Genomic DNA, 115,343 nt, shown 5'->3' on the forward strand with positions numbered 1-115,343 from the left:
AACCATACGAATCGCCCGCTGACGGACTTCGGGGGAAAAACGAGTATTTTTAGTCATCCTGTTTACCTCTTTCTCAGGGAGTTTAGTCTCCAGGATTTCCGGGGCGGTTCACTGGAGAAAAATTTCCCTGAAGACGGTGCAGTCGGTGTTCTTGAGGTATTCAATGGCGGTAATTTTTCCGGAATGCAGCGTTATACCACCAGAACTGGCAATGTTTATATGCGTAATCTTTCTGGCACCTGGAATGGCTCAGACGGTCCGTGGATCTACTGGCGTCAGATTCAGTCTGCAACACGCCCCCTGAGCACAACTATTGACCTGAACACGCTAGGAGGCGCAGAGCATCTTGGTTTATGGCGAAACAGTAGTGGCTCTATCGCTTCATTTGACCGCAACTATCCGGAAGAAGGAAGTTATGGTCAGGGATTCCTTGAAGTTCTTGAGGGTGGTGGGTACTCACGCACGCAACGCTATACGACCCGCCGTGGGAACGTATATGTTCGCTGCCTTTCTGCTATATGGAATGCACAGAACCCACAGTGGGAGCCGTGGTCAAGAGTAGGCCATCAGTCAGAATGTCGTTATTACGAAGGTGATTTGAATGATCTGACTTCGCCAGGCATTTACAGCGTTACAGGGAAGGCGTCAAACGGTCCAATGCAGGATACCGCTGGAGCGACACTGCTTGGAATACTGGAAGTAATCAGGCGTTTTGATGGTGTATCTGTCTGGCAGCGTTACACAACCACAGGGAAATCAGAAACCACACAGGGGCGCACTTTTGAGCGCGTCTATGCCGGGAGCAAATGGACCGAATGGCGAGAAGTATATAACTCCTTTTCGTTGCCTCTGAATCTGGGCATCGGTGGCGCAGTGGCAAAACTATCCAGTCTGGACTGGCAGACCTACGATTTTGTGCCGGGCAGTCTGATAACCGTTCGGCTTGATAATATGACCAACATTCCCGACGGTATGGACTGGGACGTCATTGATGGCAACCTGATAAACATCTCAGTCGGTCCGAGTGATGATTCTGGTTCGGGGCGCTCAATGCATGTATGGCGCAGCACTGTAAGTAAAGCCAACTACCGCTTTTTTATGGTGCGCATTTCAGGAAATCCGGGAAGCCGCACGATCACAACAAGACGAGTACCAATCATTGACGAAGCCCAGACATGGGGCGCGAAACAGACATTCAGTGCTGGCCTTTCTGGTGAACTGTCCGGCAATGCGGCGACAGCAACAAAGCTGAAAACAGCCCGTAAAATTAATAACGTTTCGTTTGATGGAACATCAGATATTAACCTGACGCCGAAAAATATTGGTGCATTTGCTTCAGGAAAAACAGGAGACACCGTTGCGAATGATAAAGCCGTTGGATGGAACTGGAGTAGCGGAGCCTATAACGCAACTATTGGTGGGGCATCAACGTTAATTCTTCATTTTAATATCGGGGAAGGAAGTTGTCCCGCCGCCCAGTTTCGCGTTAATTATAAGAACGGTGGTATTTTTTATCGTTCTGCTCGTGACGGTTACGGATTCGAGGCTGACTGGTCTGAGTTTTATACCACAACGCGAAAACCTACAGCGGGAGATGTCGGTGCACTGCCGTTATCTGGTGGTCAATTGAATGGTGCTCTGGGTATAGGAACATCCAGTGCTCTTGGCGGTAATTCGATTGTTTTGGGTGATAATGACACGGGCTTTAAACAAAATGGTGATGGTAATCTGGATGTTTATGCTAATAGCGTCCATGTTATGCGCTTTGTCTCCGGAAGCGTTCAAAGTAATAAAACCATAAATATTACGGGGCGTGTTAATCCCTCGGATTACGGTAACTTTGATTCCCGCTATGTGAGAGATATCAGACTTGGCACACGTGTTGTCCAGACCATGCAGAAAGGGGTGATGTATGAGAAAGCAGGGCACGTAATTACCGGGCTTGGTATTGTCGGTGAAGTCGATGGTGATGACCCCGCAGTATTCAGACCAATACAAAAATACATCAATGGCACATGGTATAACGTCGCACAGGTGTAATTTATGCAGCATTTAAAAAATATTACTGCGGGTAATCCAAAAACTGTTGCCCAATATCAGCTAACAAAGAATTTTGATGTTATCTGGTTATGGTCCGAAGACGGAAAAAACTGGTATGAGGAAGTAAGTAATTTTCAGCCAGACACAATAAAGATTGTTTACGATGAAAATAATATTATTGTCGCCATCACCAGAGATGCTTCAACGCTCAACCCTGAAGGTTTTAGCGTTGTCGAGGTTCCTGATATTACCGCCAACCGACGTGCTGATGACTCAGGTAAATGGATGTTTAAGGATGGTGCCGTGATTAAGCGGATTTATACGGCAGACGAACAGCTGCAACTGGCGGAATTACAGAAGTCAGCTTTGCTTTCCGAAGCTGAAACTATCATTCAGCCACTGGAACGCTCTGTCAGACTGAATATGGCAACAGATGAGGAGCGTAGACGACTGGAAGCATGGGAACGCTACAGTGTTCTGGTCAGCCGTGTGGATCCTGCAAATCCTGAATGGCCGGAAATGCCGCAATAAGTTGTATGATCTCTGGAGTGAGCTAACGTATCTATAGCACAGAGTAAAGCCTAATCTGACAGTCTGCTCTGTGCTAGGAGCGGACTGACCTGCTCCCCGATGATTAATACACAGCTATGCTAGTAATGTCCGTAGATCGCTGTGTGTTGCATCCATCGGTTGAACTCACAGTCCAAACCAGACTGTCAGCTTTGATTAGATTCTACCTACTCAACCTGTCAGATAAGGTCTGAGCTAATACATCTAATATATGGCTTTGTGCAGGGGACGGCTATCGCGAACGTTAGGCCAGGTATCTGAATACGCACAGTTCACTTGGTTGTACTTCTTGCACTGATCTGCTATCCCGCACAGCTATTTATAGGTAATCTTCAGTGTATAATCTGCCAACTTATGGAAGCTTGTACAACAGGAGAAATATATGAAAAAAGAATTGTTTGGACGTTGCCCGTTTGATCTTGACGAAGATGTAAAAAAAATAGCCGCGATAAATAAATATATCCATGCAAAATTTGAGGAGCATAAAAATAAAATAGACAACCTAAAGGGTGTGGAACAAAAATTGATGGTCTTACAGTACTTTAATGTACTGAATGAACTTAGTAATCAGGCTATCTCTTCTTTGAATATAGGAGTCTTTTCAGCATCGGAAGTATTAGCTAGGGTTATAATAGAACAGGCTGCCAATCAATTTTATATAGCAATAGATGATGGCGAAAATGCACAAGCATTACTCAAGGCTAGTAAGAAATTAGTTCATAGTAATGGAAAACGGTGGCTGGAGTGTTTAAAATCCAAAGGAATGACTAATCCAGCAGCAAATGAAAGGATTCGCATGGGAAAAGAACTAACTGATCTATTTAATAGATTGTGGCCAAATACACCTGAATATCCAGGAACCAGAAAACTTTTTGAATTAATTGGCTGGGAAACACACTATCATGCCCATTACGTTCCCCTTTGTGATTCAATACATACATTCTCTGATGATATGGTAAATATAGTATCTCTATATAATGCAATCCAAAGTGATGAAAATACTGCTATCGAATTCATTCTTGCAGTTAAACAAGAAAATAAACGGCTGGCAATTTATAATTTTGTAATTGCTACGGCCCTTCGGTGTGAGGCCTTAGTAAATGTATTTAACTCTTTAGGTTATCAGGATATTATAACAGAAATGACACCAACAATAGATACAGTCAACCAGACTATAATTCGATATGATGATTTTGATCATTCCAGAATTGATGATTGTCAATAATTAATTGACAGAATACGTACATGCGCAACAACTAGTGATAGTTGACTTATTTTCGCTCTTGAGAGACAACCATACTCAAATCTCCCACATTGCAGGAGATTTGAATATGAAAACGTCACCGTGGAATAAAGACCGTACCATCGGTCAAAAAAGGCCACTTCAGATATCTCATATCTGGGGGATCCGGATTAGACTTGAGTTGGAAGGTAAAACACGCGATCTAGCTCTGTTCAACATGGCTTTGGACACTAAGCTACGGGGCTGTGATTTGGTCAAACTCAAAGTATCAGATGCTGCATATGGCAGTTCTGTCTCAAGCAGAGCAACGGTGTTGCAACAGAAAACCGGCAGCCCTGTCCAATTTGAGATAACCAAAGGGACAAGGGAAGCGGTTACTGCATTGATAAAGCTCGGCAACTTGCATAGTAAAGGCTTCCTGTTCCGCTCTCGGGTCGGAACTAACCACCATATATCAACCCGGCAATACAACCGAATTTTTCATGGGTGGGTAGAAAAGCTTGGTCTCGAAGATTCGCTGTACAGCACACATTCCATGAGAAGAACAAAACCTTACTTAATCTACAAGAAAACCAAGAGTCTCCGGGTGATCCAACTTCTGTTGGGCCATAAGAAACTGGAAAGCACAGTCCGTTATTTGGGCATTGAAGTCGATATAGAAGGTCTCTTTTAAGTTATGGGGGCTGATTTTATATTCAATAGCGTATGCTCATCGAAGAAATAAACTCATAAAATGTAAAGACAGCCAGTAAAAACATACAGATAAAGATAAGGGAAATAGCACACTTAACTAAGGGCTGAACCCCCCGAGGTGTTCCCCATGGTTTAGACATTTGGGTTATAACCCAAATAAATAAGGCCACAAAACAGCAAACACCAGCCAATCCGAGCAGAGATATTATGACAACTCCAAACAGATTTCCAACATCTAGTTTATCTGTTTTTGCAACTAGGGTTAACAAACCAGCAATAATAGTTGCAATCGATATTCCCGCAATGGTTGTGAGATCGGCGATAACAGCCAGTTTTTCTTTAGTATTTCCTTGAGTAAAAACCTCTAAAATTGATTTCATGGAAATAACCACCTACTATCGATTATATTCAGGAGCTTTTTATCATAACGATATCAGATAGATAAGGACATTGTAATATTTTGGATGATTTAAACTTGCTTTTGTAACTCTAATGTCCACTTTTCGCTCAAAGCAGACTGTCAGATTTGATAGCATTTGGGTTATGTAAATTGTCAGTCGGAAAATGAGTGTGTACAAATCAGGACAGGCGGGCGAATTGCCCGCATTTTCTTTATCTGTTGTTTCATCCACTGACCAGCCAGGTCAAATAGCGTCTCATGCTCTGCACAACAGAAAATAATTGCACCCATTAACCACGGAGTTAAACGGATGAGCGACTATCATCATGGCGTGCAGGTGCTGGAGATTAACGACGGCACCCGCGTCATTTCCACTGTATCCACCGCCATTGTCGGCATGGTCTGCACGGCCAGCGATGCGGATGCGGAAACCTTCCCCCTCAATAAACCGGTGCTGATTACCAATGTGCAGAGCGCAATTGCAAAGGCTGGTAAAAAAGGCACGCTGGCGGCGTCGTTGCAGGCCATCGCTGACCAGTCAAAACCGGTCACCGTTGTTGTGCGCGTGGAAGATGGCACCGGCGACGACGAAGAAACGAAACTCGCGCAGACCGTTTCCAATATCATCGGCACCACCGACGAAAACGGTCAGTACACCGGACTGAAAGCCCTGCTGGCGGCGGAGTCGGTAACCGGTGTTAAACCGCGTATTCTCGGTGTGCCGGGACTGGATACCAAAGAGGTGGCTGTTGCACTGGCATCCGTCTGTCAGAAGCTGCGCGCTTTCGGATATATCAGCGCATGGGGCTGTAAGACCATTTCCGAGGTGAAAGCCTACCGCCAGAATTTCAGCCAGCGTGAGCTGATGGTCATCTGGCCGGATTTCCTCGCATGGGATACGGTCACCAGTACCACCGCCACCGCGTATGCCACCGCCCGTGCGCTGGGTCTTCGCGCTAAAATCGACCAGGAGCAGGGCTGGCATAAAACGCTGTCCAACGTCGGGGTAAACGGTGTTACCGGCATCAGCGCATCTGTATTCTGGGATTTGCAGGAGTCCGGCACCGATGCTGACCTGCTTAACGAGTCAGGCGTCACTACGCTGATTCGCCGCGACGGTTTCCGATTCTGGGGTAACCGTACCTGCTCTGATGACCCGCTGTTCCTCTTTGAAAACTACACCCGCACCGCGCAGGTGCTGGCCGACACGATGGCTGAGGCGCACATGTGGGCGGTGGACAAGCCCATCACCGCAACGCTGATTCGCGACATCGTTGACGGCATCAATGCCAAATTCCGTGAGCTGAAAACAAACGGCTATATCGTGGATGCGATCTGCTGGTTCAGCGAAGAATCCAACGATGCGGAAACCCTCAAGGCCGGAAAACTGTATATCGACTACGACTATACACCGGTGCCTCCTCTTGAAAACCTGACCCTGCGCCAGCGTATTACCGATAAATACCTGGCAAATCTGGTCACCTCGGTTAACAGCAATTAAGGAGCCTGACCGATGGCAATGCCGCGCAAACTCAAGTTAATGAACGTCTTTCTGAACGGCTACAGCTATCAGGGCGTTGCAAAGTCCGTCACGCTGCCAAAACTGACCCGTAAACTCGAAAACTATCGCGGTGCGGGGATGAACGGAAGCGCACCGGTAGACCTCGGCCTTGATGACGATGCGCTGTCAATGGAGTGGTCGCTCGGGGGCTTCCCGGATTCGGTTATCTGGGAGCTTTACGCCGCAACCGGCGTGGATGCCGTACCGATTCGTTTTGCAGGCTCTTACCAGCGCGACGATACCGGCGAAACGGTGGCCGTTGAAGTGGTCATGCGTGGACGTCAGAAAGAAATCGACACCGGCGAGGGTAAACAGGGAGAAGACACCGAGTCGAAAATCTCCGTAGTCTGCACCTATTTCCGGCTGACGATGGACGGTAAGGAGCTGGTCGAAATCGACACCATCAACATGATTGAGAAGGTGAACGGCGTCGACCGGCTGGAGCAACACCGCCGCAATATCGGCCTGTGATTTTCATCCGGTCAGCCTGGCTGACCGGTTAACCCCGATTCAGAAGTGAGAAAACCATGAACAAAGAAAATGTGATTACCCTGGACAATCCGGTCAAGCGTGGTGAGCAGGTTATCGAACAGGTCACGCTGATGAAACCTAATGCCGGGACGCTGCGCGGTGTCAGTCTGGCTGCGGTCGCAAACTCCGAAGTCGATGCACTGATTAAGGTGCTGCCGCGCATGACGGCACCGATGCTGACCGAGCAGGAGGTCGCCGCGCTGGAACTGCCTGACCTTGTGGCGCTGGCCGGTAAGGTGGTCGGTTTTTTGTCGCCGAACTCGGTGCAGTGACGTTTCCGAAAAATCTGTCGGTCGATGACCTGATGGCAGATGTGGCAGTGATATTTCACTGGCCGCCATCAGAACTGTATCCCATGAGTCTGACCGAACTCATCACATGGCGCGAAAAGGCGCTCCGGCGAAGCGGAAACACGAATGAGTAACAATGTAAAATTACAGGTATTGCTCAGGGCTGTTGACCAGGCATCCCGCCCGTTTAAATCCATCCGCACAGCGAGCAAATCGCTGTCGGGGGATATCCGGGAAACACAAAAATCACTGCGCGAGCTGAACGGTCAGGCATCCCGTATTGAGGGATTTCGCAAGACCAGTGCACAGCTCGCCGTGACTGGTCATGCACTTGAAAAGGCGCGGCAGGAAGCCGAAGCCCTTGCCACACAGTTTAAAAATACCGAACGACCGACCCGTGCTCAGGCGAAAGTGCTGGAATCCGCAAAGCGTGCGGCGGAGGACTTACAGGCGAAATATAACCGCCTGACGGATTCCGTTAAACGCCAGCAGCGGGAACTGGCCGTTGTGGGAATTAATACCCGCAATCTTGCACATGATGAGCAGGGACTGAAAAACCGTATCAGTGAAACCACCGCACAGCTTAACCGTCAGCGTGACGCGCTGGCGCGTGTCAGTGCACAACAGGCAAAACTTAACGCAGTCAAACAGCGTTATCAGGCAGGAAAGGAACTGGCCGGAAATATGGCCTCAGTGGGCGCTGCCGGTGTGGGGATTGCTGCTGCGGGAACGATGGCCGGAGTTAAGCTGCTGATGCCCGGTTATGAGTTTGCGCAGAAAAACTCAGAATTACAGGCTGTGCTCGGAGTGGCAAAAGACTCCACCGAAATGGCCGCATTACGCAAACAGGCGCGCCAGCTCGGCGACAATACCGCAGCCTCGGCAGATGATGCAGCCGGTGCGCAGATTATCATTGCGAAAGCCGGTGGGGATGTTGATGCCATTCAGGCGGCAACGCCGGTTACACTGAATATGGCGCTGGCGAACCGCCGCACGATGGAAGAAAACGCCGCCCTGCTGATGGGGATGAAATCTGCCTTTCAGCTTTCAAACGATAAGGTCGCTCATATCGGGGATGTTCTCTCCATGACGATGAACAAAACCGCCGCCGATTTTGACGGCATGAGCGATGCGCTGACCTATGCCGCACCTGTGGCAAAAAATGCCGGTGTCAGCATTGAAGAAACCGCCGCAATGGTCGGGGCGCTGCATGATGCAAAAATCACAGGCTCAATGGCGGGGACGGGAAGCCGTGCCGTGTTAAGCCGCCTGCAGGCACCGACAGGAAAAGCATGGGATGCACTCAAAGAGCTTGGTGTGAAAACCTCAGACAGTAAGGGAAACACCCGACCAGTATTTACCATTCTGAAAGAAATGCAGGCCAGTTTTGAGAAAAACCGGCTCGGTACTGCCCAGCAGGCTGAATACATGAAAACCATTTTCGGGGAGGAGGCCAGTTTAGCCGCCGCCGTGCTGATGACTGCCGCCTCAACCGGAAAGCTGGACAAACTGACCGCTGCGTTTAAAGCCTCAGACGGGAAAACTGCAGAGCTGGTAAATATCATGCAGGACAATCTCGGCGGTGACTTTAAGGAGTTTCAGTCCGCTTATGAGGCAGTGGGGACTGACCTGTTTGACCAGCAGGAAGGCGCACTGCGTAAGCTCACTCAGACGGCCACAAAGTATGTGTTAAAACTCGACGGCTGGATCCAGAAAAACAAATCACTGGCGTCAACCATCGGCCTCATTGTCGGTGGCGCGCTGGCGCTTATTGGCATCATCGGTGCCATTGGTCTTGTAGCCTGGCCGGTTATCACCGGCATCAATGCCATTATCGCGGCAGCAGGCGCAATGGGGGCAATCTTCACGACGGTTAGCAGTGCTGTTATGACGGCCATCGGGGCGATTAGCTGGCCGGTTGTGGCCGTGGTGGCCGCCATTGTCGCCGGGGCGTTGCTTATCCGTAAATACTGGGAGCCTGTCAGCGCATTCTTTGGCGGTGTGGTTGAAGGGCTGAAAGCGGCATTTGCGCCGGTGGGGGAACTGTTCACGCCACTGAAGCCGGTGTTTGACTGGCTGGGTGAAAAGTTACAGGCCGCGTGGCAGTGGTTTAAAAACCTGATTGCCCCGGTCAAAGCCACCCAGGACACCCTGAACCGTTGCCGTGACACGGGCGTCATGTTCGGGCAGGCACTGGCTGACGCGCTGATGCTGCCGCTTAATGCGTTCAACAAACTGCGCAGTGGTATTGACTGGGTACTGGAAAAACTCGGTGTTATCAACAAAGAGTCAGACACACTTGACCAGACCGCCGCCAGAACTCAAGCCGCCACGTATGGCAGCGGTGGTTATATTCCGGCGACCAGCTCTTATGCAAGCTATCAGGCTTATCAGCCGGTCACGGCACCGGCTGGCCGCTCTTATGTAGACCAGAGTAAAAACGAATATCACATCAGCCTGACGGGTGGTACTGCGCCGGGGACACAGCTTGACCGCCAGTTACAGGATGCGCTCGAAAAATACGAGCGGGATAAACGTGCGCGCGCCCGTGCCAGCATGATGCATGACGGTTAAGGAGGTGACGAAAAATGATGCTCGCGTTAGGTATGTTTGTTTTTATGCGCCAGACGCTGCCACACCAGACCATGCAGCGTGAATCAGATTATCGCTGGCCGTCAAATTCCCGTATCGGCAAACGGGATGCCTTTCAGTTTCTCGGTGTGGGTGAGGAAAACATCACGCTGGCCGGTGTGCTTTATCCCGAACTGACCGGCGGCAAGCTGACGATGACCACGCTCAGGCTGATGGCAGAGGAAGGTCGGGCGTGGCCGTTGCTGGATGGCACCGGCATGATTTACGGCATGTATGTCATCAGTAAGGTGAGTGAAACAGGGAGTATTTTCTTTGCAGACGGCACACCCCGAAAAATTGATTTTACGCTGTCGCTCACCCGCGTTGATGAATCACTGGCCGCGCTTTATGGCGATATCGGTAAACAGGCGGAATCGCTCATCGGTAAAGCTGGCAGTATGGCGACCAGATTCACGGGTATGACGGGGGCGGGATAATGCTGGATGCACTGACATTTGATGCAGGCAGTACGCTGACGCCGGATTACATGCTGATGCTCGACAGCAGGGATATTACCGGCAATATCAGCGACCGTCTGATGAGCATGACCCTGACGGATAACCGGGGCTTTGAGGCTGACCAGCTTGATATTGAACTGAACGATGCCGACGGGCAGGTCGGGCTGCCGGTTCGTGGCGCTGTCCTGACGGTGTATATCGGCTGGAAAGGTTTTGCCCTGGTATGCAAAGGGAAATTTACCGTTGATGAGGTTGAACACCGGGGCGCACCGGATGTGGTCACCATCCGCGCCCGGAGTGCAGATTTTCGCGGGACGCTCAATTCCCGCCGGGAAGGCTCCTGGCATTACACCACGCTCGGTGCGATTGTTGAAGCGATAGCCTCCCGTAACAGGCTGGAAGCCAGTGTCGCGCCGTCACTGGCCGGAATTAAAATCCCGCACATCGACCAGTCGCAGGAGTCTGATGCGAAATTCCTGACCCGTCTTGCAGAACGCAACGGCGGTGAGGTGTCGGTAAAAATGGGAAAACTGCTGTTTCTCAAAGCGGGGCAGGGGGTGACGGCCAGCGGTAAAAAAATCCCGCAGATTACCATCACCCGCAGCGACGGCGACCGTCATCATTTTGCGATTGCTGACCGCGGAGCCTACACAGGCGTAACGGCAAAGTGGTTACACACCAAAGACCCGAAGCCGCAAAAGCAGAAGGTAAAACTGAAACGCAAAAAGAAAGAGAAACACCTGCGCGCACTGGAGCACCCGAAAGCGAAACCAGTCACGCAGAAGAAAGCGCCAAAAGTACCGGAAGCGCGCGAAGGTGAATACATGGCCGGTGAGGCTGACAACGTTTTTGCACTGACCACGGTATATGCCACGAAAGCACAGGCCATGCGCGCCGCTCAGGCGAAGTGGGATAAACTGCAACGGGGTGTAGCGGAGTTCTCCATCAGTCTGGCTACTGGTCGGGCAGATATTTACACGGAAACGCCGGTCAAAGTGTCAGGCTTTAAGCGCGTCATAGACGAGCAGGACTGGACAATCACTAAGGTGACACATTTTCTGAATAATAGCGGCTTCACGACGTCCTTGGAGCTTGAGGTCAGGCTTTCTGATGTGGAGTACGAAACCGAAGATGATGAGTGATGTTTTTGTTTTATCTGTTTGTTTTATAAGGATAAATTAACTAAAATGGCACCATCAACAAAACCGGAAGAGGTGCTCGCGATGTTTCATTGTCCTTTATGCCAGCATGCCGCACATGCGCGTACAAGCCGCTATATCACTGACACGACAAAAGAGCGTTATCACCAGTGTCAGAACGTGAATTGCAGCGCCACGTTCATCACTTATGAGTCGGTACAGCGATACATCGTGAAGCCGGGAGAAGTCCACGCCGTAAGACCGCACCCGTTGCCGTCAGGGCAGCAAATTATGTGGATGTAATTACATACAGGAAGCCCCTCAGTCGAGGGGCTTTTTTGTCGATGTGGTCAATGTGTGGACGTGACCAGAAATAAATCCTTTTATTTCATTGTATTACGCGTAAAAAATAAGCCCGTGTAAGGGAGATTACACAGGCTAAGGAGGTGGTTCCTGGTACAGCTAGCATTTTATGGGTTATGTTTTTCAGCGAAACGGATGATAACCTTAATAAATGCAGCTGTATGTGATCGGTTTCTAAGAATTTTCCATCCGGGAAAAATAATCGAAATTAATCACTTACCGTGGGGGTTACGCGTGGTTTCCCCGGAGAAATTACGCATCAGCAGCGCGTAATTTAGCTCAAGATCCTGCGGCACCGGGATCCACACAGTATAACCATCGCCCGGTGCGACCGGCATTGCTTCGCCTTTGGCGTTTTCCATCTGCTCAAGGGTAAAGTTAATGTTGCCATGCGGCGTCATCAGCTCAAGGCTGTCGCCAACGGAGAATTTATTTTTCACCGCTACCGCCGCGAGGTCGCCCTTGCGCTCACCGGTAAACTCACCAACAAACTGCTGGCGGTCAGAGACTGAATAACCGTATTCGTAGTTCTGATAATCATCGTGAGTATGACGACGCAGGAAACCTTCGGTATAGCCACGATGCGCCAGACCTTCCAGAGTTTCCAGCAGGCTGGTATCGAACGGTTTGCCCGCAGCGGCGTCATCGATAGCTTTACGATAAACCTGCGCGGTGCGTGCGCAATAGTAGAAAGATTTGGTACGGCCTTCGATTTTCAGCGAATGCACGCCCATTTTGGTCAGGCGTTCAACGTGGGCGATGGCACGCAGATCTTTCGAGTTCATGATGTAAGTGCCGTGCTCATCTTCAAACGCGGTCATATACTCGCCCGGACGCTGGGCTTCTTCGATCATAAAGACTTTGTCGGTTGGCGCGCCGATACCCAGCGTCGGCTCAACATTTTGCACCGGAATCGGCTCGTACTTGTGTACGATGTTGCCAACGTCATCTTCTTTCCCTTCCTGGACGTTGTACTCCCAGCGGCAGGCGTTGGTACAGGTGCCCTGGTTCGGGTCGCGCTTGTTGATATAGCCAGAGAGCAGGCAGCGACCGGAGTAGGCCATGCACAGCGCACCGTGAACGAAGATCTCGATCTCCATATCCGGCACCTGATTGCGGATCTCTTCAATCTCTTCCAGCGACAGCTCGCGAGAGAGGATCACGCGGGTCAGGCCCATTTGCTGCCAGAATTTCACCGTCGCCCAGTTCACGGCGTTAGCCTGTACCGAGAGATGGATCGGCATTTCAGGGAAGTGCTCGCGCACCAGCATAATCAGCCCCGGATCGGACATAATCAGCGCATCCGGCCCCATCTCCACCACCGGTTTCAGGTCACGGATAAAGGTTTTCAGCTTGGCGTTGTGCGGTGCAATGTTGACCACGACATAAAACTTTTTCCCCAGCGCGTTGGCTTCATTGATGCCGAGCTGAAGATTTTCGTGGTTAAATTCGTTGTTGCGCACACGCAGGGAGTAACGCGGCTGGCCCGCATAAACAGCATCTGCGCCATAAGCGAAAGCGTAACGCATATTTTTCAGCGTTCCCGCCGGGGAAAGGAGTTCCGGTTTAAACATAATTCTCTCGTTCTGATGACAGGTCAGATCCGCTTCACCTGATGAAGCGGTTAGGGGAGTGCCCCCACTTTAAGGGCGGGCATTGTAGCGCTGTAGGGGGGATCTGGTAAAGCGCCGGACGCCAACAACCCACGCCCGGCATCGTAATTACGTATTGTCTTTCACCGTCTGGCTTGTGCCATTGGCTTTAACGGAGGCAATTCCGGTTTCACGAGATTGCGCGGTGGCGTACATCTGGCTGGAGCCGATAATTTGATGATTGGCGGCTTTCAGATTGAAATAGAATTTGCCGTTACTTGCCGTTTTTTTCTCATAGCGTTCTTCTTGCGGGCTGTTGCTACGCACCGACGCGATGCCCTTTTCCGCAGAGGCTTTTGAAGTATACAGCTCGCTGGTGAGGATAGTCTCACCATTGCCCGCTTTTAGCACAAACCGGAACTGATTATCACTGCTCTTACTGAGTTCAAACCAACCAGCCATAATGACTCCTTGATTGAAATTGCGTATCGAAAACAGCATCTAAAGGTGCTGTTTACCGATTAAAGTATGAGCGATTTTCTGATGCCTGCCAGGGCGGAGAGATAATGTCAGTTTGCTGACCATGCGTGGGATAATGTTGCCGGATCTGGTCTGAACGCCATCTCCGGCTAACAAAGTAATGTCGCTAAAACTAAACGATGCGGCAGGCGTCGGCTTCCCAGCGGTAACCAACGCCGTAAACGGCGCGGATAAATGACTGTTCGGCGTCGAGAGATTCCAGCTTGCGGCGCAGGTTTTTAATGTGGCTGTCGATGGTGCGGTCGGTTACTACGCGGTAGTCGTCATAAAGATGATTGAGCAATTGCTCGCGGGAGAACACTTTTCCTGGTTCATGAGAGAGCGTTTTCAGCAGACGAAATTCCGCAGGCGTCAGGTCAAGCATTTTACCGCGCCATGAAGCCTGAAAACGACCTTCGTCGATAATCAACGGGCTTTCAGCATCCTGTTGCTGCAACTCGCGCTGCGGTTTGCAACGGCGCAAAATGGTTTTGACACGCGCTACCACTTCCCGTGGGCTGTACGGCTTGCAAATGTAGTCATCTGCGCCAATCTCCAGCCCTAGCAGGCGGTCGATCTCTTCGATTTTTGCTGTCACCATCACGATAGGAATGTCAGAAAAACGACGAATTTCCCGGCACAGCGTCAGGCCATCGGTGCCAGGGAGCATCAGATCCAACAGGATCAGATCCGGCGGCGTCTGGCGCACGTACGACAGTACCTGATCGCCGTGGCTGATAAGCGTCGGCGCATAGCTCGCAGCACGCAGATAATCAATGAGCAACTGTCCCAGCTTCGGTTCATCTTCCACGATCAAAATACGCGGTGTGTTTTCGTCGATTGGTAACTCGGTCATACTTCTCTCTGTAAATCCCGTTCCAGCGGTAACTCTACTGTAATGCTTACCCCGCCAAAAGGCGAATGGGCAGCAATAATGCGGCCATTATGTGCTTCAACAATGTTCAGGCAAATCGCCAGCCCCAGCCCGGAACCGCCGCTGGCACGGTTGCGGGAACCTTCGGTGCGATAAAAACGTTCAAACAATTTTTGTAGCTGATCGTCACTGACACCTGGCGCACTGTCGGCAAAGGTCAGGCGCACCGTTTTGTCGTGTTGCTCGGCAGAGATTTTCAGGCTGCCGCCGCTGTCAGTGTAGCGCAGGCTGTTTTCAAGTAAGTTATTGAATAACTGCATTAAACGGTCGCGATCGCCAAATACGGTAATACTGTCTGGCAGGGAAAATTGCAGTTTCAGGCCACGGCTGGCGAATCGTTCGCGAAATGCGCCTCCCGCCACTTCCAGCAGTGGGATCAAATCTACCGGTGCTTTTTGATAGGCGAGAGCGCCTTCATCAGACATCGACAACTGATGGAGATCGTCAACCAGTTTGGTCAGTGTACCGACCTCCGCCTGTAAAGACGCCACCGTCTCCGGCGTGAATTTACGCACGCCATCCTGAATGGCTTCCAGTTCACCGCGCAGCACCGCTAATGGCGTACGCAGTTCGTGAGAAATATCGGCCATAAAATCGCGCCGCATTTGCTGGTTTTTCTCCAGCGTGCTGGCAAGCTGGTTGAAGTCTTGCGCCAGTTTGCCCAGTTCATCTTCACTGGTGGGCGTTACGCGGGTAGTGAAATCGCCCGCCGCCAGTTTGTGCGTGCCGTCCACCAGCCGTTTTACCGGTGCCAGCAAACCACGCGCCAGCAGAAAAGTAGCGAGTGCCGCGAGTAACGTTGCCAGAGCGACAATCAACCAGCTGGTTTGCCGCTGTTGTTTATCGAAATTGATATCAGTATTGCGCGTTAACCGCTCAACAGGGGAGGCAATCACCGCACCCACTTCCGCACCGTTGACCAGAATGGGTCGCCGTGTACCGTCAGGTGGAATCGGCGCTCGCGGACCAACCAGCACTTTGTTGTTTTGATCGATCACCCAGAACTGAGTACGCCAGCCGTGCGGCGGCATACCCGGGCCGGGTTTATCTTCCGAATTATCGTGTTCAAATGAACGCAGGATCTGAAAGACAAAGCGATCATTGTTGCGCAGGAAGCGCCAGTTGCCATGCTGTGCATACTGCTCGCCAAGCGCATCACTTAACAGCTGTAATCGCTGTTCATTGCCATGTTTGATGTAATCAATAAAGCCACGCTCAAAACTGATACGCACCGCCCAGTGCATACTGATCAGCAAGACAATGCAGGTGGCGAAAATCGCCAGAAACAGTTTGCCGGTAATACCGGGTCGCCAGAACTTCATTGCGCGCTCCTTTTTCGCCGCGAAATAGCTACATTTTGATGCGTATCGTTCGGCACTCTGGCAAAGATGAACGCCGGAAGGGCGATGATAAACGCCATGCTAAGCCAGGTGTACATAAAGACGGTTTGTGTGGTGCCGCTGTCGACGCTGACATGCTGTGAACCAAAAAGTCCCAGCAACAGCCCGGCGATAGTGACGCCGATACTCATCGACAATTGCATAATCATCGACAGCAGGCTGTTTCCGCTGCTCGCCAGATTGTCCGGGAGATCTTTCAGCGTCAGGGTGTTCATGGAGGAGAAACGCGTTGAGTTGACCATTCCTTGTAAAAACAGGACGAACGGCAAAACGTAGTACCAGCCCAGCAGGGCGGTAGTCATAAACAACAGGGTGACCAGCGACAGACCCAGCGTGGTCGCTACCAGTACCCGACGATAACCAAAGCGATTCACCACCTGTACCACAATTCGCTTCATTCCCATGCTGCCGAGTACCATCGGGATCATCATCAGTCCGGCATGAAACGGCGAGAAACCGAGGCCAATTTGCAGGAAAACCGGTGTCATAAAGGGCAACATGCCACTGCCAATACGTCCGGCAAAGCTCCCCGCCAGGCCCAGCGAAAAGGTACGAGTACGGAACAGTTTCAGACTGAACAGGGCGCGGTTGTTATTTCTGGCGTGCAGCAAATAAAGCACCAGTGCTACCACGCCAACTGCGACCAGGCCAGCAATCGCCAGCGGCGATAAACCTGTACCTTTACTGCCATCCAGCGCCAGGGTTAATACCGCCATGCCAACCGCCAGCAATAAAAAGCCGGAGAGATCGAAGCGCCGCGTCTGCATGGTGTAGTTCGGCATCAACATTAGTGTTGCGATCGCACCGATAATCCCCACCGGAATGTTGATCAAAAAGATCCAGTGCCACGATGCGTACTCCACCAGCAGACCGCCGAGCGCCGGACCCAGCAGCGGACCGACCTGACCGGGCAGTGTGACAAAGGTCATCGCCGCCATATATTGCTCGCGCGGTACGATTTTCATCACCGTCAATCTGCCGACCGGCACCATCATCGCACCGCCAACGCCCTGTAACGCGCGTGCCAGCAACAGTTCGTTCAGCGTGCCGGAAAGCGCGCAAAACAGTGAACCGAGGGTAAACAGCACGATGGCGGTAAAGAAAATATTGCGCACGCCGACTTTGTCCGCCAGCCAGCCGCTGGCAGGCAACATCACCGCCACGGTCAGTACATAAGAGACAATGACCATGTGCATATGCAACGGACTTTCCCCGAGGCTTTGCGCCATTGAGGGTAGCGCGGTGTTGACGATGGTGGTGTCCAGCGACTGCATAAAGAAGCCGAAAGCCACAATCCACAATTGCCAGCGGGTGCTGTCGGGAAGATCTGTCATTTACTCGGTTACCGTTTGTTTAGGTTTACGCGAAAAACGCAGCCGTAGACGGTCGAAAAAGAGATACACCACCGGCGTGGTATACAGCGTCAGAAGCTGGCTCATTACCAGTCCGCCGACAATGGTGATCCCCAGGGGTTGCCGCAGTTCCGAGCCGTCGCCGCCCGACAATACCAGCGGCAGCGCGCCAAACAGCGCCGCCAGGGTAGTCATCATAATCGGGCGAAAACGCAGCAGACAGGCCTGGAAAATAGCTTCCTGCGGCGTCAGGTTACCGTGCCGTTGGGCTTCGAGCGCAAAATCGACCATCATAATGGCGTTTTTCTTCACGATGCCGATTAATAGCATGATCCCTATCAGGGCGATTAGGCTGAACGGGGCATTGAACAGCTCCAGCGCCAACAGCGCTCCAACGCCCGCCGAGGGCAGGGTGGAGAGAATCGTCAGCGGATGTACGTAACTCTCGTAAAGGATACCCAGCACGATATACACCGTGGCGATGGCGGCGATAATCAGGATCACCTGCGAGTTCATCGTCTCCTGGAACACCTGCGCCGTGCCGGCAAAACTACCGCGCACCGTCGAAGGCACGCCAAGCTGGGTCATTGCGCGATCGATCGCCGCACTGGCGTCCGAGAGCGATTTCCCGGTCGGCAGGTTAAACGAAATGGTCGAGGCCGCCGATAATCCCTGATGATTCACCGACAGCGGAGCATTCGCCGGTTGCCATTTAGCGAAATACGACAGCGGGATCGCTTTTCCTTCGTTATTGATAACGAACATTTTTTCCAGCGCGCTGATGTCCTGGGTATAGCGCGGATCCACTTCCATCACCACTTTATACTGGTTCATCGGCTGGTAAATGGTCGAGATCTGCCGCTGACCGAAGGCGTTATTTAACAGGCTGTTGGCGGCCTGTACATCGATTCCCAGCCGTGCCATGGTGTCGCGGTCGTAAACCAGATTCATCTCCGCGCCGTTATCCTGCTGATCGGAGTTCACGTCCGCCAGTTCCGGCAACGTCGCCAGTTTTTTGCGGATTTTCGGCTCCCATTCGCGCAGTGCCGCCAGGTCGTCGGATAACAACGTGTACTGGTAGCTGGCGTTCGACTGACGCCCACCAACGCGAATATCCTGTACCGCCATCAGGAACAGATTCGCCCCCGGTTCTTTCGCCAGTTTTACGCGCAGACGGTCGATAATTTGCTGCGCCGTTTCGCTGCGTTCGTCGCGTGGCTTGAGGGTGATAAACATCATCCCACTGTTCACCCGCGAACCGCCGGTAAAGCCGGTGACATTATCCACCGCCGGATCGTCACGGATAATTTTCATAAAATCCTGCAACTTACCGCGCATCGCCTGAAACGAAATACTCTGATCCGCCTGTATCCCGCCCATCAACACGCCGGTGTCCTGCTCCGGGAAGAAGGTTTTCGGGATCGAGATATATAGCCAGATATTCAGCGCAATGGTGCCAAGCAGCACCACGCCCACCAGACGGGTATGATTGAGCACCCATTTCAGCGACTTGCCATAGCCTTGTTGCAGGGCTACCAACATGCGACCAAAACCACGCAGTCGCTTTTGCTCGCGCGGCTTGCTGGCTTTCAGCATCCAGCCACACATCATCGGCGTTAGCGTCAGGGAAACCAGCAACGAAATACCAATGGCGACAGAAAGCGTCACGGCAAATTCGCGTAACAGTCGGCCCGGCAATCCGCCCATCAACAGCAGCGGCAGGAACACCGCTACTAGTGACAGACTCATCGACAGCACCGTAAATCCGACTTCACGGGTGCCTTGCAGCGCGGCCTGTAGCGGTTTCATCCCCGCTTCCAGATGACGGGCAATGTTTTCCAGCACCACGATGGCGTCATCCACTACGAAACCAGTAGCAATGGTGAGCGCCATTAACGAAAGGTTATTGAGACTGAAACCGCACAGGTACATCGCCGCAAACGTACCAATCAGCGAAACCGGCACCGCAACGGCGGGAATAATAGTGGCGCGACCCGAGCGCAGGAATAAAAACACCACCAGAATGACCAGCGCCACCGAGATAATCAGCGTTTGCTCGACTTCTTCCAGCGAGGCGCGAATGGTGGGGGAGCGATCCTGGGCAATTTGCAGATCAATTGCCGCCGGAATGGTTTCCTGCAACTCCGGTAATTTTGCCCGGATGCTGTCAACCGTCTGGATAATATTGGCTTCCGGCAGCTTGCGGATCATCAGCAAAATAGCCGGTTTGGCGTTGGTCATCCCGGCGTTGCGCACATCCTGCACCGAGTCGGTCACCGTCGCCACATCACCCAGACGAACCGCGCCGCCGTTGTTGTAATGAATAATCAACGGCTGATATTCAGCGGCGGTTTTTAGCTCATCGTTGGTCTGGATCTGCCAGCGATGGGTATCATCTTCCAGCGCCCCCTGCGGTTTACGCACGTTGGCATTGCTGATGGCGCTGCGCACATCGTCCAGCGACACGCCCTGATTAAACAGCGCCTGCGGATTCAGCCCGACGCGTACGGCGGGCAGCGAGCTGCCGCCAACATCGACATCACCGACACCGTCGATTTGCGAAATCGTCGGAGCCAACTGCGTCGAGGCGAAATCGTACAGCTCACCCTGCGAATAAGTATCGGACGTCAGCGTCAGGATCATTATTGGCGCATCCGACGGGTTCGCTTTGCGATAGGTCGGACGGCTTGGCATCCCGCTGGGCAGCAAACTTTGCGCGGCGTTGATCGCCGCTTGCACATCGCGCGCTGCGCCGTTGATATCGCGGTCAAAATCAAACTGCAAAATAATGCGCGTGCTGCCGAGCGAACTGCTGGAGGTCATTTCACTGACCCCGGCAATGCGCCCAAGCGAACGTTCCAGCGGCGTGGCAACGGAAGACGCCATTGTTTCTGGTGACGCACCGGGCAGCGAGGCGCTGACCATAATCACCGGAAAATCGACCTGTGGCAGCGGGGCGACCGGCAGCATACGGAAGCCCAGTATGCCGCACAGGGTAATGGCGACCGACAGTAAAATCGTCGCCACCGGGCGGTAAATGAAGAGGGCAAAAAACTTCACTTACGCCTCCTCTTCATGACGGGCAAAGCGGCTTTTGGTCCACAATGCCAGGCGGTCGAATAGCAGATAAATCACTGGCGTGGTAAACAGAGTCAGCACCTGGCTGACAATCAGACCGCCGACCATGCCGATACCTAACGGACGACGCAGTTCCGCGCCGACCCCGGTACTCAACATCAGCGGCAGCGCGCCAAGCAGAGCCGCCAGGGTGGTCATCAGGATCGGACGAAAACGCAACAGACAAGCCTGGTAGATTGCATCGCGTGGCGACATGCCTTGCTCGCGCTCAGCAGCCAGCGCGAAGTCGATCATCATGATGGCGTTCTTCTTCACGATACCAATCAGCAAAATAATGCCGATAATGGCGATTACATCCAGTTCGCTACCGGCAATCATTAACGCCAGCAGTGCGCCAACACCTGCCGTGGGTAGCGTCGAGAGAATGGTGATCGGGTGAATAAAGCTCTCGTACAGAATGCCGAGCACGATATACATCGCCACCACCGCCGCGACAATCAGCCAGACAGTGCTGCCCAGCGCCGACTGGAAAGCGAGGGTGCTGCCCTGGAACTGCGTGGTGATATCCACCGGCAGATTCAGCGTCTTTTCGGTGTCCATAATCGCCTGCACCGCATCGCCCAGCGAATAGTTATCCGGCACGTTAAAGGAGATAGTCGTTACCGGAAACTGATCCAGATGGTTGATGGAGAGCGGCGCAAAACGCTGCTCAATTTTGGCAATTGAGCTTAGCGGCACCACGCCGCCGTCGCTGCTGGTCAGGCGAATGGTATCCAGCGCCGCGAGGCCTGGGGTATTTTCGGTGTTGTGTTCCAGCACCACGCGATACTGGTTAGCCTGAGTATAAATAGTGGAAATCAGCCGCTGACCAAACGCGTTGTACAGGGCGTTATCGACATCCGCCATGCTGATCCCCAGACGGCTGGCGCTGTCGCGATCAACATTGACATACGCCACCAGCCCTTGGTCCTGCCAGTCGCTGGAGACATCAGAAAGCTGTGGCAGTTGCTGGAGTTTTTCCATCAACTGTGGCACCCAGGTACTGAGCGCATCCAGTGACGTGGCCTGCAAGGTAAACTGGTACTGGGTGCGGCTGACCTGAGTATCGATGGTCAGGTCCTGCGTTGGTTGCAGGAAGAGATCGACGCCCGGCACTTTATCCACCGCCGTTTGCAGACGGGCGATGACTTTTTGCACCCGATCATCACGTTCATCCAACGGTTTGAGGTTGATCTGCAAACGCGCACTGTTCAGCGACGGGTTAGTGCCATCAACGCCAACAAATGAGGTCAGACTTTGCACCGCCGGATCTTGCAAAATCACATCCGCGACCTGGCGTTGCCGCTGGGCCATATTGGTAAAGGAGCTGGATTGCGGTGCCTGCAAAGTGCCCTGAATAATGCCGTTGTCCTGTAACGGGAAGAAACCTTTCGGAATGAACACCCACAACAGCACGCTAAGCAGCAGCGTGCTGAGCGCCACGCTTAAGGTCAGCCACGGATGATTCAGCACTTTCGCAAGTCCCTGACCATAGGCGGCGATTATCCTGTCGAACATTTTTTCCGAGGCGCGGGAGAAGCGGTTCTGTTTACGCAGCGACTCCTGGCTGAGCATCCGCGCACACATCATCGGTGTCAGGGTCAGCGACACCACGGCTGAGATCAAAATCGCGACTGCCAGAGTAATAGCAAATTCGCGGAACAGTCGCCCGACGATATCGCCCATAAACAGCAGTGGGATCAACACCGCAATCAGTGAGAAGGTCAGCGAGATAATGGTAAAGCCGATTTCACCCGCGCCCTTGAGCGCCGCCGCCAGCGGTTTTTCGCCTTTTTCGATATAGCGGGAAATGTTTTCGATCACCACGATGGCGTCATCGACCACAAATCCGGTGGCGATAGTTAACGCCATCAGCGTCAGGTTATTGATTGAAAAATCGAGAAACACCATGACCGCGAAGGTGCCGATTAACGACAGCGGCACTGCGACGCCGGGAATGATGGTCGCCGGAATATTACGCAAAAACAGGTAGATAATCATGACTACCAGCGCGATAGCCATCATCAATTCAAACTGAGTATCATCGACGGATGCGCGAATATTGGTGGTACGGTCAGAAAGTACTGTCACCTTCACCGATTTCGGCAGACTCTCGGTGAGCTGTGGCAGCATCTGCCGGATGCTGTCGGCGGTGGAGATAATGTTAGCACCGGGCTGGCGCTGAACATTCATCACAATGGCCTGTTCTTTGTTCGCCCACGCGCCGAGCCAGCTGTTTTCTGCTCCTTGCTCTACGGTTGCGACATCGCCCAGACGAATCGGCGCGCCGTTCTGGTAGGCGATGATCAGCTGGCGATACTCTTCGGCGGATTGCATCTGGTCGTTCGCGGAAAGTGTGACCGCACGGGAAGGGCCGTCGAGGCTACCTTTTGCCGAGTTAACGTTAGCGCCGGTAATAGCGGTGCGCACGGTTTCGCTGGTCAGGCCGAGGGCGGCAATCGCCTGGGCGTTAAGTTTGACACGAACAGCCGGACGCTGGCCGCCGGAAAGCGTCACCAGGCCGACACCGGAAATCTGCGAGATTTTCTGCGCGACGCGGGTTTCCACCATATCTTCCACTTGCGTCATTGGCATGGCGGTTGAGGTGACGGCGAGCGTCATGATTGGTGGATCTGCCGGGTTCACTTTGCTGTAAACCGGCGGGTTAGGCAGATCGCTCGGCAACAAGTTGGTCGCAGCGTTAATCGCGGCCTGCACTTCCTGCTCGGCGACATCGAGCGGTAATGTTAGCTGGAACTGTAAGGTGATAACTGACGCACCGCCGGAACTTTGCGACGACATCTGTTTCAGGCCAGACATCTGCCCAAACTGGCGTTCAAGCGGCGCGGTAACGGCAGAGGTCATGACATCCGGGCTCGCACCTGGGTAGAGCGTGACTACCTGAATGGTCGGATAGTCCACTTCCGGCAGCGCCGAAACGGGCAGGGCTCGATAACCGATAATCCCGGCGAGTAAGATCGCCACCATCAGCAGCGTGGTGGCGACAGGACGCATAATAAACAGGCGCGACGGGCCGCCTGTGCTGCTCGGGGGTAACACCTGCATCAGGAGCGTGCTCCTTTTTTCGCGTATTCGCGGCTGGTGGCTTTCTCTTCCGAAGTGGTGGCGCTCTGGGCTTCCACCACTTCCACTTTCGCCCCTTCGGTCAGGCGATCAATGCCATCCGTCACTACGCGGTCGCCCGCAGAAATACCTGCGCGGATCACCACTTTCTGACTGTCCTGAATGCCCGGCGTCACCAGATGTTTGCTGACCTTGTTTTCGCTATTCAGCACCCAGACAAAATGGCCTTCGTTGCCCATTTGCAGAGCGGCGGTGGGGATCACCACGGCGTTTTGTTCGGTGTCGACTAACATACGCGCGTTAACAAACTGATTGGGAAACAGCGCATCATCCTGATTATTAAAGCGTGCTTTCACTTTAATCGTACCGGTAGTGGCATCGATTTGGTTATCGAGACTTAACAGCGTGCCTTCACTTAATTTCTTCGAGTTGGTGCGATCCCAGGCTTCAACAACCAGCGGTTTTCCGGCTTTTTGCGCCTGTACTACGGTAGCGATATCGCTTTCCGGCAGGGTAAAGAGCAAATCGATAGGATGCGTCTGGGTGATCACCACAATCCCGGTGGTATCACCACTGGAGATTTGGTTACCAACATCAACCTGCTTGAGACCAACGCGACCATCGACTGGTGCGGTGATGCGGCTCCAGTCGAGTTGCAGCTGCGCGCTGGCGACGCTTGCTTCATCAGCCTTAATGGTGCCTTCGGTTTCACTGACCAGCGCTTGTTGGGCATCCAGTTCCTGACGAGATACGAGATTGGTTTTTGCCAGTTGCTGATAACGCGCCAGGTCACGGCGGGCGTTGGCAAGCGTGGCTTTATCTTTTGCCAGTTGGCCCAGGGCTTGTGCTAATGCAACTTTGAACTGGCTGGGGTCAATTTCTGCCAGTAAATCGCCTGCTTTGACCTGCTGGCCTTCCTGGAAATGTAACGCCATCAGTTGACCGTCCACGCGGCTGCGCACCGTAACAGTATTAGCGGCGGTAATGGTGCCAAGCCCGGTGAGGTAACGCGGAACTGCCTGTTCTACGGCGGTCGCCGCCTGAACCGGGGCTAATGGGCCGGAACGCATACCACGGCGACCACCCGCTGGCGATTGCTGCGCTTGTTTCGTCGCCCCTGGGGCTGCACTCCGGGAGTCATTGCGGCCTTGCCAGAACCAGAATGCGGCGATGGCGGCGATAACCACCACGATTACGATTACCCAACGGGATTTATAACTGCCTTTCATCGTTAAGAGTTTCTCTTCCTGAAACGTTTCGCGGAATGATACTAGTGTAGCCAGCCAATAAGGGAGAAAAATGGAGGAATTATGAAACACTATCGGGAATCGTCTGAATGGCGGGCACATTTGCGAGCACGCATCCAGTAATAACACATGAAACTATTTTATCTACGCGTTAGCGATAGACTACGTGCATGGCGAAAGGAGGTAAGCCGATGATTTCAGCGGGACGCTGAAACGGGAAAGCCCCTCCCGAGGAAGGGGCCATAAATAAGGAAAGGGTCATGATGAAGCTACTCATCATCGTGGTGCTCTTAGTGATTAGCTACCCAGCATACTAAGACTACCAGGGCGGGGGAAACCCCGCTCTACCCTCACTCCTGAAATTATGCCTTCACGATAAGATTGTCAATCTGCAGGCTTTGCAGTCTGCGATCCTGCCAGCAAATATTCTTTGCGAGTCGTTACGCAATAATCACAGAGGAAACTATTTTGTTCACGCGTTAGCGATAGACTGCATTCAGGGCGAAAGGAGGTAAGCCGACGATTTCAGCGGGACGCTGAAACGGGAAACCCTCTCCCGGAGAAGAGGGCTTTTAATAAGGAAAGGGTTATGATGAAGCACGTCATCATACTGGTGATACTCTTAGTGATTAGCTTCCAGGCTTACTAAGAACACCAGGGGGAGGGGGAAACCTCTCCCTAACCCTCACTCCTGAAATTATGTCACTCCGCCCTTAGTGTCAATCGACGGCTCTCCGTTCTTGCGAGGCGAATAGCAAAATTTTCTGCGCCGCCGGGCCTAATTCTGAAAGTTTCTTCGTTTGCTCTTATTTCATTATTGCAATCGGTATGATACCGGACCTCAATAATTCTCTAAGAAAGGATTTCTTATGAGCGAACAAATCACGTTTGCCACCAGCGATTTTGCCAGTAACCCGGAACCACGTTGCCCCTGCATTTTGTTGCTGGATGTTTCTGGTTCGATGAGTGGTAGACCTATTAATGAACTTAACGCCGGATTGGTTACCTTTCGCGATGAACTGCTTGCCGATCCGCTGGCCTTAAAAAGAGTGGAACTCGGTATTGTGACGTTCGGCCCGGTGCATGTGGAACAACCCTTTACCAGTGCCGCTAATTTTTTCCCGCCCATCCTGTTTGCCCAGGGCGATACACCAATGGGGGCCGCCATTACCAAAGCCCTGGATATGGTTGAGGAGCGCAAACGTGAGTATCGTGCCAATGGTATTTCCTATTATCGTCCATGGATTTTCCTGATCACTGATGGCGCACCAACCGATGAGTGGCAGGCTGCCGCCAACAAAGTGTTTCAGGGGGAAGAAGATAAGAAGTTTGCCTTCTTTACCATTGGTGTACAGGGGGCGGATATGAAGACGCTGGCACAAATCAGCGTTCGTCAGCCTTTGCCACTGCAGGGATTACAATTCCGTGAACTGTTTAGCTGGTTATCCAGTTCGCTGCGTTCGGTTTCCCGCTCCACGCCGGGAACGGAAGTTGTGCTGGAAGCGCCAAAAGGCTGGACGTCAGTGTGAGCTGGCGTCTGGTCTATGCATCAGCTGTTGGAACGTCGCACATCAGCGCGGACTTGCCTTGCCAGGATGCCTGCCAGATGCAGGTTGCCTGGCTAAATGACCAGCAGCCATTATTGACGGTATTTGTCGCTGATGGCGCAGGCAGTGTCTCGCAGGGTGGCGAAGGCGCGATGCTCGCCGTCAATGAAGCGATGGCTTATATGATGCAAAAAGTGCAGGGCGGGGAATTGGGGCTTAATGATGTCCTCGCAACGGATATTGTGCTGACCGTTCGTCAGCGACTTTTTGCCGAGGCGGAAGCCAAAGAATTAGCTGTTCGCGATTTTGCCTGCACGTTTCTGGGACTGATTTCATCGCCTAACGGCACCCTGATTATGCAGATTGGCGATGGCGGCGTGGTGGTCGATTTGGGGCACGGTCTGCAACTGCCGCTCACGCCGATGGTAGGTGAATATGCCAATATGACACACTTCATTACTGATGAAGATGCTGTTTCCAGACTGGAAACTTTCACCAGCACTGAGCGTGCGCACAAAGTTGCAGCATTTACGGATGGTATCCAGCGGCTGGCGTTAAATATGCTGGATAATTCTCCCCATGTGCCTTTCTTTACCCCGTTTTTCAATGGGCTGGCGTCAGCAACGCAGGAACAACTCGATTTATTACCTGAATTGTTAAAGCAGTTTTTGTCCAGCCCGGCGGTAAACGAGCGTACGGATGATGATAAAACGTTGGCACTGGCGCTGTGGTTACCATGAAACCCACTTTATATACTGCTACTGGTGAGTGCGTTACGCCAGGCTGTGAACTGGGCAAAGGTGGCGAAGGCGCGGTTTATGATATCGAGGAGTTTGTCGATAGCGTCGCCAAGATTTATCACACGCCGCCACCCGCCTTAAAACAGGACAAACTTGCCTTTATGGCTGCGACAGCTGACGCGCAATTGTTGAATTATGTCGCCTGGCCGCAGGCAACGCTTCACGGTGGACGAGGCGGAAAGGTTATCGGTTTTATGATGCCAAAAGTTTCTGGTAAAGAACCGATTCATATGATCTATAGCCCGGCACATCGTCGCCAGAGTTACCCTCATTGTGCGTGGGATTTTCTACTCTATGTTGCGCGCAATATTGCTTCATCTTTTGCTACGGTTCACGAGCACGGGCACGTCGTGGGTGACGTAAACCAGAATAGCTTTATGGTAGGTCGCGACAGCAAAGTGGTGTTGATTGATAGCGACTCCTTTCAGATTAACGCTAATGGCACGTTGCATTTATGCGAAGTTGGCGTGTCGCATTTTACGCCGCCAGAGCTACAAACCTTGTCGTCATTTGTCGGCTTTGAACGCACAGAAAATCACGATAATTTTGGCCTAGCGTTGCTGATTTTTCACGTCTTGTTTGGTGGGCGGCATCCTTATTCTGGTGTGCCGCTTATCTCTGATGCGGGGAATGCACTGGAGACGGATATTGCCCATTTCCGTTATGCCTACGCGTCAGATAATCAGCGACGTGGTTTAAAACCGCCGCCACGATCTATTCCGCTGTCGATGTTACCGGACGATGTTGAAGCCATGTTTCAGCAGGCATTCACGGAAAGTGGCGTGGCAACCGGGCGTCCGACGGCAAAAGCGTGGGTAGCGGCACTTGATTCTCTACGCCAACAGTTAAAGAAATGTACCGTTTCGGCAATGCATGTTTACCCCGGTCATTTGACTGACTGCCCGTGGTGTGCGCTGGATAATCAAGGCGTTATCTATTTTATTGATCTCGGCGAAGAGGTCATTACCACCAGCGGTGATTTTGTGCTGGCGAAAGTCTGGGCGATGGTGATGGCGTCAGTAGCACCACCAGCATTGCAACTGCCATTACCCGATCATTTCCAACTGACTGGCAGGCCGCTTGCTTTAGGCCTGTTACGGCGTGAATACATCATTCTGATTGAGATCGCACTGTCAGCGTTATCGCTGTTGCTTTGCGGCCTTCAGGCAGAACCGCGTTATATCATTTTGGTTCCTGTGCTGGCGGCTATCTGGATTATTGGCAGCCTGACAAGCAAAGCGTACAAAGCAGAAATCCAGCAACGCCGTGAGGCGTTTAATCGCGCGAAAATGGACTATGACCATTTAGTCAGCCAGATCCAACAGTTGGGCGGGCTGGAAGGTTTTATCGCCAAACGGACGATGCTCGAAAAAATGAAGGACGAAATTCTCGGGTTACCGGAAGAGGAGAAATGCGCTCTGGCAGCACTTCATGACACTGCAAGGGAACGGCAGAAGCAGAAGTTTCTGGAGGGATTTTTTATTGATGTTGCCTCTATTCCCGGCGTTGGCCCTGCGCGTAAAGCGGCGTTACGGTCTTTTGGTATTGAAACAGCCGCAGATGTTACCCGTCGTGGCGTTAAGCAAGTGAAAGGGTTTGGCGACCATCTGACCCAGGCGGTTATCGACTGGAAAGCGAGTTGTGAACGCCGTTTTGTGTTCAGGCCGAACGAAGCGGTAACGCCTGCAGACAGACAAGCGGTACTGACTAAAATGGCCGCCAAACGACATCGGCTGGAATCGACGTTGACTGTCGGCGCGACAGAGTTGCAGCGATTCCGCCTTCAAGCTCCAGCACGGACCATGCTGTTGATGGAACCGTTACGTCAGGCGGCAGAAAAACTGGCTCAGGCGCAGGCTGATTTAAGCCGTTGCTGAGCCAGTTTTCAATTAACGGAACACCACTTCCGCCCAGCGTGCCAGCCCGGCGGTGACGGAGCCAAAGTCATCGCCGCCTGCAATCGGAATGCCCGGCAACTGTTCTGCCAGCGCCTTTTTAATCAGCGGCGAACGGGCGCTACCGCCGGTCAGGTAGATAACGTCCGGTTTTTCCTGGGCGTTATCCAGCGCCAGTTGCACCTGTTCCAGAATCCGCGCCAGTGGCTGGTTGAGGGCGCTTTCCAGCCCTTGCTGGCTAATCAGCGTAGCCAGTTCATCGCTGATAAACGGCAGTGAGGCGCGGGTTTCCGCTACGCTTGAAAGGGCGATTTTGCTCTCTTCTGCACTGCGCACCAGGCGATAGCTTAAACGCTGACGCCAGACTTTCTGTAACAGGGCCACTTTTTCCGGTTCGCGGGCATCGCGTACCAGATCGTTAAGCAGACGACCGTTGGCACTACTGTAGAAATCACTTTGCGCAGGTACGTCGTTGATGGCAACCGCATTCCACCACGGCAGAATCGGCAGGGCGATGCCTTTTTCGGTTTCGCCACCCATGCCAAGTAACGGCATCAGGTTTTTAAACGCCAGCGCGATATCCAGATCGTTACCACCAATACGGCAACCACTGTGACCCAGCAGGCTGGCTTCACGATCGAGACGCGAACGCCACTGCGGCCCCATCAGCAGCAATGAACAGTCAGTCGTACCACCGCCGATATCCACCACCAGCACCCGTTTTTCTTCCTGCAAGGTGGCTTCGTAATCCAGCCCAGCCGCGACCGGCTCGTACTGGAATACCACATCCTTAAACCCGGCACGCTTTGCCGCGCGTTCCAGAATCCCTTGCGCCTGGGTGTTTGCTTCATCGCCGCCCAGCCCCTGGAAGTTGATCGGGCGACCAATCACCGCCTGAGTAATCGCATCCGGCAGCTGCGCCTGCGCCTGCTGGCGAATGTGCAACATCATTGCGCAGACCAGATCCTCAAACAGCGCTACCTGCTGCGGTTTTAAGCCGCTGGCACCGAGGAACGATTTTGGTGATTTCACAAACCACACTTCTTCTGGATCATCAATGTACTGTGCCAGTGAGGAAAGACCGAACTGCACGCTTTTCGCCGTAACATCGATATCTTCTTCGCGGTTATAACGAATCGCCCGACGCAACAGCGCCTGCGTTTCATCGTCGTAGCCATTCGCTTACCGCTTCACGCGTTGGCGCGCAAAGCATTGAAGGCAGCAGCGTGCTGTCGTTTTCCATTTTCAGTAATTGCGGCTTACCGTCGCGCATGACCGCCACTGAACAGTTTGCTGTACCGTAATCAAAACCAATAAACACGAAATAATCCCCATGCCGGTGAAGAAGGGGCGAGACTTTAGCGAAATGTTGCCGTCGCGACAACCGGAATATGAAAGCAAAGCGTAGCGTCTGAATAACGTTTATGCTGAAAGCGGATTAAAAAGGAGATGCGATGTATACCCTGAACTGGCAGCCGCCATATGACTGGTCGTGGATGTTGGGATTTCTCGCCGCCCGTGCGGTGAACGGTGTGGAAACGGTCGCGGACAGTTATTATGCCCGTAGTCTGGCGGTGGGCGAATATCGCGGCGTGGTAACTGCTATTCCGGATATAGCCCGCCATACTCTGCACATAAATTTAAGTGCAGGTTTAGAACCTGTTGCCGCTGAGTGTCTGGCGAAAATGAGCCGCCTGTTTGATCTGCAATGTAACCCGCAGATTGTTAACGGTGCGTTGGGCAAGTTAGGCGCGGCGCGGCCCGGATTGCGTTTACCCGGCAGTATTGATGCTTTTGAGCAGGGCGTGCGGGCGATTTTAGGCCAACTGGTGAGCGTGGCGATGGCGGCAAAATTGACCGCCAGAGTGGCACAGCTTTATGGCGAACGGCTGGATGATTTTCCGGATTATGTCTGCTTCCCCACGCCTCAGCGGCTGGCTGCAGCCGACCCGCAGGCATTAAAAGCGTTAGGTATGCCGTTGAAACGGGCTGAGGCACTGATTCATCTGGCAAATGCGGCGCTGGAGGGCTCCTTACCAATGACAATTCCGGGCGACGTAGAGCAAGCGATGAAAACGCTGCAAACTTTTCCGGGTATCGGGCGCTGGACGGCGAATTATTTCGCCTTACGTGGCTGGCAGGCGAAAGATGTTTTCCTGCCGGATGATTATCTGATTAAACAGCGATTTCCGGGAATGACACCGGCACAAATCCGCCGTTATGCCGAACGCTGGAAGCCCTGGCGTTCTTATGCGCTGTTGCATATCTGGTATACGGAAGGCTGGCAACCAGACGGAACGGACGAATTGTAGGCCTGATACGCCGCATCAGGCGATGGGGAAGCACGCCTTAGTTAATCGCGAAATAACTGCTATTCACCAGCAAATCCAGCGGTTGGGCATCGGCAATCACATCGCCATAAATCAGATCGACGCCGATGCCAGAAAGCGTATCCATCACCAGGGGTAAAACTACTGGCCCGGCGATGGTCTTCATCCCGAGCCGCTGAGCGTGCCCCTGAATGATCGTAATCAGCATCTCATCCATCAAATTTCCCTGCACGTTGGCGCATAACTCACCATCAAGTAGCAGGTAATCTGCCATATTCGCTTTCAGCGAGTTGAAGATTTGCAGATCGCGGCCCACCTGACTGAATACGATCCGACATCCCGCCAGCCGCAGTTTTTGCACGTTTTCTGCGTGATCTAAAATCGCGTCTGCCGGAATAATCAGATGTAATAACCGTGGTGGTAGAGGGCTATTTTCCAGCTGCTCAATTAGTTCATTCACCAGCGTGGCGCTACTCAAACCGGCAACGGAAAGGGGGAGGGCGATGCTTAAGCCTTTACTGGCAACCGCTTTTGCGGCCTGCTGGAAAAAATCGTGGAATACCCGTCGGTCAAGAGCATGGCTAAGTGCCGGATCGCTGAAGCGACGACGAAATGTTTGTTCATCAATAATCTCGCCTTCGCAACTCCAGAGCTTAAGTGAAATCAGCCACAAATTACGCGCTTGCGGGATCCGCGGCGAAGCGACACCGTGGGCGATCATCATCAACTGATTCTCTTTAATCATCCGCCACTGTTCATCAAGCGACATCGCCGCCCGTTCGCTATGTGCGGTAGCTTGCTGCGGTTCGTAAATCGTCACCCGGCCCCGGCCACCATTTTTGGAGGCATAACAGGCGATATCAGCCTGCGACATCACTTCAGCTGCCTGATGATTGTTGTCATCAATCAAGGTAATCCCGGCACTGGCACCTACCCGATGTACTCGTCCTTCCCAGATAAAGTGATAGTCATTAACGGCGCTGATAATGCGTGTAGCGATAAAACGCGCACTTTCGACATTACAGTCTGGCAGCAGCAGACCAAATTCATCGCCACCGAGTCGCGCCAGCACGTCGTTGGAGCGCAGCATACTCAGCATCAATGACGCCAGTTCGCGCAACAAAGCGTCGCCAGCGGCGTGCCCGGCGCTGTCATTCACCGCTTTAAAGCGATCAAGATCGATAAACACCAGTGCATGTCGCTGATGTGTATTGTTTACCGTTTGCAGCAGGATACGCAGTTGCTTCTCAAAACTGGCGCGATTGGCGAGATGCGTCAGTGCATCATGGGAGGCGCTGTAGCTCAGCTGGCGCAGCATTTTGCGTGATTCGGTGACGTCCTGAATCACCAGAACCGAGCCTATATTGCTGCCGTCCAGAGTACTTAACGGCGTAATACTATAATGCACGTCGTAGCTGCCGCCGCTCCGACAGTGCAACACCACATCTTGTTCAATCGCGGAACGTGAGGTGTCGGCACTGTAAATGTTCTCCATTAATGGTCCGTTGTCGCCAAAAGTAATATGCAACACCGTCAGGAGCGGAACACCTAATGCTTCTTCCTGCGTCCAGCCGCTCATCTTCTCCGCCACCGGATTCATAAAGGTAATTTTCATCGCCATATCAATACAGACCACGGCTTCACCGATGGAGTCCAGCGTAATGTGCAGGCGCTCTTTTTCCTGAAACAATGCCTCGTTAAGCTGTTTCACTTCGGTCATATCCATATTAATGCCGAGCAGGCGTTCGACTTCGCCTTCTTTATTCAGTACCCGGTTAGCGAGGGCGCGGATATGGCGAATGCCGTCTTTCACGGTAATGCGAAATTCCAGTTTAAAGGGAGAGCGTGATTGCAATGAATCGCGAATCACTTTTTCGGCGTGCTGGCGATCTTCCGGCAGCACGCACTCGTACCACACCTGCCAGTTCGGTTTGATATGCGGAGGAATTTCATACAGCTCGAACATCCGCTTATCCCAGCTAAAAATATTCGGCTTTAGCTCCCACTCCCAGATGCCAATCCCGCCCGCTTCGTTAGCCAGCGTGATGCGCTCCATCAGTTGCTGATTCACCTGTTCGGTGCGTTTTAGCTCGTTAATGTCTTCAATCTGAGCGATAAAATAGAGCGGCGTGCCATCCGTGTGGCGTACCAGTGAGACGGCAAGCAACGCCCAGACAACATCGCCATTGCGGTTGTAGTAGCGTTTTTCCATTGAATAGGTGTTTATTTCACCGCTGATCAGCTTTTCAACCTGTTGCAGATCTTTATTGAGATCCTCCGGCCAGGTCAGTTGCTGAAAGGTGAGTCCGCGCAGTTCTTCCTGACTGTAACCGAGAAACTGGCAGAGTGCTTTGTTGGATTGCAGCCATTGCCCTTCGGTGCCCACTAATGCCATGCCGATGGCGGAATATTCCATCGCGTTACGAAAACGGGTTTCGCTTTCGGAAATGTGTTTGCGTTCCGCACGAAAGGCATACATCACCATGGTCATGATGTTGGCGGGCAGCAGGATCAGCAAAAACGGTAGCCACGGCATATGGCTCATCAGGTATGTACGCGGCGTAGCAAGCAGGGAGGGATCAGCGGCCATCATCAGTGACACCATCATCACCGTGGTAAGGAAGATCAAAAAGGCTTCCATTCGTGGCAGGCGCACGGCGCTCCACATCAACAGCACAATAATGAAAGTAAAAGGCCACGGCAGATACAGCATCGAAAGCCAGCTTAACGTCAGTGTGATGGCCAACGTGAGCAGCGACTCAAAAAGCAACCGTGGGTTGCGATGGCGCAGCAGATAGTGTGGTTTAAATAACAATCCCAGTGGCACCAGTGCCAGTGCGCCGATGGATTCTGACAGTACCCATATCAAAAATGCCCTGAGAGGATCGTCTCCGGGCGTCAGCAGGATAACCAGAACACCCCCTAACAGAGGTGGAACAATGGCGCTGCCGAGTGCCAGACGCAGCCAGTCAACCAGATTTTGCAAGGGGTTATACCACGGCAGCAATTTACGCAGTAGCACTGCTCCGACCACGGCTTCAACAATATTGATGGTCGTCCAGGTCATGTTCAGCGAGCTGGTGGAAAAAAGCAGGATGGATGCGGCGATATTTCCCAGCGAGCAGCTCAGCGCAATCCCCGGCCACATGCGCCCGGCATGGCGATAAAACGCCACCATCATGATGGACGTCGGGAACCACAGTGGGGCGAGTTGGGTGCCAAACTGCGAAAGCTCAAGCGAGAAAAGGGTAAAGATAAACGAGACTAAACCTAAACTGACCAGGTGAAGCAGCGGGTGGGGCAGGGCAATTAATACATGCTGTGATTGTTTGCTCATTACCGCTTTATCCGCAAGACCAGGTCGCCAGTATTCGTTTCTGTGTTTATGCTAGTACAAAAGTTTTACATTTTATATGCGAATTGCTCATAAAGTGACGTAAAGGCGGATAATTTGCGCAACGGCGTATAACATTTTTTACCTTGCATTAAAACTGAACAACGTAATTTGCCACCGGGAATTATTCGTCAACAATTACTCTGAGCGCGCGGCAACGCTATTCGACTGGTATCAGGCGGATGAAATCCCTATAATTGCCGCGTTTGGCGCTTCGTCGCCCCCTTCCTAACATCCAGGTTAATCAGGTCGCTAAATATATGACTGATCAGTCTCATCAGTGCGTCATTATCGGTATCGCTGGCGCATCGGCTTCCGGCAAGAGTCTTATTGCCAGTACCCTTTATCGTGAATTACGTGAGCAAGTCGGTGATGAACACATCGGCGTAATTCCCGAAGACTGCTATTACAAAGATCAAAGCCATCTGTCGATGGAAGAACGCGTTAAGACCAACTACGACCATCCCAGCGCGATGGATCACAGCCTGCTGCTTGAGCATTTACAAGCATTGAAACGCGGCTCGGCCATTGACCTGCCGGTTTACAGCTATGTTGAACATACGCGTATGAAAGAAACGGTGACGGTTGAGCCGAAGAAAGTCATCATTCTCGAAGGCATTTTGCTGCTAACGGATGCGCGTTTGCGTGACGAACTTAACTTCTCAATTTTCGTTGATACCCCGCTGGATATCTGCCTGATGCGCCGCATCAAGCGTGACGTTAACGAGCGTGGGCGTTCAATGGATTCAGTGATGGCGCAATATCAAAAAACCGTGCGTCCGATGTTCCTGCAATTCATTGAGCCTTCTAAACAATATGCGGACATTATCGTGCCGCGCGGCGGGAAAAACCGCATCGCCATCGATATATTGAAAGCGAAAATAAGTCAGTTCTTTGAATAAGCTTGATAAATTGTGTACCGTTCAGTGATAACCTGGTATGCCCTTGACGTAATTGGCGTTAAGGGAGTGATGCACGAAAGGAGAAAATGCCATGCGTCTGTGTGACCGAGATATTGAAGCCTGGCTTGATGAAGGCCGTTTGTCGATCAACCCACGTCCGCCAGTGGAGCGTATTAATGGCGCGACGGTGGATGTGCGCCTGGGCAATAAATTTCGTACCTTCCGTGGTCACACGGCAGCGTTTATCGATCTGAGCGGTCCCAAAGATGAAGTGAGCGCCGCGCTTGACCGCGTGATGAGCGATGAGATCGTACTCGATGAAAGCGAGGCGTTTTATCTTCACCCAGGAGAGCTGGCGCTGGCGGTGACGCTGGAGTCGGTGACGCTGCCAGCCGATCTGGTGGGATGGCTGGACGGTCGTTCCTCACTGGCGCGTCTGGGGCTTATGGTGCACGTCACCGCGCACCGTATCGATCCGGGCTGGTCTGGCTGTATTGTGCTGGAGTTCTACAACTCCGGTAAGCTGCCGCTGGCGCTGCGTCCGGGCATGTTAATTGGTGCGCTGAGCTTTGAGCCGCTTTCCGGCCCGGCGGCGCGACCTTACAACCGCCGTGAAGATGCGAAATATCGCAACCAGCAGGGCGCGGTAGCCAGCCGAATCGATAAAGACTAATTCAGGCCCATTGAGGATACCATGAGACGATTTCTGACGACGCTGATGATACTCCTGGTCGTGCTGGTGGCCGGGTTATCTGCGTTAGTGTTGCTGGTGAATCCGAATGATTTCCGCGACTATATGGTCAAGCAAGTTGCTGCACGTAGCGGTTATCAATTGCAGCTCGACGGGCCACTGCGTTGGCACGTCTGGCCGCAGCTTAGTATCCTCTCCGGGCGAATGTCTCTCACCGCCCAGGGCGCGAGCCAGCCACTGGTTCGCGCCGACAACATGCGTCTGGACGTGGCGCTTTTACCACTACTGAGTCATCAACTGAGCGTTAAGCAGGTGATGCTAAAAGGGGCAGTGATCCAACTGACGCCGCAGACGGAAGCGGTGCGCAGTGAAGACGCTCCGGTTGCACCGCGCGACAATACCTTGCCGGATCTGTCAGACGATCGCGGATGGTCGTTTGATATATCCAGTCTTAAGGTGGCGGACAGCGTGCTGGTGTTCCAGCATGAAGATGACGAGCAGGTGACAATCCGCAATATCCGTCTGCAAATGGAACAAGATCCCCAACATCGTGGCTCATTTGAGTTCTCCGGGCGGGTTAATCGCGATCAGCGCGATCTCACGATATCCCTTAACGGTACGGTAGATGCTTCTGATTATCCGCATGATTTAACGGCGGCTATTGAACAAATTAACTGGCAGTTGCAGGGTGCAGATTTACCAAAACAAGGTATTCAGGGGCAGGGGAGTTTCCAGGCCCAGTGGCAGGAGTCACATAAACGCCTTTCATTTAACCAAATCAGCTTGACCGCCAATGACAGTACGCTGAGCGGGCAAGCACAGGTCACACTGACAGAGAAACCGGAATGGCAGCTGAGACTGCAATTCCCGCAACTGAATCTTGACAACCTCATCCCGCTTAATGAAACAGCGAACGGTGAAAACGGTGCCGCGCAGCAGGGGCAGAGCCAATCAACGTTGCCGCGCCCGGTCATTTCTTCGCGTATTGATGAACCGGCCTATCAGGGACTGCAAGGCTTTACGGCTGATATTTTGTTGCAGGCCAGTAACGTGCGCTGGCGCGGAATGAATTTTACAGATGTTGCCACGCAAATGACCAACAAGTCGGGTTTGCTGGAAATTACTCAACTGCAGGGCAAGCTTAACGGTGGACAGGTTTCACTGCCGGGCACGCTGGACGCGACATCAATAAATCCGCGGATAAACTTCCAGCCACGGCTGGAAAACGTTGAGATAGGCACCATTCTGAAGGCGTTTAACTATCCGATTTCGTTGACCGGAAAGATGTCACTGGCTGGTGATTTCTCCGGTGCTGACATAGATGCCGACGCATTCCGCCACAACTGGCAAGGACAGGCACATGTCGAAATGACCGACACACGCATGGAAGGGATGAACTTCCAGCAGATGATTCAGCAAGCGGTAGAACGTAATGGTGGTGATGTGAAGGCCGCTGAAAACTTCGATAACGTGACGCGTCTTGACCGCTTTACCACCTATTTGACGTTGAAGGATGGCGTCGTGACGTTAAACGACATGCAAGGTCAATCGCCTGTGCTGGCGCTTTCCGGGGCTGGTACGTTGAATCTGGCGGAGCAAACCTGCGACACCCAGTTTGATATTCGGGTCGTGGGTGGATGGAACGGAGAAAGCAAACTGATTGATTTCCTCAAAGAAACGCCAGTACCGCTGCGGGTTTATGGCAACTGGCAGCAACTCAATTACAGCCTGCAAGTGGACCAGCTGCTGCGCAAACATCTACAGGACGAAGCGAAACGTCGCCTGAATGACTGGGCCGAGCGGAATAAAGATTCCCGCAATGGCAAAGATGTGAAGAAGTTGCTGGAGAAGATGTAGTTTACCAGGTGACCTGTCCTGTAGGCCTGATAAGACGCGTAAAGCGTCGCATCAGGCGTTCGTGGCGGCACCATTATATTCTGAATATGTAAGATCGAAGGCTGTTCCGTTCACTTGATTTCCTCGCTACTATGGAACGCTCAAGCCGGTGAACGTGCCAGGGTGGCTCAATCTCCACCACCCTGGCAACCCGGACCCACACCCCCGCTGTGATGTCCATGTACCACAGACAACGCTTCATTGCTGAAGTTATAAGGCGTTACGCAGCATTGGGTAAAATGGCCGATACCATCACACCTCGTACTCCATCTCGCCATCCTTATGCAGCGGAATAATCTGCACCTTCTGCACGCGATGGCTTTCCACCTGCAACGTTTTGAGCAAGTAATCCCCTACCTGAACTTCTTCGCCAGGTTTTGGAATACGCTGCAAATATTCCATCAGCAGCCCGGCAATGGTGTGATATTCGCGTTTCTCATCCAGCGGTAGCGGTACATATTGCACCAGATCTTCCAGTGGCATATGACCATTCGCCGTCCAGGAACCGTCGGCGTTTTTCTGAATATCATGGCGGGCGTCGATCTCTTCCACTTCGTTCGGCAAGTTACCGGCAATAGTTTCCGTGACGTCACTTAATGTCACAATCCCTTCCACCGAGCCAAACTCATCCACCACAAAAGCAAAGTGTGTGCGGGCATTACGGAACTGCTCCAGGGCAGGTAACAACGGCAAGGTTTCCGGGAACACCAGCGGCTGGCGAATCAACACCCGCAGGTTGAGCGGTTCGCCGCGCAGTGACTGTTGTAGCAGGTCGATAACGTGAACAACACCGAGCAAATCTTCTGCGTCATCACCGTCGGTAACCACCAGCCGCGTATGCTGATTTCGCTCCAGCAACTGGCGGATCTCGTCTTCCGGCGCGTTGAGATCGATATGCTCAATATCGTGGCGCGACGTCATAATGCTGCTGACAGTACGCTGGTTAAGATTAAGTACCCGCTCAATCATCCGCCGTTCCTGCGGATTAAAGATCTGCTGGTTACCATGATCCACCAGCATGGACGCGGTTTCGGCGTCCAGTTCCGCATCTTCTTTTTGCCCGCTAAGCAGGCGCATTACCGCTTCGGTAGTCCGCTGGCGCAGCGTCTGGTTAGCGGAAAGAAAACGTCGCCGGTTAAAGATAGCCAACTGATTGAGCGCCTCGATCATCACCGAGAAACCAATAGCAGCGTACAGGTAGCCTTTCGGAATGACGAAGCCGAAACCTTCTGCCACCAGGCTAAAGCCAATCATCAACAGGAAGCTTAAGCAGAGAATAACGATCGTCGGGTGACTGTTAACAAATTGCGTTAACGGCTTGCTGGCCATCAACATCAGGCTGATAGCGATAACAACGGCGGCCATCATGACCAGTAAATGGTCGACCATCCCGACGGCGGTAATCACCGAGTCGAGTGAGAAGATGGCGTCCAGTACCACAATTTGTGTCACCACCCCCCAGAACTTCGCACCTTTGCGTTGCGTGGGGTTATTGCTGTCTTTCCCCTCCAGCCGTTCGTTCAGCTCCATCGTGGCTTTGAACAGCAGGAAGAAACCACCAAACAGCATGATTAAGTCGCGGGCGCTAAAGGTAAACGAGCGGAAGCTGAACAGCGGTTGAGTCAGGGTGACCAGCCAGGAGATAGACGCCAGCAGTAACAGGCGCATTAACATCGCCAGCAGCAGCCCGGTAACCCGTGCGCGGTCGCGCTGCTTCGGCGGTAGTTTTTCGGCGAGGATGGCAATAAAGACCAGGTTATCAATGCCGAGGACCAGTTCGATCACAATCAGCGTGATTAACCCAGCCCAGATAGACGGATCGGCAATCCATTCCATAGTAAGTACAAAACCTATTCGTTGTATGACAAATGTCACAATTCGATCATGGATAAATCGGGGCAAAAATGCAATGTTGCAGCACTATTTATCTCATATTATTTGAGGGTAATAACCTCACATTATCCCTGAATTAAAAGTGGTAATAATAAAACATTATTTAAGAAATATCGCATGTGGAGACACTATATTAAATACTGTCAACCTAAAGAAACTCCTAAAAACCATATTGAATGACACTTAATATAATTCTTAAAAATAGCCAATTGCCGAATTGTTACCTTGCCTGCTATTCCGTTAGCTGTAACACTTCCTCCTGCATTATTGGAGAGCCAATATTCAATTACCATAATGTCACCTTATATTCGGAAGTTAATCTCCGTAATAACCCTTTCTCATCAACGACTGCATGCTGAGAGGGTGTGAAAAATTAAACTAAATCAGTGTATTGGTAGCTAAAAGCCAGGGGCGGTAGCGTGTCTGGATGCCTGAAAGACCAGTCTGAATTATTCTGTCAATAGCCTGCGGATGAAATCAATTTTTTTAGGACTGATGCCAGTTAAATTTTTATTCAATTAACTGCAAGGTAAATGTGCATGGCGACATTGCTATTAATAGTGCACAGGATAATTACTCTGCCAAAGTGATAAATAAACAATGATGAAATCCAAAATGAAATTGATGCCATTATTGGTGTCAGTAACCTTGATAAGCGGTTGCACAGTACTTCCGGGCAGCAATATGTCGACGATGGGTAAAGACGTCATCAAACAGCAGGACGCTGATTTCGATCTCGACAAAATGGTGAATGTTTATCCGTTGACCCCGCGCCTGATTGACCAATTACGTCCACGACCCAACGTAGCGCGCCCCAATATGACGCTGGAAAGTGAGATCGCGAATTACCAGTATCGCGTCGGGCCGGGCGACGTTCTTAATGTCACTGTCTGGGATCACCCGGAACTCACCACGCCAGCCGGTCAGTACCGCAGCTCCAGCGACACCGGCAACTGGGTACAGCCTGACGGCACCATGTTCTACCCGTATATCGGCAAAGTTCACGTGGTGGGGAAAACGCTCGCTGAAATCCGCAGTGATATTACCGGGCGCTTAGCGACGTACATCGCTGACCCGCAGGTGGACGTTAATATCGCCGCCTTCCGCTCGCAAAAAGCGTATATCTCAGGTCAGGTGAATAAATCCGGTCAACAGGCGATCACCAACGTACCACTGACCATTCTCGATGCCATCAACGCCGCAGGTGGCCTGACCGACACCGCTGACTGGCGCAACGTGGTGCTAACACACAATGGTCGTGAAGAACGCATTTCTTTGCAGGCGCTGATGCAAAACGGCGACCTCAATCAGAACCGACTGCTTTATCCTGGCGATATTCTCTACGTGCCGCGTAATGATGATCTGAAAGTATTTGTGATGGGTGAAGTTAAAAAACAGAGCACCCTGAAAATGGACTTTAGCGGCATGACCCTGACTGAAGCCCTGGGCAATGCTGAAGGCATCGACATGACCACCTCCAACGCCAGCGGCATCTTTGTCATTCGTCCGCTGAAAGGCGAGGGCGGGCGTAACGGCAAGATTGCCAATATCTACCAGCTGGATATGTCCGATGCCACGTCGCTGGTGATGGCGACAGAATTCCGCCTGCAACCTTATGACGTGGTGTATGTCACCACCGCCCCGGTTTCCCGCTGGAACCGTCTGATCAATCAGTTGCTGCCAACTATTAGCGGTGTCCGTTACATGACGGATACAGCCAGCGACATTCATAACTGGTAATCGTCATGTTTAACAACATCTTAGTTGTCTGTGTCGGCAATATTTGCCGTTCCCCGACGGCGGAACGCTTACTGCAACGTTATCACCCGGAGCTGAAAGTGGAGTCCGCTGGACTCGGCGCGCTGGTCGGTAAGGGCGCTGATCCTACCGCTATCAGCGTCGCCGCAGAACATCAACTGTCTCTGGAAGGTCACTGTGCACGGCAAATCAGCCGCAGCCTGTGTCGCAACTACGACCTGATTTTGACCATGGAAAAGCGCCATATCGAACGCTTATGCGAGATGGCACCTGAGATGCGCGGCAAAGTGATGCTGTTTGGTCACTGGGATAACGAATGTGAAATCCCCGATCCGTATCGCAAAAGCCGGGAAACGTTTGCAGCGGTGTACACATTACTTGAACGGTCTGCCCGCCAGTGGGCGCAGGCATTGAACGCAGAGCAGGTATAAGAATGACAGAAAAAGTAAAACAACATGCCGCTCCGGTAACGGGCAGTGATGAAATCGATATTGGTCGCCTGGTCGGCACCGTCATTGAAGCGCGCTGGTGGGTAATTGGCATTACCGCCGTATTCGCCCTCTGTGCCGTGGTTTACACCTTCTTCGCCACGCCGATATACAGCGCCGACGCACTGGTACAAATCGAGCAAAGCAGCGGCAATTCGTTAGTGCAGGACATTGGTTCGGCATTAGCCAACAAACCGCCAGCATCGGACGCTGAGATCCAGTTGATTCGTTCGCGTCTGGTGCTTGGTAAAACGGTGGACGATCTCGACCTCGATATTGCGGTGAGCAAAAACACGTTCCCGATTTTCGGTGCGGGCTGGGATCGTTTGATGGGACGCCAGAACGAGACGGTGAAAGTGACCACCTTTAACCGCCCGAAAGAGATGGCGGATCAAGTGTTTACGCTTAATGTGCTTGATGACAAAAACTACACCCTGAGCAGTGATGGCGGCTTTAGCGCCCGTGGGCAAGCGGGCCAGATGCTGAAAAAAGAAGGCGTCACGCTGATGGTTGAAGCTATTCACGCCAGCCCGGGGAGTGAGTTTACCGTCACCAAATACTCCACGCTGGGGATGATCAACCAACTGCAAAACAGCCTGACGGTAACGGAGAACGGCAAAGACGCAGGCGTACTGAGCTTGACTTATACCGGTGAAGATCGCGAACAGATCCGCGACATTCTTAACAGTATCGCCCGTAACTATCAGGAGCAAAATATTGAGCGCAAATCGGCGGAAGCGTCGAAAAGCCTCGCCTTCCTCGCGCAACAGTTACCGGAAGTACGTAGCCGCCTTGATGTTGCCGAAAACAAACTGAATGCCTTCCGTCAGGATAAAGATTCTGTTGATCTGCCGCTGGAAGCAAAAGCGGTGCTCGATTCGATGGTGAACATCGACGCGCAGTTGAACGAACTGACCTTTAAAGAGGCGGAAATCTCCAAGCTGTACACCAAAGTTCATCCGGCGTACCGCACGCTGCTGGAGAAACGGCAGGCGCTGGAAGACGAAAAAGCCAAACTTAATGGTCGCGTAACGGCGATGCCGAAAACCCAGCAGGAAATTGTCCGTCTGACCCGCGATGTCGAGTCTGGGCAGCAGGTCTATATGCAACTGCTGAATAAAGAGCAGGAGCTGAAAATCACCGAAGCCAGCACCGTCGGCGATGTGCGCATTGTTGACCCGGCAATCACCCAGCCTGGCGTGCTGAAACCCAAGAAAGGGCTGATTATCCTCGGCGCGATTATCCTCGGCCTGATGCTCTCTATCGTGGGTGTGCTGCTGCGCTCGTTGTTTAATCGCGGCATCGAAAGCCCGCAGGTGCTGGAAGAACACGGTATCAGCGTCTATGCCAGCATCCCGTTGTCGGAATGGCAGAAAGCGCGCGATAGCGTCAAAACCATCAAAGGGATTAAACGCTATAAACAGAGCCAGCTACTGGCGGTGGGGAATCCAACCGATCTGGCGATTGAAGCCATCCGCAGTCTGCGTACCAGTTTGCACTTCGCGATGATGCAGGCGCAGAACAATGTGTTGATGATGACCGGGGTTAGCCCGTCAATCGGTAAAACCTTTGTCTGCGCCAACCTGGCGGCGGTGATCAGTCAGACCAATAAACGCGTGTTGTTGATCGACTGCGATATGCGCAAAGGTTATACCCACGAGCTGTTGGGCACCAATAACGTCAATGGCCTGTCGGAAATTCTGATTGGTCAGGGCGATATTACTACCGCTGCTAAACCGACCTCTATTGCCAAATTTGACCTGATCCCGCGCGGTCAGGTACCGCCAAATCCTTCTGAACTGTTGATGAGCGAACGCTTTGCCGAACTGGTGAACTGGGCGAGTAAAAACTACGACCTGGTGTTGATTGATACGCCGCCGATTCTGGCAGTGACCGATGCGGCAATTGTTGGTCGTCATGTCGGAACCACGTTAATGGTGGCGCGTTATGCGGTCAACACATTGAAAGAAGTGGAAACCAGTCTGAGCCGCTTTGAGCAAAACGGTATTCCGGTGAAAGGGGTGATTCTGAACTCCATCTTCCGCCGCGCCAGCGCGTATCAGGATTATGGCTATTACGAATACGAATATAAGTCGGATGCGAAATAACGACGCCTGCATTCGCACCGCCCCGTAGGCCGGATAAGGCGTTCACGCCGCATCCGGCAAGCAAACCAGCTCATAAGTCGGGAGAACAACCTATGAAAGACAATCCGCTGATCTCAATCTATATGCCGACCTGGAATCGCCAACAACTGGCGATTCGGGCGATAAAATCGGTCCTGCGCCAGGACTACAACAACTGGGAGATGATCATCGTGGATGATTGCTCCACCTCCTGGGAACAGCTGCAACAGTACGTCACCGCCCTCAACGATCCGCGTATTACTTACATTCACAACGACATAAACAGCGGGGCGTGCGCGGTACGTAACCAGGCGATTATGCTGGCGCAAGGGGAATACATCACCGGGATCGATGATGATGATGAATGGACGCCCAACCGCCTGAGCGTCTTCCTCGCCCATAAACAGCAACTGGTCACACACGCCTTTTTGTACGCTAACGACTACGTTTGCCAGGGCGAAGTCTATTCCCAACCAGCAAGTTTGCCACTGTATCCCAAATCGCCGTATTCACGCCGCCTGTTCTATAAACGGAATATCATTGGCAATCAGGTCTTTACCTGGGCGTGGCGTTTCAAAGAGTGTTTGTTTGATACCGAACTGAAAGCGGCACAGGATTACGACATCTTCCTGCGGATGGTGGTGGAGTATGGCGAACCGTGGAAAGTGGAAGAGGCGACGCAGATCCTGCATATCAATCACGGCGAAATGCAGATCACCTCGTCACCGAAAAAATTCTCCGGATACTTCCACTTTTACCGCAAGCACAAAGACAAATTTGACCGCGCCAGCAAAAAATATCAGCTGTTTACCCTCTACCAGATCCGCAATAAACGCATGACCTGGCGCACCTTGTTGACGCTGCTATCGGTGCGTAACGGCAAACGTCTGGCTGAAGGAATACGGGGGCGTTAAGGATGCTGGAAGATCTGCGCGCCAACAGCTGGAGTTTACGCCCGTGCTGCATGGTGCTTGCCTATCGCGTCGCCCATTTTTGTTCAGTGTGGCGCAAAAAGAACGTTCTCAACAATCTGTGGGCGGCTCCGCTGCTGGTGCTGTATCGCATTATCACCGAAGGCTTTTTCGGTTATGAAATCCAGGCCTCCGCAACCATTGGTCGCCGTTTCACTATCCATCACGGTTACGCCGTAGTGATCAATAAAAACGTGGTAGCGGGGGATGATTTCACCATTCGCCACGGCGTCACTATCGGCAATCGTGGTGCCGATAACATGGCATGTCCACACATTGGCAACGGCGTCGAACTCGGTGCCAACGTCATTATTCTTGGTGATATCACGCTTGGTAACAACGTCACCGTGGGCGCGGGCAGCGTGGTGCTCGACTCTGTCCCGGACAACGCGCTGGTGGTGGGAGAAAAAGCGCGAGTGAAGGTAATTAAATGAATATTCTGCAATTTAATGTGCGACTGGCGGAAGGCGGGGCGGCAGGTGTGGCGTTAGATCTCCACCAGCGTGCGCTGCAACAGGGGCTGGCGTCACATTTTGTCTACGGCTACGGCAAAGGCGGCAAAGAGAGCGTCAGCCATCAGAACTATCCGCAGGTCATCAAACATACGCCGCGGATGACCGCGATGGCGAACATTGCCCTGTTTCGTCTGTTTAATCGCGATCTGTTCGGCAATTTCAATGAGTTATATCGCACCATTACTCGCACACCGGGTCCGGTGGTCCTGCATTTTCATGTGCTGCACAGCTACTGGTTGAATCTTAAGAGCGTGGTGCGCTTTTGCGAAAAAGTGAAAAACCACAAACCGGATATCACTTTGGTCTGGACGTTACACGATCACTGGAGCGTTACCGGACGCTGCGCCTTTACCGACGGTTGTGAAGGCTGGAAAAAGGGCTGCCAGAAATGCCCGACCTTAAATAATTATCCGCCGGTGAAGATTGATCGCGCACACCAGCTGGTGGCGGGCAAACGCCAGTTATTCCGTGAGATGCTGGCGCTGGGCTGTCAGTTTATTTCCCCCAGCCAGCATGTGGCTGATGCTTTCAATAGTCTGTACGGTCCAGGGCGTTGCCGGATTATCAATAATGGCATTGATATGGCAACCGAAGCGATTCTGGCGGACTTGCCTCCGGTGCGCGAAACCCAGGGCAAGCCGAAAATCGCGGTGGTGGCGCATGATCTGCGTTACGACGGCAAAACTAACCAGCAACTGGTACGCGAGATGATGGCGCTGGGCGACAAAATCGAACTGCATACCTTTGGTAAGTTCTCGCCGTTCACCGCTGGCAACGTGGTTAATCACGGCTTTGAAACTGACAAGCGCAAGTTGATGAGCGCGCTCAATCAGATGGATGCGCTGGTATTCAGTTCTCGCGTCGATAACTACCCGCTGATTTTGTGTGAGGCGCTATCGATTGGCGTGCCGGTGATTGCCACCCATAGCGACGCGGCGCGGGAAGTGTTGCAAAAATCCGGCGGTAAAACCGTCAGCGAAGAAGACGTGCTGCAACTGGTGCAGTTAAGCAAACCGGAAATCGCGCAGGCGATATTTAGTACCACGCTGGCTGAGTTCAGCCAACGCAGCCGCGCCGCCTACAGTGGACAACAGATGCTGGAGGAGTATGTCAACTTCTATCAGAATCTGTAGCTACCTGCTGCTGCCGCTGATTTACCTGTTGGTTAACGTCAAAATCGCCCAGCTTGGCGAAAGTTTCCCCATCACCATCGTCACTTTTTTACCTGTCTTGTTACTGCTGTTTTTAGAACGCATCAGCGTTAAAAAATTGATGATTGCCTTAGGGATTGGCGCGGGACTCACGGCGTTTAACTACCTGTTTGGTCAGTCGTTGGATGCCAGTAAATACGTCACTTCAACCATGCTGTTTGTCTATATTGTGATCATTATTGGCATGGTGTGGAGTATTCGCTTTAAAACGATTTCGCCCCACAACCACCGCAAGATATTACGCTTTTTTTATCTGGTGGTCGGGTTGGTGGTGGCGCTGGCGGCGGTGGAGATGGCGCAAATTATCCTCACCGGTGGCAGCAGTATTATGGAGTCGATTTCGAAATATCTGATTTACAGCAACAGCTATGTGCTGAATTTCATCAAATTCGGCGGCAAGCGCACGACAGCACTTTATTTCGAACCGGCATTTTTCGCTCTGGCATTAATCTCAATTTGGCTCAGCATCAAACAGTTTGGTATCAAAACCCCTAAAACCGATGCTATGATTCTCGCAGGGATAATATTATCCGGATCGTTTTCAGGGGTTATGACCTTTATCCTGTTTTATTTGCTGGAGTGGGCATTTCAATATCTGAATAAAGAGGCGATTAAGAAAAAGTTACCGTTAGCATTGATTTCTCTGGCTGTATTCCTGGTTGGTGTGGTAATTGCATTTCCTTATATTTCCACCCGTCTGGGCGATTTAGGTACGGAAGGATCGTCATCGTATTATCGTATTGTCGGTCCGCTGGTGATGGTCGGTTATTCTTTGACCCATATTGACGGTGTAGTCAGATTTGGCTCACTTTATGAATATGTCGCATCATTCGGAATATTTAACGGTGCGGATGTCGGAAAAACCATAGACAATGGTTTGTATCTGCTGATTATTTATTTTTCCTGGTTCGCGGTGTTTTTATCGCTGTGGTACATGGGGAAAGTGATAAAAATGATGATCAACGCTTTTGGTGATAATCGCAATTTTCGCGTGCAATTATATCTTTTCACTCCGGTATCGCTGTTTTTTACCGGTTCGATATTTAGCCCGGAATATGCATTTTTAATCGTCTGTCCGTTTATTTTGCGAAAAGCGTTAAATATTACGAGGTAAGAATAAGAACATGTTGCTTAGCATAATCACTGTCGCGTTTCGTAACCTCGAAGGGATAGTCAAAACACATGCCTCGCTGGCGCATCTGGCGCAGGCGGACGATATCAGCTTCGAATGGATTGTTGTCGATGGCGGTTCCAATGACGGCACCCGTGAGTACCTGGAAAATCTCAATGGTATCTATAACCTACGCTTTGTCAGCGAACCAGATAACGGTATCTACGACGCCATGAACAAGGGCATTGCGATGGCACAAGGCAAGTTCGCGCTGTTTCTCAACTCGGGCGATATTTTTCATCAGGATGCCGCAAATTTTATCCGTAAGTTAAAAGTGCAAAAAGATAACGTGATGATCACCGGCGATGCGCTGCTGGATTTTGGCGACGGGCATAAAATTAAACGTAGCGCCAAACCGGGCTGGTATATTTATCACAGCCTACCCGCCAGTCATCAGGCGATATTTTTCCCGGTATCCGGCTTGAAGAAATGGCGTTATGACCTGGAATATAAAGTTTCTTCCGATTACGCGCTGGCGGCCAAAATGTATAGAGCCGGTTATGCATTTAAAAAACTCAATGGCCTGGTGTCTGAATTTTCTATGGGTGGGGTATCAACCACCAATAATATGGAATTGTGTGCTGACGCCAAAAAAGTCCAACGGCAAATATTACATGTGCCTGGCTTCTGGGCAGAATTATCCTGGCATTTACGCCAGCGTACTACCTCAAAGACGAAAGCCTTATATAACAAAAGCTGAATATAAGGGAAAACGATGCAAGATTTAAGCGGTTTCTCGGTACCGAAAGGGTTCCGGGGCAGCAATGCTATTAAAGTGCAATTGTGGTGGGCGGTACAGGCAACAATATTTGCCTGGTCGCCACAAGTATTGTATCGCTGGCGGGCTTTTTTATTACGTTTATTCGGCGCAAAAATAGGAAAAAACGTAGTTATTCGTCCGTCAGTAAAAATTACCTATCCGTGGAAATTAACCTTAGGTGATTACGCGTGGGTCGGCGATGAGGTCAATTTATATACCCTCGGTGAAATAACCATTGGCGCACATTCGGTGATATCGCAGAAAAGTTATTTATGCACCGGGAGCCACGACCATGCAAGTCAACATTTCACCATTAACGCCACGCCTATTGTGATTGGCGAGAAATGCTGGCTGGCAACCGATGTTTTTGTTGCCCCAGGCGTCACGATCGGCAACGGCACCGTCGTGGGTGCGCGAAGCAGTGTTTTTAAATCGCTTCCGGCAAATGTGGTTTGCCGGGGGAATCCCGCAGTGGTGATACGCGAACGCGTTGAAACTGAATAAATTCAAAAAATACAGAGGAATAAGACATGTCAAAAGTCGCTCTCATCACCGGTGTAACCGGACAAGACGGTTCTTACCTGGCAGAGTTTCTGCTGGAAAAAGGTTACGAGGTGCATGGTATTAAGCGTCGCGCATCGTCATTCAACACCGAGCGCGTGGATCACATTTATCAGGATCCGCACACCTGCAACCCGAAATTCCATCTGCATTATGGCGACCTGAGTGATACCTCCAACCTGACGCGCATTTTGCGTGAAGTACAGCCGGATGAAGTGTACAACCTGGGGGCAATGAGCCACGTTGCGGTTTCTTTTGAGTCACCGGAATATACCGCAGACGTCGATGCGATGGGTACGCTGCGCCTGCTCGAGGCGATCCGCTTCCTCGGTCTGGAAAAGAAAACCCGTTTTTATCAGGCTTCCACCTCTGAACTGTATGGTCTGGTGCAGGAAATTCCGCAGAAAGAGACCACGCCGTTCTATCCACGCTCTCCGTATGCGGTCGCCAAACTGTATGCCTACTGGATCACCGTTAACTACCGCGAATCCTACGGCATGTATGCCTGTAACGGTATTCTCTTCAACCATGAATCCCCGCGCCGCGGCGAAACCTTCGTTACCCGCAAAATCACCCGCGCAATCGCCAACATCGCCCAGGGGCTGGAGTCGTGCCTGTACCTCGGCAATATGGATTCCCTGCGTGACTGGGGCCATGCCAAAGACTACGTAAAAATGCAGTGGATGATGCTGCAACAGGAACAGCCGGAAGATTTCGTAATTGCTACCGGCGTTCAGTACTCCGTGCGTCAGTTCGTAGAAATGGCGGCGGCACAGTTGGGTATCAAACTGCGCTTTGAAGGCACGGGCGTTGAAGAGAAGGGCATTGTGGTTTCCGTCACCGGGCATGATGCGCCGGGCGTTAAACCGGGCGATGTGATTATCGCCGTTGACCCGCGTTACTTCCGCCCGGCAGAAGTTGAAACGCTGCTCGGCGACCCGACCAAAGCGCACGAAAAACTGGGCTGGAAACCGGAAATCACCCTCAGAGAGATGGTGTCTGAAATGGTGGCTAATGACCTCGAAGCGGCGAAAAAACACTCTCTGCTGAAATCTCACGGCTACGACGTGGCGATCGCGCTGGAGTCATAAACATGCGTAAACAACGAATCTTTATCGCTGGCCATCGTGGGATGGTTGGTTCCGCCATCAGGCGTCAGCTCGAACAGCGCGGTGATGTGGAACTGGTATTACGCACCCGCGACGAGCTGAACCTGCTGGACAGCCGCGCCGTGCATGATTTCTTTGCCAGCGAACGTATTGACCAGGTCTATCTGGCGGCGGCGAAAGTGGGCGGCATTGTTGCCAACAACACCTATCCGGCGGATTTCATCTACCAGAACATGATGATTGAGAGCAATATCATTCACGCTGCGCATCAGAACGACGTGAACAAACTGCTGTTTCTCGGATCGTCCTGCATCTACCCGAAACTGGCAAAACAGCCGATGGCAGAAAGCGAGTTGTTGCAGGGCACGCTGGAGCCGACCAACGAACCTTATGCCATTGCCAAAATCGCCGGGATCAAACTGTGCGAATCTTACAACCGCCAGTACGGACGCGATTACCGCTCGGTCATGCCGACCAACCTGTACGGGCCGCACGACAACTTCCATCCGAGTAACTCGCATGTGATCCCAGCATTGCTGCGTCGCTTCCACGAGGCGACGGCACAGAATGCGCCGGACGTGGTGGTGTGGGGCAGCGGTACACCGATGCGTGAATTTCTGCACGTCGATGATATGGCGGCGGCGAGCATTCATGTGATGGAGCTGGCGCACGAAGTCTGGCTGGAAACCACCCAGCCGATGCTGTCACACATTAACGTCGGCACGGGCGTTGACTGCACTATCCGCGAGCTGGCGCAAACCATCGCCAAAGTGGTGGGTTACAAAGGTCGGGTGGTTTTTGATGCCAGTAAACCGGATGGTACGCCGCGCAAACTGCTGGATGTGACGCGCCTGCATCAGCTTGGCTGGTATCACGAAATCTCACTGGAAGCGGGGCTTGCCAGCACTTACCAGTGGTTCCTTGAGAATCAAGACCGCTTTCGGGGGTAATGATGTTTTTACGTCAGGAAGACTTTGCCACGGTAGTGCGCTCCACTCCGCTTGTCTCTCTCGACTTTATTGTCGAGAACAGTCGCGGCGAGTTTCTGCTTGGCAAAAGAACCAACCGCCCGGCGCAGGGTTACTGGTTTGTGCCGGGAGGGCGCGTGCAGAAAGACGAAACGCTGGAAGCCGCATTTGAGCGGCTGACGATGGCGGAACTGGGGCTGCGTCTGCCGATAACAGCAGGCCAGTTTTACGGTGTCTGGCAGCACTTTTATGACGATAACTTCTCCGGCACGGATTTCACCACTCACTATGTGGTGCTCGGTTTTCGCTTCAGAGTAGTGGAAGAAGAGCTGTTACTGCCGGATGAGCAGCATGACGATTACCGCTGGCTGACGCCGGACGCACTGCTCGCCAGTGACAATGTTCACGCTAACAGCCGCGCCTATTTTCTCGCTGAGAAGCGTGCCGGAGTACCCGGATTATGAAAATACTGGTCTACGGCATTAACTACTCGCCGGAGTTAACCGGCATCGGCAAATACACCGGCGAGATGGTGGAATGGCTGGCGGCACAAGGTCATGAGGTGCGGGTCATTACCGCACCGCCTTACTACCCGCAATGGCAGGTGGGTGAGAACTATTCCGCCTGGCGCTACAAACGAGAAGAGGGGGCCGCCACGGTGTGGCGCTGCCCGCTGTACGTGCCAAAACAGCCGAGCACCCTGAAACGCCTGTTGCATCTCGGCAGTTTTGCCGTCAGCAGTTTTTTCCCGTTGATGGCGCAACGTCGCTGGAAGCCGGATCGCATTATCGGCGTGGTGCCAACGCTGTTTTGCACGCCGGGAATGCGCCTGCTGGCGAAACTCTCTGGTGCGCGTACCGTGCTGCATATTCAGGATTACGAAGTAGACGCCATGCTGGGGCTGGGCCTTGCCGGAAAAGGCAAAGGCGGCAAAGTGGCACAGCTGGCAACGGCGTTCGAACGTAGCGGACTGCATAACGTCGATAACGTCTCCACGATTTCGCGTTCGATGATGAATAAAGCCATCGAAAAAGGCGTGGCGGCGGATAACGTCATCTTCTTCCCCAACTGGTCGGAAATTGCCCGTTTTCGGCATGTTGCAGACGCCGATGTTGATGCCCTTCGTAACCAGCTTGGCCTGCCGGATAACAAAAAAATCATTCTTTACTCCGGCAATATTGGTGAAAAGCAGGGGCTGGAAAACGTTATTGAAGCTGCCGATCGTCTGCGCGATGAACCGCTGATTTTTGCCATTGTCGGGCAGGGCGGCGGCAAAGCGCGGCTGGAAAAAATGGCGCAGCAGCGTGGACTGCGCAACATGCAATTCTTCCCGCTGCAATCGTATGACGCTTTACCCGCACTGCTGAAGATGGGCGATTGCCATCTGGTGGTGCAAAAACGCGGCGCGGCAGATGCCGTATTGCCGTCGAAACTGACCAATATTCTGGCGGTAGGCGGTAACGCGGTGATTACCGCAGAGGCCCACACAGAACTGGGGCAGCTTTGCGAAACCTTTCCGGGCATTGCGGTTTGCGTAGAACCGGAATCGGTCGAGGCGCTGGTGGCGGGGATCCGTCAGGCGCTCCTGCTGCCCAAACACAACACAGTGGCACGTGAATATGCCGAACGCACACTCGATAAAGAGAACGTGTTACGTCAATTTATAAATGATATTCGGGGATAATTATGGCGCAGTCGAAACTCTATCCAATTGTGATGGCAGGTGGCTCCGGTAGCCGCTTATGGCCGCTTTCCCGCGTACTTTACCCCAAGCAGTTTTTATGCCTGAAAGGCGATCTCACCATGCTGCAAACCACCATCTGCCGCCTGAACGGCGTGGAGTGCGAAAGCCCGGTGGTGATTTGCAATGAGCAGCACCGCTTTATTGTCGCGGAACAGCTGCGTCAACTGAACAAACTTACCGAGAACATTATTCTCGAACCGGCAGGGCGAAACACGGCACCTGCCATTGCGCTGGCGGCGCTGGCGGCAACACGTCATAGCCCGGAGAGCGACCCGTTAATGCTGGTATTGGCGGCGGATCATGTGATTGCCGATGAAGACGCGTTCCGTGCCGCCGTGCGTAATGCCATGCCATATGCCGAAGCGGGCAAGCTGGTGACCTTCGGCATTGTGCCGGATCTACCAGAAACCGGTTATGGCTATATTCGTCGCGGTGAAGTATCTGCGGGCGAGCAGGATACGGTGGCCTTTGAAGTGGCGCAGTTTGTCGAAAAACCGAATCTGGAAACCGCCCAGGCCTATGTGGCAAGCGGCGAATATTACTGGAACAGCGGCATGTTCCTGTTCCGCGCCGGACGCTATCTCGAAGAACTGAAAAAATATCGCCCGGATATTCTCGACGCCTGTGAAAAAGCGATGAGCGCCGTCGATCCGGATCTCGATTTTATTCGCGTGAATGAAGAAGCGTTTCTGGCCTGCCCGGAAGAGTCGGTGGATTACGCGGTCATGGAACGTACGGCAGATGCCGTTGTGGTGCCGATGGATGCGGGCTGGAGCGATGTCGGTTCCTGGTCCTCTTTATGGGAGATTAGCGCCCACACCGCCGAGGGCAACGTTTGCCACGGCGATGTGATTAATCACAAAACTGAAAACAGCTATGTGTACGCCGAATCTGGCCTGGTCACCACCGTCGGGGTGAAAGATCTGGTAGTGGTGCAGACCAAAGATGCGGTGCTGATTGCTGACCGTAACGCGGTGCAGGATGTGAAAAAAGTGGTCGAGCAGATCAAAGCCGATGGTCGCCATGAGCATCGGGTACATCGCGAAGTGTATCGTCCGTGGGGCAAATATGACTCTATCGACGCGGGCGACCGCTACCAGGTGAAACGCATCACCGTGAAACCGGGCGAGGGCTTGTCGGTACAGATGCACCATCACCGCGCGGAACACTGGGTAGTGGTCGCGGGAACGGCAAAAGTCACCATTGATGGTGATATCAAACTGCTTGGTGAAAACGAGTCCATTTATATTCCGCTGGGGGCGACGCATTGCCTGGAAAACCCGGGGAAAATTCCGCTCGATTTAATTGAAGTGCGCTCCGGCTCTTATCTCGAGGAGGATGATGTGGTGCGCTTCGCGGATCGCTACGGGCGGGTGTAAACGTCGCATCAGGCGCAGTTTGTCGGATGCGGCGTGAACGCCTTATCCGACCTACGGTTCGGGTTTGTAGGCCTGATAAGACGCGGCAGCGTCGCATCAGGCAATGAATGCGAAACCGCGATGTAAATAACGACAAAAACAAAATTGGCCGTTTCGGTCAGGGCCAACTATTGCCTGAAAAAGGGTAACGACATGAAAAAATTAACCTGCTTTAAAGCCTATGATATTCGCGGGAAATTAGGCGAAGAACTGAATGAAGATATTGCCTGGCGTATTGGGCGTGCCTATGGCGAATTTCTCAAACCGAAAACCATTGTGTTAGGCGGTGATGTCCGCCTCACCAGCGAAATCTTAAAACTGGCGCTGGCAAAAGGTTTACAGGATGCGGGTGTCGATGTGCTGGATATTGGCATGTCCGGCACCGAAGAGATCTATTACGCCACGTTCCATCTCGGCGTGGATGGCGGCATCGAAGTCACTGCCAGCCATAATCCGATGGATTACAACGGCATGAAGCTGGTACGCGAAGGGGCTCGCCCGATCAGCGGCGATACCGGACTGCGCGACGTCCAGCGTCTGGCAGAAGCCAATGACTTCCCTCCTGTCGATGAAACCAAACGCGGTCGCTATCAGCAAATCAATCTGCGTGATGCTTACGTTGATCACCTGTTCGGTTATATCAACGTCAAAAACCTCACGCCGCTCAAGCTGGTGATTAACTCCGGGAACGGCGCAGCGGGTCCGGTAGTTGACGCCATTGAAGCCCGCTTTAAAGCCCTCGGCGCACCTGTGGAATTGATCAAAGTGCACAACACGCCGGACGGCAATTTCCCCAACGGTATTCCTAACCCGCTGCTGCCGGAATGCCGCGACGACACCCGCAATGAGGTCATCAAACACGGCGCGGATATGGGCATTGCCTTTGATGGCGATTTTGACCGCTGCTTCCTGTTTGACGAAAAAGGGCAGTTTATCGAGGGCTACTACATTGTCGGCCTGCTGGCAGAAGCGTTCCTCGAAAAAAATCCTGGCGCGAAGATCATCCACGATCCACGTCTCTCCTGGAACACCGTTGATGTGGTGACTGCTGCTGGCGGCACGCCGGTAATGTCGAAAACCGGACACGCCTTTATTAAAGAACGTATGCGCAAGGAAGACGCCATCTATGGTGGCGAAATGAGCGCTCACCATTACTTCCGCGATTTCGCTTACTGCGACAGCGGCATGATCCCGTGGCTGCTGGTCGCCGAACTGGTGTGCCTGAAAGGAAAAACGCTGGGCGAACTGGTGCGCGACCGGATGGCAGCGTTTCCGGCAAGCGGTGAGATCAACAGCAAACTGGCGCACCCCGTTGAGGCGATTAACCGCGTCGAACAGCATTTTAGCCGCGAGGCGCTGGCGGTGGATCGCACCGATGGCATCAGCATGACCTTTGCCGACTGGCGCTTTAATCTGCGCTCCTCCAACACCGAACCGGTGGTGCGGTTGAATGTGGAATCGCGCGGTGATGTGCCGCTGATGGAAGCGCGAACGCGAACTCTGCTGGCGTTGCTGAACGAGTAATGTCGGATCTTCCCTTACCCCACTGCGGGTAAGGGGCTAATAACAGGAACAACGATGACAAATCTAAAAAAGCGCGAGCGAGCGAAAACCAATGCATCGTTAATCTCTATGGTGCAACGCTTTTCAGATATCACCATCATGTTTGCCGGACTATGGCTGGTTTGCGAAGTGAGCGGCCTGTCATTCCTCTACATGCACCTGTTGGTGGCGCTGATTACGCTGGTGGTGTTCCAGATGCTGGGTGGCATCACCGATTTTTATCGCTCATGGCGAGGTGTTCGGGCAGCGACAGAATTTGCCCTGCTGCTACAAAACTGGACCTTAAGCGTGATTTTCAGCGCCGGACTGGTGGCGTTCAACAATGATTTCGACACGCAACTGAAAATCTGGCTGGCGTGGTATGGGCTGACCAGCATCGGACTGGTGGTTTGCCGTTCATGTATTCGCATTGGGGCGGGCTGGCTGCGTAATCATGGCTATAACAAGCGTATGGTCGCCGTAGCGGGGGATTTAGCCGCCGGACAAATGCTGATGGAGAGCTTCCGTAATCAGCCGTGGTTAGGGTTTGAAGTGGTGGGCGTATACCACGACCCAAAACCGGGCGGCGTTTCTAACGACTGGGCGGGCAATCTGCAACAGCTGGTAGAGGATGCAAAAGCGGGCAAGATTCATAACGTCTATATCGCGATGCAGATGTGCGACGGCGCGCGCGTGAAAAAACTGGTCCATCAACTGGCGGACACCACCTGTTCGGTGCTGCTGATCCCCGATGTCTTTACCTTCAACATTCTCCATTCCCGTATCGAAGAGATGAACGGCGTACCGGTGGTGCCGCTTTACGACACACCGCTTTCCGGGGTTAACCGCCTGCTCAAACGTGCGGAAGACATTGTGCTGGCGACGCTTATCCTGCTGCTGATCTCCCCGGTGCTGTGTTGCATTGCGCTGGCGGTGAAACTCAGTTCACCTGGGCCGGTTATTTTCCGCCAGACTCGCTACGGCATGGACGGCAAACCGATCAAAGTGTGGAAGTTCCGTTCCATGAAAGTGATGGAGAACGACAAAGTGGTGACTCAGGCGACGCAGAACGATCCGCGCGTCACCAAAGTGGGGAATTTTCTACGCCGCACCTCGCTGGATGAATTGCCGCAGTTTATTAATGTGCTGACCGGGGGGATGTCGATTGTCGGTCCGCGTCCGCATGCGGTGGCGCATAACGAACAGTATCGCCAGCTCATTGAAGGCTACATGCTGCGCCATAAGGTGAAACCGGGCATTACCGGCTGGGCGCAGATTAACGGCTGGCGCGGCGAAACCGACACGCTGGAGAAAATGGAAAAACGCGTCGAGTTCGACCTTGAGTACATCCGCGAATGGAGCGTCTGGTTCGATATCAAAATCGTTTTCCTGACGGTGTTCAAGGGCTTCGTTAACAAAGCGGCATATTGATATGAGCTTACGTGAAAAAACCATCAGCGGCGCGAAGTGGTCGGCGATTGCCACGGTGATCATCATCGGCCTCGGGTTGGTGCAGATGACCGTGCTGGCGCGGATTATCGACAACCACCAGTTCGGCCTGCTGACTGTGTCGCTGGTGATCATCGCGCTGGCAGATACGCTTTCTGACTTCGGTATCGCTAACTCCATTATTCAGCGAAAAGAAATCAGCCACCTTGAACTCACCACGCTGTACTGGCTGAACGTTGGGCTGGGGCTTGTGGTGTGCGTGGCGGTGTTTTTGTTGAGTGATCTCATTGGTGACATGCTGAATAACCCGGACCTGGCACCCTTGATTAAAACATTGTCGCTGGCGTTTGTGGTGATCCCCCACGGGCAACAGTTCCGCGCGTTGATGCAGAAGGAGCTGGAGTTCAACAAAATCGGCATGATCGAAACCAGCGCGGTGCTGGCGGGCTTCACTTTTACGGTGGTTAGCGCCCATTTCTGGCCGCTGGCGATGACCGCGATCCTCGGTTATCTGGTCAATAGTGCGGTAAGAACGCTGCTGTTTGGCTACTTTGGCCGCAAAATTTATCGCCCCGGTCTGCATTTCTCGCTGGCGTCGGTGGCACCGAACTTACGCTTTGGTGCCTGGCTGACGGCGGACAGCATCATCAACTATCTCAACACCAACCTTTCAACGCTGGTGCTGGCGCGTATTCTCGGCGCGAGTGTGGCAGGGGGGTACAACCTGGCGTACAACGTGGCCGTTGTGCCGCCGATGAAACTGAACCCCATCATCACCCGCGTGTTGTTTCCGGCGTTTGCCAAAATTCAGGACGACACCGAAAAGCTGCGCGTCAACTTCTACAAGCTGCTGTCGGTGGTGGGGATTATCAACTTTCCGGCGCTGCTCGGGCTGATGGTGGTGTCAAATAACTTTGTACCGCTGGTCTTTGGTGAGAAGTGGAACAGCATTATTCCGGTGCTGCAATTGCTGTGTGTGGTGGGGCTGCTGCGCTCAGTGGGGAACCCGATTGGTTCGCTGCTGATGGCGAAAGCGCGGGTCGATATCAGCTTTAAATTCAACGTATTCAAAACCTTTCTGTTTATTCCGGCGATTGTTATTGGTGGGCAGATGGCGGGCGCAATCGGCGTCACGCTTGGCTTCCTGCTGGTGCAGATTATCAACACCATTCTGAGCTATTTCGTGATGATTAAACCGGTGCTCGGTTCCAGTTATCGCCAGTACATCCTGAGTTTATGGCTGCCGTTTTATCTCTCGCTGCCGACGCTGGTGGTCAGTTATGCGCTGGGCATTGTGCTGAAAGGGCAACTGGCGCTGGGGATGCTGCTGGCGGTGCAAATAGCCGCAGGCGTGCTGGCGTTTGTAGTGATGATTGTGCTGTCGCGCCATCCGCTGGTGGTGGAAGTGAAGCGTCAGTTTTGTCGCAGCGAAAAAATGAAAATGCTTTTACGGGCGGGGTGAGTTGTTGTTTTCGGTTCCGGCAATGGTTGCCGGATGCGGCGTAAAACGCCTTATCCGTCCTACGGTTCTGTGCTCGGGACCTGTAGGCCTGATAAGACGCGTCAGCGTCGCATCAGGCACTGAATGCCGGATGCGGCGTGAACGCCTTATCCGGCCTACGGTTCTGTGCTCGGGTCTTGTAGGCCTGATAAGACGCGCCAGCGTCGCATCAGGCAAAAAGCTGCAACGAACAAAACAAACGCAGCTTCACCTGGCATCAAATTTATGAGGAAAAAATGAAATTACTTATTCTGGGCAACCACACTTGCGGCAATCGTGGCGACAGCGCCATCCTGCGCGGCTTACTTGATGCCATCAACATCCTCAATCCACATGCCGAAGTGGACGTGATGAGCCGCTATCCGGTCAGTTCTTCCTGGCTGCTCAACCGCCCGGTAATGGGCGATCCACTGTTCCTGCAAATGAAACAACACAACAGCGTGGCGGGCGTTGTCGGGCGCGTTAAAAAAGTCCTCCGTCGCCGCTACCAGCATCAGGTATTGCTCTCACGCGTCACCGACACTGGCAAGTTGCGTAATATCGCCATCGCCCAGGGATTCACTGACTTCGTGCGCCTGCTGTCAGGTTACGACGCCATTATTCAGGTCGGCGGATCGTTTTTTGTCGATCTCTACGGCGTGCCACAGTTTGAACATGCGCTTTGCACATTTATGGCGAAAAAGCCGCTGTTTATGATTGGTCACAGCGTCGGCCCCTTCCAGGATGAGCAATTTAACCAACTGGCGAACTACGTTTTTGGTCACTGCGATGCGCTGATCCTGCGCGAATCGGTCAGCCTTGATTTGATGAAACGCAGCAATATCTCCACTGCAAAAGTTGAACATGGCGTCGATACCGCGTGGCTGGTCGATCACCACACAGAAGACTTCACCGCCAGCTATGCCGTTCAACACTGGCTGGACGTTGCCGCACAACAGAAAACGGTGGCAATTACCCTGCGCGAACTGGCACCGTTCGACAAACGTCTCGGCACCACCCAACAAGCGTATGAAAAAGCCTTTGCCGGGGTGGTCAATCGCATTCTCGACGAAGGCTATCAGGTCATTGCGCTCTCCACCTGTACGGGCATCGACAGCTATAACAAAGACGACCGCATGGTGGCGCTCAATCTGCGCCAGCACATCTGCGATCCTGCCCGTTACCACGTAGTGATGGATGAACTCAATGATCTGGAAATGGGCAAAATTCTCGGTGCCAGTGAACTCACCGTCGGTACGCGCCTGCACTCAGCCATTATCTCGATGAACTTTGCCACTCCGGCGATTGCCATCAACTATGAACATAAATCCGCCGGGATTATGCAGCAGCTGGGGCTGCCAGAGATGGCAATTGATATCCGTCATTTACTGGACGGCAGCCTGCAAGCGATGGTTGCGGATACCTTAGGCCAACTTCCGGCGCTGAACGCGCGACTTAACGAAGCCGTCAGTCGCGAACGTCAGACGGGAATGCAGATGGTGCAATCTGTGCTTGAACGCATCGGGGAGGTGAAATGAAGGTCGGCTTCTTTTTACTGAAATTTCCGCTGTCGTCGGAAACCTTCGTTCTCAACCAAATCACTGCGTTTATTGATATGGGATTTGAGGTGGAGATTGTCGCGCTGCAAAAAGGCGACACACAAAACACCCACGCGGCATGGACGAAATACAACCTTGCCGCCAGAACCCGCTGGTTACAGGACGAACCTACGGGCAAAGTGGCGAAGCTGCGCCACCGCGCCAGCCAGACCTTACGCGGCATTCATCGCAAAAATACCTGGCAGGCGCTCAACCTCAAACGCTATGGTGCCGAGTCGCGGAACCTGATTTTGTCTGCCATTTGCGGCCAGGTCGCAACACCATTTTATGCCGATGTGTTCATCGCTCATTTTGGCCCGGCGGGGGTAACCGCAGCAAAACTACGCGAATTGGGTGTCATTCGCGGCAAAATTGCCACTATCTTCCACGGTATTGATATATCCAGTCGGGAAGTGCTCAACCACTACACTCCCGAATATCAGCAACTGTTCCGCCGTGGCGACCTGATGCTACCGATAAGTGATTTGTGGGCCGGAAGGCTGCAAAAAATGGGCTGCCCGAGGGAAAAAATTGCCGTATCGCGTATGGGCGTGGACATGACGCGCTTTAGCCCGCGTCCGGTGAAAGCACCCGCAACGCCGCTGGAAATCATTTCCGTCGCACGCTTAACCGAGAAAAAAGGCCTGCATGTGGCGATTGAAGCCTGCCGTCAGTTGAAAGAGCAGGGCGTGGCATTTCGCTATCGCATTCTCGGCATTGGCCCGTGGGAACGACGCCTGCGCACCCTCATCGAACAATATCAACTGGAAGATGTGGTGGAGATGCCGGGCTTTAAACCGAGCCATGAAGTGAAAGCGATGCTCGACGACGCGGATGTCTTCCTCTTGCCATCGGTTACAGGTGCGGATGGTGATATGGAAGGTATTCCGGTGGCGCTAATGGAAGCAATGGCGGTCGGCATTCCGGTTGTTTCAACTCTGCATAGCGGAATACCAGAACTGGTTGAGGCCGATAAATCCGGCTGGCTGGTGCCTGAGAATGATGCTCGCGCACTGGCGCAACGCCTAGCGGCATTTAGCCAACTGGACACCGACGAACTGGCTCCGGTTGTCAAACGAGCGCGCGAAAAAGTCGAACACGATTTTAACCAGCAGGTGATTAATCGAGAACTCGCCAGCTTGCTGCAAGCTTTATAGAGGAGAACGTATGCCATTTAAAAAACTCTCCCGACGCACCTTCCTGACGGCAAGCTCCGCGCTTGCCTTCCTCCATACCCCTTTCGCTCGCGCACTTCCCGACCAACAGAGCGTTAACATTAACGACTACAACCCTCACGACTGGATCGCCTCATTTAAACAAGCCTTCAGCGAAGGACAAACAGTCGTCGTGCCTGCCGGATTCGTTTGTGACAATATCAACACCGGCATCTTCATCCCTCCCGGCAAAACGTTACACATCCTTGGAAGCCTGCGCGGCAACGGCAGAGGGCGATTTGTCTTACAGGACGGCAGCCAGGTGACAGGGGAGGAGGGCGGCAGTATGCATAACATCACCCTGGATGTGCGTGGTTCTGACTGCACCATCAAAGGGCTGGCGATGAGCGGTTTCGGCCCGGTAACGCAGATTTATATCGGCGGCAAAAACAAACGGGTTATGCGTAACCTGACCATCGATAACCTGACCATTAGCCACGCTAATTACGCCATCTTACGTCAGGGATTTCATAACCAGATTATCGGTGCCAACATCACCAATTGTAAGTTCAGCGACTTACAGGGGGACGCCATTGAATGGAACGTGGCGATTAACGACAGTGATATTTTGATCTCCGACCACATCATCGAGCGCATCAACTGTACCAACGGCAAAATCAACTGGGGAATCGGCATAGGCCTTGCGGGGAGTACTTATGATAATAACTACCCGGAAGACCAGGCAGTGAAAAACTTTGTCGTGGCGAATATCACGGGATCGGATTGTCGACAACTGATCCATGTTGAAAATGGTAAACATTTTGTTATTCGTAATATCAAAGCCCGCAATATCACGCCGGATTTCAGTAAGAAAGCAGGTATTGATAACGCCACGGTCGCTATTTACGGTTGTGACAATTTCGTGATTGATAATATTGAAATGATTAATAGCGCCGGGATGTTAATCGGTTATGGGGTAATTAAAGGCAAATATCTCTCGATACCGCAAAATTTCCGAGTGAATAATATTCAGCTGGATAACACCCACCTTGCTTACAAATTGCGCGGTATCCAAATCTCTGCCGGGAATGCTGTCTCCTTTGTGGCACTGACTAACATTGAGATGAAGCGTGCCTCGTTGGAGTTACACAACAAACCGCAACATCTTTTTATACGAAATATCAAAGTGATGCAGGAATCCTCTGTTGCACCCGCATTGAGCATGAACTTCGACATGCGCAAAGACGTTCGCGGCGTCTTTATGGCGAAAAAAGAAACACTGCTGTCTCTTGCAAATGTTCATGCGGTGAATGAAAGAGGGCAAAGCTCCGTCGATATCGACAGGGTTAATCACCATATTGTTAATGTGGAAAAGATTAACTTTAGATTGCCAGAACGGAGAGAGTAGATTTGCGACCATTCCTGGAAAAATGGAGCCATACTTAGGAACAATGCTACTGCAATCCACAACGAAGCGGCGTAACATCACAAGTAATTCAGTAATCAATTCAGGGTAATTGATGCTGGCGAAAAAAATCGAACAAGCTATAATTCAGCAACCATTTTACAGGTGGATGAAATAATGACGAATTTAAAAGCAGTTATTCCTGTAGCGGGTCTTGGGATGCATATGTTGCCTGCCACTAAGGCGATTCCCAAAGAGATGCTACCGATCGTCGACAAGCCAATGATTCAGTACATTGTTGACGAGATTGTGGCTGCAGGGATCAAAGAAATCCTCCTGGTAACTCACGCGTCCAAGAACGCGGTCGAAAACCACTTCGACACCTCTTATGAATTAGAATCTCTCCTTGAACAGCGCGTGAAGCGTCAACTACTGGCGGAAGTGCAGTCCATCTGTCCGCCGGGCGTGACCATTATGAACGTGCGTCAGGGCGAACCTTTAGGTTTGGGCCACTCCATTTTATGTGCACGACCTGCCATTGGTGACAACCCATTTGTCGTGGTACTGCCAGACGTTGTTATCGATGACGCCAGCGCCGATCCGCTACGCTATAACCTTGCTGCCATGATTGCGCGCTTCAACGAAACGGGCCGCAGCCAGGTGCTGGCAAAACGTATGCCGGGTGACCTCTCTGAATACTCCGTCATTCAGACCAAAGAACCACTGGATCGTGAAGGTAAAGTCAGCCGCATCGTCGAATTTATCGAAAAACCGGATCAGCCGCAGACGCTGGACTCAGACATCATGGCCGTTGGTCGCTATGTGCTTTCTGCCGATATTTGGCCGGAACTTGAACGCACGCAACCTGGTGCATGGGGGCGTATTCAGCTGACTGATGCTATTGCCGAACTGGCGAAAAAACAGTCCGTTGATGCCATGCTGATGACCGGCGACAGCTACGACTGCGGTAAAAAAATGGGCTATATGCAGGCGTTTGTGAAGTATGGACTGCGCAACCTGAAGGAAGGGCCAAAGTTCCGTAAGAGCATTGAGAAGTTGCTCGGGGAATAGATCCCAAGCCAATGTAACAATAATTTAGATAAATAGCGGCAGCTAACATCCCGGCGTCTATGCTTTAAACAAAGGAATGTTACTGTCGTTTTTCTTTTTAAAACAAAGAATAACAACGAGTTAACCTACTAAGTTTAATCTATTTTTTGTTGGATTTATCCTTGTTTCTGACAGCATTTGGTAAGACAATTGGCGTTTGAATTTAAGATAGCTTTGCGATAGCTAGCGGGGCGGGGTACATCTTTGGCATTTTGCTAGTGCACTGGTAGCTGTTAAGCCAGGGGCGGTAGCGTGGTAAGATTGTGTTTATATGATGCGTTCTCAAAATAAGAAATAATAATCCTGACTATTTTTATACTATTGATAATATCTGAAATAAACTTAAGAGCAAACATGAAAGTAATTGTAAATAATTTTTTTGATGGTATTTTGAAAAGAGGAATACCGATCTATACTTCTGAACTTGTGCAAAAGTTAAGAGACAATAATGTTCAGGTTATTTATGTTGCATGTCCAAAAGCATTCCATAAGCTGCCTTCATGGTTTCTGAATGTTCTTTTTATAATAGTAGAGCAGCTTTTAATACCAATTATGGGTATATTTTATAGAACTAAGTATAATATATATCCCTATAATAGTAGTTCCATCATTGACTTGTTATTAGGTAAGGCAATTGTTATAATTCATGACTTCATTAGTCTTAAGAAAAATAAACGAAATCTTGCTGCCATTTATGTGAAAGTCTGTATTTATTTTTCATCTTTTTTAGCAAAGAAAGTAATATTTATTTCTCAAAGCACTCAGCGAGTATCTAAGAGAATATCGCTATTTAAGTGTATAGAATCTATCCTGCTCCCAAATCCATTTTTCTCATTTGAGAAAATTGCTAATGTTACCGAAATAAAAGATCTTGGATATTTACTTCTAGTTTCAGGTTTAGGGGATAATAAGGATCTAGGCACAGCTCTGGACTATTATTTTTCAATCCCAAGGGAAGAAAGAATACCATTAAAAATATTAGGTTGTGGGAATGGTATTAGCAAGGTTAACGACTTAATTGATGGGCGGGATACAGATAAAGAAATTGAAATTATTGGTTTTGTTTCTTTAGAGGAAGTCGTCAAACTATATTGTAATTCTAAAATTGTTTGGGCTCATTCGCTTGCCGAGGGGTATGGAAGGACTTTAGCTGAAGCAAAACTCACATGCAAAAATGTTATATGCACACGGATCTCTGCTTTCCGCGAACAAAAGGATTCGAATATTTTCTTTTATACTTACTATTCTGAGTATTATGAAGTCTATTCATACTTGGTAGATAATTCACCCAGTGTCGAAAGGAAAGCTCTGCATGAACATATTTTATTTGAAAATGAATTGAGAAAGATTTATGAGTAATATTGATATAAATAAGAAACAGATATTAGTTTTGACTCCACGGTTCCCGTTTCCTGTCATTGGTGGGGATCGATTACGTATCTATAAGATCTGTAAAGAACTGTCTAAGCATTATGATCTTACGTTGCTGAGTCTGTGTGATAAACGCGAAGAGCTCAACTATGAATATGATCGTGAAGTTTTTAGTAGTGTTCACAGAGTATATCTTTCAAAGAAAAAATCTATTTTAAATGTCATATTCTCTTTGTTTTCAAATACTCCCCTACAGATTGGGTATTATAAATCTAAAGAATTTGAAGATAAACTTAAGCAGTTATTACCTGAACATTCTGCAACTCTTTCACATTTGATAAGGGTTGGTGATTATGTGAAAGAGAATAAAGATATAAATTTTTTAGAGATGACCGATGCCATTTCACTTAATTATAAACGAGTAAAGGAAAAAGCATCTTTATTGAGTTTAAAAACATTTGTATATTCTTTTGAACAAAAAAGACTCGAACGATATGAGCGAACTATAAATAACAAGTTCAGCTTGACTACTTTGGTATCACAGGTTGACTCCGATTATTTATATCCAGACCGTCCGAATAATGTATTAGTCTGTGGAAATGGTGTTGATGCCGTTAGCTTACCTTTTTCAGAACGAAAAATAGCTAAAGATAAAAAGATAACCCTTGTATTTATAGGTAATTTATATTCTTTGCAAAATATGGATGGTGTGAGATGGTTCACCAAGGAAGTTTTACCATTTCTTAACAAGCATGGTAATTTTGAATTTAAGGTCATCGGACGTATTACAGATAAAGATAAGAGTTGGTTAGAAAGCCAGCCTGGCGTTGTTGTCACAGGTGAAGTTGATAGCATAACTTATGCAGCAGCTGATGGGCATATTGGTGTATGTCCTATTAGATTAGGGGCAGGTATCCAAAATAAGGTACTTGAATATATGGCGTTGGGATTACCTTGTATCTCTTCTACTGTAGGCTTTGAAGGCTTGGGAGCAGAGGAGGGTAAGGAGATTTATGTTGCCAATACAAAAGAAGAATATTTACGTGTATTAAATTATTTTATAACAAATCTGGATAAATATACCGAAACAGCATTAGTTGCGAAAAAGTTTATCGGTGAGAATTTTTCATGGGAAGCTAAATTGAGCCCATATATCCAGAAAATTAAGGAGTCTGTTAAATAAAATGATTATCCCAATTATTATGGCCGGTGGTTCTGGTACTCGCTTATGGCCTCTTTCGCGTTCGTTATACCCGAAACAATTTTTATCATTGATTAATGAAAATAGTTTGCTCCAGGAAACGTTGAAGAGACTTGATGGATTAAATTGTTTGCCTCCTGTCATTGTTAGCAATAATGAGCATAGATTTATTGTTGCTGAACAATTGCGACAGTTCGGTGTGGATGACTTCCAGATTATTCTAGAACCTGTAGGTAGAAATACTGCGCCCGCCGTTGCGCTGGCTGCTCTAAAGTCTCTAGAACTCCATGGCGATCATCATATGCTGGTTCTTGCTGCTGACCATGCTATTCAGGATATTGAAGCCTTCCATGCAGCTGTTTTAGCTGCAGAACAAGAGTCCGTTGACAATAAGTTAGTGACTTTTGGCATCGTCCCGACCAAACCTGAAACTGGGTATGGCTATATTAAAAAGGGCGAACAAGTTAAAAACTCTGTATTTAAAGTAAATTCTTTCGTCGAAAAACCTGATTTAGAAACGGCTAAAAATTATCTCGAACAAAAATGCTATTTGTGGAATAGTGGTATGTTCATGTTCAAGGCGAGCGTATATTTAGATGAATTGAAAAAATTTCGCCCTGATATTTTAGCAGCGTGTAAAGAGTCGCTTTCCAGTGCTAGTACTGATCTAGATTTTATCAGATTAAATTCTGATGTCTTTGCAGAATGTCCCGATGAGTCAATTGATTATGCGGTAATGGAAAAAACTCAGGATTGTGTAGTTATTCCACTTGATGCTGACTGGAGTGACATCGGTTCATGGACATCACTTTGGGAAATATCAGAGAAAGATGAACATGAAAACGTATCGCATGGCGATGTAATTAACTATAACAGCAGGAACAACTACATTTACTCTGAAGGTTCACTGATCAGCACTGTAGGAGTTAATAACCTTATTATAGTTCAAACTAAAGATGCGCTCCTGGTAGCACAGCAAGACAACGTACAAGACATAAAGAAGATTGTCGAAATTCTTAAAAAGCAAAAACGTAGCGAACATATATCCCATCGCGAAGTCTATCGTCCTTGGGGACGTTATGATTCTGTAGAACGTGGCGACCGTTATCAGGTAAAGCGTATTACCGTTAAGCCTGGTGAATGTCTCTCAACACAAATGCATCATCATCGAGCTGAGCATTGGGTGGTTGTCGCTGGTACTGCAAAGGTGACTTGCGGCGAACGCACTTTTTTCGTCACTGAAAATGAGTCAACTTTCATACCAATTGGCACAGTTCATACCTTGGAAAATCCAGGAAAGATACCATTAGAAGTAATTGAGATTCAGTCGGGTGTATATCTAGGTGATGATGATATTGTGCGCCTAAGTGATAAATATGGTCGTGTTGAGGATAAATAATTATATGAATATTACCAATGATGTAATTAAAAATAGCGGAATTGCATTTGGTACAAGTGGTGCTCGTGGATTAGTGAAAGATTTTACACCCAACGTGTGTGCTGCATTCACTTATGCTTTTATCGATGTAATGATGAAGGATTTTTCTTTTAAAGAGGTTGCGCTCGCAATAGATAATCGCCCAAGCAGCTATGCTATGGCACAAGCTTGCGCAGCAGCATTGTTGGAATGTAGTATTAAACCTATTTACTACGGTGTAATTCCAACTCCAGCTTTGGCAAATCAAGCGATTGCCGATGGGATTCCTGCAATAATGGTTACTGGAAGTCATATTCCATTTGATAGAAATGGTTTGAAATTCTATCGTCCAGACGGGGAAATTTCAAAAGAAAATGAGAACAGCATTATACATGCTGAAAAAGAGTATCCTGATGTAACTGTATTGCCAGAATTACAATGTTCAAAGCGTGCCGCTGATACTTATATCGAGAGAAACACTTCAATTTTTTCAAATATATTTAAAGGTAAACGTATCGGGATTTATGAACATTCAAGTGCGGGACGGGATCTTTATTCAGAAATATTCAGTAAGCTTGGTGCTGAAGTTGTAAGTATTGGTAGAAGTGATGAGTTTGTGCCTATTGATACTGAAGCAGTATCAAAAGAAGATGAAGAAAAAGCTTTACACTGGTCATCTGAGTATGACCTCGATATGATTTTTTCTACCGATGGTGATGGCGATCGTCCTTTGGTTGCTGACGAAAATGGCGTTTGGTTACGGGGTGATATATTAGGACTATTTTGCTCAAAGGCAATGAATATTGAAGCGGTAGCTGTACCTGTAAGTTGTAATACGGTTATTCAGACTTGCGGGTGGTTTAATCATGTAACGCTGACTAAAATTGGTTCACCATACGTCATTTCAGCGTTTGATTCTCTGAATAATAGTTTTGATAGGGTTGCAGGGTTTGAGGCTAACGGTGGGTATCTTTTAGGTAGCGATGTAAATTATAACAGCGGTATGATTAAAGCGCTTCCAACAAGAGATGCTGTTTTGCCTGCTTTAATGGTACTGGCACTGGCTATAAAAAATAATGTGACTATTTCAAAACTCTTGGCGGAGTTGCCACCACGATTTACCTACTCAAATAGAGTTCAAAATTTTGCAACAAGCAAAAGCAAAAGCATTATCGCGTCAGCTCAAGAAAATCCTCAAGAATTTATCGAAAGAATAGGCTTTGTCGATCTTCATGTACAATCGGTGGATACAATTGACGGGTTAAGATTGACACTAAGTGATGGTTCAATAATCCATTTGCGACCGTCAGGCAACGCACCTGAATTGCGATGCTATGCAGAAGCAGATAACATAATAAAAGCTGAAAAATTAGTGTTAGAAGTTTTGCATAAAGTTACTCTTTTGTAAAAAAATATAAACTTTTTTCTACTCTTGAGCGGTTTGTCATTTAACCGCTCAGTAATAGATTGTTTATAAATTGTTTATATTTAGCATTGGTGTTTTTATTTGCGTTCATCCCGAATAAGAGATTGTAAAATTAACTGTTTCTTATTTTTCAAATGAGTTACTTCACTAGTAAAGCTAATTACTATGCATAAGCAATATTATTCATTATTGTGCAATAAAATACAGTTTAAACATCTGGCTATATATTTTTCTGTATTTCTTTCACTATCCTCATGTTTCTTGTGGGGAGGGGCGGATACATTTGTATCGCAAGTGTATATTGATATTTTAGCCACTATATCTACAGCGCTATTAGTTGTTTTGATGTTCTATTATTATATTAATAGAGTTCGCTATTTATCACTAACCTTACTTTTTGCATTCGTTTTTTCTTTGATTATTGGTTTGCCATCGATTTATCTTTACTATTTTAAAAACGCAAATCATGGGTTTGAAATAATTTGTATCTGGGGGATGTTGATCAATTCCATCCTTTACTTGCAAACAACAGAGACTGTCATAAAAGAAGAAAAAAGATATTTAACTAGTTTATTTTATATTTTGTTTTCTATTGTTGCACTGTGTCAATTATACAAAATATTAATTTATCTTATGTTTATATTGAATTCAGGAGAAGGGCATTTAGCAATTTATACTGAAAGCGAAGAATTGCTATCCCAAGTTCCATTTTTTATTCGTGCTATTAGTGGTTTTGCAGTTGTAATGTCATTGTCCACTTTTTATTTTAAAACACCGACCTACATTAAAGTTATTGCATTTGTTTTACTTGCATCTGATTTAGCTATTGGAATACGTAATAAGTTTTTCTTTTCAGTGATTTGTATTTTTATACTATATATGTACTCTAATGAGTATAGAGTAAGAAATTTATTTAAGCAACTCTCAAAACCAATATTTCTCATCGCCGGTTTTTTATGCTTCTCGATGGTATCGTATTTCCGTGAAGGGTACCAAATCGATTTTATGATTTATATTGGCATTGTTTTAGATTCGCTATCCTCTACTCTTGGGGGGATGCAGAATTTGTTTGATATGCAATCATCAGGATGGGATCAACTTCATCCCGCTGTGGTATTCACACAAGTATTACCGCTAAGCGGTCTTGGTTTTCTTGATGATCAACAAATCGCAAAAGATTTTTCAATAATTGTTTTAGGTGATGTATCCTCTGGTATTGCGTTGTCATCTTCAGGATTGTTAGAGTCATCGTTGCTGAGTCTAAACTTGGGAGTGATTATTTATTTACTGTATTTATCAGGGGTGATGCTTTTTATTAAATGGGGACTAAATAATCAACGGATAATAATAAACTTTGTTGCCATCTCCATGATATCTGGATTTTTTTATGCTGTTCGTGGTGAACTGATTTTGCCATTGGCTTTTCTTCTAAAATCATTGCCGATTGTTCTTATATCTCCATTACTTGTTAAAAATAAAATTTATCATGGTCAGTAAGTGGTTTATTTTTCGACCAGAATCTCACCAGTAGGCATGACATGATCAAAGAAATTTTCTCCGATGGCATTTTTTCGCTATTTAATAAAATATGTTACTTCGGTTTTAAAACACTTGCAATAATTCTGATTACTCGTTCCTTAGGAGAAGATGTAGGCGGAGAGTTCATTTTTTTAGTTGGTTTTCTCGAAGTCCTTCGGGTGGTTACTGATTTTGGTGTGGATCTGTTTGTTATAAAAAAATATAATGATTCTACAGATAAAATAAAACTATTAAATGTAACGTTTGCACAAAAAATTCTTTCTGGAGTAATTGTTTTACTACTGTTTTGTTTGTATTCTTTTGTTCAGGGTTATCAATATAATGTCTATATTCCTATTGTGTTAGCCTTACCTGTTGCTTTATTTTTTAATTTCTCAAATAGCTATTTTCAATCTCTCAATTCCAATAAATCTCTCACGTTTCCGATCGCAATTGCATCTATTGCAACGTGTACGATCTTCGCTATTCAGTATTTTTTAAACGTTAAATTTAACGCATGGGATTACCTGTGTGTTGAACTATTATTCGTATCGCTGGTTACACTAAAACTATTCGTTAGTGTCAAGTTTAGGTTTATTAGAACGTCAGCTTTTGATGTGCTAATGTCAATTCTTTCTTTATATAAATATACATTAAGTATAGGTCTTACAGCTGTTGTTGTAATTATTTATAGCCGTATAGATAATTTTTATCTCAAGACATTTGCCCCAGGGGATCTTGCAGCATATGGCCAGATATTTAGGATGGTTGATCCACTGGTTATGGTTTCTTCTGTATTTTCTACAGTTGCCTATGCAAGATTTTGCCGAATTAACTTACAAGAAAAAAATGCTTTTACTAAGGTGTTTCAGTTCCTGTTATGTATTGTGGCATATGGCGTGCTGAGTTCATTAGTTTATTTCTTTATAATAAAATACCTGGGTCATTTTGTATTGATTTCTAATGTTAATAATGATTTCTTGATAATGATGTTCTTGATTGTTGCATGTGTGAAATGTATCAATGGTGGTACAACTGCAATAATTCAGTCACAGGGGTTTTATAAAGTGGGTTTGTATGTTTCGTATGTTTGCATTTTGACATCGATACCAACTATGTATTTCTTAATAATGAAGTACGGTGTTAAAGGTGCTGCTATGACGATTCTGCTTGTAGAGTGTATTAGTTTCATATTACTTCTCTGCAGCTTTTTTATGATAAAAAAGATGCGTCCTAAAAAAACATTCGAAATGTAATCAATGAGTCCTCTTTGAATAGAATTAGTTTGTTCTATTTATGAACACTTAGCTTGAGTAAGTTCTAACATAGATTACTAATTGTTTGATACTATCTGCTTTACAAGCATAACCGCGTATGTCGCGGTGACCACACCTGACAGGAGTATGTAATGTCCAAGCAACAGATCGGCGTCGTCGGTATGGCAGTGATGGGGCGCAACCTGGCGCTCAACATCGAAAGCCGTGGTTATACCGTCTCCGTCTTCAACCGCTCCCGCGAAAAAACTGAAGAAGTTGTTGCCGAGAACCCGGGTAAGAAACTGGTTCCTTATTACACGGTGAAAGAGTTTGTCGAGTCTCTTGAAACCCCTCGTCGCATCCTGTTAATGGTGAAAGCAGGTGCAGGCACGGATGCTGCTATTGATTCCCTCAAACCATATCTCGATAAAGGTGACATCATCATTGATGGTGGTAACACCTTCTTCCAGGACACTATTCGTCGTAATCGTGAGCTTTCAGCAGAGGGCTTTAACTTCATCGGTACCGGTGTTTCCGGCGGTGAAGAGGGGGCGTTGAAAGGACCTTCCATCATGCCTGGTGGGCAGAAAGAAGCCTATGAACTGGTTGCACCGATCCTGACCAAAATCGCCGCAGTAGCTGAAGACGGTGAGCCATGCGTTACCTATATTGGTGCCGATGGCGCAGGTCACTATGTGAAGATGGTTCACAACGGTATTGAATACGGCGATATGCAGCTGATTGCTGAAGCCTATTCTCTGCTAAAAGGTGGCCTGAACCTCACCAACGAAGAACTGGCGCAGACTTTTACCGAGTGGAATAACGGTGAACTGAGCAGCTACCTGATCGACATCACCAAAGATATCTTCACCAAAAAAGATGAAGACGGTAACTACCTGGTTGATGTGATTCTGGATGAAGCAGCAAACAAAGGTACGGGCAAATGGACCAGCCAGAGTGCGCTGGATCTCGGCGAACCGCTGTCGCTGATAACCGAGTCTGTGTTTGCACGTTATATCTCTTCTCTGAAAGATCAGCGCGTTGCCGCGTCTAAAGTTCTCTCTGGCCCGCAAGCGCAGCCAGCAGGCGACAAGGCTGAGTTCATCGAAAAAGTTCGCCGTGCGCTGTATCTGGGCAAAATCGTTTCTTACGCTCAGGGCTTCTCTCAGCTACGCGCCGCGTCTGAAGAGTACAACTGGGATCTGAACTACGGCGAAATCGCGAAGATTTTCCGTGCTGGCTGCATCATCCGTGCGCAGTTCCTGCAGAAAATCACCGATGCTTATGCCGAAGATCCGCAGATCGCTAACCTGCTGCTGGCTCCGTACTTCAAGCAAATTGCTGATGACTACCAGCAGGCGCTGCGTGATGTCGTTGCTTATGCAGTACAAAACGGTATCCCGGTTCCGACCTTCGCCGCTGCGGTTGCCTATTACGATAGCTACCGTGCCGCTGTTCTGCCTGCGAACCTGATCCAGGCACAGCGTGACTATTTCGGTGCACATACTTATAAGCGCATTGATAAAGAAGGTGTGTTCCATACTGAATGGCTGGATTAATCTGATTTAACCAACAATAAAATTGAGGCCCGGCGTATATTGCACCGGGCTTTTTTTTTGCCAATTATCTTATAGACTAAATTTCACTGCTTAATATTAACTTAATAAATATCAGCTATTCTTATAAAGAAATTCTGAATTGTTTTTCGTTGCGTTGACCATCTTACAACGTAGCGTTAAAACTTTTAACTCTTATCAGGATGCTAAAAACATCATGATTCACAGTTAAGTTAATTCTGAGAGCATGAAATGAAAATTACCATTTCCGGTACTGGCTATGTAGGCTTGTCAAACGGGCTTCTAATCGCACAAAATCATGAGGTTGTGGCATTAGATATTTTACCGTCACGCGTTGCTATGCTGAATGATCGGATATCTCCTATTGTTGATAAGGAAATTCAGCAGTTTTTGCAATCAGATAAAATACACTTTAATGCCACATTAGATAAAAATGAAGCCTACCGGGATGCTGATTATGTCATCATCGCCACTCCAACCGACTATGATCCTAAAACTAATTATTTCAATACATCCAGTGTAGAATCAGTAATTAAAGACGTAGTTGAGATAAATCCTTATGCGGTTATGGTCATCAAATCAACGGTTCCCGTTGGTTTTACCGCAGCGATGCATAAGAAATATCGTACTGAAAATATTATTTTCTCTCCGGAATTTCTCCGTGAAGGTAAAGCCCTTTACGATAATCTCCATCCTTCACGTATTGTCATAGGTGAGCGTTCAGAACGCGCTGAACGTTTTGCTGCGTTGTTACAGGAAGGGGCGATTAAGCAAAATATCCCGACCCTGTTTACCGACTCCACTGAAGCAGAAGCGATAAAACTTTTCGCTAATACCTATCTGGCGATGCGCGTAGCGTACTTTAATGAACTGGATAGCTATGCAGAAAGTTTAGGTCTGAATACTCGCCAGATTATCGAAGGCGTTTGTCTCGATCCGCGTATTGGCAACCATTACAACAATCCGTCGTTTGGTTATGGTGGTTATTGTTTGCCGAAAGATACCAAACAGTTACTGGCGAATTATCAGTCTGTGCCGAATAACCTGATTTCGGCAATTGTCGATGCTAACCGCACGCGTAAAGATTTTATTGCCGATGCCATTTTGTCACGCAAGCCGCAAGTGGTGGGTGTTTATCGTCTGATTATGAAGAGCGGTTCAGACAACTTCCGCGCGTCTTCCATTCAGGGGATTATGAAACGTATCAAGGCGAAAGGCGTTGAAGTCATCATTTACGAACCGGTGATGAAAGAAGACTCATTCTTCAACTCTCGCCTGGAACGAGATCTCGCCACTTTCAAACAACAAGCTGACGTCATTATCTCCAATCGTATGGCAGAAGAGCTTAAGGATGTGGCAGATAAGGTATACACCCGCGATCTCTTTGGCAGCGACTAACATCTTGTTATCAGGGCTATTTACGCCCTGATTGTCTTTTGTTACTTCCTCAATAATTCATTATTTTTATCACTTATCCTATAGCATTCACGAGGATTATCGCTAAACTATGCGGACTTGGAAATTTCCGTCAGTTAGGGTAATGATGAGAGTAGAAAATAATAATGTTTCTGGGCAAAACCATGACCCGGAACAGATTGATTTGATTGATTTACTAATGCAGTTGTGGCGTGGCAAGATGACAATCATCATCTCTGTCATTGTTGCTATTGCCCTGGCTATAGGGTATCTGGCCGTTGCCAAAGAAAAGTGGACTTCCACAGCTATCGTTACTCAACCTGATGTGGGGCAAATCGCTGGCTATAACAATGCCATGAATGTTATCTATGGTCAGGCTGCACCGAAAGTGTCAGATTTGCAGGAGACGTTGATTGGTCGCTTCAGTTCTGCCTTCTCTGCATTAGCAGAAACGCTGGATAATCAGGAAGAACCAGAAAAACTTACCATCGAACCTTCTGTTAAGAACCAGCAATTACCATTGACTGTTTCTTATGTTGGGCAAACTGCAGAGGGCGCACAAATGAAGTTGGCCCAATACATTCAGCAAGTTGACGATAAAGTGAATCAAGAGCTAGAAAAGGATCTCAAAGACAACATTGCTCTGGGACGGAAAAACTTGCAGGACTCTTTAAGAACGCAGGAAGTGGTCGCGCAGGAGCAGAAAGATCTGCGTATCCGTCAGATTCAGGAAGCATTGCAGTATGCGAATCAGGCGCAGGTGACAAAACCACAGGTTCAGCAGACTGAAGATGTGACGCAAGATACGTTGTTCCTTCTTGGGAGCGAAGCACTGGAGTCGATGATTAAGCATGAGGCGACCCGTCCGTTGGTGTTCTCACCAAACTACTATCAGACTCGTCAAAACCTGCTGGATATCGAAAGCTTAAAGGTTGATGATCTTGATATTCATGCTTACCGTTATGTGATGAAACCGACGTTACCTATTCGTCGCGATAGCCCGAAAAAGGCAATTACCTTGATTCTGGCAGTGCTACTGGGTGGCATGGTTGGCGCGGGGATTGTGCTGGGGCGTAACGCTCTACGCAATTACAACGCGAAATAATCTTTGCAGTTTTAAAGAAAATGGGCAGGGTGGTGACACCTTGCCCGTTTTTTTTGCCGGATGCGATGCTGGCGCATCTTATCCAGCCAAAATGTGCAGAGCGAATAGTAGGCCCGATAAGCTTGCGCATCGGGCAATGGCTACGGATGCGACTACAACATCGCATCCGGTCAGTCCGCAACTCACTGATGCCGTTTGCGCAGGTTCTCAATCACCGTCGTTAAATCCAGCCCCTGATCCTGCAACAGCACCAGCAGGTGATACATCAAGTCAGATGCCTCGTTGGTCAGCTCAAAGCGGTCATGTACCGTTGCTGCCAGCGCAGTTTCCACCCCTTCTTCGCCCACTTTCTGCGCGATGCGTTTGGTGCCGCTGGCATACAGTTTGGCTGTGTAAGAGGTTTCCGGGTCGGCAGATTTACGTTCGGCGAGCAGTTGTTCCAGTTGATACAGGAACAGCCACTGGTGAGCGGTGTTGCCGAAGCAACTGCTGGTGCCTTTGTGGCAGGTCGGGCCGATGGGATTCGCCAGCACTAATAAAGTGTCGTTGTCGCAGTCCGACGCAATACTCACTACGTTGAGGAAATTACCCGACGTTTCGCCTTTGGTCCACAGTCGCTGTTTAGTGCGCGAGAAGAAGGTAACTTTGCCACTTTCGATGGTTTTGTCCAGAGCTTCCGGGTTCATATAGCCCAGCATTAACACTTCGCCAGATACCGCGTGTTGTACAATCACCGGCATCAGTCCGTCGGTTTTTTCCCAGTCCAGTTCGTGACGTTGTTGTTCTGTTAACATATCCTGATCTCCACGCCCTGTGATGCCAGGTACGCTTTTAATTCACTAATATTGATTATTTGTTTGTGGAATACAGAAGCTGCCAGCGCGCCGTCAACGTCGGCATCGCGGAAGGCTTCGAGGAAGTGTTCCATGGTGCCCGCGCCACCGGAGGCAATCAGCGGGACGTGGCAAACTTCACGCACTTTTTTCAGTTGATCGAGGTCGTAACCGTTTCGTACGCCGTCCTGATTCATCATGTTGAGGACGATTTCTCCGGCTCCACGTTTTTGCACTTCCTCTACCCAGTCGAGTGTTTCCCACTGAGTGACGCGGGTGCGGCTTTCATCGCCGGTATATTGATTCACATGATATTTACCGGTTTCGGCGTCGTACCAGGTATCAATACCGACCACAATACACTGCACACCAAAACGATCGGCCAGGCGAGTAATTAACGTCGGGTCCGCCAGCGCAGGGGAGTTAATGGAGATTTTATCCGCGCCAAAGGAAAGAATTTTCGCGGCATCTTCCAGAGACTTAATCCCGCCCGCCACGCAGAACGGAATGTCGATCACTTCCGCCACGCGCGATACCCAGCTTTTATCTACCACACGGCCATCGCTGGAAGCGGTGATATCGTAGAACACCAGTTCGTCTGCACCTTCTTCGGCGTAGCGTTTTGCCAGCGGTACGATATCGCCAATGATTTCATGGTTGCGAAACTGTACGCCTTTCACCACCTGACCATCACGAACGTCGAGACATGGAATTATGCGTTTTGCCAGCATGCGATGGCCTCCTTCACGGTGAATTTACCTTCCAGTAATGCGCGACCGACAATTACGCCGCGCACGCCAGTTCCACGCAGGGCAGCAACATCGTTAATGTCGCCAATGCCGCCGGATGACTGAAATGCCACCTGCGGATATCTGGCGCACACTTCTTCATATAAAGAGACGTTAGAACCTGCCAGCGTGCCGTCGCGCGAGATATCGGTACACAGCACATGTTTCAGGCCGACGGGCAGATAGGTTTCCACCAGTTGTTCCAGTGAAACGCCCGAGTTCTCTTGCCAGCCGCTGACTGCCACCTGCTTGTTGCCTTGCTCGTCAATACGGACATCCAGCGCCAGCACTAAGGCATCGGCACCGAAACGTTCAAACCAGCCTTTCACCATTTCTGGTGATTTCACCGCGGTGGAGCCGACCACCACGCGCGCAACGCCCGCTTCCAGTAACGCCGCCACGTCTTCTTCGCTACGCACGCCGCCGCCAACCTGCACCGGAACGTTAACGCCCGCGACCAGGGTTTTAATCAGTGGGATTTGACGTTTAGCCGGATCTTTTGCCCCGGTCAGATCCACCAGGTGCAGCACTTCGGCACCCTGCGCGGCGTAATCCTGCAATCGCGGCAGCGGGTCGTTACCGTAATCGCGTTGTTTGCCGTAATCGCCCTGATGGAGACGCACCACGGTGCCGTCGATTAAATCTAATGCCGGAATAATCATTACATCTCCAGGAAGTTTTTCAGCAACTTAGCGCCAGCGGCACCAGAACGCTCCGGGTGAAACTGCACGCCGTAGAAGTTATCTTTTTGTACCGCCGCGGTGAACGGTTCGCCGTAATTACACTGGGCGATGGTCCACGGATTGACTGGCATTGCGTAGCTGTGAACAAAGTAAAAGTACGCGCCGTCTTCAATCCCCTGAAACAGGCGGTTGCCTGCCTGCGGGTAAACGCGGTTCCAGCCCATATGCGGCAGTGGCAGACCAAAGTCGGTCATTTTCGGCACGTCTTCGTCGATGATGCCCAGCAAATCGACGCCGTTGCTCTCTTCGCTGCGCCGCCCCAGCAGTTGCATCCCTAAGCAGATGCCCAGCACCGGTTGGGTACAGGCTTTGATGAGATCAAACAGCTCGCGCTCACGCACCTGATCCATCGCTGCTTGTGCGGTGCCAACGCCGGGTAAAAACAGTTTATCGGCCAGCAATACTACGTCCGGGTCACGGCTGACTTTGGGTTCATAACCGTGGCGCGCAATGGCAGACTTCACCGAGTTCAAATTGGCGCAGCCGGTATCAAGGATCACCACGTTCATTACAGCACTCCTTTCGACGAGGGCAGGGTATCGCCTTCCACGCGGATGGCCTGGCGCAGGGTCCGACCAAAGGCTTTGAACAGACTCTCTACACGGTGGTGATCGTTTTTACCTTTGGTTTTCAGGTGGAGCGTCACGCCCATGGTGTAAGAGAGCGAACGGAAGAAGTGCTCGATCATCTCGGTGCTGAGATCGCCCACGCGCTGGTAGGTAAACTCGGCTTTATATTCCAGGTGCGGGCGACCAGAGATATCCAGTGCGCAGCGGGCAAGGCATTCGTCCATCGGCAGCACAAAACCGAAGCGGCAAATACCGCGTTTGTCGCCAAGAGCAATTTTTAACGCTTCGCCCAGCGCCAGGCCGGTATCTTCGACGGTGTGGTGATCGTCGATATAGAGGTCGCCTTTGACGTTGATTTCCATCCGGAAACCGCCGTGAGTAGCGATTTGATCCAGCATGTGATCAAAGAAGCCAACACCGGTGTTAATCTTGCTGCCACCTTCGCGATCCAGCCACACTTGGACGTCAATTTGCGTCTCTTTGGTGTTGCGCACTACATGGGCGTAACGGTCTCGTTTAGTGAGTTGCTCGCCAATCATTGGCCAGTTCAGGGTTTCGCGGTCGTAGCGTAAACCATTAATACCCATGTTTTCAGCCAGTTGAATATCGGTCGCGCGATCGCCAATCACATAACTGTTGGCGCGATCCATCGCTTGCTCAGCGAGATAAAGCTCCACCAGTTTTACTTTCGGCTTACGGCAGTCGCACTCATCGGCGGGCAGGTGCGGACAAATCAGCACTTCATCAAACTGCACGCCTTGTGAGGTGAAGATCTGCATCATCAGGTTGTGCGGGCCATCAAAATCCGCCTGCGGGAAACTTTGTGTTCCCAGACCATCCTGATTAGTGATCATCACCAGCTTGTAGCCTGCTTTTTGCAGCTTCAGCAGCTCCGGGATCACGCCAGGTTCAAAGGCGAGTTTGTCAAAACGGTCCACCTGAAAATCACTCGGCGGTTCGCTAATCAGGGTTCCATCGCGATCGATAAAAAGATACTTCTGACTCATTAAACTTGCTCCGCACGTAAGGCGTCAATGACGCGCTGGCTTTCTTCACGGGTTCCGACGGTAATTCGCAGGCAGCCGCTTAAAGAGGGTTGTTTATTCTGATCACGTAAGATAATGCCCTGATCCCACAAAGATTTAAACACTGCGCTGGAGGCTTTAAAGCGCGCCAGAATGTAGTTGGTTTCAGAGTCAAAAACCTGCTCCACGCAGGAGATTTCTTTCAGTGCGGCAATCAGGTATTCGCGCTCTGCAATAATTTGCGCCACCCGTTCGCGCATGGCGACGATCCCCTGCGGGCTTAACGCCTGGGCCGCAATGTCGGCAACCGGCGTCGAGAGCGGGTAGGGGGCGATCACTTTCATTAGCAGGTTGATGACTTCTTCGTTTGCCAGCGTAAATCCGCAACGAAGCCCCGCCAGAGCAAAAGCTTTCGACAGTGTGCGCAATATAGCCAGGTGCGGATATTCCGCCAGCCAGCCAGCCAGCGATGCCTGCGGGCAAAACTCTATATAGGCTTCATCGGCAACCACAATCGCTTTACCGCGCGTTAACTCCAGCAGAGTGCGAAAATCTTGCGGATTGATCAGTTGCCCGGTCGGGTTGTTGGGGCTGCAAACGTAGACCACTTTCACACCGTCCAGCTTGTCGGAAATGCCCTGTAAGTCCAGTTGCCAGTTTTCCAGCGTCGGCACTGTGCGGCACTCGACGCCAATGGTTTCAGCGCTGACGCTGTACATGCCGTACGTTGGCGGGCAGTAGAGGATGGCGTCTTTACCCGGTTCGCAAAAAGCGCGGATCAGCAGTTCAATACCTTCGTCCGCGCCACGGCTGACGAGCACCTGTTCCGGTTTTACGCCTGCATATTGCGCGTAATTTTCAATCACCGCTTTTGGCTGACATTCCGGATAGCGGTTGAGCGTTTGTTGAGTGAGCTGAAACTCCACGGCTGTGGGATATTCGTTGGCGTTCAGCCAGACGTCGCCGTTACCGCCCAGACGACGCGCCGACTGATACGGCGTCAGGTTGCGGACGTTTTCACGCGCTAAATCGGTAATAGTCACGGTGCTCATGCTTGCTCCTTAAGGGCGTTAACACGCAAAGTAACGGCATTTTTGTGGGCGGTCAGGCGCTCGGCGGCGGCCAGTGTTTCAATGGTCGAAGCCAGCGCGGAGAAACCTTCTTTCGACAGTTCCTGCACGGTCATGCGCTTCTGGAAATCTGCCAGCCCGAGGCTGGAACAGGTGGCAGTGTAACCGTAAGTCGGCAGAACGTGGTTGGTGCCGGAGGCGTAATCACCTGCCGATTCCGGTGACCAGTCACCCAGAAATACCGAACCGGCGCTGGTGATGCCATCGACCAGATCGCGGGCGTTGCGGGTCTGGATGATCAGGTGCTCCGGGCCGTACTGGTTGGAGATCTCTACGCACTGCGCTAAATCTTTAGTCACAATCAGGCGGCTGGCGCTCAGTGCCTGGCGGGCGGTTTCAGCTCTCGGCAGTTCTGCCAGTTGGCGTTCGACAGCTTCGGCTACGCGACGCGCCATCTCAGCATCGGGCGTCAGTAAAATCACCTGAGAGTCCGGGCCGTGTTCAGCCTGGGAAAGCAAATCAGAAGCCACGAAATCCGGCGTAGCGCCGCTGTCAGCAATCACCAGCACTTCCGACGGGCCTGCGGGCATATCGATCGCCGCACCGTCCAGACGCTGGCTTACCTGGCGTTTTGCCTCGGTGACAAAGGCGTTGCCTGGCCCGAAGATTTTGTCCACTTTCGGCACAGATTCCGTACCAAACGCCAGTGCGGCAATGGCCTGTGCGCCGCCGACGTTAAACACGTCCTGCACGCCGCACAGCTGCGCCGCGTAAAGAATTTCATCGGCAATCGGCGGCGGTGAGCACAGCACCACTTTTTTACAGCCCGCTATACGCGCCGGAGTCGCCAGCATTAATACCGTTGAGAAGAGCGGGGCGGAGCCGCCAGGAATATACAAACCCACTGAAGCCACCGGGCGCGTGACCTGCTGGCAACGCACGCCTGGCTGCGTTTCGACATCTACCGGCGGCAGTTTTTGCGCAGTGTGGAAGGTTTCAATGTTCTTTACTGCCACCGCCATCGCCTGTTTTAGCTCGTCGCTCAGGCGTTCGCTGGCGGCGGCGATCTCCTCAGCAGACACCTTCAGCGCGGTAACCGTGGTTTTATCAAACTTCGCGCTGTATTCCCGCAGGGCCTCATCGCCGCGTGCTTTCACGTTATCGAGAATATCGTTAACAGTGCGGGTAATGCTTTCAGAAGCGGAGATCGCCGGGCGCATTAACAGCTGGCGTTGTTGCTCCGCAGTACAGCTATTCCAGTCAATGATTGTGTTAAAGCTCATGGCGATCACTCCATCATCTTCTCAATCGGCAGCACCAGGATTGAACTGGCACCCAGCGCTTTCAGTTTTTCCATCGTTTCCCAGAACAGGGTTTCGCTACTGACCATGTGCATCGCTACGCGCTGTTGATCACCTGCCAGCGGCAGAATAGTTGGGCGTTCGGCACCTGGCAGCAGGGCGATGACTTCATCCAGGCGTTCGGTCGGTGCGTGCATCATGATGTATTTTGATTCGCGCGCCTGGATCACACCCTGAATACGGGTCAGCAGTTTGTCGATCAGTTGCTGTTTGGATCCTTCCATTTCGCCATCGCGTTGGATCAGGCAGGCTTTCGAGCGGTAGATAACTTCGACTTCGCGCAGGCCGTTAGCTTCCAGCGTGGCACCGGTGGAAACCAGATCGCAAATCGCATCTGCCAGTCCGGCACGCGGGGCGACTTCGACAGAACCGTTCAGTAAGCAGGATTTAAAAGAGATGCCTTTCTGGTCGAGATAACGCTTGAGCAGGTGAGGATAAGAGGTGGCGATACGTTTACCGTTTAAGGAGAGCGGACCGTCCCAGGCTTCATCAACCGGCGTTGCCAGCGAAAGGCGGCAGCCGCCGAAATCCAGTCGACGCAGGGTAAAGTAGCGCGGATCTTCACCCTGGGCGCGGCGGTTAAGCAGCTCTTCTTCCAGCACGTTTTCGCCGATAATCCCAAGGTCTACCACGCCGTCCATTACCAGACCGGGAATGTCGTCATCACGTACGCGCAGAATATCAATCGGCATGTTTTCTGCCATCGCGATCAGGCGCTGGGTGTGAAGATTGATTTTAATGCCACAGCGCGCCAGCAATTCGCGTGAGTCATCACTTAAACGGCCGGATTTCTGCATAGCTATGCGTAAACGAGTGTTGTCTGTCATTTTCTTATTCCTCTTTAAACCTGTCTGAACCGTTATCAACCGCGCAATAAAAAAGCCCCCGGAAGGTGATCTTCCGGGGGCTTTCTCATGCGTTCATGCACCACTGGAAGATCTGAATGTCTTCCAGCACACATCGCCTGAAAGACTAGTCAGGATGATGGTGATGATGGTGGTGTTTAAATTGAACGCGTGTCATAAAAGTCTCTGTGAATGTTTATTCAACTGATGTCTTTTAACCTAAACCACTTTCACGTTAGAAAGCAAGGGCTTTTTTATATATTTTATGGCGATGGATTTGTTTAATGAATGAGCGGGGAAAGGAGGGGGCTAAGAGGAGTGTCCCCTAACCTGACGGCACCCAAAATAGCGAAACCTGGATTTTTCGTCTCACTGACAATGTCTTGATCTACAGACTAATTAATAAATAGTTAATTAACGCCTATCATTGTACAATGAACTGTACAAAAGAGGAGATTGAAATGCGTACAATTAGCTACAGCGAAGCGCGCCAGAATTTGTCGGCAACAATGATGAAAGCCGTTGAAGATCATGCCCCGATCCTTATTACTCGTCAGAATGGAGAGGCTTGTGTTCTGATGTCACTCGAAGAATACAACTCGCTGGAAGAGACGGCTTATCTACTGCGCTCCCCCGCTAACGCCCGGAGATTGATGGACTCAATCGATAGCCTGAAATCAGGCAAAGGAACGGAAAAGGACATTATTGAGTGAAACTAATCTGGTCTGAGGAGTCATGGGATGATTATCTGTACTGGCAGGAAACAGATAAGCGAATTGTTAAAAAGATCATTGAACTTATCAAAGATACCCGCAGAACACCATTTGAAGGTAAGGGGAAGCCAGAACCCCTGAAGCATAATTTGTCAGGCTTCTGGTCCCGACGCATTACAGAGGAGCACCGTCTGGTATACGCGGTTACCGACGATTCACTGCTCATTGCAGCATGTCGTTATCATTATTGAACAGATTCATTCATAGAATGAATTGTCAGTTTTGATACGCTAGCGTAGCCTTATAGATCTAAGGTGTATCAGGAGATAACGGATGAAAAAGGTCGCAATTGTCGGGTTAGGGTGGTTAGGCATGCCGCTGGCGATGTCACTTTCAGCGCGAGGCTGGCAAGTCACCGGGAGTAAAACCACGCAAGATGGTGTCGAAGCGGCCCGAATGAGTGGCATTGATAGTTATCTGCTTCGCATGGAGCCTGAGTTAGTTTGCGATTCTGACGATCTGGATGCCCTGATGGATACCGATGCGCTGGTCATTACGCTTCCGGCACGTCGTAGCGGCCCCGGCGATGAGTTCTATTTACAAGCGGTACAAGAGTTAGTGGATAGCGCGCTGGCCCATCGTATTCCCCGCATTATTTTCACCAGCTCAACATCTGTCTATGGCGATGCGCAAGGCACGGTGAAAGAAACTACCCCGCGTAATCCGGTGACCAACAGTGGACGAGTATTAGAAGAGCTCGAAGACTGGCTGCACAATTTACCCGGTACTTCGGTCGATATTCTGCGTCTTGCGGGGCTGGTCGGACCGGGACGTCATCCCGGACGCTTCTTTGCCGGAAAAACCGCCCCTGATGGTGAACATGGTGTTAATTTAGTCCATTTAGAAGATGTTATTGGCGCTATCACTCTGTTGTTACAGGCACCTAAAGGCGGACACATCTATAATATATGTGCGCCAGATCACCCTGCGCGTAATGTTTTCTATCCGCAGATGGCCCGTTTACTGGGGCTGGAACCTCCGCAGTTCAGAAATAGTCTGGACAGCGGCAAAGGTAAGATTATTGATGGCAGTCGGATTTGTAATGAACTGGGATTTGAATACCAGTATCCCGATCCGCTGGTAATGCCGCTGGAGTAAACGATCACGCCAGCAGGACGCCGCATGCACTGCAAGGGGGCGTGTATGAAACCACTGCTGGATGTGTTGATGATCCTCGATGCCTTAGAAAAAGAAGGCAGTTTTGCGGCGGCGTCGGCCAAACTCTACAAGACGCCGTCCGCTCTGAGTTACACCGTTCACAAGTTGGAAAGCGACCTTAATATTCAATTGCTTGATCGTAGCGGACACCGCGCTAAATTCACCCGCACCGGAAAAATGTTATTAGAGAAAGGGCGGGAAGTTCTGCATACCGTGCGGGAACTGGAAAAGCAGGCGATCAAACTGCATGAAGGCTGGGAAAACGAGCTGGTGATTGGTGTGGACGACACCTTCCCTTTTTCTCTGCTTGCGCCACTCATTGAAGCTTTTTATCAACATCATAGTGTGACGCGCCTGAAGTTTATCAATGGCGTACTCGGTGGTTCCTGGGATGCCCTGACTCAGGGGCGAGCGGATATTATTGTTGGCGCGATGCATGAGCCACCATCTTCCAGTGAGTTTGGTTTCTCGCGGTTAGGCGATCTGGAACAAGTCTTTGCGGTCGCGCCACATCATCCGTTAGCCCTGGAAGAAGAACCGTTAAACCGTCGTATCATTAAGCGATATCGGGCGATTGTGGTGGGGGATACTGCGCAGGCAGGCGCTTCTACGGCCTCACAACTTCTCGACGAACAAGAAGCCATTACCGTTTTCGATTTTAAAACCAAGCTGGAGCTGCAAATTAGCGGCCTTGGCTGCGGCTATTTACCCCGTTATCTGGCGCAACGTTTTCTCGATAGTGGCGCGTTAATCGAGAAGAAAGTGGTTGCCCAAACTCTCTTTGAACCCGTCTGGATTGGCTGGAACGAACAGACCGCAGGGCTTGCCAGCGGCTGGTGGCGAGATGAAATTTTAGCAAATAGTGCGATCGCCGGTGTTTATGCAAAATCTGATGACGGAAAATCAGCCATTTAAAGAAAAATTATTATGACAAGCCTCTCATTCTCTTGTCATTTCCCCCCCATTTAGGCACAATGCGCCGCTGTCAAAAAATGACTAAAAACCGACGTTTCATCAGCGTCGGTTATTTTTTGCTTCAAACCAATCATTCATACCAAGAGGCCGGGCTTCGTACCGGATAGATATTTACTAAAAATCGACAGTTGTTGTCGCTGAGGAATCCAAAAAAATGGGGCAATTTTTTGCTTACGCGACGGTTATCACCGTAAAGGAGAATGACCATGTCGCATAACGTTACTCCAAACACCTCTCGCGTGGAATTGCGTAAAACGCTTACGTTAGTTCCGGTTGTAATGATGGGTCTTGCCTATATGCAGCCGATGACGCTGTTTGATACTTTTGGTATCGTTTCAGGCCTCACGGATGGTCATGTGCCGACAGCCTATGCGTTCGCATTGATTGCGATCCTGTTTACGGCTCTGAGCTACGGGAAGCTGGTTCGCCGCTATCCTTCTGCTGGCTCTGCATACACTTACGCCCAGAAATCCATTAGCCCGACTGTCGGCTTTATGGTGGGTTGGTCTTCTCTGCTCGACTATCTGTTCGCGCCGATGATCAACATTCTGCTGGCGAAAATCTATTTTGAAGCTCTGGTGCCTTCCATTCCATCGTGGATGTTTGTGGTGGCGCTGGTGGCCTTTATGACCGCCTTTAACCTGCGTAGTCTGAAATCCGTAGCGAACTTCAACACTGTAATCGTCGTGTTGCAGGTAGTGCTGATCGCGGTGATCCTGGGCATGGTTGTTTATGGCGTATTTGAAGGTGAAGGCGCGGGTACGCTGGCGAGCACTCGTCCGTTCTGGTCTGGCGATGCGCATGTTATCCCGATGATTACCGGGGCGACAATCCTGTGCTTCTCCTTTACCGGCTTTGACGGCATCAGCAACCTGTCGGAAGAAACCAAAGATGCAGAGCGCGTGATCCCGCGTGCGATTTTCCTGACCGCGCTGATCGGCGGCATGATCTTCATCTTTGCAACTTACTTCCTGCAACTGTATTTCCCGGATATCTCTCGCTTTAAAGATCCGGATGCGTCACAGCCTGAAATCATGCTGTACGTTGCGGGTAAAGCGTTCCAGGTTGGCGCGCTGATCTTCTCCACCATTACCGTACTGGCGTCCGGTATGGCGGCGCACGCAGGCGTAGCGCGTCTGATGTACGTAATGGGGCGTGATGGCGTGTTCCCGAAAAGCTTCTTCGGTTATGTACACCCGAAATGGCGTACTCCGGCGATGAACATCATCCTGGTTGGCGCGATTGCTCTGCTGGCAATCAACTTCGACCTGGTAATGGCTACGGCGCTGATTAACTTTGGTGCGCTGGTGGCGTTCACCTTCGTTAACCTGTCGGTTATTTCGCAGTTCTGGATTCGTGAGAAGCGTAACAAGACGCTGAAAGATCACTTCCAGTATCTGTTCCTGCCGATGTGTGGTGCGCTGACCGTTGGTGCGCTGTGGGTTAACCTGGAAGAAAGCTCAATGGTTCTGGGTCTGATCTGGGCGGCTATCGGCCTGATTTACCTGGCTTGCGTAACCAAGAGTTTCCGCAACCCGGTTCCGCAGTACGAAGACGTAGCATAATCTTACAAGCCGGATGACATAATCATCCGGTAAATCTCAAAAAGCCGGAGTTTATCGCTCCGGTTTTTTTTGTTTCAGACGATCTCTTCCGCGTACTGCCAAAGTGCTTTTAACAGCGTCACTTTCTCTTTGTCATCGGCATATTGTTGTACCAGCATCTGCAATTCATCAGCATAACCCTGCAAAAACTCTGGCGTGAAGACCTGGCGGCGGTGCTCCAGCCAGCGTTGCTGCTCGGCATAATCCAGCGTCCCCGGGAAGTTGCGTGCCCGATAATTGAACAACAGCTTTTCAATCCGTTTATCAACAAAAGTGATATCCAGTGCCGGTAAATTACGCGGCTCGGTTTCCAGCACAATTTTCATTGCTGCACGATCGGCGTCACTGAAAAAGCCATTATAAAGCTGTGCATCCACGTTATCTGAAGGCGTAAACGGTTCGGCTTCCGCGAATATCGCCACCACTTTTTCACGCACTTGCGGATTTTCACGCAGAATTTTTAGGTTATCGAGGCAATGCTGACGATTAATTCCCAGTCGGTCAGCATCTTCCGGGCGTAGCGTATTCGCCTGGGCCAGCACCGGACATTTATTGATATGCACCAGTTTAACCGGAACGGCGGCGTTATCGCCAAGATCGGTTTTTGCGGTATATAGACGCTCGCGCAATGTGTCGCTATCCAGTTCCAGTAATGGCGAAATGTCTCCTGCCAAATCCACCATAATTACGGCATTGCGATTTTCAGGATGCCACGCCAGCGGTGCTACCCAGCTGGTATTGCCGCGCCATGCCCCAAACATTCCGGAAACGTGAACCAGGGGTTTCATCTGCGGAACATCAATCAACGCCATCAGTTTGTGTTTATTACGATGGGTAAAGAGATAATCAAACAGGCGTGGCTGACGCGTTTTTACCAGTTTTGCCATCGAAATAGTGGCGTACACATCAGCCATCGCATCGTGTGCGTTGCTATGTTCAATACCATTCGCTTTGGTTAAATGCTCAAGGCGAAAGCTCGGTAGACCGTCATCATTTTCAGGCCAGTTTATTCCTTCCGGGCGCAGGGCATAACAGGCACGCATAACATCCAGTAAATCCCAGCGCGAGTTATCATGCTGCCAGCTCCAGGCGTAAGGATCGTAGAAATTACGATAAAAAACGTTGCGTGTGACTTCGTCGTCGAAACGCACATTGTTGTAGCCCAGAATACAGGTCTTCGGTACGGTAAAAAGCGAGTGAATACGGGCGGCAAACGCGGCTTCGTTTTCTCCTTTCGCCCGTGCTTCCTGCGGGGTAATACCGGTAATTAATACTGCTCCAGGCTGGGGTAAATAGTCATCCGCGGGCTTGCAGTAAAAGACTTCGGGTTCGCCGATGACATTGAATTCGCTATCGGTGCGAATGGCTGCGAACTGTGCAGGGCGATCTAACGCGGGGTGCGTGCCAAAGGTTTCGTAATCGTGAAACAAAAAGGTAGATTGTTGCTTACCGTCATTCATCATTAGGTTAAATCCGTTGTTTCTGCTGTCTGCCAGAGTATCAAATATCACCGTGCTAATCAGCTTTAGCGCAACAATTTGACAGCGAGTGGCAACAGATCATGTCAGATAAAAATGCGAGGGTAGTCACATTTTCTTGCACTTTATTCCAGCCAGTTCATAAGTATTTCCGTAAAAAGAACAGCTATTTGAAACTCCTGAGGGTTTGCTGTTGAAACGCCGTCTTATTATTGCTGCTTCTTTGTTCGTTTTTAACTTATCGTCTGGTTTTGCGGCGGAAAACATTCCTTTTTCACCTCAGCCTCCAGAGATTCATGCCGGCTCCTGGGTATTGATGGATTACACCACCGGTCAGATCCTCACCGCGGGTAATGAGCATCAACAGCGCAATCCCGCCAGCCTGACAAAGCTGATGACGGGCTATGTCGTGGATCGCGCTATCGATAGTCATCGCATTACGCCAGACGATATTGTCACCGTGGGGCGCGATGCGTGGGCGAAAGATAATCCAGTGTTTGTCGGTTCTTCACTGATGTTTTTGAAAGAGGGCGATCGCGTATCGGTACGTGATTTAAGCCGTGGTTTAATTGTGGATTCCGGAAATGACGCTTGTGTTGCTCTGGCTGACTATATTGCTGGTGGGCAACGGCAGTTTGTTGAAATGATGAACAACTATGCCGAGAAGCTGCATCTCAAGGATACGCATTTTGAAACAGTGCATGGTCTGGATGCACCTGGCCAGCATAGCTCGGCTTATGATTTAGCCGTGCTTTCTCGCGCTATCATCCACGGCGAGCCCGAGTTTTATCATATGTACAGTGAGAAAAGCCTCACCTGGAACGGTATCACCCAGCAAAACCGTAACGGGTTATTGTGGGATAAGACCATGAATGTTGACGGCCTGAAAACGGGTCATACTTCTGGTGCCGGGTTTAATCTTATTGCTTCGGCTGTAGACGGGCAGCGTCGCCTCATTGCAGTGGTAATGGGTGCTGACAGCGCAAAAGATCGTGAGGAAGAGGCAAGAAAATTACTGCGTTGGGGGCAACAAAACTTTACTACGGTGCAAATTTTGCACCGTGGGAAAAAGGTCGGAACGGAACGCATCTGGTATGGCGATAAAGAAAATATCGACCTGGGAACGGAACAAGAGTTCTGGATGGTGCTACCGAAAGCCGAAATTCCACATATCAAAGCCAAATATACCCTTGATGGTAAAGAACTCACCGCGCCAATTAGCGCCCATCAGCGGGTAGGGGAAATTGAACTTTACGACCGTGATAAACAGGTGGCGCACTGGCCGCTGGTTACCCTGGAATCTGTCGGGGAAGGCAGCATGTTTTCCCGCCTGAGTGATTATTTCCACCATAAGGCCTGACCTTTCTTTTGCAGCAGACTGGCAGGAGTGCGAGTCTGCTCGCATAATCAACACTCATTCCTTGTGGTTTTAATATTGCAACTATACTGTATATAAAAACAGTATTAATGGAGGCGTCATGAACTACGAGATTAAGCAGGAAGATAAACGTACCGTTGCAGGTTTCCATCTCGTTGGCCCGTGGGAGCAGACGGTAAAGAAAGGTTTTGAGCAGTTGATGATGTGGGTAGATAACAAAAATATTGTGCCGAAGGAGTGGGTTGCTGTCTATTACGACAATCCAGATGAAACACCCGCCGAAAAATTACGCTGCGACACCGTCGTGACGGTACCGAATAACTTTACGCTCCCCGAAAACAGTGAGGGCGTCATTCTGACAGAAATTTCAGGTGGTCAGTATGCGGTTGCGGTGGCTCGTGTAGTCGGTGATGATTTTGCTAAACCCTGGTATCAGTTCTTTAATAGCCTCTTGCAGGACAGTGCTTATGAAATGTTACCAAAGCCCTGCTTCGAGGTTTATTTGAACAATGGCGCGGAAGAGGGGTACTGGGATATCGAAATGTATGTTGCGGTGCAGCCAAAACATCACTAATTCATCTCAGGGCGGTGTGTTAACGCGATGACCACTCTTTTTTTTGAAAGCGAAAAGAGTAAGATGCGCCTTTCAATTTTTTCGCTCCTGCCGGGAAATTACACTGTTCCCGGTTTGTCCGTCGGATAATTCAGAGGCGCGCCTTCTGGCCGACAGATGTGTTATGAGCGCTTTTAATCTTCATTAACGGAGTTTCTGCGTGCGTGCCGATAAGTCATTAAGCCCGTTTGAAATCCGGGTATACCGCCATTACCGCATTGTGCATGGTACTCGGGTCGCGCTGGCATTCCTGCTCACTTTTCTCATTATCCGCCTGTTTACTATCCCGGAAAGCACCTGGCCGCTGGTCACCATGGTGGTGATTATGGGGCCAATCTCGTTCTGGGGTAACGTTGTCCCTCGTGCCTTCGAACGTATTGGCGGTACGGTGTTGGGGTCGATTTTAGGTCTTATCGCTCTGCAACTGGAGTTAATCTCGTTACCGCTGATGTTAGTCTGGTGCGCGGCGGCTATGTTTCTTTGCGGTTGGCTGGCGCTGGGCAAGAAACCGTATCAAGGTTTATTGATTGGGGTGACGCTGGCAATTGTTGTTGGTTCCCCGACAGGTGAAATTGATACGGCGTTATGGCGAAGCGGCGATGTGATCCTCGGCTCTTTACTGGCAATGTTGTTTACCGGTATCTGGCCACAACGGGCGTTCATCCACTGGCGCATTCAACTGGCGAAAAGTCTGACCGAGTATAATCGGGTCTATCAATCTGCATTCTCACCGAACTTACTCGAACGCCCACGTCTGGAAAGCCATCTACAAAAACTCCTGACCGATGCCGTGAAAATGCGTGGGCTGATTGCGCCCGCCAGCAAAGAAACCCGTATTCCAAAATCGATATATGAAGGTATCCAGACCATTAACCGCAATCTGGTTTGTATGCTGGAGTTGCAAATCAATGCATACTGGGCCACGCGCCCCAGCCATTTCGTGTTATTGAACGCGCAAAAACTTCGTGATACCCAGCACATGATGCAGCAAATACTGCTGAGCCTTGTTCATGCGTTGTACGAAGGTAATCCGCAGCCGGTTTTTGCCAATACGGAAAAATTGAACGATGCTGTGGAAGAGCTGCGTCAGTTGCTCAATAACCACCATGACCTGAAGGTTGTGGAAACACCAATCTATGGTTATGTGTGGCTGAACATGGAAACGGCACATCAGCTTGAGTTGCTATCGAATCTGATTTGCCGGGCCTTGCGCAAATAATTCCTGAACTTCAGAATCATCTTGCTGCTGCTTCGATTCAGCAAGGATAAAGGGTATGATAGTGAAAAGGGATAAAAGCATTGTCATCTGCGGCAGCTATGAGTAATGTTGGCCCTAACGAATAGCGGTTGCTTAAACGAATCCGACTCTCACATTATCAGGGGTATAAAAATGGAAACTACCAAGCCTTCATTCCAGGACGTACTGGAATTTGTTCGTCTGTTCCGTCGTAAGAACAAACTGCAACGTGAAATTCAGGACGTTGAGAAAAAGATCCGTGACAACCAGAAGCGCGTCCTGCTGCTGGACAACCTGAGCGATTACATCAAGCCGGGGATGAGCGTTGAAGCAATCCAGGGCATCATCGCCAGCATGAAAGGTGACTATGAAGATCGCGTTGACGATTACATCATCAAAAATGCCGAGCTCTCCAAAGAACGCCGCGATATCTCCAAAAAGCTGAAAGCTATGGGCGAAATGAAAAACGGCGAAGCGAAGTAATTCCTGTTTTATTCAATGGGGGTTGCCTGGCAATCCTCATTGCTCATTGATTCTTTTCTGTGCATCACCGTCATCATTCTCATCTGAGAACCTGTCGAAATTAGCGACAGCCTTCTTCTGTATGCAGCAAGGCAAAAAGTTCTGTAACTCCATGGTTATTAACCGCACTGGTTACTAACACGTTGTGCGCTCCAGCTTCCCGTAACCAACATTTCACCAAAGATATTTGTTCCATGCTGGCTAAATCTGCTTTGGTTACTACTCCAATGACCGGGCGATTCATTGACGAGGTAAAGCCTGGCGAAAAAGGTGACCACGGTGCGTCCGCATTAAGCACCAGCGCGATAATGTCTGCTTCGCAGGCGCTGACCAACAGAGCACTGTAGAGGCTGCGGTTTTATCGGTGAGGACTGGCAGCAAGATTTCCAGCCTCTTGACGGTGGGCCTGTGCAATCGTTATCAGATGCGTATAGCGATTATTCAGTGCTGCTATTGATAGCAGCTGAAACCGAGATATCCGTACCAGAATGGCTCGCTCATTCTGAGGGAACGACGGTAATTTTGATTGCAGAACACAATGCCCGTTTGCTGAATGGTCCGGCTGGTGGGGCTGTAGCATTAATCCATTATCTGAATGAGATCTGTCATGCCAGAGAAACCGCTGTCAATGACGCATTTTGTCGGACGTTAACACGAGGAAGTCTGGCTATTCCGCAATGCCATCTTCTTTCGTAATGGATTGAGAATGCTGGATTTTTAATTATATTACGCGCAGTATTAATCGCGTAAATGTTTTGCGGTCAGCAACGGTGGGGGATCCATTGTTCTGTTCAATGAATACCATCATACAATTGAATCAGGAGTCGGTATGATGATTTTGGTGACAGGTGGAGCACGGAGCGGGAAGAGTCGCCACGCAGAGGCGCTTATTGGGGACTCTTCACAGGTTCTGTATATCGCCACCTCGCAAATCCTTGATGATGAGATGGCTGCACGGATAGAACATCATCGGCAAGGCCGCCCGGCGCACTGGCGCACGGTGGAGCGCTGGCAACATCTTGATGAATTAATTCATGCAGACATTAACCCGCATGAAGCTGTGTTGCTGGAATGCGTTACAACAATGGTGACTAATCTGTTGTTTGATTATGGCGGCGATAAAGACCCTGATGAATGGGATTATCAGGCGATGGAACAGGCGATTAATGCTGAGATTCAGTCGTTGATTGCTGCCTGCCAACGTTGCCCCGCGAAGATTGTATTAGTGACTAACGAAGTGGGAATGGGGATTGTGCCGGAGAGTCGTCTGGCACGACATTTTCGTGATATTGCCGGGCGGGTAAATCAGCAGCTGGCCGCTGCGGCAAATGAAGTGTGGCTGGTGGTTTCGGGTATTGGAGTAAAAATCAAATGAGTAAATTATTTTGGGCGATGCTCTCTTTTATTACGCGTCTGCCTGTGCCGCGTCGCTGGTCCCAGGGACTGGATTTCGAGCATTATTCTCGCGGTATTATTACTTTTCCTTTAATTGGTTTATTGCTTGGCGCGATTAGCGGGCTGGTCTTCATGGCGTTGCAGGCATGGTTTGGCGTACCACTGGCGGCACTGTTTAGCGTGCTGGTGCTGGCGCTGATGACCGGGGGATTCCACCTGGACGGCCTCGCCGATACCTGTGATGGCGTATTTTCTGCACGTAGCCGCGATCGCATGTTGGAAATCATGCGTGATAGCCGTTTAGGCACCCACGGCGGTCTGGCATTGATTTTTGTTGTACTGGCAAAGATTCTGGTGTTAAGCGAGCTGGCTTTGCGTGGCGAACCGATCCTTGCATCGCTGGCGGCAGCATGCGCGGTCAGCCGCGGGACTGCCGCATTATTGATGTATCGTCATCGTTATGCCCGGGAAGAAGGACTTGGCAATGTGTTCATTGGCAAAATTGATGGGCGACAAACCTGCGTCACACTCGGCTTAGCCGCTATTTTTGCTGCCGTATTATTGCCGGGTATGCATGGTGTGGCTGCTATGGTGGTGACGATGGTGGCGATTTTCATCCTCGGTCAGCTTCTCAAACGTACGCTGGGCGGGCAAACCGGCGATACGCTGGGAGCAGCCATAGAGCTTGGTGAACTGGTCTTCCTGCTGGCACTGCTATAAAGAGACGTGACATGCAAATACTTGCCGATTTACTGAATACGATCCCAGCCATCGATCCTACCGCTATGTCGCGTGCACAACGGCATATTGACGGGTTACTCAAACCTGTTGGTAGCCTGGGAAAGCTGGAGGCGCTTGCCATACAACTGGCGGGAATGCCGGGGTTGAATGGCATACCGCATGTGGGCAAAAAAGCGGTACTGGTTATGTGTGCCGATCACGGCGTCTGGGAGGAAGGGGTCGCTATTTCCCCAAAAGAAGTGACAGCCATTCAGGCTGAAAATATGACCCGCGGAACAACCGGCGTGTGTGTGCTGGCAGCACAAGCGGGCGCTAACGTCCACGTAATTGATGTTGGTATTGATACTGCTGAGCCTATCCCCGGGCTTATCAACATGCGTGTCGCACGAGGTAGCGGCAATATTGCTTCAGCTCCGGCAATAAGTCGCCGTCAGGCTGAAAAGTTGCTTTTGGACGTCATATGTTATACGCGGGAGCTGGCAAAAAACGGTGTCACGCTGTTTGGTGTAGGTGAACTGGGGATGGCAAACACGACACCGGCAGCGGCAATAGTCAGCACAATCACTGGCCGGGATCCTGAAGAAGTGGTTGGGATTGGCGCAAACCTGCCGACAGATAAACTGGCTAATAAAATTGATGTTGTGCGTCGGGCGATTACGTTGAATCAACCAAATCCTCAGGATGGTGTTGATGTCCTGGCAAAAGTGGGTGGATTTGATTTGGTCGGAATAGCTGGAGTGATGTTAGGTGCTGCTTCCTGCGGTTTACCCGTGTTGCTGGATGGATTTCTTTCTTATGCTGCTGCGCTCGCAGCCTGCCAGATGTCTCCTGCAATCAAACCGTATCTCATTCCTTCTCACTTGTCGGCAGAAAAAGGCGCGCGTATAGCGCTGTCGCATTTGGGGCTGGAGCCTTATCTCAATATGGATATGCGTTTAGGTGAGGGGAGTGGTGCAGCTCTGGCGATGCCCATCATCGAAGCTGCTTGTGCGATATACAACAACATGGGCGAACTTGCTGCCAGTAATATTGTTCTACCGGGGAATACGACTTCTGATTTGAACAGTTAAAAACGAAAAGTCTGATAAAAGCTATACTTAACCGATAGCTTTCGCGACTTAGGAAAGGGACATGATGCGTCGTGTAAATATTTTTTGCTCATTTGCTCTACTTTTTGCCAGCCATAATAGCCTGGCGGTAACTTATCCATTACCTCCAGAGGGTAGCCGTTTAGTGGGACAGTCGCTTACTGTAACTGTTCCTGATCACAATACCCAGCCGCTGGAGACTTTTGCCGCACAATACGGGCAAGGGTTAAATTACTACCCACCAGACAGTAATTCTGTGGAAGTCTTTCCTATTGGTATCGGCCAGGCTGGGCGAGAAACCCCGCGTAACTGGGTGACTACCGTTGAACGTAAACAAGAAGCACCAACCTGGACGCCAACGCCGAACACCCGGCGCGAATATGCGAAACGAGGGGAGAGTTTGCCCGCATTTGTTCCTGCGGGGCCTGATAATCCCATGGGGCTGTATGCGATTTATATTGGCAGGCTATATGCCATCCACGGTACCAATGCCAATTTTGGTATTGGGCTCCGGGTAAGTCAGGGCTGTATTCGTCTGCGCAATGACGATATCAAATATCTGTTTGATAATGTTCCTGTAGGTACTCGTGTACAAATTATTGATCAGCCAGTGAAATACACAACGGAACCGGATGGTTCAAAGTGGCTGGAAGTTCATGAGCCGCTGTCGCGCAATCGTGCTGAATATGAGTCTGACCGAAAAGTGCCATTGCCGGTAACCCCATCTTTGCGGGCGTTTATCAACGGGCAAGAAGTTGATGTGAATCGCGCAAATGCTGCGTTGCAACGTCGATCGGGAATGCCTGTGCAAATTAGTTCTGGTTCAAGACAGATGTTTTAAGAGCGTTGGTAATTAGAAAGCAAAAAGCCTGCTAGAAAGCAGGCTTTTTTGAATTTGGCTCCTCTGACTGGACTCGAACCAGTGACATACGGATTAACAGTCCGCCGTTCTACCGACTGAACTACAGAGGAATCGTGTGAACGGGGCGCATATTAATGGCAGTACATGGTGATGTCAAAGGGTGAAATGCATTTTTTTGTTTGTTTGCTGTCAATTTCAACAAAGTGGTGAGCTTTCAATCTTATTGGTAATGAACCATCGTGGTGCATACCCTCCTTTTATAGGGCAGGGGAACGCGACAGCTGATAAAAAGAGCCAATGACGAACCTATCATAATCTCTTATTTGACAGTTGCTTAGCTTGTACATCAACGCCAAAATAAAACTGGCAAGCATCTTGCAATCTGGTTGTAAGTAATGGCGGCACTTGGGCCGATTCTTAAAAACCGGAGGCAACATGAACTTCAGACGCCTGAAATACTTCGTAAAAATTGTAGATATTGGTAGCCTGACCCAGGCTGCTGAAGTATTGCATATCGCACAACCAGCGCTCAGTCAGCAGGTTGCCACACTGGAAGGTGAGTTAAATCAACAACTTTTGATTCGCACAAAACGGGGCGTTACGCCAACTGACGCCGGAAAAATTCTCTATACCCATGCGCGGGCCATTTTACGTCAGTGTGAGCAGGCCCAACTGGCGGTGCATAACGTTGGTCAGGCATTATCGGGGCAAGTCTCGATTGGCTTTGCGCCAGGAACCGCTGCGTCATCCATCACCATGCCCTTATTACAGGCGGTTCGCGCTGAATTCCCGGAGGTCGTTATCTATCTTCATGAAAATAGCGGTGCAGTACTTAACGAAAAACTGATAAATCATCAACTCGATATGGCGGTGATTTATGAGCATTCCCCTGTGGATGGTGTATCCAGCCAGGCTTTGCTGAAAGAAGATCTTTTCCTGGTAGGAACTCAAGATTGCCCGGGGCAAAGCGTTGATGTTAATGCTATTGCGCAAATGAACCTCTTTCTCCCCAGTGATTACAGTGCTATTAGACTTCGTGTTGATGAGGCTTTTTCCCTACGGCGACTCACGGCAAAAGTCATTGGTGAAATTGAGTCTATTGCCACGCTTACCGCAGCGATTGCTAGCGGCATGGGCGTTGCAGTATTACCCGAATCGGCCGCGCGTTCGTTATGTGGCGCAGTAAATGGTTGGATGTCACGCATTACCACTCCTTCCATGAGTCTCTCTTTGTCATTAAATTTACCCGCCAGAGCGAACTTATCGCCACAGGCACAGGCAGTGAAAGAGTTGTTAATGTCAGTGATGAGTTCTCCAGTGATGGAAAAAAGGCAGTGGCAATTGGTGAGCTAAGCGTTATATCGGGATGGAATAAGATGCGGGTTTTTATTATTTGTTATGCCGGGCATTAGACTTTAACAATAACGGGATATCTGAACTGCCCGGAGTTTACCGTGAATTTCCAACAACTAAAGATAATCCGCGAGGCTGCACGTCAGGATTACAACCTGACAGAGGTTGCGAATATGCTTTTTACCTCACAGTCAGGCGTCAGCCGTCACATTCGGGAACTGGAGGATGAACTTGGCATCGAAATATTTGTTCGACGAGGTAAGCGACTGCTGGGCATGACTGAACCGGGCAAAGCATTACTGGTCATTGCAGAACGCATTCTTAATGAAGCCAGTAATGTTCGTCGGCTTGCAGACCTGTTTACCAACGATACGTCTGGCGTTCTCACTATTGCAACGACGCATACTCAGGCACGTTATAGCTTGCCTGAGGTCATTAAAGCTTTTCGCGAACTTTTCCCGGAGGTTCGGCTGGAGCTAATCCAGGGTACACCACAGGAAATTGCGACGTTGTTGCAAAATGGCGAAGCTGATATTGGTATCGCCAGCGAGCGTTTGAGTAATGACCCGCAGCTCGTCGCCTTCCCGTGGTTTCGTTGGCACCATAGTTTGCTTGTTCCACTCGATCATCCCTTGACGCAAATTACACCGTTGACGCTGGAATCAATAGCGAAGTGGCCGTTAATTACTTACCGACAGGGGATTACGGGGCGCTCACGTATTGATGACGCATTTGTCCGCAAAGGTTTGCTGGCAGATATTGTATTAAGTGCGCAGGATTCTGATGTCATTAAAACCTATGTTGCTCTTGGGCTGGGGATCGGATTACTTGCCGAACAATCCAGTGGTGAACAAGAGGAAAAGAATTTAATCCGTCTGGATACGAGGCATCTTTTCGATGCTAATACTGTCTGGTTGGGACTGAAGCGAGGGCAACTTCAACGTAACTATGTCTGGCGCTTTCTGGAACTTTGTAATGCAGGACTGTCAGTTGAGGATATCAAGCGCCAGGTGATGGAGAACAGTGAAGAGGAAATTGATTATCAGATATAGCAAAAAGCCCGCTATAAAAGCGGGCTTTTCAGAAATTTGGCTCCTCTGACTGGACTCGAACCAGTGACATACGGATTAACAGTCCGCCGTTCTACCGACTGAACTACAGAGGAATCGCTGTTGAGGCACATCTTAACGGCGAAAAATCTTTTGTCAAACCCGATTTTTAAATTTCCCAACTGTTTGCCGTTTCTATCAACAGTTTGTTGCATTTGCAGACAATTTGTTGGCGAAAATCTTTGCAGCTTTGCTGATTCTCCCTCATTATTTGAAATGTGGTTTCACTTTCTGCAATTAAGGTCGGCTTTGAATATCTCCTCTGCTTTACGCCAGGTTGTTCACGGCACTCGCTGGCACGCCAAACGCAAGAGTTACAAAGTGTTGTTCTGGCGCGAGATAACCCCGCTTGCTGTTCCTATCTTCATGGAGAACGCCTGTGTCCTGTTGATGGGTGTCCTGAGCACTTTTCTGGTCAGCTGGCTGGGAAAAGATGCGATGGCCGGCGTGGGATTGGCGGACAGCTTCAATATGGTCATTATGGCATTTTTTGCGGCTATCGATCTTGGTACCACTGTCGTTGTGGCATTTAGTCTCGGTAAGCGGGATCGACGACGAGCGAGGGTGGCGACGCGGCAGTCATTGGTGATCATGACGTTGTTTGCCGTGCTGTTGGCAACGCTTATTCATCATTTTGGCGAACAAATTATTGATTTCGTTGCGGGTGATGCCACGACAGAAGTTAAAGCACTGGCGTTGACTTATCTGGAGCTGACGGTACTCAGTTATCCAGCAGCTGCCATCACTTTGATTGGTAGCGGGGCACTTCGTGGTGCAGGGAATACGAAAATACCGCTACTGATTAACGGTAGCCTGAATATTCTTAATATTATTATTAGCGGCATATTGATTTACGGCCTTTTCTCCTGGCCGGGACTGGGATTTGTCGGGGCTGGGTTGGGGTTAACCATTTCTCGTTATATTGGCGCAGTGGCAATTTTGTGGGTGCTGGCGATTGGTTTTAATCCTGCGCTAAGGATTTCGTTAAAGAGCTATTTTAAACCGCTGAATTTTAGCATTATCTGGGAAGTCATGGGGATTGGTATTCCAGCGAGTGTCGAATCAGTATTATTTACCAGTGGTCGGTTATTAACCCAAATGTTCGTTGCCGGGATGGGGACCAGTGTTATTGCCGGGAATTTTATCGCGTTTTCAATTGCGGCTCTTATCAACTTACCCGGAAGTGCGCTCGGCTCTGCTTCTACGATCATTACAGGCCGAAGGTTGGGGGTAGGGCAGATAGCGCAAGCAGAGATTCAGTTGCGGCATGTGTTCTGGCTGTCCACTCTTGGATTAACGGCTATCGCCTGGCTAACGGCTCCCTTTGCCGGGGTTATGGCATCGTTTTACACCCAGGATCCACAGGTTAAACATGTCGTTGTGATTCTGATTTGGCTAAATGCTTTATTTATGCCTATTTGGTCTGCCTCATGGGTGCTACCCGCTGGATTTAAGGGTGCTCGCGATGCACGTTACGCCATGTGGGTTTCTATGTTGAGCATGTGGGGTTGCCGGGTTGTAGTCGGTTATGTGCTGGGAATCATGCTTGGCTGGGGTGTGGTTGGTGTCTGGATGGGAATGTTTGCCGACTGGGCTGTGCGGGCCGTGCTGTTTTACTGGCGAATGGTTACTGGACGTTGGCTGTGGAAATACCCTCGACCCGAACCGCAAAAGTGTGAAAAAAAGCCAGTTGTGTCGGAATAAACGACAAAATGCAGATTATTTCAGCAAACGATTTCAAATTTAAAAAACAGGCTTTGACATTGTGGATGGGCATCGCTAATATTCGCCTCGTTCTCACGATTCCTCTGTAGTTCAGTCGGTAGAACGGCGGACTGTTAATCCGTATGTCACTGGTTCGAGTCCAGTCAGAGGAGCCAAATTTTAGTTTTGAGACATCTCTATGAGTCTCAAAACAGTTAAAAAATAAAAATTATTTTTACCCGGTTACCTTGTAAAAAGTGACCGGGTTTTTGATTTCTGTGTTTCGTGCGCTTAATCGAGTCTCACGCTTCAGTGAGCAAATTGCCCCTCCCCAACAGACATCACGATTCACAAGGTCAAAAACTCTGTTCCATGAAGTACCGTACAAAGATAAAGAGAAAAATGCCTTATGCGGGATGTCGCTGTCACGTCATTATCGGGAAACTATGCGTAATTACCACTTTGTCTTCTGTAATCAGAAAAAGAAAACCTGGAATTTTAATAAATATTATTTCTCTGGAAACGGGGATTTTTTATAAGCAATATGACGAGTTGAACATTATATTTTTTATAAGGATTATATGAGATTAAAGAAATCTGCCATAAAGACAGATTTCTTTAAAATATAATTAGAGATTTGCGACGTTATGATAAACTTTTTGTACATCGTCGTCATCTTCAAGGGCATCAACAAGCCCTTCAAAGATTTCTAAATCTTCTGGGGAAAGCTCAACTTCAGATTGAGCAATCATTTCTAATTCTGTTGTTGAGAACTCAGTGATTCCAGCTGCTTTTAGAGCCGCGATTCCTTTATGAAGGTCAGTAGGTTCAGTATAAATAACAATGTTACCTTCTTCTTCAGTCACATCACGAACATCAACTTCAGCTTCAAGTAAAATTTCAAAAATATGGTCAGGGTCTGTTCCTTTAAATACAATCACACCCGTATTGTCAAACATATAGCTGACAGAACCTGCCGCTCCGATATTGCCGCCTTTTTTATTGAAAATTGTGCGAACGTTAGCAATCGTACGGTTAACATTAGAAGTCAAGGTCTCAGCGATAATCATTGAGCCATTAGGACCAAAGCCTTCATAACGGCCCTGCACGAACGTTTCATCTCCGCCGCCTTTGGCTTTATCAATTGCTTTATCAATAACATGCTTTGGAACTTGTGCCTGCTTTGCTCGTTCAATAACGAATTTTAAAGATGTGTTTAATTCTGGATCGGGTTCACCTTGTTTGGCAGCAGCATAGATTTCTACACCGAATTTTGCATAAATTTTAGACGTTGCACCGTCTTTAGCCGTTTTTTTAGCAACAATATTGGCCCATTTACGTCCCACTGGAATGATCTCCTCGAAAATTTATTTACATTACTGGTAAATCGTTAACATGTGTTAATTCGGCATATTATATCATAACAGGAAAAATCTCGTCTATTAGAAATAAAAATATTCTAAAGCCATAATATTATATTTAATCTCATAAAAACTAATGTTGTTGGCGGATTTTTTTATAATTGTGTTTTGAAAGCATACTTGCTTTTAATATGTGGAAATCATTAAGGCTATAATAAAACTCGTATCCGCCCCAGGAAGCAAACAGCCTGCTTTATTGCAGGCTATTTGCTGGATGACTTACTAAATCCTTCACATCTATTCCTGATAAAAAGGAACAGAACTTATTACCGGAACGGCGGCTCATTAAAGGTTCGTAATTTACGTGAATGCAGTCGGTCGCCTTCTGCGCGCAGCAAATCGATCGCCCGAATGCCAATTTGCAGGTGTTCGGAAATAGCACCTTCATAAAAACGGTTAGCCTGACCGGGAAGTTTAATCTCACCATGCAACGGTTTATCTGAAACACACAGTAGTGTCCCGTATGGCACGCGGAAACGATATCCTTGCGCGGCAATGGTTGCACTTTCCATATCAATTGCTACGGCCCGGCTTAAGTTAAAACGAAGTGCAGAAGCTGAGTAACGTAATTCCCAGTTCCTGTCATCTGTGGTTACCACAGTGCCAGTACGTAGCCGCTGTTTAACTTCCTCACCGGGCCTGCCGCTGACTAACTTAGTAGCGTCATAAAGCGCACGTTGCACTTCAGCAATGCTCGGAATAGGAATATCGGGCGGCAGTACCGCATCAAGAACGTGGTCATCGCGTAAATAAGCGTGTGCAAGTACATAATCTCCAATGGCCTGGCTTTCACGTAAGCCACCACAGTGACCAATCATCAACCAGACATCCGGGCGCAGCACTGCCAGATGATCGCAGATGGTTTTAGCATTTGACGGTCCCACGCCAATATTCACCAGAGTAATACCCTGACCATCGGCGGTAATTAAATGCCATGCTGGCATCTGGTGTTTTTTCCATGCAAGGTCGGAAATGGCTTCTTCTGGCGCTTCGGTTTCGGCGGTGATCCAGTTCCCGCCAGCACAAGAAAGGGCAATGTAGGGACTATCAGGATCGAGGATCTGGCTGCATCCCCAACGAACGAATTCATCCACATAACGTGTGTAGTTGGTAAACAAGACGAACGGCTGAAAATGTTCAACTGGCGTACCGGTATAATGGCGCAACCGCGCGAGGGAAAAATCGACGCGGCGCGCATCAAAATGCGATAGCGGGGAGAATTCAGTTGGATGATAAATGCCGTCTGCAGTTTCATCGCCAATTTGCGCCAGTTCTGTTGTCGGGAAATAGCGAGTTAACCCAGCGCTCATTGAGCGATCAAGTGTCAATTCAGAGCCATCGATGACATAAGGATAAGGGATTTCATGCTGCGAGGGTTGCACCGAGATATGCGCACCATAATCCTGATACAGCAACGTAAGTTGTTCATTGAGATACGAACGAAAGAGAGTAGGGCGAGTAATCGTGGTGGTGTAGCTGCCTGCGTGAGTAAAACGACCAAATGCGCGCGTTTTGGGGGGATTGGTTGTGCTACCGTCCCAGGTTACGGTCAGTGATGGATAGACAAAAAGACCTTGTTTGCGGGCGTTTTCATCAGGTAATTCGCCACTTGTAATATATTTGCCAATGGCGTTGCGTAATGCGACTACAGATTGCTCATACAGCGCGTCGAGTTTATCCAGTGCCTGAGCTGGGGTCAGACCGGAGCCCTTATTATTCATGTGTGTCTCCTGTTCCATACAATTACCGCACATCCGATAGTATGTCACAGGAATGTGAAACAAAAGTGTAAGGCGAAGATCGGGTGATCTTCGCCAGACTATCAAGCGCGTTGACTGTCTTTCATCAACAAAGCGGTTATTGCAGAAATCAGACATCCAGCCAGCAAATAAATCCAGTTCCCGGCAAAGTAAGTGATGAGTGCAGCGGCAATAAAAGGTGTAAATCCACCGCCAACCACACTGGCAACCTGATAACCGACTCCAGCACCACTATAGCGATAACTGGCACCAAACATTTCGGTAAACATCGGTTGTTGCACGCACACCACCATGTCATGCGCAATGTTTGCCAGCATTATGGAGAAGAAAACTATCCAGAAAATAGATTGTGCTTCAAGCGCCATAAAGAAAGGAAATGCGCTCAACGTTCCGATCAACGCGCCTGTGATATAAACCCTGCGGCGACCAAAACGATCGGCAAGCCAGGCAAAACAGGGAATTGTCAGGCAGCTTAATCCACCGACCAGCAAACCAATATTGAGGAAAAGTTCGCGCGGTAACCCCATATTCTGGGTTGAATAATTAAGTGCGAAGGCGGTAACGATGTACATCGTCAGCAACTCGCACAGTCGTAGCGCAATAATCTTCAGGAAAGCACCGGGATGTCGTAATAGTGCTTCGATAACCGGGATGCGTTTTTTCGCGGCCGCTTGATTATGTTGCTGTTGTTCAAATTCCGCGGACTCCTCCATGCCATTACGCACCCACAATGCCCCCAGTACCAGTACGATGCTAAACAGGAAAGGAATGCGCCAGCCCCAGCTTAAAAACTGTTCGTCAGTCGTCATCATACTGATCAATGAAACCAGTCCGGTCGAAAGCAGTAAACCTACTCCGTAGCCAACTTGTACACCGCTACTGTAAAAGGCTTTTTTATTTTTCGGTGCACTTTCAACGGAAAGTAACGCTGCGCCTCCCCATTCGCCGCCGACGGCAAATCCCTGAATGGCACGCAGTGTCACCAGCAAAATAGGTGCCCACCACCCAATGGTCGAGAATGAAGGAAGAATACCAATCAAGGCTGTCGCGATGCCCATCATCCAGACGGTCAGCATTAACATGCGCTTACGTCCCAGTCGGTCGCCAAAGTGACCGAAAATGACACCGCCGAGCGGTCGGAAAAGGAAGCCGACACCAAAGGTGGCAAATGCGGCGAGCGTTCCCATCGCCGGGCTTACTTGCGGGAAAAACTCGCGATTAAACACCAGTGCGGCGGTAATGCCATAGAGTAAAAAATCATACCAGTCGACGACGGCACCAGCGAAACTGCCTAACGCAGCTCGTCGGGCGCGACTTAACGAAAGCGTCCCTTCATCGGGACGAGTGGAGATGAGCGTGGAGTCCATAATGATCCTGTTTGTACTGTCTTTTTATAATTAGTATGGAAAAGGTAACTCACATTGCCGTCGATCTATAAACGAACCTTATGAGACTACCTCGACAGAGCGCATCTGCAAATGATTTTATGGCTGATTAGCGGCAACATGAAAAATTCGATGGAAGATGAAAGCGCAGGAGTTGCTGGTGTTGTTTAAGGATTAAGCAGAGGATCCACAGATTCGAGATATGAAACATAAAAGTCCGCATATGCACAAAATTGCGCCCTGATGAGTCTGATAAACTGCATTGCATTATAACCAGTAGGGAGGCGGGGTTAGTTATGTTTTTAGCATCATTGTTGAGACGTATTGCATTTAGTTACTACGATTATAAAGCTTTTAATTTCAATATTGAAAAAACAGAGTTTGTTGTTATCCATATTCCCGATCAGATTGGCGATGCTATGGCCATCTTTCCAGTTATTCGGGCGCTTGAATTGCATAAAATTAAGCATCTTTTAATTGTTACTTCGACTATTAATTTAGAAGTCTTTAATGCGCTTAAACTTGAACAAATTAAATTAACAATAGTCACAATGACTATGCAGGATCACGCAACATTAAAAGAAATAAAAGATTTAGCGAAGAACATAACACAGCAATACGGTACGCCGGATCTTTGTATAGAGGCGATGCGTAAAAAGAACCTGAAAACGATGTTATTTATCAGTCAGTTGAAAGCAAAAACGAATTTTCAGGTTGTTGGTTTAACCATGAAGTGCTATTCCCCTTTGTGTAAGGACGCGTCCCGGATGGATCAGAGTCTCCGGGCTCCCGTACCCATGACATGGGCATTTATGATGCGTGAGGCGGGTTTTCCAGCAGTCAGGCCAATATATGAATTGCCACTAAGTGAGGATGTACTCGATGAGGTGCGCGAGGAAATGCGATCGTTAGGATCTTACATTGCGCTTAATTTAGAAGGTAGCTCGCAGGAGCGTACATTTTCATTATCGATTGCAGAAAATCTAATAGAAAAAATTCAAAGTGAAACAGATATACCAATAGTGATCGTTCATGGACCCAAAGGGGAAGAAAAAGCCAGGGTGTTAGTGGATTGTTATAATAATGTCTACCGTTTACCCTTATCACCCTCGATTAAACGTTCAGCAGCAATCATAAAAGATGCTTATATCGCAATAACTCCTGACACCTCAATATTACATATGGCAAGTGCCTATAATACCCCCGTTGTTGCAATTTATGCTGATTACAAAACGCGATGGCCAGCAATGGCCGATGTTTCGGAGTCAGTCGTCGTTGGGCAAAAAATTGACAATATAAGTCTGGATGAATTCGCAAAGGCATTAAAAAGTGTTTTGGCGAGAATATGAGGCAGTATTTATGCATAGTAATGCTGATCTGTTATGAACGGTGGTGTCATCAATACCCTGAGGCTGGTTAATCATCACAGAAGCCAGCCTTTGGATCAAAGCTGTACTCACCGGATACAACCATAGTCACACCGAACGCGAATCTGGCGGTATCGCATTTTTATTTATTCATTTTCTGTGAGAGAAGGGCAAGTTCTGTAGAGGGAATGTAAAAAAGAGTGCCCCGAATGGAGCACTCTTTAAGAAATTATAACGAAAAATTAAATCTGTTTATAACACGCCCCATAAAAAAATTCATGCGTTTGATAAGTGTTTTGCGTCCCTGTTTCCAGGGAGACAATGTATTGTTGGCCTGCGCCTGCAGAATTAGATGACCAATATACCATTGAATAAAAATCAGCTTCGTTCATGTAATTTCCCATATCTCCCCATTCACCATACAGTGACCCTATTTCGCGCCGCATGTGTCCATTGCTTAAAAGGTCCGCGCGGGGAAGGGTGTAGCCATTACCGACCTGGTTGCTGCAGTAGTTTTCAGCCTGGCTTAATTGCATGAGGTTATTACCGTGATTCACCCACCAGCCCTTCACCCGTACTTGCGTTTGGTAAATAGCGCCACCTGATCTTGGGGTCGCCGTGATTATTACAGCATTTCTATCTCCGACATTTTTGAATGTCACCTTACCGGAAGTATCAACATCAACCCAGGAGGCAGTGCTTGAAAACGTATAATCTGCCGCCGTTTTTCCTGGTGCAAAGTTGTCATTATTCAACTGATAATACGCCCCGGTAAATCCCTGCGAAGGGAATGAAGCTGCAGGTAGGTTTGCACCATTCACTGATACTGTACCGGTCATTGGTCTGGTTCCCGCGCTAATGAATTCTATCGTGGTACTCAGACCCGCCTGGTGAACACCATTCAACACGGGGATCAGCGTTGCGATACCCTCTCCGCCGCCTGTAACAGTGGCTTTATACTCACCGTATAAATTTTGAGTGTAATCAATTGTGCTGATTTGCACATAGGGCACATTGGTACCTGATTGCACAAATTCCAGCCCTTCAGAAACATTGATCGGATGACCTGATAGATCGTGTAAAACAAGATATAGTTCAGCACTTTCGGTAAAGTCCCCTTTCAGTGATGACCGGTTGTTTTTAAGGACGGACTGCGAGGCGTCTGCCGGGCCTGCCACCAGCGTTATATCTACTGTTTGCGCCCCACCATAGCTCGTTTCTGCGCTTACCGTGACGCTCCCCGTTATCGCTCCTCTTACGCTCGTTGTCGCGACTCCGTTTTGATCGGTCACCGCTGTTAATGACGTTAATGTGGCAAAGGCAAAGCCTCTTTTTAATGCGAAGTTCACATTGACACCTTCGACCAGGTTCCCACTGCTATCTTCAACAGTAGCCTTTAACGTGCTGATATCACTGTTGTTGGCCGTGAGAGTCGACGGATCAGCGATAAAACTAGCAACATGTGCTGTGCTTGGGTTGCCAGTAACCTTCACGGTTGTCTGTGTCTGAATAATTACGCCGCTTTGGATCGATGCTGTCACCACATATGTACCGACTTTATTGCTGGTCAGAACGACTTGTGCCTCACCTGAAGTGTTGGTTGTCGCCGTTTGGCTACTTAACGTTGCACCTTCGGGCGTTACGCTAAAGGTAACGAGTTCATGGCTCAATGGAGCCCCGTTTGCATGAGTTAACCTTACAGTCAGAGTTGCTCCCGATGGGTCATTGACGCCGATAAGTTGACTTGATGCCGTGAGTGTTAGTCTTAGATCGATTACCACCAGATCCTTCTCATAAGAGGATCCATTCGCCAGGGATGCTTTCACAGTATACGAACCGTATCTTCCAGGCGTCATGGTGACCTCAGCTATACCCTGCCTATTCGTAGAAACCGTATCCTGACTAATGACCATGTTAAAACTTGATGGCTCTGCACTGAATGTCACAAGTTGGTCAGCAACTGGATTGCCAAACTGGTCGTCGACGTGTGCTTTAACCGCTATGGGTTCTCTGATTATTACCTGACCTTCAGGCATCTCCAGACTGGTGATCGTCGCAGAATCAATATCTGCTTTGACAGTCAGCGTTCGCATGGCGGCTTCGGTAGGTGCATTTGCCAGATTAGCTGTAATTACTTTCGTTCCTGCAATGGTGCTGGTCACAAGAACTTCTGCCTTACCCTGAGCATCCGTTTCGACGCTGGTGTTACTCAGCGTGGCGCTGCCGCGGAAATTGACCATGATGCCTTCTAGCGGGTTGCCGTAAGCGTCAGTGACGCTTGCCGTCAGGGTCGCGCCCTCGGTTGTGCTCGCGGTGAATGAGCTTGATGATGCGGTAAAACCAGCCAGTTTTGCGGTACCAGCATCGGCAATCAACGTCACCTGTTTCGTATCACTGACACCATAATTGTTCACGCTAACTGTCACGGGGTAGGTGCCGGATTTTGTACCGCTCAGTGTAACTTCAGCCTTGCCGTTGATGTCTGTAATGGCGGAACCGCCTTGTCCGAGAGTGAAGCTTGCGCTCACATCTGCCGGTAGCGTGAATGTCACCGCCTCATTGGCTAACGGGTTGCCGTTTCCATCAGTCACTGTTGCCTGAAGTGTGGTCATCCAAACGTTATTGGCGATAAAGTTGTCCTCGGTAACGTTAAGATTAACCTGCGCAGTGAGCGTATCCGCAGTAAAGTTCACCACCAGTTGTCCGCTCTTACCGCCAGCCATCGATGCTGTAACAGTATGAGCGCCTGCTTTTGTACCTTTCAGCGTGACTTTCGCTTTGCCTTCAGTATCAGTAATCGCTTTACCGCCATCGCTCAGCGTGAAGTTCGCCCTCACATCTTCCGGCAGAGTAAATGTTACCTCAGTGTTGGCTATCGCATTGCCCTCTGTATCAGCGACTGTTGCTGTTAGTGTCGTGAGATCGTTATTGTCGGCAATCACCGGATCCTTCGAGGCTGCCAGCGAGATTTCAGCATTCGCGACGTTCGGCACATAGGTCACTGTGTGTTGCATCGAATCGCCATTGTCGAGGGTTGCCGTCACTTGATAAACCCCGGCTTTTGTAGCGGTCATGCTTGCGTATAAATAGCCGTCGTGGTTGGTAGTATTTATACCGTTATTACTGAGGGTCACGCCTTCACTCGGCGAAACGCTGAGGCTTACCTGATGCAGGGGTACACCATTGCCGTAAATATCATTCACCGTAATGTACAGAGCGGTATCCTCGCCTGCCAATTGTGTGTCATAAAGGGTATAAAGCGAGGTGAGATGTGCCGTAGACGCATCAGCGTCGACTTGAATGGACGTGCTAAGCGTGGAGCTACCATTTTCCAGGCTAGCTTCAATGGTATCCGGTCTCGCTCCTGTTTCTCTCGAGGAGCGGGTATTGGTATAAGTGACGGTAGCTTTACCCTGTTCGTTCGTCACGGCTTGGCCGCCGTTCGTCATTTCGGCAGATTTTGTTCTGCTGGTAAAGCTCACAGTCACACCTTTTACCGGAAAGCCATTATTATCAACGACTGTGGCGGTAATGACGCTGCCGGAGCTGTTCTGCGAGGTACCGGCGATTATGCGGTCTGGCACAGCCGTCAACTCGATAATTTTTGCCGCCGCTGTGTCGCCAATAAAATGCACCGTTTTGTTGTCGCTGGCACCATTATTAGCCAGTGATGCAGTGACCGTCTGCTCACCAAAGGCAACGCCTGCGAGAGTGGCCTGCGCGATGCCAGACTCATTGGTATTACTCACTCCCGGGGTCAGGGTGAGTCCTGAAGAGGCTGAGCTGAATGTTACCGGAAGATTGTTCACCTCATTGTCGAACTGATCTTTAACCGTTGCAGTTAGCGTTGCGTTATCGACGCCATTACCTGTGATCTCATCTTTTGACATCTGCAGGACAACCTGAGCCGAGGTTTTGTCCGCCACAAACGTTACCGGCTGCGAATCACTGGTATTGTTATTACCCAGCGTTGCGGTAACCGTATGCGTGCCCGCTTTTTTGCCTTTGAGGGTGACATGCGCTTCGCCATTAGCCTGAGTGATGGCAATACCGTTATTTTCGAGGGTAAAGTCTGCCGCAACGTCCTGTGGCATGGTGAAGTTCACCGTTATTCCCGCCACCGGATGATTCGACGGATCTTTCACCGTTGCCGTCAGCTGCACGCTGTCGCTGTTATTCGTCACCACCTGTTGAGCAGGGATGTTCAGGGTGACCTGCGCGTTGCTGGTATCGGGCGCAATATTGACTGTCTTCGTATCGTTGTTGCCGTTAGGCAGTGTGGCTTCGGCTGTATGAACACCCAAAACCGTGCCCTTAAGGGTAACTTCAGCAACACCACTGTCGTTAGTATTGCTCGTGCTCTGACTAAGTTGAGTATCAGCCGGGTTAGTACTAAAGGTGACCGGTAGATCTTTTACTACGTTATCAAAAGGATCTTTCACTGTTGCTGTCAGCGTTGTCTCATCCACGCCATTCCCAATGATTTCCGCTTTCGATGTTTGCAGAACGACAACTGCGCTGTCCTTATCCGCCACGAAGGTGACTGGCTGCGCATCGCTGGCATTATTGTTACCCAGCGTTGCGGTAACCATATGCGTGCCCGCTTTTTTGCCTTTGAGGGTGACATGCGCTTCGCCATTGGCCTGAGTGATGGCAATGCCGTTATTTTCGAGGGTAAAGTTTGCCGCAACGTCCTGTGGCATGGTGAAGTTCACCGTTATTCCCGCCACCGGATGATTCGACGGATCTTTCACCGTCGCCGTCAGCTGCACGCTGTCACTGTTATTCGTCACCACCTGTTGAGCAGGGATATTCAGCGTGACCTGCGCGTTGCTGGCGTCGGGCGCAATATTGACTGTCTTCGTATCTCTATTGCCGTTAAGCAGTATGGCTTCGGCTGTATGAACACCCAAAACCGTGCCCTTAAGGGTAACTTCAGCAATACCGTTCTCATTAGTATTACGCGTGTTCAGACTCAGTTGCGTGTCTGCGGGGGAGGTGCGGAAGACTACTGACAGATTTTTAACCACGTTATCAAAAGGATCTTTTACTGTTGCTGTCAGCGTCGTCTCATCCACGCCATTCCCAATGATTTCCGCTTTCGATGTTTGCAGAACGACAACTGCGCTGTCTTTATCCGCCACAAACGTCATTGGCTGTGTATCGCTGACATTGCTGTTAGCCAGACGAGCCGTGATCATATGCGTGCCCGCTAACGTGCCGGTCAGGGAGGCGATTGCAACCCCGTTACTATCCGTCATGCCTTTTCCGCCGTTACTAATCGAGAACCGACTTGCGACGTCGTTTGGCACAGTGAAGGTGATTTCTTTATCTTTTAGTGGGTTGCCATTTTTATCCTGCAAGGTTGCAGTCATATGTTGCGGAGCTGTGTTGGTGACGGTGATATCACCTGAAGGCACACTGAGGGTCAGGGCAGCAGTACTTTGATCACCGATAAAATTCACCTGTTGATTGGCCTGGGAACCAGAGCTCACAGAGGCCGTAACCCTATAATCACCGTTTTTTAAACTGGTCAGCGTGGCTGTGGCGATCCCGTCGTGGCTATTCACTTCGGTTTGGCTCAGTTTCGCCTCTGCTGAATTAACATTGAAGGTGACCTTGACGTCATTGAGCAGGTTGCCTTTTGCATCCCGAACTGTCGCTGTCATTGTGGCGCTGTCATTGCCGTCAGCGACCACTTCATTTTTCGACTTCTGCAGATCAACCTGCGCGGTACTCGAGTCGCCGACAAAACTGACGATTAACGTTTGTTTCACGCCATTTTCAAGGGTGACTTCAACCGTGTTGTCTTCCTGCTTACTACTTTTCAGATCAAAAGTCGCCAGACCATTAACATCCGTTTTTGCGGTGTTTTGATTGTTGAAGGAAGTTGCCGATCCGCTTAATACCGCAAATGTGACGGTATGATCATTGATTGGGTTGCTTCCTTCATCAGCGACATTGACCGAGACGGTGTTTGCTGCATTCTCATTGGCGAGCACACCATTATTGCTGGCAGATAATGTCGCAATTTTCGCTGACTGCGGGTTGGCGTCGATGATAAATCCAGCGGTATGCAAATCTTCATTCCAGTTTTGCATTAACAGCTTCGCAGTAAGCCCACTGCCTTTGGTATAGGCGGTATAGGTTGCCTTATAGACACCATCTGCGGTTTCTTTCCAGTCTGTAGTGACACCTGGTTTCACGTTGTCGATGCTGACTGCGGTATTAAGTTGCTGTTTTTGTTCCTTAACAGGTTTGTCATTTTCATCTCTCAGTTCTACCGTCACCTCGATAGGATTCCCGGAGAGATAACGGTCCTTATCAATCTTAATTGACGAGTGAGTCCGGGATGACGAAACAGAAATGATATTCACCACGGCGGGGGCTTTAGCCGCATCCACACCGTTCAGCTGTGGCATAAGCGTCAGCGTGCCAGACATCGATCCTGTGGTCAGGATCTGGGTATAGCTTCCGTCACCATTATCTTTCCAGTCAGAAAGGGTGATGTCCTGAACACCTTCGTGACGCGTCGAGAGCACCAGCCCGATAACAGGATTACCTGCTGCATCATGAGCAATAAAAGTCAGTGTGGCGGTTGAATGGGAATCCGCGCTCAACGTCTGGGTACTTAACGATACCGAGGAATCTTTCTGGCTTAGCGTAGGTGCCTGAACGACTACCATGCTCTGTTCACGATTCGAAAAATTGCCTTTGACATCTTCAGCGGTGACTTCAATCGGCCAGGTGTTATCGGTTTCTGGCGTACTGGTGAACCGGTACGGCGGCAGGGTAACCAGAATATCTTTACCTGTTGTGACCACTTTACCACCGGCAGCTTCCAGAGCG

General features: G+C 49.9%; 96 protein-coding genes, 3 tRNA genes, 2 pseudogenes and 1 other annotated feature (1 of these 102 running past the window's edge). Of the genes and pseudogenes, 71 read left to right on the forward strand and 30 right to left on the reverse strand.

Features of this window, described 5'->3' with window-relative positions; genetic code table 11:
* The 4 genes from ACJHYR_RS17230 to ACJHYR_RS17245 form a co-directional block, all read left to right on the forward strand.
* Positions 1 to 2,040 (forward strand): pyocin knob domain-containing protein (locus ACJHYR_RS17230; protein WP_410233120.1); only part of this gene is annotated, 2,040 nt, incomplete at its 5' end.
* Between the two features lie 3 nt (positions 2,041 to 2,043).
* Positions 2,044 to 2,571 (forward strand): tail fiber assembly protein, encoded by a 528-nt coding sequence (locus tag ACJHYR_RS17235; RefSeq protein ID WP_059328000.1) that lies wholly within the window; start codon positions 2,044 to 2,046, stop codon positions 2,569 to 2,571.
* Positions 2,572 to 2,992: 421 nt separating this feature from the next.
* A complete protein-coding gene (locus tag ACJHYR_RS17240) occupies positions 2,993 to 3,835 on the forward strand; it encodes a DUF5677 domain-containing protein (RefSeq protein WP_410233121.1) in 843 nt (280 codons plus the stop codon).
* Positions 3,836 to 3,941: 106 nt separating this feature from the next.
* Positions 3,942 to 4,526, forward strand: a complete 585-nt coding sequence (locus ACJHYR_RS17245; protein WP_042023923.1) for a tyrosine-type recombinase/integrase — start codon at positions 3,942 to 3,944, stop codon at positions 4,524 to 4,526.
* 22 nt (positions 4,527 to 4,548) lie between these two features.
* On the opposite strand, the gene ACJHYR_RS17250 is transcribed toward ACJHYR_RS17245, so the two are convergent.
* Positions 4,549 to 4,926: a hypothetical protein gene (locus ACJHYR_RS17250; protein ID WP_000836023.1), complete on the reverse strand. Its 378-nt coding sequence runs from the start codon at positions 4,924 to 4,926 to the stop codon at positions 4,549 to 4,551.
* Positions 4,927 to 5,256: 330 nt separating this feature from the next.
* Between ACJHYR_RS17250 and ACJHYR_RS17255 the strand changes: the two genes are divergently transcribed.
* The 8 genes from ACJHYR_RS17255 (at position 5,257) to ogrK (ending at position 11,859) form a co-directional block, all read left to right on the forward strand.
* Positions 5,257 to 6,447, forward strand: coding sequence for a phage tail sheath protein (locus tag ACJHYR_RS17255; protein ID WP_059328001.1), 1,191 nt, complete (start codon positions 5,257 to 5,259; stop codon positions 6,445 to 6,447).
* Between the two features lie 12 nt (positions 6,448 to 6,459).
* The gene (locus ACJHYR_RS17260) at positions 6,460 to 6,978 is read left to right on the forward strand and encodes a phage major tail tube protein (protein WP_001251408.1); all 519 of its coding nucleotides are present in this window, start codon (positions 6,460 to 6,462) and stop codon (positions 6,976 to 6,978) included.
* A 56-nt stretch (positions 6,979 to 7,034) separates the two neighbouring features.
* Positions 7,035 to 7,310, forward strand: coding sequence for a phage tail assembly protein (locus tag ACJHYR_RS17265; protein WP_001031303.1), 276 nt, complete (start codon positions 7,035 to 7,037; stop codon positions 7,308 to 7,310).
* Positions 7,307 to 7,462 (forward strand): GpE family phage tail protein, encoded by a 156-nt coding sequence (locus tag ACJHYR_RS17270; RefSeq protein WP_000143830.1) that lies wholly within the window; start codon positions 7,307 to 7,309, stop codon positions 7,460 to 7,462. Before ACJHYR_RS17265 ends, ACJHYR_RS17270 begins: the two co-directional genes overlap by 4 nt.
* Positions 7,455 to 9,902, forward strand: coding sequence for a phage tail tape measure protein (locus tag ACJHYR_RS17275; protein ID WP_332214317.1), 2,448 nt, complete (start codon positions 7,455 to 7,457; stop codon positions 9,900 to 9,902). The genes ACJHYR_RS17270 and ACJHYR_RS17275 overlap by 8 nt, the downstream gene beginning before the upstream one ends.
* Positions 9,903 to 9,916: 14 nt before the next feature.
* Positions 9,917 to 10,396, forward strand: a complete 480-nt coding sequence (locus ACJHYR_RS17280; protein ID WP_000978890.1) for a phage tail protein — start codon at positions 9,917 to 9,919, stop codon at positions 10,394 to 10,396.
* On the forward strand, positions 10,396 to 11,559 hold the full coding sequence (locus ACJHYR_RS17285; RefSeq protein WP_059328003.1) for a phage late control D family protein: 1,164 nt from the start codon (positions 10,396 to 10,398) through the stop codon (positions 11,557 to 11,559). Before ACJHYR_RS17280 ends, ACJHYR_RS17285 begins: the two co-directional genes overlap by 1 nt.
* An 81-nt stretch (positions 11,560 to 11,640) precedes the next feature.
* Positions 11,641 to 11,859 (forward strand): prophage transcriptional regulator OgrK, encoded by a 219-nt coding sequence (ogrK, locus tag ACJHYR_RS17290; protein ID WP_000468308.1) that lies wholly within the window; start codon positions 11,641 to 11,643, stop codon positions 11,857 to 11,859.
* A gap of 272 nt (positions 11,860 to 12,131) precedes the next feature.
* On the opposite strand, the gene yegQ is transcribed toward ogrK, so the two are convergent.
* The 8 genes from yegQ to mdtA form a co-directional block, all read right to left on the reverse strand.
* Positions 12,132 to 13,493 (reverse strand): tRNA 5-hydroxyuridine modification protein YegQ, encoded by a 1,362-nt coding sequence (gene yegQ / locus ACJHYR_RS17295; RefSeq protein ID WP_072837347.1) that lies wholly within the window; start codon positions 13,491 to 13,493, stop codon positions 12,132 to 12,134.
* Between the two features lie 147 nt (positions 13,494 to 13,640).
* Positions 13,641 to 13,973 carry a YegP family protein gene (locus ACJHYR_RS17300; protein ID WP_000929408.1) on the reverse strand — a complete coding sequence of 111 codons (333 nt, stop codon included), beginning with the start codon at positions 13,971 to 13,973 and terminating at the stop codon, positions 13,641 to 13,643.
* A 190-nt stretch (positions 13,974 to 14,163) separates the two neighbouring features.
* Positions 14,164 to 14,886 (reverse strand): two-component system response regulator BaeR, encoded by a 723-nt coding sequence (gene baeR / locus ACJHYR_RS17305; protein ID WP_000137884.1) that lies wholly within the window; start codon positions 14,884 to 14,886, stop codon positions 14,164 to 14,166.
* Positions 14,883 to 16,286 (reverse strand): two-component system sensor histidine kinase BaeS, encoded by a 1,404-nt coding sequence (gene baeS / locus ACJHYR_RS17310; protein WP_059328004.1) that lies wholly within the window; start codon positions 16,284 to 16,286, stop codon positions 14,883 to 14,885. The genes baeR and baeS overlap by 4 nt, the downstream gene beginning before the upstream one ends.
* Positions 16,283 to 17,698 carry an MFS transporter gene (locus tag ACJHYR_RS17315; protein WP_000130874.1) on the reverse strand — a complete coding sequence of 472 codons (1,416 nt, stop codon included), beginning with the start codon at positions 17,696 to 17,698 and terminating at the stop codon, positions 16,283 to 16,285. Before ACJHYR_RS17315 ends, baeS begins: the two co-directional genes overlap by 4 nt.
* Positions 17,699 to 20,776 (reverse strand): multidrug efflux RND transporter permease subunit MdtC, encoded by a 3,078-nt coding sequence (gene mdtC, locus ACJHYR_RS17320; RefSeq protein ID WP_059328005.1) that lies wholly within the window; start codon positions 20,774 to 20,776, stop codon positions 17,699 to 17,701.
* Complete coding sequence (gene mdtB, locus ACJHYR_RS17325; RefSeq protein ID WP_059328006.1) at positions 20,777 to 23,899, reverse strand: multidrug efflux RND transporter permease subunit MdtB; 3,123 nt, start codon at positions 23,897 to 23,899, stop codon at positions 20,777 to 20,779. It abuts the gene before it with no gap.
* Entirely contained in the window at positions 23,899 to 25,146 is a 1,248-nt protein-coding gene (gene mdtA, locus ACJHYR_RS17330; RefSeq protein ID WP_000678997.1) for a multidrug efflux RND transporter subunit MdtA, read from the reverse strand. Before mdtA ends, mdtB begins: the two co-directional genes overlap by 1 nt.
* A gap of 278 nt (positions 25,147 to 25,424) precedes the next feature.
* On the opposite strand from mdtA, the gene ACJHYR_RS17335 reads away from it, so the two are divergent.
* The 5 genes from ACJHYR_RS17335 to yegI all read left to right on the forward strand — a co-directional run bounded on the left by ACJHYR_RS17335 (position 25,425) and on the right by yegI (position 29,388).
* On the forward strand, positions 25,425 to 25,481 hold the full coding sequence (locus ACJHYR_RS17335; RefSeq protein WP_001386901.1) for a type I toxin-antitoxin system Ibs family toxin: 57 nt from the start codon (positions 25,425 to 25,427) through the stop codon (positions 25,479 to 25,481).
* A gap of 272 nt (positions 25,482 to 25,753) precedes the next feature.
* Positions 25,754 to 25,813 (forward strand): type I toxin-antitoxin system toxin IbsA, encoded by a 60-nt coding sequence (gene ibsA, locus ACJHYR_RS17340; RefSeq protein WP_010723109.1) that lies wholly within the window; start codon positions 25,754 to 25,756, stop codon positions 25,811 to 25,813.
* Between the two features lie 220 nt (positions 25,814 to 26,033).
* Complete coding sequence (locus ACJHYR_RS17345) at positions 26,034 to 26,693, forward strand: vWA domain-containing protein (RefSeq protein WP_000003177.1); 660 nt, start codon at positions 26,034 to 26,036, stop codon at positions 26,691 to 26,693.
* Positions 26,690 to 27,451, forward strand: coding sequence for a protein-serine/threonine phosphatase PphC (pphC, locus tag ACJHYR_RS17350; protein ID WP_064225561.1), 762 nt, complete (start codon positions 26,690 to 26,692; stop codon positions 27,449 to 27,451). Before ACJHYR_RS17345 ends, pphC begins: the two co-directional genes overlap by 4 nt.
* Complete coding sequence (gene yegI / locus ACJHYR_RS17355) at positions 27,448 to 29,388, forward strand: protein kinase YegI (protein ID WP_072837348.1); 1,941 nt, start codon at positions 27,448 to 27,450, stop codon at positions 29,386 to 29,388. Before pphC ends, yegI begins: the two co-directional genes overlap by 4 nt.
* A 12-nt stretch (positions 29,389 to 29,400) precedes the next feature.
* On the opposite strand, the pseudogene yegD reads toward yegI, so the two are convergent.
* Positions 29,401 to 30,727, reverse strand: a pseudogene (yegD, locus tag ACJHYR_RS17360) (molecular chaperone).
* Positions 30,728 to 30,860: 133 nt separating this feature from the next.
* Here yegD and alkA point away from each other — a divergent pair.
* Positions 30,861 to 31,718: a DNA-3-methyladenine glycosylase 2 gene (alkA, locus tag ACJHYR_RS17365; RefSeq protein ID WP_000288358.1), complete on the forward strand. Its 858-nt coding sequence runs from the start codon at positions 30,861 to 30,863 to the stop codon at positions 31,716 to 31,718.
* Between the two features lie 37 nt (positions 31,719 to 31,755).
* Here the strand turns inward: alkA and ACJHYR_RS17370 are convergent, their stop codons facing one another.
* Positions 31,756 to 35,073, reverse strand: coding sequence for a diguanylate cyclase (locus tag ACJHYR_RS17370; protein ID WP_072837349.1), 3,318 nt, complete (start codon positions 35,071 to 35,073; stop codon positions 31,756 to 31,758).
* Positions 35,074 to 35,390: 317 nt separating this feature from the next.
* Here ACJHYR_RS17370 and udk point away from each other — a divergent pair, with 317 nt between their 5' ends.
* The 3 genes from udk (at position 35,391) to asmA (ending at position 38,580) form a co-directional block, all read left to right on the forward strand.
* A complete protein-coding gene (udk, locus tag ACJHYR_RS17375; RefSeq protein ID WP_001295424.1) occupies positions 35,391 to 36,032 on the forward strand; it encodes a uridine kinase in 642 nt (213 codons plus the stop codon).
* Positions 36,033 to 36,123: 91 nt separating this feature from the next.
* Positions 36,124 to 36,705 carry a dCTP deaminase gene (gene dcd, locus ACJHYR_RS17380; protein ID WP_001234777.1) on the forward strand — a complete coding sequence of 194 codons (582 nt, stop codon included), beginning with the start codon at positions 36,124 to 36,126 and terminating at the stop codon, positions 36,703 to 36,705.
* 21 nt (positions 36,706 to 36,726) lie between these two features.
* Positions 36,727 to 38,580: an outer membrane assembly protein AsmA gene (asmA, locus tag ACJHYR_RS17385; protein WP_001252333.1), complete on the forward strand. Its 1,854-nt coding sequence runs from the start codon at positions 36,727 to 36,729 to the stop codon at positions 38,578 to 38,580.
* 291 nt (positions 38,581 to 38,871) lie between these two features.
* Here asmA and ACJHYR_RS17390 read toward each other — a convergent pair whose 3' ends face one another.
* Complete coding sequence (locus ACJHYR_RS17390) at positions 38,872 to 40,455, reverse strand: TerC family protein (RefSeq protein WP_000454700.1); 1,584 nt, start codon at positions 40,453 to 40,455, stop codon at positions 38,872 to 38,874.
* A 200-nt stretch (positions 40,456 to 40,655) separates the two neighbouring features.
* A complete protein-coding gene (locus ACJHYR_RS17395; RefSeq protein WP_162829205.1) occupies positions 40,656 to 40,805 on the reverse strand; it encodes a hypothetical protein in 150 nt (49 codons plus the stop codon).
* A gap of 307 nt (positions 40,806 to 41,112) precedes the next feature.
* Between ACJHYR_RS17395 and wza the strand changes: the two genes are divergently transcribed.
* The 30 genes from wza to wzzB all read left to right on the forward strand — a co-directional run bounded on the left by wza (position 41,113) and on the right by wzzB (position 77,337).
* A complete protein-coding gene (gene wza, locus ACJHYR_RS17400) occupies positions 41,113 to 42,252 on the forward strand; it encodes a polysaccharide export protein Wza (protein ID WP_000978094.1) in 1,140 nt (379 codons plus the stop codon).
* 5 nt (positions 42,253 to 42,257) lie between these two features.
* Complete coding sequence (gene wzb, locus ACJHYR_RS17405) at positions 42,258 to 42,701, forward strand: low molecular weight protein-tyrosine-phosphatase Wzb (RefSeq protein WP_000482918.1); 444 nt, start codon at positions 42,258 to 42,260, stop codon at positions 42,699 to 42,701.
* A gap of 2 nt (positions 42,702 to 42,703) precedes the next feature.
* Entirely contained in the window at positions 42,704 to 44,866 is a 2,163-nt protein-coding gene (gene wzc / locus ACJHYR_RS17410; RefSeq protein WP_000137155.1) for a tyrosine-protein kinase Wzc, read from the forward strand.
* Between the two features lie 92 nt (positions 44,867 to 44,958).
* Complete coding sequence (gene wcaA, locus ACJHYR_RS17415) at positions 44,959 to 45,798, forward strand: colanic acid biosynthesis glycosyltransferase WcaA (protein WP_001546890.1); 840 nt, start codon at positions 44,959 to 44,961, stop codon at positions 45,796 to 45,798.
* A 2-nt stretch (positions 45,799 to 45,800) separates the two neighbouring features.
* Positions 45,801 to 46,289, forward strand: coding sequence for a colanic acid biosynthesis acetyltransferase WcaB (wcaB, locus tag ACJHYR_RS17420; RefSeq protein WP_000888751.1), 489 nt, complete (start codon positions 45,801 to 45,803; stop codon positions 46,287 to 46,289).
* Positions 46,286 to 47,503 (forward strand): colanic acid biosynthesis glycosyltransferase WcaC, encoded by a 1,218-nt coding sequence (gene wcaC, locus ACJHYR_RS17425; RefSeq protein WP_001023881.1) that lies wholly within the window; start codon positions 46,286 to 46,288, stop codon positions 47,501 to 47,503. Before wcaB ends, wcaC begins: the two co-directional genes overlap by 4 nt.
* Positions 47,478 to 48,695, forward strand: a complete 1,218-nt coding sequence (gene wcaD / locus ACJHYR_RS17430) for a colanic acid polymerase WcaD (protein WP_000107816.1) — start codon at positions 47,478 to 47,480, stop codon at positions 48,693 to 48,695. Before wcaC ends, wcaD begins: the two co-directional genes overlap by 26 nt.
* 10 nt (positions 48,696 to 48,705) lie before the next feature.
* Positions 48,706 to 49,452: a colanic acid biosynthesis glycosyltransferase WcaE gene (gene wcaE, locus ACJHYR_RS17435; protein ID WP_000927037.1), complete on the forward strand. Its 747-nt coding sequence runs from the start codon at positions 48,706 to 48,708 to the stop codon at positions 49,450 to 49,452.
* 15 nt (positions 49,453 to 49,467) lie between these two features.
* Complete coding sequence (gene wcaF, locus ACJHYR_RS17440; RefSeq protein ID WP_001153593.1) at positions 49,468 to 50,016, forward strand: colanic acid biosynthesis acetyltransferase WcaF; 549 nt, start codon at positions 49,468 to 49,470, stop codon at positions 50,014 to 50,016.
* A gap of 26 nt (positions 50,017 to 50,042) precedes the next feature.
* The gene (gene gmd, locus ACJHYR_RS17445; protein ID WP_000048190.1) at positions 50,043 to 51,164 is read left to right on the forward strand and encodes a GDP-mannose 4,6-dehydratase; all 1,122 of its coding nucleotides are present in this window, start codon (positions 50,043 to 50,045) and stop codon (positions 51,162 to 51,164) included.
* 2 nt (positions 51,165 to 51,166) lie between these two features.
* A complete protein-coding gene (gene fcl, locus ACJHYR_RS17450; protein ID WP_001231337.1) occupies positions 51,167 to 52,132 on the forward strand; it encodes a GDP-L-fucose synthase in 966 nt (321 codons plus the stop codon).
* A 2-nt stretch (positions 52,133 to 52,134) separates the two neighbouring features.
* Entirely contained in the window at positions 52,135 to 52,614 is a 480-nt protein-coding gene (gene gmm / locus ACJHYR_RS17455; protein WP_001309580.1) for a GDP-mannose mannosyl hydrolase, read from the forward strand.
* On the forward strand, positions 52,611 to 53,834 hold the full coding sequence (gene wcaI / locus ACJHYR_RS17460; RefSeq protein ID WP_000699717.1) for a colanic acid biosynthesis fucosyltransferase WcaI: 1,224 nt from the start codon (positions 52,611 to 52,613) through the stop codon (positions 53,832 to 53,834). The genes gmm and wcaI overlap by 4 nt, the downstream gene beginning before the upstream one ends.
* Positions 53,835 to 53,836: 2 nt before the next feature.
* On the forward strand, positions 53,837 to 55,273 hold the full coding sequence (gene cpsB / locus ACJHYR_RS17465) for a mannose-1-phosphate guanyltransferase (RefSeq protein ID WP_000079235.1): 1,437 nt from the start codon (positions 53,837 to 53,839) through the stop codon (positions 55,271 to 55,273).
* A gap of 192 nt (positions 55,274 to 55,465) precedes the next feature.
* Entirely contained in the window at positions 55,466 to 56,836 is a 1,371-nt protein-coding gene (cpsG, locus tag ACJHYR_RS17470) for a colanic acid biosynthesis phosphomannomutase CpsG (protein ID WP_001306405.1), read from the forward strand.
* 54 nt (positions 56,837 to 56,890) lie between these two features.
* A complete protein-coding gene (gene wcaJ, locus ACJHYR_RS17475) occupies positions 56,891 to 58,285 on the forward strand; it encodes an undecaprenyl-phosphate glucose phosphotransferase (protein WP_000183120.1) in 1,395 nt (464 codons plus the stop codon).
* Between the two features lies 1 nt (position 58,286).
* The gene (wzxC, locus tag ACJHYR_RS17480; protein ID WP_000058479.1) at positions 58,287 to 59,765 is read left to right on the forward strand and encodes a colanic acid undecaprenyl disphosphate flippase WzxC; all 1,479 of its coding nucleotides are present in this window, start codon (positions 58,287 to 58,289) and stop codon (positions 59,763 to 59,765) included.
* Between the two features lie 275 nt (positions 59,766 to 60,040).
* Positions 60,041 to 61,321: a colanic acid biosynthesis pyruvyl transferase WcaK gene (gene wcaK / locus ACJHYR_RS17485; RefSeq protein WP_000770839.1), complete on the forward strand. Its 1,281-nt coding sequence runs from the start codon at positions 60,041 to 60,043 to the stop codon at positions 61,319 to 61,321.
* Complete coding sequence (gene wcaL / locus ACJHYR_RS17490; RefSeq protein WP_000862683.1) at positions 61,318 to 62,538, forward strand: colanic acid biosynthesis glycosyltransferase WcaL; 1,221 nt, start codon at positions 61,318 to 61,320, stop codon at positions 62,536 to 62,538. The genes wcaK and wcaL overlap by 4 nt, the downstream gene beginning before the upstream one ends.
* 10 nt (positions 62,539 to 62,548) lie before the next feature.
* Entirely contained in the window at positions 62,549 to 63,943 is a 1,395-nt protein-coding gene (gene wcaM / locus ACJHYR_RS17495; protein WP_001116047.1) for a colanic acid biosynthesis protein WcaM, read from the forward strand.
* A 174-nt stretch (positions 63,944 to 64,117) separates the two neighbouring features.
* A complete protein-coding gene (gene galF / locus ACJHYR_RS17500; RefSeq protein WP_000183065.1) occupies positions 64,118 to 65,011 on the forward strand; it encodes a UTP--glucose-1-phosphate uridylyltransferase GalF in 894 nt (297 codons plus the stop codon).
* Between the two features lie 393 nt (positions 65,012 to 65,404).
* Positions 65,405 to 66,409: a glycosyltransferase gene (locus ACJHYR_RS17505; protein ID WP_000864846.1), complete on the forward strand. Its 1,005-nt coding sequence runs from the start codon at positions 65,405 to 65,407 to the stop codon at positions 66,407 to 66,409.
* Positions 66,402 to 67,604 carry a glycosyltransferase family 4 protein gene (locus ACJHYR_RS17510; RefSeq protein ID WP_000065081.1) on the forward strand — a complete coding sequence of 401 codons (1,203 nt, stop codon included), beginning with the start codon at positions 66,402 to 66,404 and terminating at the stop codon, positions 67,602 to 67,604. Before ACJHYR_RS17505 ends, ACJHYR_RS17510 begins: the two co-directional genes overlap by 8 nt.
* Before the next feature lies 1 nt (position 67,605).
* Positions 67,606 to 69,021 (forward strand): mannose-1-phosphate guanylyltransferase/mannose-6-phosphate isomerase, encoded by a 1,416-nt coding sequence (locus ACJHYR_RS17515; protein WP_000586529.1) that lies wholly within the window; start codon positions 67,606 to 67,608, stop codon positions 69,019 to 69,021.
* A 4-nt stretch (positions 69,022 to 69,025) separates the two neighbouring features.
* Positions 69,026 to 70,447, forward strand: a complete 1,422-nt coding sequence (locus tag ACJHYR_RS17520; RefSeq protein WP_001027885.1) for a phosphomannomutase — start codon at positions 69,026 to 69,028, stop codon at positions 70,445 to 70,447.
* A 183-nt stretch (positions 70,448 to 70,630) separates the two neighbouring features.
* Positions 70,631 to 71,962: an O17/O44/O73/O77/O106 family O-antigen polymerase gene (gene wzy / locus ACJHYR_RS17525; RefSeq protein WP_000549530.1), complete on the forward strand. Its 1,332-nt coding sequence runs from the start codon at positions 70,631 to 70,633 to the stop codon at positions 71,960 to 71,962.
* 41 nt (positions 71,963 to 72,003) lie between these two features.
* Positions 72,004 to 73,239 carry an O17/O44/O73/O77/O106 family O-antigen flippase gene (gene wzx / locus ACJHYR_RS17530; protein WP_000588762.1) on the forward strand — a complete coding sequence of 412 codons (1,236 nt, stop codon included), beginning with the start codon at positions 72,004 to 72,006 and terminating at the stop codon, positions 73,237 to 73,239.
* A 152-nt stretch (positions 73,240 to 73,391) separates the two neighbouring features.
* The gene (gndA, locus tag ACJHYR_RS17535) at positions 73,392 to 74,798 is read left to right on the forward strand and encodes an NADP-dependent phosphogluconate dehydrogenase (protein WP_000043549.1); all 1,407 of its coding nucleotides are present in this window, start codon (positions 73,392 to 73,394) and stop codon (positions 74,796 to 74,798) included.
* Positions 74,799 to 75,047: 249 nt separating this feature from the next.
* Positions 75,048 to 76,214 carry a UDP-glucose 6-dehydrogenase gene (gene ugd, locus ACJHYR_RS17540; RefSeq protein ID WP_000704865.1) on the forward strand — a complete coding sequence of 389 codons (1,167 nt, stop codon included), beginning with the start codon at positions 75,048 to 75,050 and terminating at the stop codon, positions 76,212 to 76,214.
* Between the two features lie 145 nt (positions 76,215 to 76,359).
* A complete protein-coding gene (gene wzzB / locus ACJHYR_RS17545; protein ID WP_001306409.1) occupies positions 76,360 to 77,337 on the forward strand; it encodes an LPS O-antigen chain length determinant protein WzzB in 978 nt (325 codons plus the stop codon).
* Between the two features lie 182 nt (positions 77,338 to 77,519).
* Here wzzB and hisIE read toward each other — a convergent pair whose 3' ends face one another.
* From hisIE to hisL, 9 genes are all read right to left on the reverse strand, one after another.
* Positions 77,520 to 78,131 carry a bifunctional phosphoribosyl-AMP cyclohydrolase/phosphoribosyl-ATP diphosphatase HisIE gene (hisIE, locus tag ACJHYR_RS17550; RefSeq protein WP_000954832.1) on the reverse strand — a complete coding sequence of 204 codons (612 nt, stop codon included), beginning with the start codon at positions 78,129 to 78,131 and terminating at the stop codon, positions 77,520 to 77,522.
* Entirely contained in the window at positions 78,125 to 78,901 is a 777-nt protein-coding gene (gene hisF / locus ACJHYR_RS17555; RefSeq protein ID WP_000880172.1) for an imidazole glycerol phosphate synthase subunit HisF, read from the reverse strand. Before hisF ends, hisIE begins: the two co-directional genes overlap by 7 nt.
* A complete protein-coding gene (hisA, locus tag ACJHYR_RS17560) occupies positions 78,883 to 79,620 on the reverse strand; it encodes a 1-(5-phosphoribosyl)-5-[(5-phosphoribosylamino)methylideneamino]imidazole-4-carboxamide isomerase (RefSeq protein ID WP_000586449.1) in 738 nt (245 codons plus the stop codon). Before hisA ends, hisF begins: the two co-directional genes overlap by 19 nt.
* On the reverse strand, positions 79,620 to 80,210 hold the full coding sequence (gene hisH / locus ACJHYR_RS17565) for an imidazole glycerol phosphate synthase subunit HisH (protein WP_001103560.1): 591 nt from the start codon (positions 80,208 to 80,210) through the stop codon (positions 79,620 to 79,622). Before hisH ends, hisA begins: the two co-directional genes overlap by 1 nt.
* A complete protein-coding gene (gene hisB, locus ACJHYR_RS17570; RefSeq protein ID WP_000080071.1) occupies positions 80,210 to 81,277 on the reverse strand; it encodes a bifunctional histidinol-phosphatase/imidazoleglycerol-phosphate dehydratase HisB in 1,068 nt (355 codons plus the stop codon). Before hisB ends, hisH begins: the two co-directional genes overlap by 1 nt.
* Positions 81,277 to 82,347: a histidinol-phosphate transaminase gene (gene hisC, locus ACJHYR_RS17575; RefSeq protein ID WP_000108970.1), complete on the reverse strand. Its 1,071-nt coding sequence runs from the start codon at positions 82,345 to 82,347 to the stop codon at positions 81,277 to 81,279. Before hisC ends, hisB begins: the two co-directional genes overlap by 1 nt.
* The gene (gene hisD / locus ACJHYR_RS17580; RefSeq protein ID WP_001306412.1) at positions 82,344 to 83,648 is read right to left on the reverse strand and encodes a histidinol dehydrogenase; all 1,305 of its coding nucleotides are present in this window, start codon (positions 83,646 to 83,648) and stop codon (positions 82,344 to 82,346) included. The genes hisC and hisD overlap by 4 nt, the downstream gene beginning before the upstream one ends.
* A gap of 5 nt (positions 83,649 to 83,653) precedes the next feature.
* Entirely contained in the window at positions 83,654 to 84,553 is a 900-nt protein-coding gene (gene hisG / locus ACJHYR_RS17585) for an ATP phosphoribosyltransferase (protein ID WP_000131789.1), read from the reverse strand.
* 46 nt (positions 84,554 to 84,599) lie between these two features.
* Positions 84,600 to 84,723: a sequence feature (His leader region), on the reverse strand.
* Entirely contained in the window at positions 84,699 to 84,749 is a 51-nt protein-coding gene (gene hisL / locus ACJHYR_RS17590) for a his operon leader peptide (RefSeq protein WP_001364200.1), read from the reverse strand. It overlaps the preceding feature by 25 nt.
* Before the next feature lie 283 nt (positions 84,750 to 85,032).
* Here hisL and yefM point away from each other — a divergent pair, with 283 nt between their 5' ends.
* From yefM to plaP, 6 genes are all read left to right on the forward strand, one after another.
* Positions 85,033 to 85,284, forward strand: a complete 252-nt coding sequence (gene yefM, locus ACJHYR_RS17595; protein WP_001259255.1) for a YoeB-YefM toxin-antitoxin system antitoxin YefM — start codon at positions 85,033 to 85,035, stop codon at positions 85,282 to 85,284.
* Entirely contained in the window at positions 85,281 to 85,535 is a 255-nt protein-coding gene (gene yoeB / locus ACJHYR_RS17600) for a type II toxin-antitoxin system mRNA interferase toxin YoeB (protein WP_000767820.1), read from the forward strand. Before yefM ends, yoeB begins: the two co-directional genes overlap by 4 nt.
* Positions 85,536 to 85,617: 82 nt before the next feature.
* Entirely contained in the window at positions 85,618 to 86,442 is an 825-nt protein-coding gene (locus ACJHYR_RS17605; RefSeq protein ID WP_000754757.1) for an SDR family oxidoreductase, read from the forward strand.
* A gap of 45 nt (positions 86,443 to 86,487) precedes the next feature.
* Positions 86,488 to 87,417 (forward strand): LysR substrate-binding domain-containing protein, encoded by a 930-nt coding sequence (locus ACJHYR_RS17610; RefSeq protein ID WP_000803351.1) that lies wholly within the window; start codon positions 86,488 to 86,490, stop codon positions 87,415 to 87,417.
* A 214-nt stretch (positions 87,418 to 87,631) separates the two neighbouring features.
* Complete coding sequence (gene yoeI, locus ACJHYR_RS17615) at positions 87,632 to 87,694, forward strand: membrane protein YoeI (protein ID WP_010723108.1); 63 nt, start codon at positions 87,632 to 87,634, stop codon at positions 87,692 to 87,694.
* Complete coding sequence (gene plaP / locus ACJHYR_RS17620; protein ID WP_000019197.1) at positions 87,684 to 89,042, forward strand: putrescine/proton symporter PlaP; 1,359 nt, start codon at positions 87,684 to 87,686, stop codon at positions 89,040 to 89,042. The genes yoeI and plaP overlap by 11 nt, the downstream gene beginning before the upstream one ends.
* A gap of 74 nt (positions 89,043 to 89,116) precedes the next feature.
* On the opposite strand, the gene sbcB is transcribed toward plaP, so the two are convergent.
* Positions 89,117 to 90,544 (reverse strand): exodeoxyribonuclease I, encoded by a 1,428-nt coding sequence (sbcB, locus tag ACJHYR_RS17625; protein WP_000980626.1) that lies wholly within the window; start codon positions 90,542 to 90,544, stop codon positions 89,117 to 89,119.
* A gap of 208 nt (positions 90,545 to 90,752) precedes the next feature.
* Between sbcB and dacD the strand changes: the two genes are divergently transcribed.
* From dacD to ACJHYR_RS17645, 4 genes are all read left to right on the forward strand, one after another.
* Positions 90,753 to 91,919 (forward strand): serine-type D-Ala-D-Ala carboxypeptidase DacD, encoded by a 1,167-nt coding sequence (gene dacD / locus ACJHYR_RS17630; protein WP_059328008.1) that lies wholly within the window; start codon positions 90,753 to 90,755, stop codon positions 91,917 to 91,919.
* 118 nt (positions 91,920 to 92,037) lie between these two features.
* Positions 92,038 to 92,511 carry a DNA gyrase inhibitor SbmC gene (sbmC, locus tag ACJHYR_RS17635; protein ID WP_001105381.1) on the forward strand — a complete coding sequence of 158 codons (474 nt, stop codon included), beginning with the start codon at positions 92,038 to 92,040 and terminating at the stop codon, positions 92,509 to 92,511.
* A gap of 199 nt (positions 92,512 to 92,710) precedes the next feature.
* Complete coding sequence (locus tag ACJHYR_RS17640) at positions 92,711 to 93,769, forward strand: FUSC family protein (RefSeq protein WP_001200891.1); 1,059 nt, start codon at positions 92,711 to 92,713, stop codon at positions 93,767 to 93,769.
* 171 nt (positions 93,770 to 93,940) lie between these two features.
* Positions 93,941 to 94,270, forward strand: coding sequence for a DUF496 family protein (locus ACJHYR_RS17645; protein WP_000450409.1), 330 nt, complete (start codon positions 93,941 to 93,943; stop codon positions 94,268 to 94,270).
* A gap of 100 nt (positions 94,271 to 94,370) precedes the next feature.
* Here ACJHYR_RS17645 and ACJHYR_RS17650 read toward each other — a convergent pair.
* Positions 94,371 to 94,667 (reverse strand): annotated as a pseudogene (locus ACJHYR_RS17650) (EutP/PduV family microcompartment system protein); the annotation flags it as partial.
* Positions 94,668 to 94,669: 2 nt separating this feature from the next.
* Here ACJHYR_RS17650 and ACJHYR_RS17655 point away from each other — a divergent pair.
* The 5 genes from ACJHYR_RS17655 to ACJHYR_RS17675 all read left to right on the forward strand — a co-directional run bounded on the left by ACJHYR_RS17655 (position 94,670) and on the right by ACJHYR_RS17675 (position 98,374).
* Complete coding sequence (locus ACJHYR_RS17655) at positions 94,670 to 95,005, forward strand: hypothetical protein (RefSeq protein WP_032158978.1); 336 nt, start codon at positions 94,670 to 94,672, stop codon at positions 95,003 to 95,005.
* Positions 95,006 to 95,138: 133 nt separating this feature from the next.
* Entirely contained in the window at positions 95,139 to 95,684 is a 546-nt protein-coding gene (cobU, locus tag ACJHYR_RS17660; RefSeq protein ID WP_001602806.1) for a bifunctional adenosylcobinamide kinase/adenosylcobinamide-phosphate guanylyltransferase, read from the forward strand.
* Positions 95,681 to 96,424, forward strand: coding sequence for an adenosylcobinamide-GDP ribazoletransferase (gene cobS / locus ACJHYR_RS17665; protein WP_001308745.1), 744 nt, complete (start codon positions 95,681 to 95,683; stop codon positions 96,422 to 96,424). Before cobU ends, cobS begins: the two co-directional genes overlap by 4 nt.
* Positions 96,425 to 96,435: 11 nt before the next feature.
* Positions 96,436 to 97,515, forward strand: coding sequence for a nicotinate-nucleotide--dimethylbenzimidazole phosphoribosyltransferase (cobT, locus tag ACJHYR_RS17670; protein WP_072837351.1), 1,080 nt, complete (start codon positions 96,436 to 96,438; stop codon positions 97,513 to 97,515).
* A gap of 61 nt (positions 97,516 to 97,576) precedes the next feature.
* A complete protein-coding gene (locus tag ACJHYR_RS17675; RefSeq protein WP_410233122.1) occupies positions 97,577 to 98,374 on the forward strand; it encodes a L,D-transpeptidase family protein in 798 nt (265 codons plus the stop codon).
* 55 nt (positions 98,375 to 98,429) lie between these two features.
* Here ACJHYR_RS17675 and ACJHYR_RS17680 read toward each other — a convergent pair.
* Positions 98,430 to 98,505: transfer RNA gene (locus ACJHYR_RS17680), tRNA-Asn, on the reverse strand.
* A 325-nt stretch (positions 98,506 to 98,830) separates the two neighbouring features.
* Here ACJHYR_RS17680 and nac point away from each other — a divergent pair.
* Entirely contained in the window at positions 98,831 to 99,748 is a 918-nt protein-coding gene (gene nac / locus ACJHYR_RS17685) for a nitrogen assimilation transcriptional regulator NAC (RefSeq protein ID WP_001600086.1), read from the forward strand.
* 101 nt (positions 99,749 to 99,849) lie between these two features.
* On the forward strand, positions 99,850 to 100,800 hold the full coding sequence (gene cbl / locus ACJHYR_RS17690; protein ID WP_072837352.1) for an HTH-type transcriptional regulator Cbl: 951 nt from the start codon (positions 99,850 to 99,852) through the stop codon (positions 100,798 to 100,800).
* A gap of 37 nt (positions 100,801 to 100,837) precedes the next feature.
* Here the strand turns inward: cbl and ACJHYR_RS17695 are convergent.
* A tRNA-Asn gene (locus tag ACJHYR_RS17695) sits at positions 100,838 to 100,913 on the reverse strand.
* A gap of 160 nt (positions 100,914 to 101,073) precedes the next feature.
* On the opposite strand from ACJHYR_RS17695, the gene yeeO reads away from it, so the two are divergent.
* Complete coding sequence (gene yeeO, locus ACJHYR_RS17700) at positions 101,074 to 102,561, forward strand: toxic metabolite efflux MATE transporter YeeO (protein WP_001323172.1); 1,488 nt, start codon at positions 101,074 to 101,076, stop codon at positions 102,559 to 102,561.
* A 100-nt stretch (positions 102,562 to 102,661) separates the two neighbouring features.
* Positions 102,662 to 102,737, forward strand: a tRNA-Asn gene (locus ACJHYR_RS17705).
* Between the two features lie 453 nt (positions 102,738 to 103,190).
* On the opposite strand, the gene ACJHYR_RS17710 is transcribed toward ACJHYR_RS17705, so the two are convergent.
* The 3 genes from ACJHYR_RS17710 to shiA all read right to left on the reverse strand — a co-directional run bounded on the left by ACJHYR_RS17710 (position 103,191) and on the right by shiA (position 107,109).
* Positions 103,191 to 103,907: a YebC/PmpR family DNA-binding transcriptional regulator gene (locus ACJHYR_RS17710; protein WP_000532923.1), complete on the reverse strand. Its 717-nt coding sequence runs from the start codon at positions 103,905 to 103,907 to the stop codon at positions 103,191 to 103,193.
* Positions 103,908 to 104,248: 341 nt separating this feature from the next.
* Positions 104,249 to 105,703: an AMP nucleosidase gene (gene amn, locus ACJHYR_RS17715; protein ID WP_001060231.1), complete on the reverse strand. Its 1,455-nt coding sequence runs from the start codon at positions 105,701 to 105,703 to the stop codon at positions 104,249 to 104,251.
* A gap of 101 nt (positions 105,704 to 105,804) precedes the next feature.
* Positions 105,805 to 107,109, reverse strand: coding sequence for a shikimate transporter (gene shiA, locus ACJHYR_RS17720; RefSeq protein WP_072837353.1), 1,305 nt, complete (start codon positions 107,107 to 107,109; stop codon positions 105,805 to 105,807).
* 314 nt (positions 107,110 to 107,423) lie between these two features.
* On the opposite strand from shiA, the gene ACJHYR_RS17725 reads away from it, so the two are divergent.
* Positions 107,424 to 108,476, forward strand: coding sequence for a glycosyltransferase family 9 protein (locus tag ACJHYR_RS17725; protein WP_000477861.1), 1,053 nt, complete (start codon positions 107,424 to 107,426; stop codon positions 108,474 to 108,476).
* Positions 108,477 to 108,736: 260 nt separating this feature from the next.
* Here ACJHYR_RS17725 and ACJHYR_RS17730 read toward each other — a convergent pair whose 3' ends face one another.
* Positions 108,737 to 115,343, reverse strand: the 3' portion of a protein-coding gene (locus ACJHYR_RS17730) for an Ig-like domain-containing protein (RefSeq protein WP_141011286.1). Its footprint extends 1,400 nt past the window's final position; only the last 6,607 of its 8,007 coding nucleotides appear in the window; the start codon falls outside the window, past its right edge; it ends in the stop codon at positions 108,737 to 108,739.

The organism is Escherichia sp. WS1450 (genome assembly GCF_046487395.1).
GTDB lineage: Bacteria > Pseudomonadota > Gammaproteobacteria > Enterobacterales > Enterobacteriaceae > Escherichia > Escherichia coli.

Excerpts from the sequence above, each read along its gene's own strand:
- ACJHYR_RS17235 (WP_059328000.1), top strand. The coding sequence starts at position 2,044 with ATGCAGCATTTAAAAAATATTACTGCGGGTAATCCAAAAACTGTTGCC.
- ACJHYR_RS17240 (WP_410233121.1), top strand. The coding sequence starts at position 2,993 with ATGAAAAAAGAATTGTTTGGACGTTGCCCGTTTGATCTTGACGAAGAT.
- ACJHYR_RS17245 (WP_042023923.1), top strand. The coding sequence starts at position 3,942 with ATGAAAACGTCACCGTGGAATAAAGACCGTACCATCGGTCAAAAAAGG.
- ACJHYR_RS17250 (WP_000836023.1), bottom strand. The coding sequence starts at position 4,926 with ATGAAATCAATTTTAGAGGTTTTTACTCAAGGAAATACTAAAGAAAAA.
- ACJHYR_RS17255 (WP_059328001.1), top strand. The coding sequence starts at position 5,257 with ATGAGCGACTATCATCATGGCGTGCAGGTGCTGGAGATTAACGACGGC.
- ACJHYR_RS17260 (WP_001251408.1), top strand. The coding sequence starts at position 6,460 with ATGGCAATGCCGCGCAAACTCAAGTTAATGAACGTCTTTCTGAACGGC.
- ACJHYR_RS17265 (WP_001031303.1), top strand. The coding sequence starts at position 7,035 with ATGAACAAAGAAAATGTGATTACCCTGGACAATCCGGTCAAGCGTGGT.
- ACJHYR_RS17275 (WP_332214317.1), top strand. The coding sequence starts at position 7,455 with ATGAGTAACAATGTAAAATTACAGGTATTGCTCAGGGCTGTTGACCAG.
- ACJHYR_RS17280 (WP_000978890.1), top strand. The coding sequence starts at position 9,917 with ATGATGCTCGCGTTAGGTATGTTTGTTTTTATGCGCCAGACGCTGCCA.
- ACJHYR_RS17285 (WP_059328003.1), top strand. The coding sequence starts at position 10,396 with ATGCTGGATGCACTGACATTTGATGCAGGCAGTACGCTGACGCCGGAT.
- ogrK (WP_000468308.1), top strand. The coding sequence starts at position 11,641 with ATGTTTCATTGTCCTTTATGCCAGCATGCCGCACATGCGCGTACAAGC.
- yegQ (WP_072837347.1), bottom strand. The coding sequence starts at position 13,493 with ATGTTTAAACCGGAACTCCTTTCCCCGGCGGGAACGCTGAAAAATATG.
- ACJHYR_RS17300 (WP_000929408.1), bottom strand. The coding sequence starts at position 13,973 with ATGGCTGGTTGGTTTGAACTCAGTAAGAGCAGTGATAATCAGTTCCGG.
- baeR (WP_000137884.1), bottom strand. The coding sequence starts at position 14,886 with ATGACCGAGTTACCAATCGACGAAAACACACCGCGTATTTTGATCGTG.
- baeS (WP_059328004.1), bottom strand. The coding sequence starts at position 16,286 with ATGAAGTTCTGGCGACCCGGTATTACCGGCAAACTGTTTCTGGCGATT.
- ACJHYR_RS17315 (WP_000130874.1), bottom strand. The coding sequence starts at position 17,698 with ATGACAGATCTTCCCGACAGCACCCGCTGGCAATTGTGGATTGTGGCT.
- mdtB (WP_059328006.1), bottom strand. The coding sequence starts at position 23,899 with ATGCAGGTGTTACCCCCGAGCAGCACAGGCGGCCCGTCGCGCCTGTTT.
- mdtA (WP_000678997.1), bottom strand. The coding sequence starts at position 25,146 with ATGAAAGGCAGTTATAAATCCCGTTGGGTAATCGTAATCGTGGTGGTT.
- ACJHYR_RS17345 (WP_000003177.1), top strand. The coding sequence starts at position 26,034 with ATGAGCGAACAAATCACGTTTGCCACCAGCGATTTTGCCAGTAACCCG.
- yegI (WP_072837348.1), top strand. The coding sequence starts at position 27,448 with ATGAAACCCACTTTATATACTGCTACTGGTGAGTGCGTTACGCCAGGC.
- alkA (WP_000288358.1), top strand. The coding sequence starts at position 30,861 with ATGTATACCCTGAACTGGCAGCCGCCATATGACTGGTCGTGGATGTTG.
- ACJHYR_RS17370 (WP_072837349.1), bottom strand. The coding sequence starts at position 35,073 with ATGAGCAAACAATCACAGCATGTATTAATTGCCCTGCCCCACCCGCTG.
- udk (WP_001295424.1), top strand. The coding sequence starts at position 35,391 with ATGACTGATCAGTCTCATCAGTGCGTCATTATCGGTATCGCTGGCGCA.
- dcd (WP_001234777.1), top strand. The coding sequence starts at position 36,124 with ATGCGTCTGTGTGACCGAGATATTGAAGCCTGGCTTGATGAAGGCCGT.
- asmA (WP_001252333.1), top strand. The coding sequence starts at position 36,727 with ATGAGACGATTTCTGACGACGCTGATGATACTCCTGGTCGTGCTGGTG.
- ACJHYR_RS17390 (WP_000454700.1), bottom strand. The coding sequence starts at position 40,455 with ATGGAATGGATTGCCGATCCGTCTATCTGGGCTGGGTTAATCACGCTG.
- ACJHYR_RS17395 (WP_162829205.1), bottom strand. The coding sequence starts at position 40,805 with ATGGTAATTGAATATTGGCTCTCCAATAATGCAGGAGGAAGTGTTACA.
- wza (WP_000978094.1), top strand. The coding sequence starts at position 41,113 with ATGATGAAATCCAAAATGAAATTGATGCCATTATTGGTGTCAGTAACC.
- wzb (WP_000482918.1), top strand. The coding sequence starts at position 42,258 with ATGTTTAACAACATCTTAGTTGTCTGTGTCGGCAATATTTGCCGTTCC.
- wzc (WP_000137155.1), top strand. The coding sequence starts at position 42,704 with ATGACAGAAAAAGTAAAACAACATGCCGCTCCGGTAACGGGCAGTGAT.
- wcaA (WP_001546890.1), top strand. The coding sequence starts at position 44,959 with ATGAAAGACAATCCGCTGATCTCAATCTATATGCCGACCTGGAATCGC.
- wcaB (WP_000888751.1), top strand. The coding sequence starts at position 45,801 with ATGCTGGAAGATCTGCGCGCCAACAGCTGGAGTTTACGCCCGTGCTGC.
- wcaC (WP_001023881.1), top strand. The coding sequence starts at position 46,286 with ATGAATATTCTGCAATTTAATGTGCGACTGGCGGAAGGCGGGGCGGCA.
- wcaD (WP_000107816.1), top strand. The coding sequence starts at position 47,478 with ATGTCAACTTCTATCAGAATCTGTAGCTACCTGCTGCTGCCGCTGATT.
- wcaE (WP_000927037.1), top strand. The coding sequence starts at position 48,706 with ATGTTGCTTAGCATAATCACTGTCGCGTTTCGTAACCTCGAAGGGATA.
- wcaF (WP_001153593.1), top strand. The coding sequence starts at position 49,468 with ATGCAAGATTTAAGCGGTTTCTCGGTACCGAAAGGGTTCCGGGGCAGC.
- gmd (WP_000048190.1), top strand. The coding sequence starts at position 50,043 with ATGTCAAAAGTCGCTCTCATCACCGGTGTAACCGGACAAGACGGTTCT.
- fcl (WP_001231337.1), top strand. The coding sequence starts at position 51,167 with ATGCGTAAACAACGAATCTTTATCGCTGGCCATCGTGGGATGGTTGGT.
- gmm (WP_001309580.1), top strand. The coding sequence starts at position 52,135 with ATGTTTTTACGTCAGGAAGACTTTGCCACGGTAGTGCGCTCCACTCCG.
- wcaI (WP_000699717.1), top strand. The coding sequence starts at position 52,611 with ATGAAAATACTGGTCTACGGCATTAACTACTCGCCGGAGTTAACCGGC.
- cpsB (WP_000079235.1), top strand. The coding sequence starts at position 53,837 with ATGGCGCAGTCGAAACTCTATCCAATTGTGATGGCAGGTGGCTCCGGT.
- cpsG (WP_001306405.1), top strand. The coding sequence starts at position 55,466 with ATGAAAAAATTAACCTGCTTTAAAGCCTATGATATTCGCGGGAAATTA.
- wcaJ (WP_000183120.1), top strand. The coding sequence starts at position 56,891 with ATGACAAATCTAAAAAAGCGCGAGCGAGCGAAAACCAATGCATCGTTA.
- wzxC (WP_000058479.1), top strand. The coding sequence starts at position 58,287 with ATGAGCTTACGTGAAAAAACCATCAGCGGCGCGAAGTGGTCGGCGATT.
- wcaK (WP_000770839.1), top strand. The coding sequence starts at position 60,041 with ATGAAATTACTTATTCTGGGCAACCACACTTGCGGCAATCGTGGCGAC.
- wcaL (WP_000862683.1), top strand. The coding sequence starts at position 61,318 with ATGAAGGTCGGCTTCTTTTTACTGAAATTTCCGCTGTCGTCGGAAACC.
- wcaM (WP_001116047.1), top strand. The coding sequence starts at position 62,549 with ATGCCATTTAAAAAACTCTCCCGACGCACCTTCCTGACGGCAAGCTCC.
- galF (WP_000183065.1), top strand. The coding sequence starts at position 64,118 with ATGACGAATTTAAAAGCAGTTATTCCTGTAGCGGGTCTTGGGATGCAT.
- ACJHYR_RS17505 (WP_000864846.1), top strand. The coding sequence starts at position 65,405 with ATGAAAGTAATTGTAAATAATTTTTTTGATGGTATTTTGAAAAGAGGA.
- ACJHYR_RS17510 (WP_000065081.1), top strand. The coding sequence starts at position 66,402 with ATGAGTAATATTGATATAAATAAGAAACAGATATTAGTTTTGACTCCA.
- ACJHYR_RS17515 (WP_000586529.1), top strand. The coding sequence starts at position 67,606 with ATGATTATCCCAATTATTATGGCCGGTGGTTCTGGTACTCGCTTATGG.
- ACJHYR_RS17520 (WP_001027885.1), top strand. The coding sequence starts at position 69,026 with ATGAATATTACCAATGATGTAATTAAAAATAGCGGAATTGCATTTGGT.
- wzy (WP_000549530.1), top strand. The coding sequence starts at position 70,631 with ATGCATAAGCAATATTATTCATTATTGTGCAATAAAATACAGTTTAAA.
- wzx (WP_000588762.1), top strand. The coding sequence starts at position 72,004 with ATGATCAAAGAAATTTTCTCCGATGGCATTTTTTCGCTATTTAATAAA.
- gndA (WP_000043549.1), top strand. The coding sequence starts at position 73,392 with ATGTCCAAGCAACAGATCGGCGTCGTCGGTATGGCAGTGATGGGGCGC.
- ugd (WP_000704865.1), top strand. The coding sequence starts at position 75,048 with ATGAAAATTACCATTTCCGGTACTGGCTATGTAGGCTTGTCAAACGGG.
- wzzB (WP_001306409.1), top strand. The coding sequence starts at position 76,360 with ATGAGAGTAGAAAATAATAATGTTTCTGGGCAAAACCATGACCCGGAA.
- hisIE (WP_000954832.1), bottom strand. The coding sequence starts at position 78,131 with ATGTTAACAGAACAACAACGTCACGAACTGGACTGGGAAAAAACCGAC.
- hisF (WP_000880172.1), bottom strand. The coding sequence starts at position 78,901 with ATGCTGGCAAAACGCATAATTCCATGTCTCGACGTTCGTGATGGTCAG.
- hisA (WP_000586449.1), bottom strand. The coding sequence starts at position 79,620 with ATGATTATTCCGGCATTAGATTTAATCGACGGCACCGTGGTGCGTCTC.
- hisH (WP_001103560.1), bottom strand. The coding sequence starts at position 80,210 with ATGAACGTGGTGATCCTTGATACCGGCTGCGCCAATTTGAACTCGGTG.
- hisB (WP_000080071.1), bottom strand. The coding sequence starts at position 81,277 with ATGAGTCAGAAGTATCTTTTTATCGATCGCGATGGAACCCTGATTAGC.
- hisC (WP_000108970.1), bottom strand. The coding sequence starts at position 82,347 with ATGAGCACCGTGACTATTACCGATTTAGCGCGTGAAAACGTCCGCAAC.
- hisD (WP_001306412.1), bottom strand. The coding sequence starts at position 83,648 with ATGAGCTTTAACACAATCATTGACTGGAATAGCTGTACTGCGGAGCAA.
- hisG (WP_000131789.1), bottom strand. The coding sequence starts at position 84,553 with ATGACAGACAACACTCGTTTACGCATAGCTATGCAGAAATCCGGCCGT.
- yefM (WP_001259255.1), top strand. The coding sequence starts at position 85,033 with ATGCGTACAATTAGCTACAGCGAAGCGCGCCAGAATTTGTCGGCAACA.
- ACJHYR_RS17605 (WP_000754757.1), top strand. The coding sequence starts at position 85,618 with ATGAAAAAGGTCGCAATTGTCGGGTTAGGGTGGTTAGGCATGCCGCTG.
- ACJHYR_RS17610 (WP_000803351.1), top strand. The coding sequence starts at position 86,488 with ATGAAACCACTGCTGGATGTGTTGATGATCCTCGATGCCTTAGAAAAA.
- plaP (WP_000019197.1), top strand. The coding sequence starts at position 87,684 with ATGTCGCATAACGTTACTCCAAACACCTCTCGCGTGGAATTGCGTAAA.
- sbcB (WP_000980626.1), bottom strand. The coding sequence starts at position 90,544 with ATGATGAATGACGGTAAGCAACAATCTACCTTTTTGTTTCACGATTAC.
- sbmC (WP_001105381.1), top strand. The coding sequence starts at position 92,038 with ATGAACTACGAGATTAAGCAGGAAGATAAACGTACCGTTGCAGGTTTC.
- ACJHYR_RS17645 (WP_000450409.1), top strand. The coding sequence starts at position 93,941 with ATGGAAACTACCAAGCCTTCATTCCAGGACGTACTGGAATTTGTTCGT.
- cobU (WP_001602806.1), top strand. The coding sequence starts at position 95,139 with ATGATGATTTTGGTGACAGGTGGAGCACGGAGCGGGAAGAGTCGCCAC.
- cobS (WP_001308745.1), top strand. The coding sequence starts at position 95,681 with ATGAGTAAATTATTTTGGGCGATGCTCTCTTTTATTACGCGTCTGCCT.
- cobT (WP_072837351.1), top strand. The coding sequence starts at position 96,436 with ATGCAAATACTTGCCGATTTACTGAATACGATCCCAGCCATCGATCCT.
- ACJHYR_RS17675 (WP_410233122.1), top strand. The coding sequence starts at position 97,577 with ATGATGCGTCGTGTAAATATTTTTTGCTCATTTGCTCTACTTTTTGCC.
- nac (WP_001600086.1), top strand. The coding sequence starts at position 98,831 with ATGAACTTCAGACGCCTGAAATACTTCGTAAAAATTGTAGATATTGGT.
- yeeO (WP_001323172.1), top strand. The coding sequence starts at position 101,074 with ATGTGGTTTCACTTTCTGCAATTAAGGTCGGCTTTGAATATCTCCTCT.
- amn (WP_001060231.1), bottom strand. The coding sequence starts at position 105,703 with ATGAATAATAAGGGCTCCGGTCTGACCCCAGCTCAGGCACTGGATAAA.
- shiA (WP_072837353.1), bottom strand. The coding sequence starts at position 107,109 with ATGGACTCCACGCTCATCTCCACTCGTCCCGATGAAGGGACGCTTTCG.
- ACJHYR_RS17725 (WP_000477861.1), top strand. The coding sequence starts at position 107,424 with ATGTTTTTAGCATCATTGTTGAGACGTATTGCATTTAGTTACTACGAT.